A 109,962-nucleotide genomic window follows, 5' to 3' on the forward strand; every position below is an offset into this window, starting at 1 on the left:
GGCATCGAGTTGCTCGACCGCGAAGCCGGTCGCGCCGAGATCCGACCGGTCACCGCCGACGAGAAGCGCCGCCAGCGCCGCCGGATCGCCGAACGGGCCTACGGGAAAGGGTGGCGGACCTACGAGCTGCCCGACTGCGAGCGGTGCGCCCCGGACGACGCCGAACCCGAGACGTTCGCCGACGCGGGGCTGCCGTGGTGCGCGTGGGCCGACGAGATCGTCCGTCCGGTCGCCGACTGCGGGCCGGCGTGTCCGGGGTACGACCCCGTCGACGGCGACGACGATAGCGACGAGGAAAAGGAGGGGGAGGGGAGGCCCTCGGCCCCCGACACCGAGGCCGTCCGCGCCCGGCGGAGCGCCTGGAAGCCGGACCCGGCGGGCGTCGACCGCCGGCAGGCCGGGCTCGACCGGTTCCTGTGACTCACTCGACGGTGTCGCCGGCCGTGTCGTCGCCGGCCGCCCCGTCGTCGCTCCCGTCCGTTCGTTCGCGCAGGTAGCGGCTCCCGGCGACGTAGACGAGCGTGAATATCAGGACGAACGACGCCGTCTCGGCGGGCGCGACGGCCCCGTCGAGCGCGAGTTGCACCCCGAGGTAGGCCACCGTCGCGACGGCCGCGACGACGACCGTCGCGAGGACGGGGCGCTCGACCGCGATATCGTCCGATTCCATGTTCATGCCACGCCCCACGGTCTCGATCCGCATAGCTGTGTGGGAGCCACCGCAGGTGCTTCGCCGCGCGCTCGTTCCACACGAAACGAGGGGGATCCCCGTGGCACAGACCACCGACCGGCACGGGACGGGCCAACCGTTTAGACGTGTGAACACGACACGCGCCACATGGACAGCCGCGAGTACGCGTTCGAGGGGCAGCGGCCGGAGGTACACGGATACGCCCACGTCAGCCGGGAGGCGACGCTGGTCGGCGACGTGACCGTCGAGGCGAACGCGAACGTCTGGCCGGGGGCGGTCCTGCGCGGGGACGTGGGGCCGGTCCGGGTAGGTCGCGAGTCGGCGGTCGGCGACAACGCGACCGTCCACGTCTCCGAGATCGGCGAGCGAGTGATGGTGGGTCACAGCGCCGTGCTGAACGACACGGTCGTCGAGGACGGTGCCTTGGTCGGGTTCAACGCCACCGTCAGCGACGCCGTCATCGGCGCCGGCAGCATCGTCGCGATGGGCACCGTCGTCCCGCCGGGCTACGAGGTGCCGTCCGACTCGTTCGTCCGCGGGACCCCGGCCAGGGTCACCCCGCTCTCGGAGACCAGCATCGATCCGGCGGCCGTCTTCGAGGCGTTCAGCTCCGGCGACTACGCCAACCTCGCCGACCGCCACGAGGAGCTGTTCGGCGGGGCCGCGGCGGACGCGGACGCGGAGTGATCACTCCCGCTCGGTCGGTAGTTCCCGGTCGTTCATCCCGGACGTGTCGAAGTCGTCGGCGCCGAGGCCGTCGGCGTCGAAGTCGTCCAAGTCGGGGTCGCCCGCCCCGTCCGCGTCCAGATCCTCGACGCCGACCAGCCGCTCGACACGGCGCTTGAACTCGGTCTCGTCGATCTCGCCGCGCGCGTAGCGCGACTTGAGTTGCTCCAGCGGGTCGGCGGACTGGTCCGCGGACTCGTCGCCGGTTCCGCGGTCGGGGAGCAGCGAGCCGATCTCCTCGGCGAACACGAACAGGACCGGCGTCAGCAGGAACCACCCGACGACGAAGATCACGGCCGCGGGAGCGGCCCCGACGAACAGCGCGGTGAGCAGCCCGAACGGGAGCGTGAGTATCGAGACGAGGAGCCCCACGCCCGCGACGGGGTGGTGAACCATACCCTGGGTTGACAGTCAAGGCAAAAAACGGTTCGGCCGCGCGGGCGTCGGTTCGCCGGCGGTCAGAGACCGCTCGTGTTCACCGCGGTCGTCACGTCGCGCCAGTTGCGGACGGTCCAGTAGCCCAGCCCGGAGGCGATCATCGCGGCCGACAGCAGGTACACCGAGAGGTGCGAGGCGACCACCGCGTCGGGGTTGGTCAGCCCGTAGACGACGCCCTCGGTGCCCAGTCCGATCATCACGAAGCCGACGACGCCGACGCCCGCCGCGGTGACGAGCGCGGGCCGCCCGTAGTACTCGGAGTGTTCGGCCGCCAGCACGGCGGCGACGAAGCCGACCGACCCGGCGAGCACGTAGAGGGGCAGTCGCCCGACCAGCCCCGTCGCCGACCCCGACGCGATCCCCACGATGCCCATGAACGCCGCCGTCAGCGCGAGCGTCGTCGCGCAGATGAGCGGCCCCGCCCGTGCCAGTACGTCCCGTTCGAGATACCCGTTCGCCGACGTAGCCATCACTACAACGACGCCGGTCTCCCTACAAAAACACCCGTCAGCCGCGCGTCAGACCCGTGTGAACGAAGCGACCGGTCCGACCGCGACCGACCGGGTCGCCTCGGCCTCCAGCTGCGAAACCTATTTGTCCGCCAACGGGCTACCGACCGGTGATGACGCGGTCCGCTCTCGCGTGGCGCTGGCGCTCGCCCCATTCGAGAGCGGACGGTATCGCGAGCGCGGTCGGTCGGGCCTAACCCGGTCGCCCGGGTCGCGGTGCTCACTCGTTCTCCCGCACGTTCGCCCGCCAGCCACCGCAGATCCACCGACACACATGCACGACGACAGCGCCACCGACGCACAGCACACCGACCAGTCCGCCGAGACCGACGCCGCCGACGGCGACCGCACCGCCGCCGACCGCACCGCCGCCGACCGCACCGCCGCCGACCGCACCGACGATGAGGAGTTCACGGTCACACCCTACGACGTGGCTGGGACCGTCGACTACGACCGCCTGCTGGAGCAGTTCGGCGCCGACCGGCTCACCGACGAGCAGGTCGCTCGCTTCCCCGACCACCCGATGGTGCGCCGCCGTGTCTTCTACGCCGGCCGCGACGTCGACCGCTACCTCGCGGCCGTCGAGGCGGGAGAGACCCACTCAATCGTCACAGGGATCGGTCCCTCCGGGCCGATGCACCTGGGCCACGTCCTCGTCTTCTACCTCGCGAAGCGACTGCAGGAGGAGACCGGCGCGTACGTCTATATCCCGCTCTCGGACGACGAGAAGTTCTACGCGAAGGATCTGTCGTTCGAAGAGATCGAGGCGGCCACCCGCTCGAACCTCCGGGATCTGCTCGCCGTCGGCTTCGACCCCGAGCGCACCCGGATCGTCGTCGACCGGTTGGACGCCGACGTACTCTACCCGCAGGCCGCCCGCGTCGCCGCCGACATCACCCAGTCGACCGTCGACGCGACCTACGGCGACCCCGACAACGTCGGCCTGTCGTTCTACCCGGCGATGCAGGCCACCCACCTGTTGCTCCCACAGCTGGTCCACGGCCGCCATCCGACGCTTGTCCCTATCGCCGTCGACCAGGACCCCCACGTCCGCGTCTGTCGCGACGTGGCCGCCAAAGAACGGTTCGACGTGGACAAACCGGGCGCGCTGCTCGGCAAGTTCCTCCCCGCGCTCGACGGCCCCGGGAAGATGTCTTCCTCGTCGGACGCGCCCGCCATCGAACTGACCGACGACCGCGAGACCGTCCGGGCGAAGATCGTGCAGTACGCCCACTCGGGCGGTCGCGTCGATATCGACGAACACCGCGAACACGGCGGCGACCCGAGCGTCGACGTGGCCTACCAGTACCTCCACACGTTCTTCGAGCCCGACGACGAGCGCGTCGAACAGCTGGCGGCCGACTACCGCTCCGGGGCGCTTCTCTCGGGCGAACTGAAGGGGATCGCCGCCGAGCGGATCGGTGACTTCCTCGCCGAGCATCGGAAGCGACGCGAGGCGCTGGGCGATCTGGCGACGGAGCTGGCGCCGTATCGACTGACCGAAAAGGAGCGCGCGCGGTTGCGACCGTCGGTGTTCGCGTAGTCGCGGTCCGCGCGGCGCCGCGAGCCTGTCCGCGCTACGCCGCGACCGACTCGGCCAGTTCGACCAGCTCGTCACGGGGCAGGTCGCCGAGGACGGCCCGCGTCACGCCGTCGTCGTCCCAGACCACGGCCGCGCCGTCGTCGCGTTCGACGTAGGTCGCGTTCGCGCTTGCGACGGTGACGGTCTCACCCTCGGTCACGTTCTCGCTCGCGGCGCCCATCGTCGGCAGGTCGTCGCCCGTCGCGACGACGGTCACGTTCGCCGCGCCGGTGTACGTCTGGGCGGCGACGGTCCGACCCGCCCGAGTCACGACGACCGCCTCGTCGAACTCGTACCCCTCGCTGTCGAGGCGCTGGAGCGTCACGTCGGTCCCCGCTTGGGCGGCGTCGAAGGTGTCGTAGCGTTCCTGGCCGACGGTGTTCACCGACGCGGCGTCGGGCGGCCGGAACGTGCTCTCGTGGACGCTCGCGTCGAACTGCACGCCGTCGAAGGCGACGGTCGTCCGGTTGTCGCCGTAGCTCGCGCGCAGCTGGTGGACGCGATAGTCGTCGGTGTCGACCCACACTGTCGCCTCGCCGCGGTAGGACTCGTTCGTCGATTCGACGCCGACGACGTACACCTCCGCGCCGGCGAGCGTCGTCGTCTCGCGCAGATCGACGCTCACGTTCTCGGCGAGCCACGCCGAGACGTTCGTCGAGCGGTTCCAGTCGGCCCACGAGGTGTCGTTCCAGGTGTGATTGCCGTGCCACGCCTCGCTACCGTTCCACGCGTGGCTGCCGTTCGGGGTGTGGTTGCCGGCCGCCTCGGACCGGTTGCCCGTCCAGTCGGTCTCGCCGGCCAGCGCGCGCGCCTCGGTCGCCGACTCGTTCCACGCCGAGGCGTTCTCCGGCAGCTCCCAGACGCGGGCGGTGTCGTTCGCGCCGTCGTAGACCCACGCCACCGAGCCGTTCGTGCCGATAGCGTACTCGCTGCCGTCGTGGGTGGTGCTCAGCTTCGTCCGGTTCGGTCGGTCGACCACGAACGAGACGGTTTTCGAGCGCTCCGCGGAGGCGTTGGCGACGGTGACGGTCGCCTCGCCGGTCAGCGTCTCGGCGCTCTCGTAGCGCTGCTCGACCCGGTCGAGGACCTCCTCGCCGTCCGGCTGCGCGTCGCCGTCTAGGGTGCCCGCGGGCATCGCGCCGGTCGCGACGGCCGCCGCGAGCGCCACTGCGAGGACGCCGACGGCGACCAGCGCGGACCGCATCGGGAGGGACCCGCTGTCGTCTGTCATTGACGCCGCTTAGGGTCGGAGACTCATAACGGCACGGTCGCCGTCGAGCCGGTCGAGCCGGCGATTTCCCCGCGAGGGGGGCGGGAGCCGGGCTCCGGCGGACGGTCGGGGCGATACCGGACACTGGCCGGGAATTCGTCGGATACTTGCCGTTTACAATCGGGGCCAGAGTGGTGTGAACTGTCTGAAGACTTATTAGCACCACCTCTGTGCGCTGGGTCATGGCGACGGAAACGAACAGTCGGGGGGCGCCCTACGACGGGCGGCTGTTCGAACTGTACACCAAGTACGTGCGAGAACCGGAGTCGAAGATAGACGTCTACGGGTACACCTTGCTGGTGACGGGATACCTGCTGGCGATCGGGGGGATGGGGGTCTACCTGCTCGGGCCGAGCGGGACGGGGGCGCCCAACGACACCGTGTATCTGGTGCGGAAGATCGCAGTCGTGCTCGCCGCACCGGGGCTGTTGCTCTCGCTGCTCGGGATCGTGTCGTTGTTGCCGGTGACCAACCGGAGCCTCTACGCGGCCGTCGTCGGGACGCTCGTGGGTCTCGGTGCGGTGGGGGCGTTCGGCGTCCACTACCCGAACAACTGGCACTTCGGGACGCCGAGTTACAGCGAACCGATCATCGCGGTTTACACCTTCGGCGTCGCGGTCGTCGCCGGGGTGGTCATCATGGTCCCGGTCGTCACCGGCGAGCGGAGCTACTTCTCGGAGACGACCGTCGGCCGCGAGTACGACCACCCCGACATCGCGCTCGGGAAGGCCGACCGCGGCGGGCTGTTCGCGGTGTTCAAACGCGACACGGAGTGGAGCTGGCGGTTCATCGACCAGAACGCCGTCGCGGGGTCGACGGGATCGTTCCTCCCGCGGCTGGAGGCCGAACAGCGGGTCGACGCGGTCAAAGAGCAGGTCGCCGACGCCGGGCTACTGGAGATCAAACACGCCGCGTTCCGACTGTACGAGGGCGGCGACGGCTGGCAGTGGCACCTCCTGCGCGAGGACGGCAGCGCCGTGGCAGAGGGCGGCCACGACTTCGACTCGCGCGACACCGCCGAGTCCGCGATCAACGTGATCAAAGATCACGGTCCCGACGCCGAAGTCGTCGTTCGCGAAGCAGCCGCATTCGACGTCCACCGCCGGGACTCGGCGTTCGCCTGGCGACTCGTCGACGACGACCGGGGACCGCTGGCCGAGGCCGTCGAGACCCACGGCGACCGCTCGGGAGCACGGGACGACCTCGACGCGTTCCGCGAGCGGGTCGGCGCGGCGACCGAACTCCTCGTCGACGCCTACGGGGTGGAACTCCGCTCGGACGACGACGGCTGGCGCTGGCTCCTCCGGGACGACGCCCACCGGCAACTCGCGTCGAGCACGGGCAGCTACGAGTCGAAGGGCGTCGCCGAATCGGCCGTCTACGACCTCCTCGAGCGGGTCGAGGGCGCGAACACCGTCGTCGCCGGCGAGCCGACCTACGACGTCTACCGGACCGGGAGCGACTGGGCGTGGCGCCTCGTCGACGAGACGGGCTCGGCCGTCGCCCGGGGCGTCGAGCCCGTCGGCGACGCGGAGACGGCCGCCGCCGGTGCCGAGGAGCTCCAGTCCCACGCCGAGGCCGCCGAAATCGTCGAGATCGAGGACCTGGAGTTCGAGACCTACCGCCGCGGCGGCGCGTGGCACTGGCGGCTCGTCGACGCCGAACGGTCCGTCCACGCCCGCAGCACGGACGCCTACGACTCCGAGGAGGAGGCCGCGGGAGTGGTCGACCGCGTCCGCAGCGAGGCGCCCGAAGCGACCCTCATCGAGTTCGACAACGCCGCCTTCCAGGTGTACGAGGCCGAGGGTGGCGCCTGGCGCTGGCGGCTCATCGACGAGGACGGGACGGTCCTGGCCGACAGCGGCCAGGGCGAGTACGAGTCGAAAGACGACGCGATGAGCGCGATGCTGACCCTCCAGGAGAACGCGCCCGACGCCGAACACCTGGAGATCGAACACGCCGCCTTCGAGCTGTTCCAGGACGACGACGGCTGGGGCTGGCGGCTCGTCGACGACATCGGCGACACCATCGCCGACAGCGCGACTCGCTACGACGAGGAAGAGGGCGCTCGGGGGGCGATGGACAGCCTCGTCGCCTCCGTCAGCGAGGTCGACGAGCGCCGGATGCGCGAGGGTATCTTCCAGGTGTACGCCGACGGCGACGACGAGTGGTGGTGGCGGTTCGTCCGCCCCGACGGCCGGGTCGTCGCCGAGTCGCCGTCGGCGTTCGGCACCCGCCACCAAGTCGAGGCGGCCGTCGAATCGCTCCGGAGCGACGCGACCGACGCGTCCGTGACCACGGTCGGCCGGCTCGCGGTCCGTCTGCATCCCGACGACTGGCACTGGGCGCTCGTCGACGCCGACCGCGAGCCGGTGGCGACCGGTCGCGTGACCTACGACGACCGCGCGGCCGTCGAGTCGGCCGTCTCGGACCTCCAGACGTCGGCCGCCGGGACGACCGTCTACGAGATCCGCGACGCCGCCTTCGACTGCTACCGCTCCGAGGACGGCTGGACGTGGCGCCTCGTCGACGCCGACCACGAGCCGCTCGCCCGCGCGTCGGCGACCTACGACGACCGCGCAGCCGTGCAGTCGGCGGTCGAACGCGTCAGCGCGCTCGCGCCCGACGCGGACGTGGTCGACTTCGACGACGTGGCCTTCGAACTCCGGACCGAGACCGACGGCTGGACGTGGCGCCTCGTCGACGAGGACGGCCGCGCCCTCGGTGCCGCGGCCGGGTACCACGACTCCCGCGAGGCCGCCGAGCGAGACGTCGAAGCGGCCCGCGAGACGTTCGCGGACGCGAGCGTCCTCGAGATCGACTCGGCGGCCTTCGAGTTCCATCGGACCGACGAGGGGTGGCAGTGGCGCCTCGTCGACGACCACGGCGACGAACTCGCCCGGAGCATCGCGACCTTCGAGAGCCGCGTCGAGGCCCAGGAAGACCTCTCGACGGTCAAGTCGCTCGGGCCGGACGCCTGGGTCTCGACGGCCGAGTAGACCGCGTCTCTCCTTCGAGCGACGACAACCGCTTTCCCGCCGGGCGTCGAACCCGCGGCCGTGAACGCGGAGACCGGAGCGGACGCGACGGTGAACGCGCGAAGGGTCGCGGTCAGCGCCGTCTTCGCCGCCGTCGCGGGAGCCGTCCTCTGGCCGCCCGGTGCCGTCTACTGGACCGCGGTGGCCGCGACGGTCGGCGAAGCCGCGACGCTGGCGCTAGTCGTCGTCGCGGCGATAGCGCTCGGCGCCGCGTTCGGGGCGCTCACCGGCGTCCGCGTCCGTGAGTTCGCGGCGGGTACCGCGGGGGCGTACCTCCTCGGCATGGCCGCGATCGCGGCCGCGCGCTCCCCGGACAGTCCCGTGCATCTCTTCCTCTACGGCGCGGTCGCCGCTTGCCTCGTCGTCGGCGTCGCCGCCGCACGCGTTCGGGCGGGAGCGCCGCGTCGGTCCGATGATTAATCTCCGTGCGCCCCCTGAAGCGGGTGTGACCGACGCGACTGACACGGAGGTGGCAGGGAGCGACTCCCCCGCGGGGGCGAACTCGGCACCCGGTGACGGTGACCCGGTCGTCGACCTCGCGGACGTGACGAAGACCTACGACGGCGCGGTCGCAGTCGAGGCGCTCTCGCACGTCTCGCTCTCGCTGGCCCCAGGTTCCTACACCGCCGTCATGGGCCCCAGCGGGTCGGGCAAGAGCACGCTCCTCAACCTCGTCGGCGCCCTCGACACGCCCACCGAGGGGGTCGTCCGCATCGACGGTCAGGACGTCGCGGCGCTCTCGGAGGCAGAGCGCGCGCGGGCCCGCGGCCGTACCGTCGGCTTCGTCTTCCAGACGTTCAACCTCATGCCGCGGCTGACCGCCGTCGAGAACGTCGCCCTGCCGCTGGTCTTCCAGGGCGTCGACCGCGGCGAGCGTCGCGAGCGCGCCGCGGATCTCCTTTCGCGAGTCGGCCTCGGCGACCGCCTCGACCATCGTCCCTCGGAGCTATCGGGCGGCCAGCGCCAGCGCGTCGCCATCGCCCGCGCGCTGGCGGCCGACCCCGCGCTCCTGCTCGCCGACGAGCCGACCGGCAACGTCGACACCGAGACGGGCGCACAGATCATGGATCTGTTCGCCGAGCTGCACGAGGCCGGCAACACCATCCTGCTCGTCACCCACGAACGGCGCATCGCCGAACACGCCGAGCGCATCGTCCACTTCCGCGACGGCGTGATCGAAGACGTGGAGGTCCTCTGATGGACCGCACGGAGACGCTGCGGATCAGCGTCCGCTCGTTGCGCTCCCATCGTCTGCGAGCGGCGCTAACGGTGATCGGCATCGTCATCGGGATCGCCGCGGTCGTCACCTTCGCCACCTTCGGCGCGAGCCTGCGGGCCGACGTGGTCTCGGAGATCGAAGGCTCCAGCGCCAACGAGGTGTATCTCGTCGCCACCGAGGCCGACGAGGGCGGCGGGTTCGGCGGCGCCGGCCAGCCCGTCTTCACCGAGTACGACCTCTCGCAGTTGCGCGAGATCGAAGGCGTCCAGCGCGTCGTCCCGCGCGGGATCGTCCCCGTCAGCGCCGTCGCCCACGACAACGAGACGATCGCCCAGCGGCAGGTCACCGCGACCAACGCGACCGCCTTCGAGACGGCCACCTTCGAGTCGGGCCGGGCCTTCGACAACGGCGCGAACGAGGCGGTCGTCAATCGCCCGGCCGCGCAGCTGTTCCCCGGCAACCTCTCGACGGGCGACGAGCTCTCGATCACTCGCTCGTCGGGCGAACGGTTCGACGTCACCGTGGTCGGCATCGTCAACGGCACCGGCGGCCAGCTCCCGTTCAGCTCCTTCACCGACCAGCCGCGGGTGTTCGTCCCCGCCGACCCGTTCTACCAGTCGGTCGTCGAGAGCCCCAACGCGGTGAGCAACCAGCGGGTCTACTCGCAGGTGACCGTCGTCACCGACCCCGCCGACACCACCGCCACCCAGGAGCGCGTCCGCGAGTACTTCGCCGGCAACCGCTCGGACGCCGCGCAACTGGTCCCCGACGGCTACGAGGTGAGCGCCCGGACCAACGCCGACCTAGTCGACAGCATCGAGCGCATCGTCACCAGACTCACCCGCTTCGTCACCGGCATCGCCGTCATCGCGCTGATCGTCGGCGCCGTCGGCATCGCGAACATCATGCTCGTCAGCGTCACCGAGCGGACCCGCGAGATCGGGATCATGAAGGCCGTCGGGGCGCGCAGCCGCGACGTGATGGAGCTCTTTCTGGCGGAGGCGGTCCTGCTCGGGGCGCTCGGCGCCATCATCGGCGTCCCACTCGGGATCGCCGCCGGCTGGGCCGCCACGCGGTACGCCGAGATCCCGCTGACCCTGGCGCCCGGGTGGTTCGCCGCCGCCGTCGCCGTCGGCGTCCTCACCGGCGTCGTCGCCGGCCTCTACCCCGCCTGGCGGGCCGCCCGCGTCGACCCGATCGACGCGCTGCGGTACGAGTGACGGCGTGAACGGCGGTCGTCACTCGGTCCGCCGCGGCTACCTGCCGGCGGTCACCCGCAATCGCTGGCCGCGGAGGACGAGCAGCGCGCCCCCGATACCCGCGATCCACTGGAGGGCGATCACGATGTCGCGGCGCTCGCCCGTCGTCGTCCGGTAGCTCGTCGCGGTGACGACGTAGTAGTCCCCGTCGTGTTCGACGAGTTCGTCGGCACCGTCGATCCGGTCGCGCGTCCGGTACTGCCCGGTCTCCAGCGCCTCGCGGATACCCGCCGACGCCTCGCGGCTCTCGGCCGCCACCCACTCCAGCGCCTCCGACCGGGGCACGCTGTCGAGACCGTACTCGACGCTGTCGTTCGCGAGCTCCCGCCCCACCGGCTCGAAGAACCCTTTTCCCCAGACGTAGACGTACTCGTAGTCGCTCCGGAGGTACCCCGACGGCAATCCGTCGTAGACGACCCCGCCGTCGGCGTGTACTGCGCGTTCGACGACGCACGACCGGCTGGGAGCTCGCTCGAAACACGCCACCTCGGGGTCGAGACCGGGCGCCCCTCGCTCCGCGTCGTAGGTCCCGTTGTCGTAGAAGGTCACTTCTTTCGGCTCGTACGTGTAGCTGTCCGGGTCGCCGACGTCGAGCGCCCCGACGACGAACGGGTTCAACAGGAGCGCGAACCCCGCGACGGTCAGGAGCCAGCCCCAGTGGCGCTCGGTCAGCGAGTGTGTCACAGCCGATCGTTCACCCCGGCCGACAAGACGGTGTCGGTCCCGTAGCCGGTCGCTCGGTGGGGTCGCCCACGCGCGAGCCTGTGTCCCCGTCACACGGTGGCTCGCCCAGCAAAGCCTTAAACCGACGGAGACACCTACGGTCGGGCATGCAACACGTGAAGATTCCGCAGGACCGGATCGGCGTGCTGATCGGCGAAGGGGGTGCGACGCTGCGGGAGATCGAGGACCGCGCGGAGGTGCGACTCGACGTCGACAGCGAGACGGGCCAGGTGAAAGTCGAACAGACCGGCGACCCGCTCACCGCGCTGAAGGGCCCGGACATCGTCAAGGCCATCGGCCGCGGGTTCGCCCCCGAGGAGGCCATGCGACTGCTCGACGACGAGATGATGATGTTCGACATCATCGACATCGACGCGGCCGCGCGCAACCGCAACGACCTCCAGCGCCACAAGGGGCGGCTCATCGGCGAGGACGGTCGCACCCGCGAACTCATGGAGGAACTCTCGGGCGCCTCCGTCGTCATCTACGGCTCGACGCTGGGCATCATCGGCGGCCCCGAACAGGTCGACACCGTCCGCGAAGCCGCCGAGATGATCATCGAAGGCGCCCCTCACGGCACCGTCTACTCCTTCCTCGAAGAGAAGCACAACGAGATGAAACACAAAGGTCTCGACTATCACAAGTTCACCGGCTAGAAGCGAGTACAGTCTTTCTCCGCCGGTCTACTGTTCGTCGGCTTCGTTTTACCGCCCCGACCGCTTCCGCTACTACCGCTTCTGCTACTACCGCTTCTGCTACTACCGCTTCTGCTACTACCGCTTCTGCTACTACCGCTTCCGCTACTACCGCTTCCGCTACTACCGCTTCCGCGAACAGCGTGAAAGCCCCGCCCGTCTCGCCTCCCGCGCCTCGCTGCGCTCCTCGCCCTACGGGCTGCGGTGCTTACTTCGTCGGGGTTCGACGAGACGGGCGCCCCTTTCATTCCCACCCTGACAGACTGGCTGGTCAGCCGACACGGGCGGGAACGAAAGGGGCCGGCCGCTCCGGGAAGACGGGAGACGCAAGCACTGGAGCGAACGGAGTGAGCGAAGCGCGCAGCGAGCCCCTCGACCGGAGCGGCCGGGGGCTTTCACGCTGTCTTGCACTACGACCCGTCCCGCGGTGCTGTCGGCCGTCGCGGTCGCAGAGGTTCACGGGCGGTTCGTAGTTCGGTGGTCAGAGCTGGTAGCGGTCGTGAGCACGTCACCGCATCCGATGCTGAAGAGTACGCGTGGTACGACTCCAGGTACGAGGGTATTTGGCGGGCGCTACCGATAGCCCGGGTATGCGCGCAGCAGTCTTCACGGATTACGGCGAACCGCTGGACGTGCGGGAGGTCGACGACCCCGAGCCCGAGCCCCACGGCGCGGTCGTCGCCGTCGAGGCCTGCGGAGTGTGTCGCAGCGACTGGCACGCCTGGCAGGGCGACTGGGAGTGGCGCGGCCTCGACCCGGTCCCGGGCCACATCCTGGGTCACGAGCCCGCCGGCCACGTCGTCGCCGTCGGCGAGGAAGTAACGGGCGTCTCCGAGGGCGACCACGTCGCCGTCCCGTTCAACCTCGGCGACGGGTCCTGTCACCTCTGTCGGACCGGCCACTCCAACATCTGCGAGAACCGCCAGGCACTGGGCCTCCAGCCCGCCGCACCCGGTGCCTTCGCCGAGCAGGTGCCGGTCCCCCACGCCGAGCACAACCTCGTCACGCTCCCCGAAGGGGTCTCGTCGGTGGACATGGCCGGGCTGGGCTGTCGGTTCATGACCGCCTTCCACGGACTGGCCCACAGGGCGGACGTGGGCGCTGGCGACTGGTTCGTCGTCCACGGTTGCGGCGGCGTCGGCCTCTCGGCGGTCCAGATCGCCGACGCGCTCGGCGCCAACGTGATCGGCGTCGACCTGATGGACGACAAGCTCGACTTCGCAGAGGAACAGGGCGCCGTCGAGACCGTCAACGCGAGCGCGGTCGACGACCCCGCCGCGGAAGTCCGCGATATCACCGACGGCGGTGCCGACGTGTCGATGGACGCGCTGGGTATCGAGACCACCTGCCGCAACGCCGTCAAGAGCCTCGGCAAGACCGGCCAGCACGTCCAGGTCGGGCTGACGACGAAGGAGGCCGGCGGGAACCTGCCGCTGCCGACCGACGAGATGGTCACCGCCGAGATCGACTTCCTCGGCGCGCTCGGGATGCCGCCCGAGCGCTACGACGAGATCTTCCGGATGGTCGCCACCGGGAAGCTCGACCCCGCCGCGATCATCACCGAGCGCATCGGCCTCGAAGACGTCTCGGGCGTCCTCGACGACATGACCGACTTCGAGACGGTCGGGATTCCCGTCATCGACGAGTTCTGAGGGGTGTGGCGGCCGGGCCGTAGCGCTCGGGGCTCGATACCGTGATTTTTGCCGTCGTCGAGCCCATCGCTCCGAGACTCACCGCCACGACGCTTCGAAAGAATAGCTCGATAACCGAGGTATCGCGGCCGTGCGACCGCCCGCTCGACTGCACTACCGGTGACTACCGCTCGGCGCCGGCGCCGTTGCCGTTACCGTTGCCACTGCCGTTACCGTTGCCGGCGTGGTCCGGCGGTCCCCCGGAGTCGCCGTCCTCTTCGTCGTCTGCTTCTTCTTCTTCCTCTTCGTCAGCCTCGTCGTCCGCTTCCTCTTCGTCAGCCTCGTCGTCTTCTTCCTCGTCCTCTTCGTCAGCCTCGTCGTCTTCTTCCTCGTCCTCTTCGTCAGCCTCGTCGTCTTCTTCCTCGTCCTCTTCGTCAGCCTCGTCGTCTTCTTCCTCGTCCTCTTCGTCAGCCTCGTCGTCTTCTTCCTCGTCCTCTTCGTCAGCCTCGTCGTCTTCTTCCTCGTCCTCTTCGTCAGCCTCGTCGTCCTCTTCTTCCTCTTCGTCCTCTTCTTCCTCTTCGTCCTCCTCAGCCTCGTCGTCCTCTTCTTCCTCTTCGTCCTCCTCAGCCTCGTCGTCCTCTTCTTCCTCTTCGTCCTCCTCAGCCTCGTCGTCCTCTTCTTCCTCTTCGTCCTCCTCAGCCTCGTCGTCCTCTTCTTCCTCTTCGTCCTCTTCTTCCTCGTCGTCCTCCTCAGCCTCGTCGTCACTGTCGTTGCCGGCGTGGTCCGGGGGACCCCGCGTTCCGGTATCGTCTTCGTCACTGCCGTTGTCCGGGCCGGCGTGGTCCGGGGGACCCTGCGTGCCGTTGTTCGGGCCGGCGTGGTCGGGCGGTCCCCGCGTGTCGTTGCCGGTCTCGTTACCCGTCTCGTTGCTGGTCTCGTTACCGAGGTCGGCACGGTCCGAGAGACCCTGCGTGTCGTTGCCGGTCTCGTTGCCCGTCTCGTTGCCGGGGCCGGCCCACGCGGGCGGGCCGTTGCCGTTACCGGGGTTGTTGGCCGTCACCCACGACGCGATCGCCAGCCCGCGCGGTCCGTCGGTGTCGCCCAGGCTGGACGTGAACGCGACGACTTGGAGACCGAACGGAAGCGCCGTCTCGTCCGTCACCGTCTCGTTCGTCTCGTCCGTCACCGTCTCGTTCGTCTCGTCCGTCACCGTCTCGTTCGTCTCGTCCGTCACCGTCTCGTTCGTCTCGTCCGCCACCGTCTCGTTGGATTCGTCGGCGGCCAGGTCGGTCGTGGTCGTCGCCGAGTGGTTGCCGACCGTCGCCGTCACCGACACCGTCAGCGACTGATTCGGCGTCGACAGCGCGACGGTGCCGTTGGGTCCGGTGGTGTGCGTCCCCGCGTCGGCGTACGTGACGTTCTCGGTGATCGTCGTCACGTCGACCGTCGCGTTCGCGACCGTGTCGTTCGCAGTGCCGTTCGTGACCGTCACGGTGACGCCGTCGTCCTGTATCACGTCGACGCTCGGCGACGCCGCCGACGACGTCGCCCCCATCGCCGGTGCCGCCACCGAGACGACCATCAGTGCCGCCAGTATCAACGCTCGTGTGCCCTGGTTCATACGTCGATACCCCACGGTCGGTTTCCACTTAGTCGTGGGTTACCCTCGGCCCGATTTTCGCCGAATTAACGCGATTTTCCGGTCGATAAACAGTCTCCGGGCCGATTACCTGCGCTGAGAACGGTGCGTCGAGGCGAGGGTAAACCCCCAGATAGGAATCGTTTTGGGGTCCGGTGGGCGACACACCGGCATGAACCTCCGCGACGTTCCGACCGACTCGTACGCGCTGTGGCTGGTCGCATTCCTCGTCCCGGCGCTCGTCGTCGGCGCACTGACCGACGCCGTTCTCGGGGCGTCGCTGGCGGCGGTCGTACTGGCCGCGGTCGGCTACCTCTATTTCAACTACCCCTTCTGAGCGAAGCTCGCTGTGGCCGTCAGTCGTCGCCTTCGGCCCGCGCGACCAGATCCCGGGCGTGCTCGCTCGCCCGCTCGCGCACCGCGCGCTCGTCGAGCGTCACTACTTCGCGGTCGCGCATCAGTACCTCGCCAGCACAGACGGTGTGACGCACGTCGCTCCCGCGGACGGCGTATGCGAGGTGACTCACCAGATCGTGGGCGGGCGTCAGGTGCGGGGCTTCCAGGTCGACCACGGCGAGGTCGGCGTTCGCGCCCGCCTCGACGCGGCCGCTGTCGACGCCCAGCAGGTCGGCGCTCCCCCGCGTGACCATCTCGACGGCGGCCTCGGCGGGGACGGCGCCGGCGTCCTCGGCGGCGAGTTTGCCGATCATCGCCGCGTCGCGCACCTCGTCGAAGGCGTCGAGGTCGTTGTTCGAGGCCGCGCCGTCCGTGCCGATCCCGACGGTCACGCCGGCGTCGCGAAGCCGCTGAACGGGCGCCATCCCGCTGGCGAGCTTCATGTTCGACGCCGGGCAGTGGGCGACGCCGGTCCCCGTGTCGGCCAACAGTTCGACCTCGGTCTCGTCGAGGTGGACGCCGTGGGCGACGTAGGTGTCCTCGCCGAGCAGGTCGAGGTCGGCGGCGTACTCCAGCGGGCGGAGGCCGTGTTCGTCGACGATCGGGTCGACCTCGTTTTCGGTCTCGTTGGCGTGGAAGTGGATCGGCAGGTCGGCCTCGCGGGCCTTCGGGACGAACTCCCGGAGGTACTCTTCGCCGACGGTAGTCAGCGAGTGGGGCTGGAAGGTCGTCGTGACCCGTCCGTCGGCGGCGTCGTCCAGCTCTTTGGCCACGTCGAGACTTCGCTGCATATCCGCTCGCGCGGCCTCGTCGTCCTTGCCGACGGTGACGGCCGTGTGGCCGAGGACGGCCCGCACGCCGGCGCGCTCGACCGCGTCGGCGATCCGGTCGACGTGGAAGTACATATCGGAGAAGGCCGTCGTGCCCGATTTGATCATCTCGACGATGCCCAGCTCCGCACCGGCCGCGATATCGTCGGCGGTGAGTTCCGCTTCGACCGGCCAGATGTCCTCCTGCAGCCAGGCGTCGAGCGGCTTGTCGTCGGCGTACCCGCGCAACAGCGTCATCGCGACGTGTCCGTGGGCGTTGATCAGCCCCGGAATCACCAGGCCGCCGCTGGCGTCGAGCCGTTCGGCGGCGTCGGCGGTGCCGGGCTCGACGACGTCGGCGACGTCGCCACTCTCCCGGTCGACCAGCACGTCCGCTCGCTCGACGGTGAGATCGGGTCGCAGTACCTGTCCGCCCGCGACGAGGAGGTCGCTCATACTCCGTGAGTTCCCGGGGCGGGTGCCTGAATCTGTTCCTTCGCGGCGGCGCGTCGTGGGTCACTCCCGTGCCGCGCGGTCGCGCAGCCGGTCGATCCGGCTGTCGAGCGGGGGCTCCATCCGACGTAGCGCGATGAGGCGACCCCACTCCATCGGCGCGTCGTTGAGGTCGGCGAACCGCTCGACGGTCGCCACGACGGCCTCGCAGCTCGTTCGGGCCGCCGCGTAGTCGTCGGCGCGGTAGACGAGTCGCCGTCCGGCCCACAGCCCGACGAGGCCGCCGAGGAGAGCGACCAGTGCGACTATCCCGTTCCCGACACCGGGAACCTCGGTGACCCCGAGCAGCGGGCCGAGCACGGCCAGGACGGTCCCGACGGCGACCGCGAGCCTGACTTCGAGGTGCTTGGCGCGCGCCCGCCCGGCCTGGAGGGCGAGATAGGCGCGAAGCGACTCGTCGTCGAGCTCCGCGAGCAGGTAGTCGCTGACGAACAGGTGGCGCCGGCCGGGGAGCCCGCGGGCGAACGCGAACGCTCGCTTCGCGTCGGCGAGTTCGAGGATCCGAACCGCCCGGGGGTCGAACCCGGCGTCCACACAGAGCCGGTCGAGCCGGGCGCGCTCGGCGGCGGTCGGCTCGCGGGTCGACTGGAGCAGGCGGACCAGCCACGGGGACCCGGCCCAGGCGGACCCGAGCAGGACGGCGATCGCGGCGGCGAAGCCGGCGCCCGACGCGAGGCCCTCGCCGGCGAGCCCGACGCCGAGGACGACGACGACGAACAGCGCCGCGAGTCCGACCGCGTAGCGAACGAGCCGCGCCGCGACGGTCGTCGCCGACACGTCCGCCTCGCGGAGGTCACGAACGACGGGGAACGCGCCGAAGTAGCCGGCACCGACGGCGACCGCGGGCGCGGTCAGTCCGACGACGACCGTGACGGCGCCGCCGACGACCGACTCGCCGGCCGGGAGCGCCCCGAGCGCGGCGTCGACGGCGTCGAGCCACCCCGCGGCGATCATCGCGAAGAGAGCGACCACGTAGACGACCGGGAGCCCGACGCGGAACGCGCGGCGGATACGCCCGAGCGCCGCGGTCGCGTCGGCCGCGTCGCGGAACCGGCGGCTGTACAGGAAGTAACCGAGCGCGGTGACCAGCGAGACGCTCGCCAGCGTCCCGACGGACGCGAGGAAGGCGGGCACGGGCGGCGATCCGACCGGTCCGGCCAAAACCATTGCGTGTCGTCACGTCCGGTCAGTCCGTCCGGCAGTTTCCCCGCCGAACACCGCACCCAGTCGAACCCGTACGCGAGCGCGTCGGTCACGCCGACTGTCGACGTGGGCGGCGGTGGTCCCCCGTTCGGATACAAACGTACGGGCGGGCGCTCGCCACGGAGCCGTGACGCTCGGAGAGGGAAAGACAGTTGCCCGCGGCCCGTCCAGAGAGAGTATGCGCATCGCCGTCCCCAACAAGGGTCGCCTGCACGACCCGGCGATCGATCTCTTAGACCGGGCCGGCCTCCACGTCGTCGACGGGGCCGACCGGAAGCTCTACGCTCAGACCGTCGACCCCGACGTGACCGTCCTCTACGCCCGCGCCGCCGACATCCCCGAGTACGTCGCCGACGGCGCCGCCGACGTGGGTATCACGGGCCTCGACCAGGCCGAGGAGGCCGACACCGGCGCGCTCGTCGACCTGCTCGACTTGGAGTTCGGCTCGTGCCGACTGGTGCTGGCGGCGCCCGAGGACGGCGACATCGAGTCCGTCGAAGATCTGGACGGCGGCACCGTCGCCACGGAGTTCCCGAACGTCACCCGCGATTTCTTCGCCGAGCGCGATATCGAGGTGGACATCGCGGAGGTGTCGGGCGCGACGGAACTCACGCCGCACGTCGACATCGCCGACGCCATCGTCGATATCACCTCGACGGGCACCACGCTGCGGATGAACCGCCTCGCCGAGATCGCCGACGTCCTGGACTCGTCCGTCCGCCTGTTCGCCCGCGAGGACGTGGCCGACGACGAGAAGGTCCAGCAGATCCGCATGGCGCTCGAATCCGTGCTCTCCGCCGAGGGCAAGCGCTACCTGATGATGAACGTCCCCGAGGGCCGTCTGGACGACGTGAAAGAGGTGCTGCCGGGGATGGGCGGCCCGACGGTGATGGACATCGCCGGCAAGGAGGACGTGGCCGTCCACGCCGTCGTCGACGAGCGCGCGGTGTTCGAGACTATCAACGCGCTCAAAGAGGTGGGCGCCAGCGACGTGCTCGTCACCGAGATCGAGCGGCTGGTGGAGTGATCAGTCGCCGTCGCTCTCCTCGCGGTCGATACGGTCGAGCGCTCGTCTCACGAGCGGGTCCGAGAGGTAGAGGGTGCTTTCGCGCTCGAGCGCTCGGATCTTCGTTCTCGCGTCCGCCGCGACGAGCCGTCCGTCGGCGTACGCGGCGAGGACGACCCCGAGCGACCCGTGGACTTCGAGGTCGAGTTCGTTCGCCTGCTGGCGCGCGTCGAGATCGTCCGTCAGGAGTGTTCCGCCGCCACGCTCACAGAGCGCGAGCGCCGCCGTCTCGCCCGGATCGAGTTCCGGTCATCGGTCTTCCGCTACCTCGACCCGCTTCCGTTCGCAGTCGAGCGCCTCGAAGGCTGTCGGAACGCCACCGCGTCGCAGTTCCTCGAACACCGTCTCGGGCACCGTTACGACCGCGAACTGGTCTAGCAGGTCCAGAGCGTCGGCTTCCGAGAGGTGGATCAACGGTCCGGTGTCCGTCACGACGCGACGGTCCCGACTCACGCGGCGTCCTCGCCGAACGCCCACTCGATGTCCTCGTCGACCGCGTCCCGCGCCGCGTCCGCACGTTCGACGGGCGCCTCGCCCACTTCCGCGACGGCCTCCTCGCGAGGGAGTTCGCCGTCGAGATACCGGGCGACGACCACGTCCTCCCAGAGGTCGTCGAGTCCGCGCTCCAGCGCCTGCTCGATGACCGACGACTCGTCGGCGTCGCGGTGACGGGCGATTTCGCGAACCCGGTTCGAGATGTCCGTCCCCATCACTCCGAGATGGGTCGTCTCTACACTTAAATTCACGCTCGCGATTCGAGTCGCGACACGAACGGCGTGCTCGTCACCGAGATCGAGCGCCTCGTCGAGTAGTCAGTCGGCGCGGAGCCCGCGGTCGAGGTAGTCCAACACTGCCGGCCAGGAGTCGGCGTTGGCGCGGGCGTCGGCGGCCGGAGCGCCACCGAACAGCTGTCCGGAGATCACCCGTCGACCGGCGGTCGGGAGGTAGGGCGCGGTGACACCGTGCCCGGCGCCGTCGTAGCTCCGGTGTTCGAACGCGTGGTCGAAGTCGGCCTCTCGCAGACGTTCGGCGCCGACGGCCAGCAGACGAACCGACGGCCACACCTGGTCGTCGGTGCCAGACAGCATGAGCACCGGAGCGGCGGCCTCCTCGACGGCGATGGTCGCCGCCTCGAGCTCCGACTCGGCCACCGAATCCAGTCGCTCGTCGGCCGCCGGACGGAAGCGGTAGTGGCCCTCGTCGCTCGTCCGGAACCCGCTGTCCCAGGTTAGATGCGCGACCGGGTCGCCCCCGTGAGTCCACGGGACGTTCGGAGGGTCGGCGCTGCCACCCTCCCAGACGACGGCGCTCCCGACGTAGGAGACGACCGCGCCCACCCAGTCGAACCGAGCCCCGAGCAACAGCGCGAGTTCGCCGCCGCGCGATACCCCGAGGACGCCGACCGGCACGTCGCGGACGCCCTCGCGTGCGCGCAGCCAGGACTGCGCGCGCTCGAAGTACTCCAGCGGCACGCTGTCGTGGGTGTCCGGGATCGGCTCGCCCTCGCCGAAGTACTTGACCGACAGCGCCGCGTACCCCCGCGTCGCCAGCAACGCCGAGCGGCGCTGGATCGGATTCCCGCCCGACCCGTGGAGCGCCAACACGCCCGGGTGTGGCCCCTCGCCCGCCGGCTCGTAGCAGTATCCCACCAGTTCGTCGGTCTCGACGGCCTCGACCGTGATGTCCGGGTCGTACAACCGCAGGTCCACCTCCGTCTCGACGGTCCCGTCGGCGTCGGTCGCCCGGAGAGTCACCGCCTGTCGGGCGTCACCGCTGTAGTAGAACGGCTGGCTGCCCGCGCTGGGTCGCATCGACCAGAGCCACCCCATCGGGTCGGCCGACTCGTACGTTCCCGAGACCGGCGTCGCCTCGGCGAGGTCCACCACCCCGTCCTCGTCGGCCTCGAAGGTCGCCTCGCTGGTCCAGGTCTGCCCGCCGTAGCTCGGCGTCGACGCCGTCAGTGACACCTCCGCGCCGGGATCGGCGCCCGTGAGCCGTATCTCGGCCGGCCGGTCTTGCGGATGGGTGGCCGGCGCCTCGACGACGAGGTCGGTCGCGGCCGTCGCGGTCGGCCGTCCCGCCGTCTCTCCCGCACCCGCGGTCGCAGTCCGCTCGGCCGTCGGGTCGGGCCCGGGCTGGCCCGTCTCCGTCGCCGTGTCTCCGCTGCCACACCCCGGGACCAAGGCGGCCGACGCCGCCCCCACCGTCGCGAGAAAGCGGCGCCGGTCCAGTCTCTCGACCATCACCCGTGATTTCTATTCGACTGATAAGAACGTTCTGTCCTTCAGCCGTCGCTCGGTTCGATGGCGTCCAGGGTTTCCAGCACCGCCGGCCATGAGTCCGCGGCCGCGCGGGCGTTCGCCGCCGGTGTCCCGCCCAGCGCCATCCCGTCGGCGACCGCTGTCCCCGCGGTCGGTCGGTACGGCGGTGCGATGCTGTGTCCCGCGCGCTCGTACGAGCGGTGGGCCGTGTCGACGTCGACCCCGGCCTCCTCGGAGCGTGCTTCCACGACGGTCGCCGCGAACTCGACGCTCGGCCACATCCGGTCGGCGCCGCCAGAGACGACCAGGAGCGCCGCGTCGATCCGTTCGACCGGGATCCGGGCGGCCTCGCGGCGGTCGCCCGGGGCGCGGTCGAGGGAGTTCGCGTAGACGTTCGCGAAGGCGACGTTACCGTCCTCGTCGGACCCCGGCGGGGCGCGGAAGGGGACGTGCGGGAGCGGGTCGCCGTCCGCCGTCCACGAGCTCGTCCGCTGCTCGCCGGACTCGTCGAGTCCCTGCCAGCGATGGGCCGCGGGCGCGCCGGCGACGACCGCTCCCGCCCAGTCGTACCGCGACGCCGTGACGAGCGCCGCTTCCGCGCCCTTGGAGTGGCCGTAGAGGCCGAGCGGCCCGTCCGCCACGTCCGCGCGCTCGCGCAGTCGGTCGGCCGCCGCGCCGAAGTACTCGACCGGTACCTCGATCAGCTGGTCGGGGAGCGGGGCGGGGTCGCCGAAGTAGTGGACGGCCAGCGCCGCGAACCCGTGGGCGGCCAGCAACGCCGCGCGACCGCGGGCCGGTTCGCCCTCCGAGCCGTGCAGGACGAGCACGCCCGGGTGCGGCCCCTCCCCGGCGGGGACGAACAGGTCGCCGACCACGTCGTCGTCGACGGCGACGTGCTCGACGCCGGGATCCGTCGGTCGGCGGACGGTCGTCGTCTCGGCGACCTGTGCTCCGTCCACTCGCGTCTCGACCTCGACGGTCACGGGGTCGCGACCGGCGTGGGGCCATCCCGTTTCACCCTCTCCGTCGGGCGCCATCGACCACAGCCAGCCCATCGGCGCGACGCCGTCGTACCCCTCGACGGGTTCGTGCTCGGCCGTATCGACGAGGCCCTCGCCGTCCGCCTCGAAGATCGTCCGCGACGAACATCCCTCGTCGTACCAGCCGTCGGTCTCGGCCAGGAGTTCGACCGTCGCGCCGGGCTCGACGCCGGTCACCCGGACGGGCGTCGCCTCGTCGTGTACCGCTTCGTCGGCCACCGCTATCGTCGGCATGACCCGTCGTTCACCCGTGCTGACAAAATGCTTTCGGGGCAGGTGAGAGGCGGTCGCACGACCGGCGAGGGGCGGCTCCGCGATCCCGTTCAGAAGAAGCCGAAGATGTTGTTCAGAGCGAAGCCCAGCACGGCCGCGAAGGCGAAGTGGAGGCCGGTGAGGACCGCGGCCGGGCGCCAGGAGATCCGGTAGGAGACGCTGATAGCGATGGCGTCGGCGACCAGCGTGGCGAGGAGGACGATCACGATCCCGAGGCTCGGGGAGACGAAGCCGATGCTCTCGATCCCGTAGCGACCCAGCAGGATGGAGACGGCGGCGGGGACCGGGCCGGCGTAGGCGGCCCGCTGGCTGGGCACGTCGCCGATGAAGAAGGTCGCGGCGAGATGGAGCGTCGCGGCGTAGAAGGCGGCGGTCAGCAGAAAAGTGATTACCAAAGCGAATATCCCGCCGCCCGTCACGTCGGTCTGGAGCGGCGCGAGCGCGGCCGGCGACGCGACCGAGAGCAGCGCTACGAGGTCCATGGCGGCGATAGGCGGGGCGGCGGTTTGTAGCCTGCTATCGCGGACGACCGAGCGCCGCGAGCGCAGGTGATTCGGGCACCGGGCGAGCGAGGCGGGCCACCGCGCGCTCGCGACTACTCCAGCAGGCCCAGATCTTCCAGCCGGGAGACGATCTTGTCGACCGCTTCCTCGGCGTCCTCGGGCTGCTTGCCGCCGGTGATGACGAGCTTCCCCGAGCCGAACAGCAGCGCGACCACGTCGGGGTCGTCCAGCCGGTAGACGAGGCCGGGGAACTGCTCGGGCTCGTACTCGATGTTCTCCAGGCCCAGGCCGATGGCGATCGCGTTGAGATTCAGATTGCGACCGAGGTCGGCGGAGGTGACGATGTTCTGGACGACGATCTCCGGGTCGTCGTCGACCTGGATGTTGAGATCGCGCAGCTTGTCGAAGACGATCCGCAGACTCTCGTGGACGTCGTCCGTGCTCTTGGCGCCGGTGCAGACGATCTTACCGGAACGGAAGATCAACGCTGCCGACTTGGGCTCCTGGGTGCGGTAGACGAGGCCGGGGAACTGCTCGGGGTCGTAGTCCGCCCCCTCCAAGTCCATCGCCACGCTCTGCAGGTCGAGCTCCTGCCCGATTCCAGTCGAGGCGACGACGTTTTCGATATTGATTGTCTCCTTGGGGTCAACCATGTCTCGACTTAAACGTTGTATTTAAGGCTTATAAACTTTCATGGGACCGGATGACAGATCGCGAACAGAGACGAATCAGACCGGTGATGTAGCCACGGGGCGAATCGCCCATAAAAGCGCTTTTTAGTGGGGGTACACGTCAGTTTTATCAGTGGTCGGGGTCCTGGCGGTCGGCTGTCGCGGCGGGTGGCTGGCGGGTCGATTCGCGGAGTTCGGTGGCGGTCGGGCGGGAGAGCGGCGCGGGCGCACCGGTGGGTTCTTGCCTGGCGGCGGGCGACTGTCGGGCGTGTACGTCCTCGAACTGGGCGGGCAGGACGACGATTTCGCGGCCTGCGAGGCGTCGAGCGCCGCCGCGGGGGTCGAGGTAGTCGGCGCCGGGCTGGCGACCGCGCGCGCGGTGACCGACCGCGTCCGCGATCTCGCCTACGTCCACCGCGCGAGCGAGGTGGTCGGCCACTGCGACCCCGACGTGGCCGGCGCGCGCGCGACGCTGGACGCCGCGACCGTCGACCGCGAGGGAACGGTCGCCGTCCGCGCCGTCGACGTGCGCGCGACGACCGGCGTGGACACTCAGCGCGTCGAGCGCGAGCTGGGACAGGTGCTCGTCGACCGCGGTTTCTCCGTCGATCTCGACGACCCCGACCACGAGTTGCGCGCGCTGTTCGCTGGGCCGCCGGGCGCCGACAGCACCGCGGAGAACGCGGAGTCGGACGCGGCCGGACCGGGCGACTCGGACCCGGGCGTCCTCGACGACGGGGCGGGCCTCTGCGTCCTCGGCTGGCTCGACGTCGAGAGCGAGCGCGGCTTCGGCGACCGCCGTCCGACGGATCGGCCCTTCTTCCAGCCGGGGAGCATGGACCCGAAGCTGGCCCGCGCGCTGGTGAACATCGCCGGCGCGCGGGCGGGAGCGACCGTCGTCGACCCGATGTGCGGCACCGGCGGAGTGCTGTTGGAGGCCGGTCTCGTCGGCGCCCGGGCGGTCGGCTCGGACGCCCAGCGGAAGATGGCCCGCGGGACGCGCGCGAACCTCCGAGATCGGTTCGGCGAGGACGGCGATTTCGAGGTCTGCCGCGGCGACGTGACGCGCCTGCCGTTCGTCGACGACTTCGCGGACGCCGCCGTCTTCGACGTGCCCTACGGGCGCCAGTCGAAGATCGAGGGCGACTCGCTGGCCGATCTGGTGGGGAGCGCGCTCGCCGAAGCGCGCCGGGTCGCCGCCCGCGCGGTGGTCGTCGCCGACCGCTCGTGGGAAGCCGAGGCGAGAGACGCGGGCTGGACCGTCGAGGAGCACTTCGAGCGGCGGGTTCACCGGTCGCTGGTTCGGCACGTGCTGGTGTTAGATCGGGAGTGAGGCAGTGGGACCGCTACTGCGACCCCTGCTGTCCCGCGAATACGAACAGCGTGAAAGCCCCGACCCTTTCATTCCCACCCCCAGAGACCGGCGATCAGCCGGCACGGGGGGAATGAAAGGGGCCGACTGCTCCGGGAAGACGGGTGACGCGAGCACCACAGTGACCGACGGGAACGAGGAGCGCAGCGAACCCCTCGACCGGAGCAGTCGGGGGCTTTCACGCTGTTTCACGCGGTACTCCGGGCAGCGGTCGCGATACTGCAGTCGTATCTCCCCGTCGTACGGCACACTCCAGCGTCGACAGGTGGGTTTACAACGACCGCGCGCAGATACGCGTCACAATGCAGCAGTATCTCGATCTCGTCCGGGCGGCCGTCGCGGAGGGCACCTACAAGCCCAACCGGACGGGCGTGGACACGCTCTCGACGTTCGGCGCGCACTACGAGGTCGACCTTCAGGAAGGGTTCCCTCTGCTCACCACGAAGGACCTGTCGGGCTATCGCTGGAACTCGCTCATCCACGAGCTCCTGTGGTACTTCTCCGGCGAGGAGCACATCCGGAATCTCCGCGAGGAGACGAAGATCTGGGACGCCTGGGCCGACGAGGAAGGCCACCTCGACACCGCCTACGGCCGCTTCTGGCGCCGGTACCCGATCCCGGAGGAGGGCCTGGAGGGGGAGTCCTGGCCCGACGACGCCCATCGCTGGGTCAACGACGACGAGAACACCTTCGACCAGTTCCAGTACGTGCTGGACACGCTGCGGGAGAATCCGCAGTCGCGCCGCATCGTCGTCAACGCCTGGCACCCCGCCAACGCGACGACCAGCACCCTCCCGCCCTGTCACTACACCTTCGTCTTCAACGTCCAGGGCGACCGGCTGAACCTCCATCTCACTCAGCGCTCGGGCGATATCGCGCTGGGGATCCCGTTCAACGTCGCCGCCTACTCGCTGGTGACCCACATCGTGGCACAGCGGACGGGCTTCGAGGTCGGGAGCTTCTCCCATTCGGTCGTCGACGCTCACGCCTACTGCGGCGAGGGCGCTCGCGGCGAGTGGTACGAGGCAAACCGTGCGGAGTTGCGCGAACGGATGGCCGCCGTCGACGACCGCGAGGGGTACGACGGCGTGCGCGACTGGATCCTGACGGAAGCGCCCGCCGAGCCAGGAGTGGAGAACGCCGACCACGTCCCGAACCTGCTGGCGCAACTGACCCGCGAACCCCGCGAGCGCCCGACGATCGAGGTGGCCGACGAGCCGATCGACGAGCTGACCTACGAGGACGTCGCGGTGCGCGACTACGACCCCGCGCCCGGCCTCGATTTCGCGGTCGCCGAGTGATGGAGGGGAACTGATGACGGACGCCGGACGGGAGGCGGCCTCGTCGGTCGAGATCGCGCTCATCGCCGCCGTCGCGGAGAACCGCGTCATCGGGGCGGACGGCGAGATGCCGTGGCACTACCCCGCGGATCTGGCCCACTTCAAGGAGACGACGACGGGCCATCCGGTCGTCATGGGCCGGGTGACCTACGAGTCGATTTCGGCGCAGCTGGGTGGGCCGCTGCCCGGGCGGACCAATATCGTGCTGACGCGCTCGGGCGTGGACGCGCCCGAGGCGGTCGTGCAGGTCGGGAGCGTCGACGCCGCGGTCGAGGCCGCCGAAGCGGCCGCGGTGGAGACCGATGCGAGGACGGCGTTCGTCGCCGGCGGTGCGACCGTCTACGAGGCGTTTCTCGACCGGGCCGACCGGCTGGTGCTGACGGAGGTCCCGGGCGAGCCCGCGGGCGACACCCGGTTCCCGGAGTGGGACTCGGCGGCGTGGGTCGAAGTCGACCGCGAGCCCGAGGGCGAACTGTCGTTCGTGACCTACGAGCGGCGGTGACGACCGTGGGACCCGTCGCGGTGAGCGCGGTTCGGTGACCCTCGTTCGCGGCGCCGCCGCGCGAACGGCTCGAGGGACCGTCGGTCCCTCGCTGCTCGCGCGGAGAGCCGGACTCGCCGTCGGATCCCCGAGCGGTCGGTATAAACGCCTGGAGCGGCTATTCGGAGGTATGTCAGAGCAGGAAGAAGGACTCCCGAGCAGCGACGAGGAGTGGCGCGAGCGGCTGACCGACGAGGAGTACAAGATCCTGCGCGAGCAGGGGACCGAACCGAAGTTCAGCGGCGAATACCTCGAGGTGGACGAGGAGGGGGAGTTCACCTGCGCCGGGTGCGGGACGGAGCTGTTCTCGACGGACCAGCAGTACGACGCCGGCCACGGCTGGCCGAGCTTCTTCGACGTCGTCGAGGACGGCAACGTCGAGACGAAACTGGACACCAGCCACGGGATGCGCCGGACCGAAGTCGTCTGTGCGACCTGCGGCGGCCACCTCGGCCACGTCTTCGACGACGGTCCGGACCCGACCGGCAAGCGCTACTGTATCAACTCGGCGGCGCTGGATTTCGAGGGCGAGGCGCGAACGGAGTGAGCGCCTCGGAAAGCGAGCGGGGAGGTACGACCCGCGAGCAGCGAGACGTGAGCGCAGCGACCGTCTCGGAATCGCGAACGGCGAACGAACCGAACCGCGAGCGGCGAGACCTGGCGACGGGGCCGATCCTCCGAAGCGGTGTCGGCGATCGTCGCGCGGTCCGCTCCAGTGGGTCCCCGGACCGACCGAAGCGGGCGGAAGCCTTTTTGAACTGCTGAGCGCGTGAACAGGTGTGACTTCGGATCAGACCGAGGAGTCGTTCGCCGAGTTCCCGTGGCGGGCGGGGATGGCGCGGGCGCCCAGTGCCTTCCTCGCGGTCTTCGTGATGACGGCAGCGGTCGCCGCAGTCGACGGTCTCGGCTCCGGATCGCTCCAGCGGCGCTTCGCGCTGCTCGGTATCGCCGTCTTCAACGCACACAACATCCCCGCGACGACTGGTGCGGTGCCGCAGGCACTCGTCCCCGTCGCCGATCCGGTCGCCTCGATCCCGGGTCTCGGTCGGCTCCTGCGCGGGCTGTTCACGTTCGGGACCGGCCACGCCGCGCCGGTCTCCCACGTCGGCGGGATCGTGAGCGGTCGGACGGCCGCGATCGGCCACCTCAGCCTGGTCACCCAGCAGAACCAGACCGGCGTACCGGTCGTCGTCTACTACCTGCTGGCGCCGGTGGCGCTGGTCGGTGCCGGCTACGAGTTCGCCGACAGCCACTGGGCGGAGACGACGACGGAGTCGTTCGCGGCAGTGGCGCGGTTCGGGCTCGCCATCGCCGCCGGCTATCTGGTCGTGTTGCTCGTCGGCTCGGTGCTGTTCACGGCGGTGCTCGTCGGCGGGGGCACGATCCTGGCCGACCGGTACCTGCTCGTCGTCTACGGGTTCGCCTACCCGACGGTCTTCGCGACGCTGGGGGCGTGGGTGGTCTACCGGGACAGAACGTGAGCGACGCCCTCAGGCGAAACTGGCGTCGAGGTACTCGACGACCTTCGCCGACTCGGCCATCGTGACGCCGCGGTCGTCGTCGACGAGGACGGGGACGCCGCGCTGGCCGGAGACGCGCTTGACCTCGTCGCGCTGGGAGTGGAGCGCGTCGACCCAGACCGTCTCGTAGTCGAGGTCCAGTTCGTCCATCCGGTCGGCGACTTTCTCGCAGTACGGACACCCGTCGAGCTGGTAGAGCGTGAACGCCATGGCCGGCCGTTCGGAAGCGACCGGCAAGTGCGTTGCGGCCCGGAGCAGTCGGCGACGAACGCTTCGTCTGCCTACTCGTTCATCAGACCGTCTTCTTCGACGCGCATGACGGCCTCGCCGTCGGGGAGGTTCGGCGCGTCGACGAGCTTGACGATCCGCTTGTCGCCCTTGGACTTGCGGAGGTAGATGCGGAACGTGGAGGTGTGGCCGAGGATGTTCCCCCCGATGGGCTGGGTCGGGTCGCCGAAGAAGGAATCGGGGTTCGAGGCGACCTGATTGGTGACGACGACGGCGGTGTTGTGGAGGTCGCCGACGCGCATCAGGTCGTGGAGGTGTTTGTTGAGCTTCTGCTGGCGCTCGGCGAGTTCGCCCCGGCCGACGTACTCGGCGCGGAAGTGCGCGGTCAGCGAGTCGACACAGAGCAGGCGGATGGGGAACTCCTCGTCCTGGCTCTCGCTGGCGAGTTCCTGGGCCTGCTCGGCCAGGAGGATCTGGTGGTTGGAGTTGAACGCCTTCGCGACGTGGATGTTGTCGAGCATCGCCTCGACCAGATCGTCGAGCAGGGCCTCGTCGGTCGCGTCGGCGTCTTCGTCCTCCTCGACGACGTCGTGGAGGACCATCGTGTCCTCGATGACCTCCTCGGAGAGGCCCTTGACCATCTGCTCGATGCGCTCGGGGCGGAACGTGTCCTCGCTGTCGATGAACATCGCCGACCCCTCCAGCCCGCCGTGCTCGCTGGGGAGCTGGACGGTGACGGAGATCTGGTGGGTCACCTGGGACTTGCCGGCGCCGAACTCGCCGTACACCTCGGTGATCGACTGAGTCTCGATGCCGCCGCCGAGCAGGTCGTCGACCTCGTCGACGCTCCAGGTGAGCTTCCCGATCTGTTCCCGGCGTTCGAGCACCGTCGCGCCGGTCTCGAAGCCGCCGATGTCCGCGGCGTCGCGCGCGGCGTTGATGATGTCCGCCGCGCTGGACTCGCCGATGTCCGCCGTGTTCGACAGTTCACCGGGTGAGGCGACGGCGATGCCCTGGTAGCCGTCGAACCCGTTGTCTTTGAGCTTCTCCGCCGTCGCCGGACCCACACCCGGCAGTTCTTCGAGGTCTTCTGTCGCCATGGACATCGCTTGCGCCGCCCGTCATATAAACCCTCGTTAACACCGTAGTGAAAGTGAAAACGCGGGCGGGAATCGGGACTCGGTCGTACCAGTCCAAACGTTGATACGTGAACGGGCGTCGCGGGAAGGCGTTCGCCGGGGCCAGTCGGGCGAGAACGCACCGGGGTCCGTCGGGCTAGCCCCGGGCTCCGAGGAAGACGACGCCGAGGACGCCGAGGAAGTAGACGGCGGTGAGCCACGACTCGGGTACCGTGAGCACGCGGTGGCCCTGGTGGCCGACGACGACGAGCGCCAGCGCGACGACGGCGAGGGCGGGACGGGCCAGCAGGCCGGCGACGAACGCACGGAGGTTCCAGACGACGCTCTCGGCGAATCGGCGCACCTTCTCGCCCAGTGGCCGGTTCCCGTCGGGATTGTCGGCGGGGTCGAGAGCCCCGAGCGCGTCGCGGTCGACGCGGACGACCTCGCCGGTGTTGACTCTGTAGCCGTCGGCGTCCCCGACGCGCAGGAGTGCGACCGTCTCATCACCGACGCCGACGACGCGGTAGACGCCCGGCGAGAGGGCGGCGGCGGCATCCGCGTCGGCTGCGGGCGGACGGACGTGGTCGTAGACGGCCGGGTCGCTCGGTGTCACAGGGGATCCGGTGCTCGCGCCCGGAAGAAACTTACTCCCAGGGGTGGTTCCCGGGTCGGTCGGGCCAGAGCGGGTACCAGTACTCCTTGTCCGGTTCGACCGTCAGCTCGCCGTCGAGGACGCTCTGGAGCTTGATCTCCGTCTGGTTGTGTCGGTCGTGGTCGCCCTCCGGGGCGAAGGGGTAGTACTTGCCGCGACGGAACGAGTAGATCCAGTAGGCCAACCGGTCGTCCTTCCGGAAGGCGAAGACGGCGGCGAGCAGCCGCGAGCCGTAGCCGCGTTCGATGAACTCGTCGGCGGCGAAGTGGATACTCGTCACCAGGTCCTCTGGGTCGTCGTCCTCCAGCACGACCCACTCGTAGCCGTGGTCGTCCGTCGTGAACCGGGCCCCGGTTCCGGTCTCGACCTCGCCGGCTTCGAGGATGGCTTCGACGTTCTCGACGGCGTCCTCGAAATCGGTGCTGTCGACCTCGGCGAAACACAGCGCGGCCGCGTTCGCCGGCGCGAAGCCTAGATCGGCCTCCATCGTCATGTAGGCCGTGCTCATCCCGAAGAGATCCTCCGGGTCGGCGTCCCGGGTCGCGTCGGCCTCCGCTTTCATCCCCAGCGCGGACTTCAGGCCGTCCAGCAGTCCCATATCCGTGTGTTCGGGCGAACGCGTAAAAGTCGCTTCCATCCGACGTGTACCCGCGGGCGGGGGTCGAGCGCGGCGGTCGGCGTTCAGTGGTCCCAGGGCGCGCCCGCGAAGTCGATCTCCCGATGCCCGCGGTCCAGCTCGGCGATCCGGTCCAGGTCCTCCTCGTCCAGATCCACGTCGTAGGCGCCCCAGTTGTCGCGGATGTGCTCGGCGCCCGTGGCCTTCGGGATGGCCGCGACGCCGTCCAGCGACAGGAACCACGCCAGGGTCACCTGCGGCACGCTCGCGTCGTGTTTCTCGGCGATGTCGGTCAGGACGGGGTCGTCCAGCACCTCGGTCCGCGCCAGCGGCGAGTACGCGACGACGTGGTGGTCGTGCTCGGCGGCGTACTCGCGAAGCTCGTCCTGCTGGAGATAGGGATGCATCTCGACCTGGTTCGCGTAGATCGGCGCGTCGAGCACCTCGCGGGCCGCATCGAGATGCTCGGGTTCGAAGTTCGAGACGCCGACGTGTCGGATCGTGCCCTCGTCGTACAGTTGCTGGAACGCCGACAGCGTTCCCTCGGGGTCGTAGGCCTCGGTCGGCCAGTGGACGTACAGGAGATCGAGGTAGTCGACGCCGAGCCGCTCCAGGCTCTCCGCGGCCGTCGCCAGCACGTCGTCGTGGGCGAGGTTGGCCGTGTCGACCTTCGTGGCGAGGAAGACCTCCTCGCGGGGCACGTCGGCCTCGGCGATCCCGCGGCCGACGGCTTCCTCGTTGCCGTACGCCTGTGCGGTGTCGATGTTTCGGTAGCCCAGTTCCAGCGCCGTCCGCACGCTCTCGGCGCACTCCTCGGAGTCGGTGTTCTGCCAGGTACCCAGTCCGAGTCGATGGAGATCGAGTTCGCTCATGGCGTCCCCGTGTTCGGTCGCGGGCACCTAACGGCTGGGGAAGCGGCCGGTCTCTCCCCGTGCGTGTCGTCGACGAGACACCTGACCGTCGCCGACGGCTACCGCTCCAGCTCGGCCGCCAGCTCCCGCAGCTTCCGGATCCGCTTGTGCGTCGGCGGATGGGTTCCGGGCAGTCCGAGCGACGGCGACGGCACGATGCAGAAGGCGTTGAACCCGGCCATCGAGCGCATGTCCTCCGCGGGCGGTTTCGACAGCCCGTGCAACTCCGCGAGCGCTTCGGCGAGCGCGACCGGCTTGCCCGTGATCGCCACGGCGCCCCGGTCGGCGGCGTACTCGCGATACCGGGAGAGGACGAGCGTGCCCGGCAGGCTCACGACCAGCAGCGGGAGGCTCAGTACCGCCAGGAACGCCGCGGCGCCGAAGTAGCCCAGAACGATGCCCCAGCCGTCCATCCCCTCCAGCGCCGTCGAGAGCATCGCCAGCGCGACCGTCGCCGGGAAGCCGGCCACGGTCAGCACCGACGAGTCGCCGTTCTTGACGTGGGCGAGTTCGTGGGCGACGACGGCCTCCAGCTGCTCGTCGTCGAGTTCCTTCAGCAGTCCGAGCGTCACGCAGACGACGGTTCGGTTCCCGGCCCCGGCCGACATCGCGTTGGGCTCGTCGCTGGGGATCACGGCGACGGGCGGCCGTGGCACGTCGGCCTGCCGGGAGAGGCGCTCGACGGTGTCGAACAGTTCGGGGTGGTCCGCGCGCTCGATGGCGATCGCGCTCGTCGCGAGGTAGGCCAGTCGGTCGGCTTCGAGCACGAGGACACCGAGAATACCGAGAACGAGCCCGCAGACGATGAGTGCGCCGGCGGGCGGGAGGAACCAGACCACCGGCCCGACGAGGGCGGCGTAGCCGAGGAGCGCGAGCCCGAGGGCGAGGGCCATCCGCCGGGTCAGGCGGCTGTCGGTCTGCCAGTCCATACGGTGGAATCGTTCACGCTGAACGATGTGTCTTCGGCCGGGCGGCCGACGGAGTGGCCGCTCAGGCGGATTCCATCTCGCCGGCCAGCTCCTGGAGGCGCTCGACGCGGCGTTCGGTGGTCGGGTGCGTGCGGAAGAGGTTCGCGATGACGCCCTTCCCGATGGGGACGATGAAGAAGGCGTTCATCTCCGACTGCTCGCGGAGGTCCTCTTCGGGCACGCGGTCCATCCGGTTGTCGATGGTCATCAGCGCGCTCGCGAGCGCGGCGGGCTTGCCGGTGATGGCGGCCCCGCCGCGGTCGGCGGCGTACTCGCGGTACCGGGAGAGCGCGCGGATGAGCAGGAAGGAGACGATCCAGACGACCAGCGAGGCGACGATAGCGACGATGATGCCGGCGCCCCCGCCCTGGCGGTCGCGGCCGCCGCCGCCGAACAGGAACCCCCACCGGAGGATGAACATCGCGATGGTCGCCAGGAACGACGCGATGGTCATCACCGCCACGTCGCGGTTCTTGACGTGGGCGAGTTCGTGGGCCATCACGCCCTCGAGTTCGTCCTGGTCGAGGGTCCCCATGAGCCCCGTGGTCACGGCGACGGTCGCGTTCTTCTGCGAGCGCCCGGTCGCGAAGGCGTTGGGCGTCCGCGTGTCGGCGACCGCCACGGTCGGTTTCGGCAGGTCGGCCTGCTGGGAGAGCCGGCCGACCATCCGGTGCAGTTCGGGGTACTCCTCCTCGGAGACCTCCCGAGCGCCCATGCTCCGCAGCGCCAGTTTGTCGCTGAAGAAAAACTGTGCGATCAGGAAGACGCTCATGAAGCCGACGATGAGCACGAACGACTGGTTCGTCCACAGCAACACCCCGAGGAAGGCGATGTACAGGGCGGCCAGGAGGAACATGGTGAAGAACATGCGCCCGCGGAGGCCCCAGTCCGTTTTCCACTCCATACGGGAATTAGAGGGCGGACGCCATATCAATGGCTCGTGTCACTGTCCGACACTGGGGCTCACTCCGAAGCGGCGGGCAGCGCCAGCGTCCCCTGTCCGTCCGCGCTGACCGTCTTCGCGAGCGCGCCGCCCCGCGAGGCCTGGACTTCGAACGAGCAGTGCAGCCGCTGGGGCGCGGGGCTCCCGCCCGGGGCGAACAGGAGGTCGAACGTGATCGTCCCGTCGGAACCGAACTGTTCGCTCTCGACGACGAGCTCTCGTCGGCCGCCCCGTCGGTCGTATCGGAGGGAAAGCTCCGGCCACGGGGGCGGCTGCACTCGCATCTCGAAGCCGTGCCGCGCCGCGTACGCGGCCGGCGGCCCGACCCGGAATCGGAACCAGTCCGCCCGGTACTCCTCGTACTGTTCGCTCCCGTGCGAGCCCCGCACCGTCGAGTTGAGCCTGAGGCGGTACACCGAGTGAGACCGTTCGACGGCCCGATTTCGGGCGAGTTCGACGCTCGCGTACCCGATCCCCTCGGCGTCGTCGTTCGGCGGATACTCCCAGCTTATCTCGCCGGTCTCGGTCGTCCGTCGGGCGTCTACCTGCTCTGGATCCGTTCCCGGGAGCCGCCCGGCGCAGCCGGCCAGGGCCGCCCCGGTCACGGTTCCGACCGTCGCAAGGAACGCTCTGCGGCTCTCGCTACCGCTCGATGGCGCGTTGGAGGGCACGGCGATCGATGTCGCCGCCGGACTGAAAAATCACCCGCTCGGTCCCCCTTCGGTGGCCGACGCGTCGGACGGGACGGAGCCGCGCCGAGCGCCGTCCGAGTCCGGAACTGGTGTGCTTTTCACGTCGGACGGCCGACTCCGTAGTAATGAGTACGACGCTCCGGCTGGGGACTCGCGGGTCCGCGCTCGCGCTGCGGCAGGCCGCCACCATCAAGGAACGGCTGGAGAACCGACGCTTCGACGTGGAACTCGTCGAGGTCGAGACCACGGGCGACCAGATCACCGACGAGGCGATCCACGAACTCGGGAAGACCGGCGCGTTCGTCCGCGCGCTCGACGAGGAGGTCCTCGACGGCGACTGCGACGCCGCCGTCCACTCGATGAAAGACATGCCCACCGAGATGCCCGAAGACATGATCGTCGCGGGCGTCCCCGAGCGGGCCGCACCGCGGGACGTGCTGGTCACCCGGAACGGGGCCTCCCTCTCGGGGCTGCCCGAGGGCGCGACGGTCGGCACGTCCAGCCTCCGCCGCGGCGCGCAGTTGCTCGCCGAGCGCGACGACCTGGACGTGCAGCCGCTCCGCGGAAACGTCGACACCCGCGTCCAGAAGCTGCTCGCGCCGCCGCTGCTGGCAGAGCACGAACGGCGCGTCGTCGCCGAGGCCGACGAGGACGTCGAGGACATGGCCGAGTACAAACAGCTCGACGACGGCGAGGACGGCGACGAAGACGACGAGGACGACGACTCGGAGTACGACCGCACCGTCGAAGAGTGGTTCGAGGACCTGACCGAACTCCAGCGGCGGGCGCTCGAGCAGGACCCCGACGTCGAGTACGACGCGATCGTCCTCGCGGAGGCTGGCCTGGAGCGGGCGGGGCTGCTCCATCACGTCGAACACCAGCAGCTGGCCCCCGACCGGTTCGTCCCGGCACCCAGCCAGGGGACGCTCGCGGTGACCGCTCTCGACGGCGACCTCGCCGAGGACCTCCGGAGCGTGCTGGACCACTCGCCGACGCGGGTCGAGGCGACCGTCGAGCGCACGGTGCTGGGCGAACTCGGCGGTGGCTGCGTCGCACCGGTGGGCATCTACGCCGTCCTCCAGGGGTCGGTCGTCCGCACCGCCGTTCGCGTGCTCGACCGCGAGGGCGAGGAAGAGGTCCGCGAGACGCGCGAACTGCCAGTCCAGCAGCACGCCCAGGCGGCTCGGGAGTTCGCGGCGGATCTCGCCGACGCCGGCGCCGACGACATCATCGAGCGGGCCCGCCGGGACGCCGGCGAGGAGAGCGGCGCAGCCAGCGCCTCGCCGGAGGCGCCCGACGACAGCACAGGTGACGAAGCGTGACCGGGACCGTCTACCTCGTCGGCTCCGGTCCGGGCGATCCAGACCTGCTGACGGTCAAGGCCCGCCGTCTGCTGGACGAGGCCGACGTGGTGTTGCACGACAAGCTGCCCGGCCCCGAAATTCTGGGACTGATCCCCGAGGAGAAACGCGAAGACGTGGGCAAGCGGGCGGGCGGCGACCGGACACCGCAGTCGGTAACCAACGAGCGGCTGGTCGAACTCGCCGAGGCGGGCGAGACGGTCGTCCGGCTGAAGGGCGGCGACCCGTTCGTCTTCGGTCGCGGCGGTGAAGAAGCCGCGTATCTCGCCGACCACGGGATCGACTTCGAGGTCGTCCCGGCCGTCACCTCGGCCATCGCGGGCCCGGCGGTGGCAGGCATCCCCGTGACTCACCGTGACCACGCCTCCTCCGTCTCGTTCGTCACCGGACACGAGGACCCCACCAAAGAGGAGTCTGCGGTCGACTGGGAGGCGCTGGCGGCCACCGGCGGCACCATCGTCGTCCTGATGGGCGTCGGCAAGCTCCCCGACTACACCGCCGCCCTCCGCGAGGCCGGCATGGACCCCGATACGCCCGTCGCCCTCGTGGAGCGGGCGACCTGGCCCGACCAACAGGTGGCGACCGGGACGCTGGACACCATCGTCGACGCCCGCGACGAGGTCGGCATCTCGCCGCCGGCGATCACCGTGATCGGCGACGTGGCCGGCGAGCGCGAGCGCCTCGCCGAGTTCCTCCACGGGTACGGTACCGACGCGGCCGACGGGGAGGACGACGGATGAGCGGGGTGGGTCGCCGATGAGCGCCGCCGACCGCCCGCGAGTCGCCGTGTTCCGCCCGCCGGACGAGCGGCTCGACGCGGCCGTGGAACTGCTCGAATCGCTGGGCGCCGACGCCGTCGCCGACCCGATGCTGACGGTCGACCCGACCGGCGCCGTCCCTCGAAGCGACGCCGACTACGTCGTGTTCACCAGCAAGACCGGCGTCGAGCTGGTCGCGGGCGAGCGCGCCGACGGCGGGGGGCCGGACGAGCGCTGGGAACCCGGTGACGCGACGGTCTGCGCCATCGGCGAGTCGACCGCCGACGCGCTCCGGGCGCACGACTATCGAGTCGATCGGGTCCCGGCGGAGTTCTCCTCGTCGGGCCTGGTCGACGAACTCGGGGACGAGGTCGCGGGCGCCCGCGTCGAGGTCGCCCGCTCGGACCACGGCTCGGCGGTCCTGCTCACCGGGCTCGAAGCCGCCGGCGCGTACGTCCACGAAACGGTACTCTACCGGCTCGAACGGCCCGCCGACGCCGGCGACTCCGCGAAACTCGCGGCCGAGGGCCGGCTGGACGGCGCGGTGTTCACCTCCTCGCTGACGGTCCGACACTTCCTCGCGGCGGCCGACGAGCGGGGCGTCCGCGAGGCGGCCGTCGCGGGCCTGAGCGATGCCGTCGTGGGCGTCATCGGCGAACCCACCGCCGAGACGGCCGCCGACGCCGGCGTCGCCGTCGACGTGGTCCCCGAGGTCGCAGACTTCGACGCGCTGGCCGAGGCCGTCGTCGCGGCGGTCGACGACCGGGCGTGAGCGCCGGGACGACGCCGGTGGACGGTCTCGGCGAGCGTCGGCAACCGCGTGGCTTTTCGCGGTCGCCGGACAGGTGAGGATATGCGCGTGACCGAGGGCGACGTGACGGTCGAGGTTCCCGAACAGGCCGACGCGGGCGTCGGCGAGAACGTCTTCTTCAACCCCGTTCAGGAACTCAATCGCGACCTGACCGTCGCCGTCCTGCGCGCGCTTCGCGAGGACGAGCGAAGCGAGTCCTCGAACGGAGCGAGCGGCGACGGGGGAGCCGCGAGCCGCGAATCCGACCGCGACGGCGACCGCACGCCGCGCTACCTCGACGCCAACGCCGCCTCGGGCATCCGCGGGGTGCGGGCCGCCGCCGAGGGCTACGAGGCCACCTGTTGCGACGTGGACCCCGACGCCGTCGAACTCGCCCGCGAGAACCTGGCGGGCAACGATCTGGAGGGCAGGGTCGTCCACCGCGACGCCAACGCGCTCATGCACGAGGAGACGTTCGACGTGGTCGACGTCGACCCGTTCGGCACGCCGATCCCCTTCGCCGACGCGGCCTTCCGGGGGGCGAGCCGGCTGGTCTGTATCACCGCGACCGATACCGCGCCGCTGTGTGGCGCCCACTTCGAGAGCGGCGTCCGCCACTACTCGACGGTCCCGCGAAACACCGAGTACCACGCCGAGATGGGGCTTCGAGTGCTGATCTCTGCGCTCGTCAGAACGGCGGCCCGCTACGACCTGGCCGCCGAGCCCGTCTTCAGTCACGCCACCAAGCACTACGCCCGAACCTACCTCCGGCTGGAATCAGGCGCGCGAGCAGCCAACGCGCTCGTCGACGAACTGGGGTACGTCGACCACTGCGAGCACTGTCTGTTCCGCGAGGCGACACCGGGACTGATCGCGGATCCCCTCGACTGGTGTCCCGAATGTGGCGAAGCGATCCAGACCGCGGGTCCGATCTGGCTTGGGCGGACCTGCGACCCCGAGTTCACCGAGGCGGTCCGCGACGCCGTCGACGACGGGATGGGCACCGCCGAGCGGGCCCGCGATCTGTGCGAGACGGTCGCCGGGGAACTCGACGAGCCGACCCACTACGACCAACACCGGCTGTGCAAGCGCTGGGGCGTCGGGGCCGTCGCGATGGACGAGTTTATCGAGCGGCTGCGGGCGGCCGGCTACTCGGCCTCGCGGACTCACTACGGTGGAACGACGTTCAAGACCGACGCCGACGTGACCGAGATCCGCGCCGTGGCCGTCGAGGACTGACGGTCGCTCGGATTCCGGGACGGGGCGCTCACAGCGCCCGAACGCGTCGGGCGAGCCCGTGTAGCAGGTGATAGAACGGTCGCAGGAAGTAGTTGCACATACCGACGAGGCCGACGAGGCCGCCAAGCGCCTGCACCTCGCCGGCGGTCGCGCCGAGGTAGAAGCCGGCGACGGCGGCCGCGAGGAACGGTCCGAGCCAGATGTCCATCAGGACGACGCGCGGGTCGAGAGCGGGTGCGTCCGTGGCCGCGACCACGTCGACCCGCTCGGAGACGAGATAGAGGGCGACGCCGACGAGGACGAGCGCGCCCACGAGCGCGAGCGAGCCGGTGACGCCGGCCGTCCCGGCGGCGACCAGACACAGCCCCCCGGCGAGCAGGACGACCGTCCCGCGCATCACCACCTCGTCGAGTCCCCGATCCATACACCTACGGCGCGGCGGGCGCGCCTTGGTCCTTTCGTCACGCGATCTGACCGGTGGATCGAGGCGTGACCCGCCGCCCACCGGACCGAGACGTGGTCTCCGCCGTCGGACCGGGACGCGACCGCCGGAGCCAGCGGCTATTAGTGAGCGAGGGACACAGACGAGAGCGTGCAACCGGAGTCGGTCGGCGAGCGGGCGCGAGCCGGCGGGCGGGAAGCCGTCGCCGTCGGGAGGGGGGTCGTCGCGCTCGTTCGCGAGCGGGAGGTGACCTTCCTTGCGGCGGGGATCGCCTACTACGCGTTCGTGTCGCTACTGCCGGCGCTACTGTTGATACTGGTCGTGGCGTCGACGCTGGGCGGCCCGGAGCTGGCCGCCGAGGTCGTGGCGGCGACCGGGAACGCCCTCTCGCCGGTGGGCCAGGACCTCGTCCGGTCGACGCTGGTCGACGCCGCCGGCGCGACGCCGGCGACGCTCGCTGGCGTCGCCCTGCTGGCGTGGAGTACGCTGAAGGTGTTCCGCGGACTCGATATCGCGTTCTCGCGGATCTACGGGACGGAGCCGGCGGAGTCGCTCGTGGGGAAAGTACGCGACGCGGCGGTCGCGCTCGTGGCGGTCGGGCTCGGGCTGGCTGCGCTCGTGGGCGTCGGGGTCGCGGTCAGCTACGCCGGCGTCGCGCTGGCGGGACTGCTCGGGACCGTCGCGCTCGTCGTCGTGCTGAGCGTCGTCTTCTTCCCGCTGTTCGTGATCTTCCCCGACGCGGAGGCCGGACTCGCCGAGGCGCTGCCGGGCACCGTCTTCGCCGCGGTCGGGTGGACGCTGCTGGGAACGGGGTTCCGGCTCTACGCGGGGATGGCCGGCCAGTTCGACGTGTACGGGGTGTTCGGCGCCGTCCTGTTGCTGGTGACGTGGTACTACGTGGGCGCGACGGTCCTGCTGGTCGGGGCGGCGCTGAACGCGGTGCTGGCCGAGCGAGGGGCCCGTACCACCAACACCAAGAGGGACCCAGACGACAGTGGAGGTACGCGCCCATGACCGCCGACACTGGTGCCGACGACGACGCCGCCGCGGGCGACGAGCGCACGGCCTCCCCGAGCCCGGGGTCGGAAGCGGCGGGCGTCGACGCCGACGTCGACGAGCTACGCGAGGAACTAGATGCACTGCGGACACGCATCGACGAGAAGACGGTCCATCGCGACGATATCCGCCAGGAGCTTCGGCGATACGTCCGCAAGCGCCAGCGCCGCGGCCACGCGACCGGGTGGGGGCCCTACGTCGTCCTCCTCTACGGCACCGCGATGACCATCGGCGCTTTCTACTACCTGAACAACTGGGCCGCCGTCGCCGCCATGCTCGTCGTCTGGACGTCGACGCTCGGCCTCTACGTCTTCATGGTCGTCCTCGGCTCCTTCCTCGCCGCCGGCCGCAAGGCCGCCGGCCTGGCCGATCTCGCCCGGAAGTTCCGGTAGCGGCTCGGGATCTCCGACACTCCGGACGCCCCCGCAGTCGCCCGACGGCGCGCTTCCGGGCTTCGTAACACATAAAGTCCGGCTTGCGTAGTTCGTGGCATGGCTCAGGGTGGTGCATCGACCGACGGCGAGTCCCGCGTCGACCTCCACGTCAAGATTCTCGACGAGGGGGTCGTCCGCCGGGCCAAGGCCGTCGGCCTCGACGCCATCGTCTACGCGCCCCACTTCACCCACCTCTCGACGGTCCGCGAGCGCGCCGCTCGCTTCTCCGACGACGACCTCCTGGTGGTGCCCGGCCGGGAGTACTTCACCGGCAAGTGGTCCGCCCGCAAGCACGTCCTCGCCGTCGACCCCGACGAGCCGGTCCCCGACTTCCTCACCTTCGCGGACACCATGGCCGAGATCGCCGACCACCACGCCGGCATCTTGGTCCCACACCCCGAGTTCCTCACGCTCAGCATGACCGAGGCGGACATCGAGGCCTACGCCGACGACGTCGACGCCGTCGAGGTGTACAACCCGAAACACTGGCCGTGGGACGACCGCCGCGCCCGCGAGATCGCCCGCGAGTCGGGGCTCCCCACCTATCTCTCCTCGTACGCCCACCTCACGACCACCATCGGCGAGGCCTGGGTCGAGTTCGACCGCTCCATCCGCTCGGCGGCCGACCTCGTCGACGCGCTCCGGTCGGGCGCCCGCCGCCGGATGTACCACCGCGACGGCCTCGGCCACCAGTTCAAACGCCGCCTCGAGTTCGCCCACCTGGGCTGGGAGAACTCCCACGACAAGTTCAAACGCGTCGTCCTCCCCGGCGACGAGCCCACCCACCCCGCCGGCGACTACCCCGATCGGTTCGCCGACATGAACGCCTACGGGACCGACGGCGGGCTCCTGTAGCGGTCCGTCGGGAGTCCCCTCCCAGCGCCGTCCCGCTCTTACAGCACTATCCCGCTCCTACAGCGCCGCCAGCGCCTCGGCGAGTTGCTCGGCGAGCAGCAGGCGGGTGACAGCGGCGAACGTCAGGGTGACGGCGGCCGCCGCGACCGCGACCCCGCGCCAGTCGTGGACCCACTGGCGGTCGGTCTGTTCGCGGGCCACGAAGACCACGTAGTCGGCGATCGCGACGGCGGAGGCGACCGCGAGCGCCCACAGCAGCGCCTCCGTCGCCGTGACGGCCGGCACGAGCATCGCAACCATCGCCAGGAACTGCAGGTTCGTGACGACCTTCCCCGGCAGGCGGGCTTTCACCTTCTCGGTCTCGAAGGCGAGCAAGGGGACCAGCGGCACCAGCGCCACGACGAAGGCGTCCCGCGCGAAGAAGAAGGCCAGGTACGCGGGGTCGAGCCCCGTCGCCGGGTAGAGGGCGACGACGAGGACCAGGGCGGTGAGTTTGTCCAGCGCCGGGTCCATGAGCGCACCGAGTTCCGTCGTCTGGTCGAGCCGGCGAGCGACCCAGCCGTCGACGCCGTCCGAGAGGACGACCAGCGCGAACAGGACGTAGCGGACCGGCGAATCGAGCGCGAGGACGATCCCCGCGACCAGCGGGAGCCGCGACAGGGAGATCAGGTTGGGGACGGTCCACACCTCGCCCGCCCGCGCCCGCCAGTCGATGTCCATCGTGCTGGATTGGCCGGTCGGCGCCCATGTGTCCACCGATCCGTCGCGGCCTCGGACGCTGCCGCGACCGGTACCCCGAAGACGACCGAGTCCGACGGAGGGAACGATGCCGACCGACGCGCTCCCACGGATCGGGCTGGGCACCTACTCCGACGACGACCGCGAGCAGTGGCGTGACAACGTCGTGACCGCCCTCGAGGAGGGGTATCGCCACGTCGACACCGCACAGGACTACGACAACGAGCCCTACGTCGGTCAGGGGGTCGCCGACGCGGCCGTCGACCGCGAGGACGTCTTCCTCGCGACGAAACTCGCCCCCGGGAACCTCGCCTACGAGGACGTGCTCGAGACGGCCGCGGCGAGTCGCGACCGCCTCGGTATCGACGCCGTCGACCTGCTGTACGTCCACTGGCCGGCCGACAGCTACGCCCCCGACGAGACGCTGCGAGCGCTCGACGAACTGGTCGACGAAGGGGTCGTCCGCCACGTCGGCCTGTCGAACTTCACGCCGGCCCTGCTCGACGAGGCCCGCACCCACCTCGACGCGCCTATCGCGGCCCATCAGGTGGAGTGTCATCCGCTGCTCCAGCAGGACGAACTCCGTGCGTACGCCCGCGAACACGACCACTGGCTGGTCGCCTACTCCCCGCTCGCCCAGGGCGGGGTGTTCGACGTGCCCGCGGTCCGCGAGGTGGCCGAGAAACACGCCGTCTCGCCCGCGACGGTGTCGCTCGCCTGGCTCCTCGCGAAGGACAACGTCGCCGTCGTCCCCAAGGCCAGCGGCCGCGAGCACATGCGCCAGAATATCGCCGCTCGCGACCTCGAACTGGACGAAGCGGACCTCGCCCGCATCGACGACATCGAGCGCGAGCATCGCGTCATCGACCCCGCGTTCGGGCCCTGGAACTGACGGCACTGGGCGCGCCCCGCCGACCCCACGGCGCCGCTCAGACCAGGTCGTTCGTCCGCGAGCCCGCTCGGTCGAGCGATTCGAGCGAGTCCGCGCCCTCGTACTCGTAGATCAGCCACTCGCTATCGTTGGCCGCGACGGCGTCGGCGACCCCGTCCAGGTCCAGATCGCCCTCACCGACGGGGACCGATTCGCCCGCGCTGGCGTCGTAATCCTTGAGATGGACCAGCCGCGAGCGGTCGCCGAGGTCGCGCAGCCGTTCGACCACGTCGTCGCCGGCCGCCAGCGCCAGGCCGAGGTCGAGTTCGATGCCGAACTCCGTCTCGTCGACGAATCGGTCGAAGCCGGTCTCTTCGCCGAGGTCGGTGTACTCGTGGTCGTGGTTGTGGTAGTGCAGGGTCATCCCGCGCTCGGCGAGATCGTCGGCCAGTTTCGCGAGACGGGCGGCCGCGGCTTCGACGGCCTCGACGGACTCGAAGTGCTCGGCGTCGAGCCACGGGACGACGACGTGTTCGACGCCGAGGTCGTCGTAGTAGGCGACGGTCGCCTCGAAGTCGTCTTCGAGCTCGTCGATCCCGACGTGGGCGCCGGCCACGTCGAGGCCGGTCTCCTCGAGCGTCGCGAGCACCGCGTCGGTGTCGGCCTCGGTGACGCGGTAGGCGAACTCCACGCCGTCGAAGCCGGCGTCGGCGACGAGTTCGAGCACTTCGGTGAACGGGCGGTCGACGTTCCGGAGCGTGTACAGCTGGACGGCCGAGCGTGTCATCGCTACGGACCAGTCGTCCCACGCCGAAAGCCGTTGGCCTCCCGGAACGACTCGCTGGCGCCCGCCTCGACCCGATTCGCCGTCGACGGCCGACCGGACTCGCCCTCGTCGTCGCCGTACGGTCGCGGGCCGTCGAGGAGGCGCTCCCGGTCTCGACGCGACCGAGCCACCTCGTCCCACACCACCCCTATCACGCTGGCGACCGTAGCCTCGATCGTTATGACATCCGACCGCGTTATCGACCTGCTGAAGCAGGCGTACAGCGACGAGATCGAGACCGTGATGAACTACCAGACGAACGCGATCGTCCTCGACGGGATCCACGCCGAGGAGGTCAAGGCGAGCCTCCAGGCGGACATCCAGGAGGAACTGACCCACGCCGGGGAGATCGGCCAGCGGCTCAAGCAGCTGGAAGCTCGACCGCCGGGCTCGATGGAGTTCGAGGCCCGCCAGGAGAGCCTCCAGCCGCCCGAGGACTCGACGGACGTGCTCGCCGTCATCGAGGGCGTCCTCGACGCCGAGTCCGACGCCATCGACACCTACCGCGACCTCATCGACGCCGCCGAGGAGGCCGACGACCCGCTCACCGAGGACCTGGCCGTGACGCTGCTCGCCGACGAGGAGGCCCACCGCACCGAGTTCCGCGGCTTCCGCAAGGAGTACGCCGACGACTAGCGAACCGGAGTCGCGCCGGTTGGCACCTCACGCGGGGCAAACGCCTTGCCGCTGGCGGGCCACCGGCGGACGTGTCCCGAGACGCCGACGGGCTGGCGCCGCCGTCGCGGTGTCGCCCGACCGACGAGTTGCCTCCCCTTCTCGAATTCCGCGACGGCTCCCCCGTCGAGAGTCCCGCCGACTGGCGCGACCGTCGCGAGGAGCTCCGCCGGTCGCTCCGCCACTACGTCTACGGCTACGCGCCCGAGCCTCCGGAGATCGAGACGACGACCGAACGCACCGCCGGCGTCTGCGACGGCGCGGCGACGCTCGTCGAGACCGAGATCGCCTTCGCCGACCTCCCGACGGACGCGCCGTCGATCACCCTCGCCGTCTTCCTGCCGAGCGAGGCGGTCGCCGAGGGCGACGCCGGCGGTTCGGTCCCGGTCCTGCTGGGGCTGAACTGGCGGGGCAACCACGCCGCCGTCGACGACCCGGCGGTGACGATCACCGACACCGCTCGCGAGTACGGTGGTCGCGGCGACGGCGCCGCCGACCGTGGCGCTGCCGCCGACTACTGGTGCGTCGAGCACGTGCTCGGGCGGGGCTACGGCTTCGCCACCTACCACCTCGCCGACGTCGACCCCGACAGCGGCGACCCCGCCGACGGCGTCCGCCCGTACTACGACGACGAGCTGCCAGGCCCGCCGGGCACCGAATGGGGCGTCCTCGCCGCGTGGGCCTGGGGCCTCCAGCGCTGCGTCGACGCGCTCCGCCCGATGGAGGCGGTCCGCGCCGAGGCGATCGCCGTCCTCGGCCACTCCCGTTGCGGCAAGGCCGCGCTGCTGGCCGGCGCGACCGACGAGCGGATCGGCCTCGTCGCGCCCCACCAGTCGGGCACCGGCGGGATGGCGCTCGACCGCGACAACGACCAGGAGGGGATCGGCGACATCACCGGCACGTTTCCACAGTGGTTCGCCGACACCTACGCCGCCTTCGACGGCCAGGTCGACCGCCTGCCCGTCGACAGTCACTCGCTCGCCGCGCTCGTCGCGCCCCGGCCCCTGATCGACACCGCCGGCGCCCGCGACCACTGGACCAACCCCGGCCGCGCACTGGACGCCGTCCGCGCCGCCGAACCCGTCTGGGAGCTGCTCGGCGCCGAGGGCATCGGCGACGACCTCCCGCTGTACGAGGACGACGAGATCTCCGGGGAAACCGTCGGACCGCTGTGTCACTACCGGCGCGAGACCGGTCACACCCTGAACCAGGGATATCTCGACGCCGTCCTCGACTTCGCCGACGTACACTTCGACGGGACCGGATAGGACCGCGACCGGGCGGGGCGCCACGGGGCTTATGCCGGTCGGCCGCCTCGTTAGATCCGACCGATGGGCATCTTCAACAGGCTCGGCCGGGAGGTCGAGGAGTTCAAGCAGAGCGCGAAGCGGGCGGCCGAGGAGGGGGGCGACTACCGGTGTGAGTCCTGCGACGCGCGCTTCTCGACGGGATTCGAGGAGTGTCCGGACTGCGGCGCCGAGGCGGTCGTCGCGGCGGACGACAAGTAGGAACTACCGCTCCCGAACGACGACGAACTCTGCGAGGTCGCTGAGGTAGTCCATCGCCTTCGAGTCCTCGGCGTCGACCGAGGCGAGCGCGTCGAGCGCGACCTGGGACTGCTCGTGGGCGCGGTCGTTGGCCTCCTCGGGCGACAGGTCCGCGACCTGCACGAGCGACGGGCGCTCCATGGCCGCGTCGTGGCCGGTGGGCTTGCCCAGGTCCTCCGAGTCGGCGGTCGCGTCGAGTACGTCGTCGCGCATCTGGAAGGCGACGCCGACCCGCTCGGCGTACTTGCCGAAGTTCTCGACGGTGTAGGCGTCGGCCTCGGCGGCGATGGCGCCGAGTTCCGCTGCGGCGCGAAAGAGCGCGCCGGTCTTCCGGCGGGCGAGTTGCATGTACTCCGCTTCGCTGGTCGGCTGGGCGACCAGCTCGGTCGCCTCGCCCTCGCCGAGTTCGACCATCGACTCCGAGACGGCCTGCATCGCGCGTTCGTTCGAGGAGAACAGGGCGAACGCCTCGCCGAGCAGGCCGTCGCTGGCGATGATGGCCGGGCCGTGGCCGAACTCCGCCCACGCCGAGGGGGTGCCCCGCCGAAGCTCCGAGCGGTCGATGATGTCGTCGACGACCAGCGAGGCGCTGTGGACGAGTTCGATGCCGACCGCGAACTCGACGGCGGTGTCGACGTCGCCGCCCAGCGCCTCGCAGACCAGCACCGTCACCGTCGGTCGGACCCGCTTGCCACCCGAGAGCACGACGTGGCGCACCTCCTCGCCGAGTTCGTCGGGTTCGACGGCGTCGAGCGTGGCCTCCAGGCGCTCCTCGACGCGTCCCCGACGAGACTCCAGGTACTCCATCGCCCCACGCTTAGGAACAGCCCCGCAAGTAGCTGACGAAACCGCCGCTGTGCGCTCGGCGGAGTGTCCCGGGCCCCACAGCGGGCTACGACCTGGCGGCCGGCTCGCCCTGCGCGTCTGCCGCCCGAGGTTCGGCCGCTCGGTCCTCGGAGGCCCGCGCGGTGAGCGCGACGAGCGGGGCCGCGGCGAGTGCCCCCGCGACGGCGCCGGCACCCATGATGACAAGTATGAGCCCGAACGGGGTCGACGCGAAGGGGACGTAGACGGCACCCGCCACGAACCAGCCGGTCAGCGCCACGGCGGCGCCGAACAGGACGGGGCGGAGCCGGTCGCCGACGCGATACACTGCGAGCGCGCGCCCGACGAGCAGGCCGGTGGCGAGCGGGAGGTGAGAGACCGCCAGCTCGACCACCCGCTCGAAGACGACGCCTCCACCCATGAGCGCCGCCTGCGCGATGGAGGCCCCGCCGACGGCGACCAGCGAGGCCAGCCCCAGGGCGGCCGCGCCGCGGACGGACCGGAGCAGCCGCGGCGCGGCCAGCGCGCCCCCGCCGACGACGAGGTACGCGGCCGCGAGACCGACCAGCCAGCGTCCGTTGGGCACCACGGTGACCGCCGCGACCGCGAGCCCGCCGAGTGCGGCGACCTGCCGCGGTGACACGCCGCTCCCGGACGACAGCAGGGCGTCGACGCCGACGACGACGACGAACAGCACACCGCCGAAGACGAACATCGTCGGCACGACGAAGCTCCCGAGGTTGCCGAGCCAGATCGGCGCGGTCGACAGCGTCGTCGCGCCGGTAACACGCCAGTCGGCCGTCCCCGGGTCGCCGTAGACGACGTAGAGGTCCTCGGAGAACACCGGGCCGAACTCCTCGTCGAGCGACCCGCGCAGCGTCAGGCGCCCGCCGTCGACGGCCGCCGTCACGTCGCCGGACGAGTAGCCCTCGTCGACGGCTCCGGCCGGGTCGTTCAGGACCGTCGCGTTCGGCGGCCCGACCAGCGTGAACTCGTCGACGTCGAGGGTCCATCCGCCCTGGACTCCGTCGGAGTGGAAGTAATCCACGACGAGCGTCCCCAGCCGGCGGGCGCCCGCGTCGGGGTCGGTGAACCGGACGGTGACCGACCGCTCCTCGACCGAGACGGACTCGACGGTCAGCGACCCGGCCTCGTAGACGTGGGGCAGTCCCCACCCCTCGTCGACGGTCGCGCGAGCCACCGACTCGGCCGCGTCGGGCTCGGCGAGGGTGTCGGCGTCCCCGCCGGCGAGCCGGTTGGTCGCCGTCCACGTCGCCGAGCCGTTTTCGTGGACCCGGACCGTCGCCGTGCTGTTGACCACGGTCACGTCGTAGCCGTAGTCGTCGGCGACCTGTTCGAAGCTCGACCCACAGGCCCGACACACCGGGTCGGGCTGGGGGCTGGCCGCCGCTCCCGCGGCGGTCAGAACTGCGAGGGCGACCAGGAGAGCCGCGACGAGCGCACGTCCAGTCACGGATCTGAATGGTTAACCGACCGTCATATGTCTTCTGTCGCCCGTGGCAGGCCGGGCGGTCGCGAGTCGGCCGCCGTCGTCGCGTCGAACGAGCGCCGCGGACCGCCGCGCTCGGTAGTCTCAAGACCCCCGGCGCCCGAGAGGCGGGTATGAACGGTGAGGCGGTTCGGGTGCTCACGTACAACGTTCGCCGCGACACGGCGCGCGACGGGGAGTTCGACTGGGCGGGCCGGGGTGACGCCGTCGCGGGCACGGTCCGCTTTCACCGCCCCGACGTCGTCGGGCTGCAGGAACCGCTCGCCCACCAGTATTCGGACCTGCGGGCGGCGCTCCCCGAGTTCGAGTGGGTCGGGGCCTCGCGCGAGGCGGGAGACGGCGAGGGGGAGTTCTGCCCGGTCGGCTACCGGTCCGAGCGCTTCGAGCGACTCGACTCGGGGACGTTCTGGCTCTCGGCGACGCCCGACGAGCCGGGGAGCGTCGGCTGGGACGCCGCCTACCCCCGGATCGCCACGTGGGCCCGACTGCGCGACCGCGACGGCGGGACGCTACTGTACTGCAACACCCACCTCGACCACGAGGGTGCCCGCGCCCGCGTCGAGGGCGCGCGGGTGCTCCGCGAGCGGGTGAGCCGGCTCCGCGAGGACGACGAACCGGTCGTCGTCGGTGGGGACTTCAACTGTGTGGCCGGCGACGAACCGTATCGAGCGATCGCCGACGATAGCGGCGACGCCCCCGAAGCCGAACGCGGTGGAGGAGGCGGGTTCCGACTGGTCGACGCTCGGGAGTCGAGCCCGTACCCGCCACACGGTCCCGACACGACCCGAACCGACTTCGAGTCGCTGCGACCGAACCTGCAGATCGACCACGTCTTCGTCGACGGGGCGGCCGTCGAGGGGTACGGCGTCGCCGCCGACGTGGTCGGCGACGGCTGGTTCCCCTCCGACCACCTCCCGGTCGTCGTCGACCTGACGCTGTGAGCGAGGGGTGAGCGGCCGCGCCGAGGCGCCCGGCGCCCTTTTGCCGTTCGAGGCCCTACTTTCGGGGATATGCTACTGGTACGCGGGCACGCGGGCGGGACGGCGCTGACGGGGACGATCTACGAGCGCGGCGAGCGGTCGCCGACCTTCGAGGGCGCGCCCGACGAGGGCGCGCCCTACGTCTGGATCTGCGACGAGTTCTACGAAGTCGAATCGGGCGGACAGCTCCAGCGGATCGACGGACGGGAGCGGCGAGTGGCCTTCGAGGCGCCGACGACCCGCGGGTTCGACACCCGCGAGGCGGCGCTGGAGGCGGCCGAAGAACACGTCCGCACGCAGTTCGCCCGGCTCGGGCTGGCGGAGACGGACGTGGAGATCGAGATAATCGAGAACCCCGACAGAGAGGAGCCGGAGCCGTAGGAACTGCCGTTTTACTGCACGTCCGACGACGAGGCGCGGTTGAGCAGGTAGACGGCGATCCCGCCCAGTGCGACGTCGAGCGCGAGCAGGACGACGACCGCGGGGACGAGCGTGTCCCAGATCCCGCCGAAGCGGGTGACTTCGACGACGGTCATCACGTCCTGATCGAGCATCAGCGCACGAGCGGCGTCGACGCCGTAGGTGATGGGGTTGAACGTCGCGACGGTCTGGATCCAGTCGGGCATGGCCGACAGCGGGAGAAAGGCCGTCGAGACGAACAGCAGCGGGAACTGCAGGAGGTTCGCGCCGATGATCGTCGACTCCTGGTCTCTCGTGACGACGGCGAAGATGTTCGAGAGCGCGACGAACCACAGCGAGAAGAGGATCCCGATCAGGATGATGCCGACAGCACCGGGCAAGCCGGTGGCGACGTCGGCGCCGAGGACGGTCCCCAGCACGAGGATGATGGCGATCTGGACGACGATGCGGAGGATCTCGGCGGCGGTCTTGCCGAGGAACATGGCCGAGCGACTCATCGGCATCACGAGCGTCTTCTCGAACAGTCCCTCCTCCATGTCGTTGACGAGGCCGATGCCCGACCCCGCGGCGGCCGCCAGCGACACCTGCATGGCGATGGCCGGCAGCAGGAAGGTCTCGTAGGTGATGCCGCCGGCGGCGCCGCCGCTGATGGCGCCCGTCGCGATCTGGCCGAACACCTGCGTGAACAGGACGAGGAAGATGATCGGCTGGACGAGCGAGCCGACGACGACGAACGGGTTGCGGATCGCTTTGAGGTTCCAGCGGACGAAGTTCACCCAGAAGTCGCCCAAAAAGGAGTTGCCCGACAGCCGCTCGTCCGTCCGGCGGGCGGTGCCGCCGTCGGAGCGAAGCTCTGGGGAGGGCTGGCTCGCTTCACTGGCCGGACCGCCGTCGGTGCGGGCGCCGTCGGCGTCGTCTCCGGCGGATCCGTCGGCGGTCCGGTCGGAGTCGCTCATTCGGCGGTCACCTCCGGGCCGGTCACGTCGGCGGGGTCGGCCGACTGGGCCTCCGAGTCGAGTTCCTCGCCGGTGATCGCCAGGAACACGTCGTCGAGCGTCGGCGCGCGGATGTTGAAGCCGGTCACCGTGATCCCGGCGTCCCGGAGCGTGACGAGCAGGTCGGTCCCGTGCTGGCGGGCCCGTTCGGCCGTGACGCTGATGCCATCGTCGGTGAGCGCCACGTCGGCGTCGGCGTCGAACACGTCGCCGGTGCGTGCGATCTCGGCGGCACGCTCGCGGGCCTCGTCCCCGTCGGGGATCTCCACGTCGAGGATCTCGCCGCCGACGCGGCGTTTCAGCTCCATCGGCGACCCCGTGGCGACGATCTCGCCGTCGAGGATGACGGAGATGCGGTCGCAGAGCTGGTCGGCCTCTTCGAGGTACTGCGTCGTGAGAAACAGGGTCGTCCCGCGCTCGTTGATGCGCTCGAAGTACTCCCAGAGGCGGTTTCGGGCTTTGGGGTCCAGCCCCGTCGTCGGCTCGTCGAGAAAGACGAGCGGGGGACTGTGGACGAGCGCGGTCGCGGCGTCCAGTCGTTTCTTCATCCCGCCGGAGAACTCGCTCGCGCGCTTGTCGGCCACGTCGGCGAGATCCACCAGATCGAGCAGTTCGTCGATGCGGGCGGCCCGTTCGCTCTTGGGGACGCCGTAGGCCCGCGCGGCGAAGCGGATGTTCTCGCGGGCGGTCATCTCCTCGTCGACGCTGGTCTCCTGGGCCATGTAGCCGATCGTCTCGCGGACGCGACGAGCGTCGTCGCGCACGTCGTAGCCGTTGACGGTGATGGAGCCCCCGGTCGGCGAGAGCAGCGTCGCGAAGGTCTTGATCGTCGTCGTCTTCCCGGCGCCGTTGGGGCCGAGGAAGCCGAAGAACTCGCCTTTCGGGACCGACAGATCGATCCCCTTGACGGCCTCCGTCCCGTCGGCGTAGGTCAGTTCCACGCCGCTGGCCTCGATGGCGTCCCCGCGACCGTCCCCGGCCGGGTCACCGCCGTCCGTTCGTGGCGTCCGTTCTCTCACGCGAGTGGGTTACGGCTACGCGCCCGTAGCCCTGGCCCTAATCGATTCGGGGTTTTATATTGGTGTCGGCGCGGCGGAACTGCGCGACGAGGTGGGACTGGGCGCGACGCAGTCGCTCGGAGCAGGAGGCTGGGGCGACGCCGAGTTCGTCGGCCACGTCGGCGGTCGAAGCGGTGCGGGGTACGTCGAAGTAGCCCATCTCGTGGGCGAGGACGAGCGCCTCACGCTGTGGCTGGGTCATCCCTGGCGGACGCGAAGCGTCGCCGTCGACGGCGCCGAAGGGGCCGGGCTCCTCGGCGTCGCTCGCGCCGGTGTCGTCGTCGACTTCGACGAGTCGGTCGAGGCCGAAGGTGTAGTCGTTGGCGCGACAGAACTCGCGGAAGGCGTCGAACTCCTCGCGGTCGGCGAACCAGCGTCGCTCGGTCCAGCCGTCGGGCGTGACCGTCACGCGGTCGGGGACCGACCTGTTGTCGGCGAGCGCCTCCAACCCTTCCGGCGGCCCGCCGGTGGGGCGACACTGGTAGCGGCGCGTGTCGCCGTCGGCGACGACCAGCGAGTGGTCGGTCACCGAGTCGGCCTCCGCGAACGCGGCCTCGACCGCCTCGCGGTCGGCGCCCACGGTCCGCACGACGAACTCCGGCGGCCCCGACGGCGCGGCCTGGACCGACTCGAACTCGACGGTCGCCGCCGGAACGCCGGCCGCCACGTCGACGAGCGCCAGGTCCGCGCCCGTCAGGCGAAACTCCGCGATCAGTCCCATGGGACTCCGGAGGGCGTCGAGCCTGTTAACCGCTCGGTCGTCCCGGTGCCGGGACGGCCTGAGTGGGACACCGAGTGCCGTCAGTCGCGACCGTTCGCGTCCGCCCGTCGCTCGTCGAGCGCGAGGAGGACGTAGATCAAGCCGGTCAGCCGGGTCGCGGGATACACCCACGATTTCCAGTCGCACCGGTCGGCGTCGGCGTACACCAGCGTCGCCCCCCGGTCGACGTAGCCGTGCGGGGACGCCAGCGCGAGGAGCCCGACGACGCCGAGTCCCTTCTTCAGCGCGGGGTAGTGCGCTTCGCCCCGCGACGCCAGGAACAGGAGCGCGACGCCCTCGGCCCGGACGGCGAACGGGACCCACCACCGGCGTTCACACTCCTCGGGGTTCTCGAGGGCGACGCGCTCGGCGGCGGTGACGAGCGCGTCCGGCCGGAGCAGTTCGACGACACCGATAGCCGCGAAGAGCGTGCGGATCATGACCGTCTCGAACCAGGGGCGCAGCCGTCATGAGCGCGCTACGTGCTGGTGCAGGGTAGGCTGGTGCAGGGCATGCTGGTGCAGGGCAGTCGTGACCGCGAGCGCGGGTGCGAACGGGCGTCGCTCAGTCGTCGGCCGGCGACTCGGCGGTCCCGCTCTCACCGGCGGCCACACCGCCGCCCTCCCGGACCTCGATCGCCTCGACCAGCAGCTCGGCCACGTCGACGACCTCGATCTCGTCCTCGAAGCCGCCGGTCTTGCGGCCGTCCTCGAACATCGTGGTACACATCGGGCAAGCGACGACGAACTTCTCGACGGCGGGACCGACGGCCGTGTCCTCCAGCGCTTCGCGCAGCCGCTCCTCGCTGGGTTTGGGGTCCTCGTCGAACTCCATCCAAAGGCCGCCGCCGCCGCCGCCGCAGCAGAACGAGTCGCTCCGGTTGCGCGGCATCTCAGCCAGTTCGCAGCCGGTGGCGCGAACGAGGTCGCGAGGTGCCTCGTACTCGCCGCTGTAGCGGCCGAGGTGACAGGGGTCGTGGTAGGTGACCGTGTAGTCGAGTTCGTCGCCGCGGAGGCCGAGCCGCCCCTCGTTCACGAGGTCCTCGACGACCTGCGTCCAGTGGAAGACGGGCGCGCCGTCCCAGTTCTCTTCGGGCACCTCCATCATCGGGTCGTCGGCGAATTCCCGAAAGTCGACCTCGGGGTACTCGTGCTCGAAGGTGTTCATCGCGTGGGGGTCGGTACAGACGATCTTCTCGAACTCGCAGTCGTCGAACGTGTCGACGAGGGTCGCGGCCTGCTCGACGAAGAGGAACTCCTCGCCGACGCGGCGCACGTCGTTGCCGTCGTACACCTCGTCGTCGTAGCAGATGCCGTAGTCCACGTCGGCCCGCTCGAAGATCCGGGCGAGCGAGCGGGCGACCGTCCCGTTGCGGTCGTCGAAGCTCGGGTAGTCGCCGACGTACCAGAGGTACTCGACGGACTCCTCGCGGGCGTCCGTCGGCTCGGTGTCGAGGTCGTCGGCCCAGTCCGCGCGATCCCGCTGGGGCTCGCCGAAGGTGTTGCCCTGCTGCATCACGTTCTGGAAGACGTCCTGGACGTTCCCGTCGAGGTCGCCCTGGTCGACGAGCTGGCGGTTCATCCGGGTGAACGAATCGAGGTGTTCGATCTCGACGGGACAGGCGTCCATGCAGGCCATACAGGCCATGCAGGACTCCATCGTCGCGGCGTCGACGACGGAGGTGCCGCCGTCGGCGACGATGTCCACCGCCTCGCCGTCGGCGTCGCGGCTCTCGCGATAGCTCTTCAGATCGAGGATCACGTCGCGCGGGTCGAGCGGGCGCCCGGCGGCCTTGGCGGGGCAGGCCGACGAGCAGCGGCCGCAGTTGGTGCAGGCGTCCTGGTCGAGCAGCTCCTTCCAGGTGAAATCGTCGATGGACTCGGCGTTCGTGGCGTCCAGGTCGGCGGGGACGCCGGGCAGGCGCCGACCGGCGTCCTCGTCGCGAGCGACGACGTTGGCGGCCGAGGCGAGCATGTGGAACGGTTTCCCGAGCGGGAGCGCGGCGATAAAGGCCAGCGCCAGGATCGAGTGACTCCACCAGACGAGCGGGTAGGCCGCCTCGGCCGTCGCGGGGGTCACACCGACGCCGTCGAGAGCGAGCGCGACCGCCCAGCCGACGAAGCTCACCGTCTCGAACGCCGGGAAGTCCTGCCCGAGGATGCGGACGCCCTCGGTGAGATAGCCGCCGACCCCCAAGAGAAAGAGGGCCCAGATAAAGAGGTCGTCCTCGGCGGAGGTGTGGCGGCCCCACAGGCGCTCGTCGCGGGCGGCGTACCGACGATAGAGGAAGACGCCGAGCCCGACGACGAACAGCAGGCCCATCGCGTCGACGACGAACGAGTAGGAGAGGTAGAAGTCCCCGACGAAGAAGGACTCGCCGGTGAGCGGGCCGTAGAGGTCCATGTCGATGCCGAGGATGGTGGTCGCGATGAGGAGGGTGAGAAAGCCCCAGAGGACGAACGCGTGGGCGAGCCCCGCGACCACGTCGCCGTCGCGCAGCGTTCGGTTCGAGAGGATGGTCCCCGCCGCGGAGACGACTCGCCGAGGGAGGTCGTCGAGCCCGTTGAGGGGGTCCTCGCGGCCCTCGGCGTAGCGGGCGACCCGGCGGTACGACCCCAGCAGGAAGACGGCGATGGCGACGGCGGCCAGATAGTAGAACGCCGCCTTCCCGACGGGGCCGATCCCCCAGAACGTCGGGCGGGTCGGCGCGTCGGCCTGGAGCAAGAGCATACTAGAACCCGGTCGGTTGCGCCCTTAACGCTTGTCACGATCTCACACGACCACGGCCGATGACCGTCGTCGCGTTTGTCGGTTTCGACGGCCGCGGTCGGGGCCGGGCGAGCGACGGTCGTCCCGGTCGGCCGCGGCCCGCCTCGACCGCCTCCAGGTGTCAACAATTATTTAGGTGAGCGTCCCCGAATTGCGGTTCGGGCAATGGACGAAAAGACAGCAGAACTGCGGGACATCTTCATGGACGTTTCCGACGAGGAGACGGTCACGGAGACCCAGGAGGAGCCGCGGGGCTCCATCGCGGACCAGCCGGACGAGGCGACGATCCGCGAGCGCCTGCGGGGGGTCGTCGAGGCGCTCGCCGACCGCTACGACTTCGACTCGACGTTCGAGACGGAGACGTACGTCGAGTTGGTCCAGGGGTTCTACGACGAGGGGTCCGACGAGGCGATCGCCGAGGAACTCGGCGTGTCGCCCGACGAAGTGTTCCGCGCACGCATGGATCTGCACCTGTTCCGGGGGGACGACACCGCGGCACCGTTCGACGTCGGCGAGTTGCGCCGCCGTCGCGACGCCGACGACGCCGCGCTGGCCGACGAGTTCGACGTCGACGAGTCGACGCTGGCCCACTACCGCCGCGTCGTCGACGCCCAGGTCGCCGCCCGGGCGGCGAACTACCGCTACCGAACCGAGTTCGACGAGATATGCACCGACGCCGCCATCTCGGGGTCGCTCACCGAGTCCGTCACCGACGACGGCCTCGACGAGGCCGCCGAGGACATCGAGACCGACGTCTCGTTCTGAGCGGCGGCTTCGACGATTTTTCGACCGTGTGACATCCGTCCGGGTTCGACTCGCGCCAGTCAGTTTCGCGTGGGGAATCGACAACTGACCCTGAAAACGGATTCCCGGTGCGACTCGGCCGGACAGGAGAACAACTTAGAATCCACACCTCGTCGTTCGACCCGTCGAACGGAATGACGACTATCGTCGCAGTCCGACACGGTGAGACGACGTGGAACCGGAAGCGACGAGTGCAGGGCTGGGCGCCTGCCCCACTCACCGACCGCGGTCGAGCGCAAGCCGACCGACTCGGCGTAGCGCTGGCGAAAGGATACGATATCGACCGTGTTCTGTCGTCGGACCTGTCTCGGACGGAGGAGACGGTGGCGGTCCTGCGCGACCACGTCGACGCGCCCGTCACGTACGAATCGGCGTGGCGCGAACGTGACGTTGGCGTCCATCAGGGCGTATCGGTCGAAGAGATGTCCGAGCGGTTCCCCGAGTACGACCTCGCAGAGAGCGGCCCGGGCGCGGCGCGCAGGCGGCCGGAGAGCGGTGAGAGTCTCGCGGATGTCCGCGAGCGCGTCATCGAACGATGGGAGAAGGCACTGGAGGAGTGCGAACCGATCGAAACTGTCCTCGTCGTGACCCACGGTGGCCCCATTCGCCTGCTTCTCGGACACCTGAAGGACCTCGATATCGTCGAAACAATTCTGGAGCAGTCACAGGGCAACTGTTCGATCAACGAGTTCGAGTTCGACCACGAGACGGGTGCGGTGCGGATCGTTCGCGAGAACGACACCGGCCACTGCTGAATCGGCCGCAGTCGCCGACATTTGGCATCCGCGCGCCTGCAGCGCGCGGTTCACGCGAGCGGCGGAGCCGCTCGCGCTTTTTCACCCATGTTTTTGACGGAGGGGTGCCCGCAGCGAGCAAAGCGAGCGAGGACACCCCTCCGCGAAAAGGATGGCTGCGAGAACTTAAGACCGAAAGCGCGGCCATCGCCGACCATGCACACGTTCCGCGACGTGGCGACGGCGGCGTACTGCCCGCGGAAGCTCTACTACCGTCACCGCGACCCCTCGGCCGACGAGGACGTTCCCCAGGAGGTCCACGCCCGCCGGGATCTCGCCTTTCGCTACCCCGAACTGCTGGAGTCGGACCCCGAGGTCCAGGCCGCCCCCATCGAGGTGACGCCGACGCAGTACCGCTCGCGGCTCGGCCGCCTGCGCGCGAGCCTCGACGCCTGGGACGACCTGGTCGACCCCGCCGACCGCGAGGTGCTGCTGGAGGGTCGAGAGTGTCGCGGGATCGCCCACAAGGTGCTGGCGGGTCCACCGCGGCCGTCGCTGGTGTTCGCGGGAGCGCCACCCGAACAGGGGGTCTGGGAACCCCAAACCGTCCGACTCGTCGCTGCCGCCAAAGCGTTGGCCTGGGAACGCGAGACCACGGTCGAGCACGCCTTCGCCGAGTACCCCGCCTACGGCGTCGTCCGCGAGGTGCCGCTCACGACCCGCCGGAAGGCGACCTACCGCTCGGCCGTCCGCACCGCCGACGCCATCGACGGCCCGCCCTCCCGGACCGCCAACCGCGAGAAGTGCGCGCCCTGCGACTACCAGGGCCAGTGCGGTGTGACGACGCGGTCACTGAAATCGATGCTGTGAGCGACTGTGCGGTCGCCGTCCCCCGCGATCGTTTGCGCTGGTGAGCGTGCCAGAGCGGTTCGACCCCCCCGTTTCGGGTCGAACTACGCGGCGTCGTGTTCGGCGAGCCACGCCTCGATCTCGTCGGCCATCGCGCCGCGGCGGTGGATCTCCCCGGATTCGACGTCGACGACGGTGCTCTCCATCCCGTCGGTGCGCCCGCCGTCGACGACAGCGCTCACCTGCTCGCGGATTTCGTCGCTCAGCTCGGAGACCTCGCGGACGCTGCCGGTTCCCGAGAGATTGGCGCTCGTCGCGGTGACGGGCACGTCGGCCGCCTCGAACAGTTCGAGCGCGAGGTCGTGGTCGGGGACCCGGACGCCCACCTTCTCGCGACCGGCGGTCAGCACGTCGGGGACCATCTCGCGCCGCTGGACCACGACCGTGACGGGGCCGGGCAGGAACGCCCGCATGAACCGCAGTTCCCGCTCGGTCGGGTCGACGTACTCGGTGGCCCGCTCGACGCTCGGGACGCCCAGCGAGACCGGTTTGTCGCGGTCGCGCCCTTTCGCCTCGAACACCCGCTCGACCGCGTCGGCGTCGACGGCGTTGGCGCCCATCCCGTAGACGGTTTCGGTGGGGTAGACCGCGAGGTCGCCGCCCGCGATGGCCTGCGCGGCTCGTTCCACGTCACTCATTGTCGATGGTCGGTCGGTCGTCGGCAAAAGCGTGACGCGATTCGATGAGTAGCGACTGATTCGACTGTACTCGACGGCGGACGATGGACGCCATCGGCACGCTCGCTGAGAGTCGAGTTGACCGCAGGTGACAGCAGGCGCTGAAAGCCCTCACCGCGCTCGCGGTCGCTGAGACGGGATATCCGCGCTCTCCGCACTACCCGCGCGGATAGTGGCCCGCTCAGGCGACCACGTAAACGCGAGCGCGCCTCGCCCTTTCAGTCCACCAGGCACCACGACCGCCCCGCACAGCACCGCAGACGGCCACGATCCTCCCCAACCGATTCCCTCGCTCGCGGTGCTCGCTCAGTCATCCCTCGCACGACTATTTCGAGCGGCTCTCACACGGTTCGAGCACGCTCGACAGCGCGCGCCGGGCTGAACGAGTCAGACCCGCGAAAACGGAGTCCGTCGAATAGCGTTTCAGTCGTCGGCTTCGGCCTGTTCGGCGCGGGGGACGGTCACGTCGGTGAGGTTGCTCTCGATCTCTTCGCGGCGGTCCTCGAACTTCCCGGGGAGGACGAGCCGGCCGCCCAGGTCGTCGAGCGGTTCGTCGCTGTCGTAGCCGGGCTCGCTCGTGGCGAGTTCGAAGAGGACGCCGCCGTGCTCACGGAAGTACACCGAGCGGAACCAGTGGCGGTCGATCTGCTGGGTGGGGCTGAGCCCGCGCGAGCGGACGGCCGAACGCATCCCCTCCTGATCCTCGTCGGTGGGCGTCTGGAAGGCGACGTGATGCACCGTGCCGTGGCCCTGGCGACCGCCCTGGATGGTCGGGAGCACGTCGACGTACTGCCCCACCTCGCCGGTCGCCTCGAAGCGGGTGCGCTCGTCGCCGGGCGTGTCGCCCTCGGCCTCCTCGGTACCGACGCGTTCGAGGCCCATCGTCTCCAGCAGCTCCTCGGTGGGCTGGGGGTCGGCGAGCCACAGCGTCACCGAGTGGAAGCCCCGAATCGCGTGTTCGGCGGGGACGAACTCCGTCCAGGGGACGGTGGGGTCGTCGTCGGGAATCTCGACTTCGACGAGTTCGACGGGGAGGCCGTCGGGGTCCTCGAAGGGGAGGACGGTCTCGCCGAAGCGGTCGACGCGGTCGTCGTAGTCGACGCCGTGGTCGTCGAAGCGGTCCTCCCAGTAGTCGAGGCTGCCCTCGGGGACGCGGAAGGCGGTGCGGGAGACCTGCCCGGAGCCGACTTTCCCCTGGGTCATCCCCTCCCAGGGGAAGAAGGTCATGCTCGTCCCGGGGGTCCCCTCCGCGTCGGCGAAAAAGAAGTGGTAGGTGCCGGGGTCGTCCTGGTTGATCGAGCGCTTGACCAGGCGCAGGCCCAGGGTCTCGACCCAGAAGTCCATGTTCTGCTGGGGGTCGCCCGCGATACAGGTGACGTGGTGGATGCCCGGTGTCGGGTTCGGATCTGCCATTGGTGCTCCTACGCGCTCGCGGTACTTCAAAAGGCGCTGACATCGATGTCACCGGGTCTCGTCGGTGTCCGTGGCGGCGTGCCAGCGGCCGAAGACCGCCGAATCGGGCGCTACAGCTCGTCCATCGCCGCTTCGACGTCGTCGTAGTCGGGGAAGTCGGGCCACTCGTCGGCGACCCAGGCGTACTGGACGACCCGTTCGCCGTCGAGGACGAAGACGGCAGGGCGCGGTTCCTCGACGCCGGCCATCCCGTCGAGGTCGTTGACGATGTCGAACCGTTCGGCGACCCCGTTGCTCGGGTCGGAGTACAGCCGCGCGTCGACGCCGCGGTCCTCGATCAGGTCGGCGTGTTCGTACGGCGAGGAGATCGACAGCCCGACGACCTGGCAGTCGTCGCGGTCGAGCCAGCCGCGGTCGCGGACCTCGTTCCAGACGTAGGTGGCGGGAAAGGCGCCGTCCATCGAGTGAAAGAGGAGGACGACCGGCGCCTCGTCGGTCAGCGTCGAGAGGGCGACGTCCTCCCAGAACTCGGGGCCGACGAGCGGGCGCTCGAAGTCGGGGACGCGGTCGCCGACCTCGGGGTGGTCGGTCTCGGGGAGGTCGACGACCTCGAAGGGCAGGTCCATTCAGGCGCCTCCCTTCGAGCGCTCGCCGTAGGTGGCCTCGAGGTACTCGACGATATTGGCGCTCTCGGACATCGTGACGCCGGTCGACTCGTCGACGATGGCCGGCACGGAGCGCTTGCCGGTCAATCGCTGGACGGCGTCGCGGTCGCTGTGCATGGGTTCGACGAACCGCGAGCGGTAGTCGAGGTCGTACGCCTCCAGGGTGCGGACGACCCGCTCGCAGAACGGGCAGGCCTGCAGCCGGTAGAGCGTGATGGCTGGGTCGCTCATCTGGCCGGAAGTAGGGCCAACAGTCGGGTAAGCGCTTCGCCCCCGGCAGTCGCGACGACGTCGGCCCGGACCGTCCTCAGGTCCCGACGGCGCCCACCTGCACCTTCCAGAGGTCGGCGTACTTCCCGTCCAGGTCGAGCAGTTCGTCGTGGGTGCCCTGTTCGACGATCGCGCCGTCGTCCACGACGACGATGCGGTCGGCGTCTCGCACCGTCGACAGGCGGTGGGCGACGACGAAGGTGGTGCGGTCTTCGGTCACCGCGTCGAGCGAGCGCTGGATCAGTACCTCGGTCCGGTTGTCGACGTGGCTGGTCGCCTCGTCGAAGATGAACATCGGCGGGTCCGCCAACAGCACACGAGCGAGGGCGATGCGCTGGCGCTGGCCGCCCGAGAGCATGACGCCGCGCTCGCCGACCTCGGCGTCGTAGCCTTGCTCCAGGCTCGCGATGAACTCGTGGGCGCCGGCCTCGCGGGCGGCGGCCTCGACCGCGTCGTCGGTAGCGTCGTCGACACTGTAGGCGATGTTCTCGCGGATCGTCCCGGTGAACAGGAACGGGTCCTGGGCGACGTAGCCGATCGAGGTTCGGAGGCTCTCGCGGGTGATGTCGCGGGCGTCGGTGCCGTCGACGCGGACGCTCCCCTCGTCGGGGTCGTAGTACGCCTGAAGGAGCTTTAGCAGGGTGGACTTGCCGGCGCCGGTCTCGCCGACGAGGCCGACGGTCTCGCCCGATTCCACGGCCAGGTCGATGTCGTGGAGGACGCGCTCGTCGGTTCCGGGATAGGCGAAGGACGCGTCGTCGTACTCGACGCGGCCGTCGGGGTCGTTGAGTTCCGTGCGTCCGTCCTCGCGGGGCGGTTCGATGCGCTGGACGCCGAGGATCCGTTTCGCGGAGGCTGTGGCGCCCTTGTAGAGGCCGGTCACCCAGGCGAGGAAGCGAACCGGGAGGACGAGCTGCTGGGTGTAGTACATGAACGGGACGAGCTCGCCGGCGGTGATGGTGCCGGGCAGGAACCAGAATCGGCTGTCGATGGCCCACTCGGTGCCGACGAACAGCGTCGCGACGAAGGCGACGCCGGCGATCATCCGGAGGGCGGGCTGGTGGCCGACGCCGACCATGTGGGCGCGCCAGCTCGCCGTTCGATGGGTAGCCGACCGGTCGGTGACCCGCTCGGTCTCGTAGCGCTCGCCGCCGAACGCCTTGACGGTCTGGATACCGCTGATGTTCGTCTCCAGCAGGGCGTTCAGGATCCCGGTCTCTTCGCGCACGTCGTCGTTGCGCGCTTCGTGGCGCGCGCCGAACCAGACGTTGGCGGCCAGCAACAGGGGCGCGACGGCGACGGAGACGAGCGCGAGCTGCCAGTTCAACAGCGCCATGTAGACGACGGAGCTGGCGAACATCGCGGCGGCGACGACCCCGAGGTTCGGGCCGACTTCGAGGAACTGCTCCAGGGAGTTCACGTCGTTGTTGAGGACGCTCATCACCTCGCCGGTCTGCTGGGTGTCGAAGAATCCCATGTCCAGGCGCTGGACCCGGTCGAAGGCGTCGACCCTGATACGGTGGAGGGTGCGCTGGGCGAACAGGAAAAACGAGTACTCGGCGACGATCCCGAAGGTCATGTCGACGAGCTTCAGGCCGACCAGCAGCGCGGCGGTGAACCAGAGCATCCCGGTCGGCTCGGCCGGGATCCATCCCGCCGGCACGAGCGGCAGGTCGTAGCCCTCTCCGTTGAACATCGCGTCGAAGGCGAGCCCGACGACGAACATGTCGAGGTTCGAGAGGAACTGTGCGATCACCGACGAGACGGTGCCGGCGCCGACCCACCGCAGGTTCCCGCGGCCGCCGTCGCGCAACAGCGAGAGGAGCGGCCGGCGCACGTCGTCGGCCGCCGCCGCGATGGCTCCGCGGCCGCTCTCGCTTCCGCCCTCGTCGCTCGCGGGTCGTTCCTCGCTATCGCTCATCGCGACGCCTCCCCGTCGATCGCGGATTCGATGCGCTCGGAGGGCCGGTCCTCCGCACGCGCCCGCTGCAGGAACGTCTCCGAGACGGCGTCGGTGTCGCCCACCTGCACTCTCCAGAGGTCGGCGTACAGGCCGTCGCGCTCGACGAGTTCCTCGTGACTTCCCTGCTCGACGACCCGGCCGTCGTCGACGACGACGATGGTGTCCGCGTTGCGCACGGTCGACAACCGGTGGGCGATGGCGAGCGTCGTCCGCTCGCCCGCCAGCGCGTCGATGCTCTCCTGGATCTGGCGCTCGGTCTCGTTGTCGACGTGGCTGGTCGCCTCGTCGAGGACGAGGATCTCCGGCTCCCGGAGCAGGGCACGGGCGATGGCGATCCGCTGGCGCTGGCCCCCCGAGAGGCTCTCGCCGCGCTCGCCGACCTGCGTGTCGTAGCCGTCGTCCAGATCGGTGACGAAGTCGTGAGCGCCCGCGAGCTTCGCGGCGTGTTCGACGTCCGCGTCACTGGCGTCGTCGCTCGCGGCTCCACTGTCGCCGCTCGCGCGTTCCGAGGGCTCCCGCTGGTCGCCCTCGCGGACCCCGTACCCGATGTTCTCGCGGATCGTCCCGTAGAACAGGAACGGGTCCTGGGAGACGTAGCCGAGGTGCTCGCGCAGGCTCCGCGGGGACACGTCGGTCACGTCCTGGCCGTCGACGGTGACCCTGCCCGCGTCGGCCTCGTAGAAGCGAAAGAGCAGTTTCGTGATCGTCGACTTGCCGGCGCCGGTCGGGCCGACGATACCGACGAGCGAACCCGGCTCGGCCGTAAAGCTCACGTCCGAGAGCTGCTGTTCGTCGCTGCTCTCGTAGCCGAAGTCGACGCGGTCGTACTCGATGCGGCCCCCGGTGACGCGGAGGTCGTCGCCGGTCTCGTTCGCCTGCCGGTCGGTCTCGAGGACGGCGACGATGCGTTTGCTGGAGGCCAGCGCGTTCTCGTAGCTGTCGAGCACGTCGAGCATGAGCTGGCGGATCGGGCCGTAGAACGATTTGCTGTACAGCAGGAAGGTGAGCAAGGTCCCGGCGGTCAGCGAGTGACCCAGAAACGGGGGGGCACCCTCGAGGTTGATGTAGGCGCCGATCGCGAACAGGCCGACGAAGGAGTACGACGACACCGACCAGCTGCTGTAGTTGAAGAGGAGTCGCAGGCGGACGACCGACCAGTTGCGGTCGCGGTACTCGCGGGACGCCGATGCGACGGCCGCCCGCTCGCGGTCCTCGCGGGCGAAGCTCTTGACCGTCGCGATGCCGTCGATGCTGTCCTCCAGGCGCGCGTTGATCCGGCCGACGCTCTCGCGCACGTCCTCGTAGACGGGTTCGACCCGGGTCGTGTACCAGCGGCCCAGCAGCCCGAGCCCGACCGGGAGGACGAGCAACAGCGCCGCCAGGCGGACGTGCAACAGCGCCATGAACGCGAAGGCGACGGCGATCTGGGTGACGAAGCGCAGCCCCTGGACGGCGTTGTTGCCGAAGCCGTCGAGGTTGCTCACGTCGTTGTTGAGGACGCTCATCACGTCGCCGGTCTGGTGGCGGTCGAAGAAGTCCATCTCGCGACCCACCAGCGCGTCGAAGGTGTCGACGCGGATATCGTGCAGCGTGCGCAGGCGGGCGGTGCCGGCGACCCGCCCGGAGAGCCAGGTCAGCGCGCCGTCCAGCGCGAAGGCGCCGGCGAGCAGGCCGATAGTGAAGGTGACCTGCCCTTCGGTCGTCGTCGGGATCCAGCCGTCGGGGACGAGCGGGAGACTGTAGGGCGTGCTCGACAGGAGGATTGCGTCCAGCGCCACCCCGACGACCAGCGCCGGGACGCGCTGGGGGATCTGCGCCAGCGCCGTCCCGACGATGGCGACGAGATAGCGGGCGCCGTAGGGCCTGGCGTAGCGCCGGACCAGGTGGACCAGCGGGTTCCCGACGTGGTCGGGTACCTCGTACTCGGCGGACTCTGACGATTCGCTCACTGTGGATCACCTCGGGGGGCGGCGGTGCGGAACCGCGGCGTCCGCTGATCTGTCGCCGCCGGATGGAAAGCGCTGGCGGTGGTGTGGGTGGCCGTGGCACGGAAGTGCCCCGGAGCCTGAAACGACCGGCGGTCCCGTCGGGAACGGGTCGCGACCGCCGTCGTCGACTGGTCGCTCACTCGTGGTCCTCCCGGACGAGGTAGTCGTCGACGATCGCCTCGAGCCCGGCGAGGACCAGGTCCCAGTCGCCCTCGTCGCCGAAGATGGCCCGCCAGTCGTTCGCGCTCCGCATCGCCGCGACGTAGGCGGCGGCGAACACCTCGGGGTCCACCTCGCGGAACCGTCCCGAGTCGATCCCCTCCTCGACGGCCTCGACGACGTACTCCCGGAGAAAGGAGTGATTGTACGCGACCACGTCGCGCAGGTCCTCGTCGTAGGGCGCCCGCGACTGCAGTCCGAGCACCATCCGGTTGAACTGGACGGGCTCGTCGACGCCCTCGCCGCGGAGCAGGTACCGCGCCAGCCCGACCAGTCGCTCGCGGGGGTCGTCGTCGTCGACGGCGGACTCGACCTGTGCGGTCGTGACGTCGAGTCCCCGCTCGAACATCGACCGCACGAGGTCGGCCTTCGTCTCGAAGTAGTAGTGAACGAGCGACTGACTCACGCCCGCCGCGTCGGCGACCGCCTGGGTGGTGAACTCGTCGAACCCGTGCTCGACCAGCACGTCGATCGCCGCCCACCGGATCTCGTCCTCGGTCGAGGGGCCGTCACCGCCGTCCGCCGCCGTCTCAGCCGGCTCGTCGTCTGGCTGGTCCCCCTCACTGTCGCCCGGCGGATCGCCCTCCGTCGTCGCGCTCGCGTCCGCGGCGTCGTCGGTCACGCTCTTGATTGAGTACTCAATCAAATAAATGAGTGGCGGTCGCGGAAGCGTCGGCCTGGATCGAGCGAGTGGCGGCGAGAGGGAGATGCCACCGGCGAACCGGATTCAGTCCGCGGGCGCCGCCACCGACTCCTCCTCCTCGACGACGGTGTCGGTCCAGGTGCCTCGGAGGAACCAGGCGCCGACGATGAGCGCCGAGCCGACGTGCATGACGGCGATGGCCCACCAGGCGCCGGTGGTGCCCATGTCGAAGTTCGTCACCAGGAACCACGCGGGGACGACCTGCAGGCCCCAGACGGAGGTCACCGACATGATCATCGCGGCGCGGGTGTTGCCGGCGCCGTTGAAACAGCCCTTGACGACGTGGAAGGTGCCCATGAACGCGAAGGTAGGCGCGACGATGAACATGTAGGTCTCCCCGATGTCGACGATCCGGGCGGCCTCCTCGCCGGCGATGAACACCCCGACGATGTCCCGCGCCCAGTAGACTCCGACGGCGCTGACGACGACGTAGGCGGCGACGAGCATCCCGACGGCGAGATAGACGGCCTTTCGGGCGCGGTCGGCCCGCCTGGCGCCGAGGTTCTGGCCGACCGCGGTCTCGACGCCCATCCCGAGTCCGACCGCCGGGAGGAAGACGAACGAGGTCAGGCGGGCGGTGATGCCGAAGGCGGCGACGGCCGTCGAGCCGATGACCGCGACGATGGCCGTCATCGCGGTGTACGACAGCGCGCCCGAGCTCTGCTCGATGCTGGCGGGGTAGCCGATCTCGATTATCTTCCGGACCGTCGCCCGCTCCAGCCGCAGGTCGGCGAGCGACAGCGAGAGACCGAGCCGGCCCGAAAAGAGGAGCGCGACGCCCGGAACCGTCGCGAGCGCCCGCGAGAGGATGGTCGCCATCGCCGCGCCTCGAACGCCGTGACCGGTGAACCCGGTGGCGGCCAGCAGATCCGCTTCGAGGCCGCGCATCCCGACGATGCCGAACAGGGGGTTGTCGACGAACCCGAAGATGAAAATCGGGTCGAGGACGACGTTGACGGCGACGCTGACGGCCATGAGGTACATCGGGGTGCGGGTGTCGCCCCACCCGCGCAGCAGCGACTGGAAGACGAAGAAGCCGAACATGAACCAGACGCCGAGGAAGATCACTCGCATGTACTCCAGGGAGTAGGTGAACACCTGCGTCCCGGGGTCGGCGCCGATGAGCCGGAGGAACGCGGGGGCGAGCAGGTAGCCGATCGCCCCGAGCGCGAGCGAGAACAGGGTGACGAACGCCAGCGTCTGGCCGGCGACCTCGTTGACCCGTTCGAGGTTGCCGGCGCCCTTGTGCTGGGCGACGAGGACGCTCCCGGCCAGGGTGAGCCCGCCGCCCAGCGAGATGAGCACGAACACGGGCGGCCAGGAGAAAGAGAGCGCACTGACGGCGTCGCCACCGAGTCGCCCGACCCAGAAGGTGTCGACGAGGTTGTAGACGACCTGCAGCAGCTGCGTGAAGACGATCGGCGCCGAGAGGGCGACGAGCGGACGGAGGAGCGACCCCTCGGTGAGGTCGTAGTCGCTCCCACGCCCGGGGTCGTCCGGCGGACCGTCTTCCGAGAGATCCGTCGTGTCGGCCGACGGCTCGTCCGCTCGGTCCGTCACGCGGTCACGCCCCTCCGTCGTCGGCGCCGTCGGACGATCGGCTGCTCGCGGGTCGGTCCTCGCTCGCCATCAGCAGGTCGCCGATCAGGTACCGTTCGATCCCGGCGAAGGCCTCGTCGGTGGGGGCGGCGTCACCGAGGATCACGTCGTGGGACTGCGCGCCCTCGATGGCCGAGCGAAACAGCGCGGCGTAGCGCTCGGGGTCCACCTCGCGGAACTCCCCCGACTCGACCCCTTCGCGGACGATGTCGGCGATCACGCCGCGGATGAGCCGGTCGTTCTCGACGAGCTGGTCCTGCAAGTCCGGTTCGAAGGGGGCCTGGGCGCGCATCCCCAGCAGCGCGGTGTGGAAGTCGCGGGTCGCCGCGTCGTCGCCCAGGCCGACCACGACGATCTCGGCCATCCGGTGGAGTCGTTCGCGGGGGTCGTCCGGACCGCCGCCCTCCACCTCGTCGATGAACTCGTCGAGCAGGTGCGAGAGAAAGGCGACCATGAGATCCGCCTTCGAGTCGTAGTGGTAGTGGATGAGCGACTTGCTCTTTTCGAACTCGTCGGCGATGGCCTGGACCGTCAGGTCGGCGTATCCGTGCTTCGCGAGCGCGCGGAAGGTGGCGTCCATGATCGCCGCGCGCGTCGAATCGTCCCCCGACATATCTGACTGAATGGCCAGTCGATATATAAATCACTGCCGATCAAACCCTGAGAATCGGAGGACAACGCTCAAGGGAGCGTGTGGGAGAGTACGACGGGAGCGACGACGATGGACGGATCGAACGCGGCGGGATCGGACGCGAACGGGGCCGAAACCGGCGACAGGGCGGGGTCGGTCCGGGGCGTCGCCGGGCGGCTGGTCCCGGGGCCGGTCCGGCGCAGCTACGCGCTGAAGTTCGCAGTCGCGATGGCGGTCGTAATCTTGTTGGTCACGGCCGTCGGGGTCGGGAGCTACGTCCAGATCCGGGGGATCATCGACGACGACGCGGAGAACACGCTCCGGTCGACGGCGACGGTGCAGGCCGACTCGGTCGGCGAGTGGCTGGCAGGCATGCGGGCGCAGGTCCGGGGATTCTCGGGGTCGAACGTCTACGCCACCGAGAACCCGGAGCGGATCGGCGAGACGCTCGAGGCCTCGCAGGTACAGGCCAGCGCGGACGTGGCGGGGATCCACTACGTCGGCGCCGACGGGACGATCCTCGCCAGCACGGTCGCCGACCTCGAGGGGAGCGCGGTCGACGCCAGGCGACCGGACTGGGCGGGGCCGATCGCGGTGGCGCGGAACGCGTCGGGCGACGAGTTCCGCGTCGGCGTCTCGAACCGAGCCTACGAGTCCAACGGTCGCCTGCTGATGGCCTTCGCCGGGCGGGTCCGCGTCGGGGAGGGTGTGCTCGTCGTCGTCGGCGACGTGCGCGCCGACTTCGAGCAGCTCCACCGGACCCGCTCGATCGTCCGGACGCAGCTGCTGAACCCCGAGGGGCAGAACGTGTTCGCCTCCCGGCAGACTGCGCCGAGCCCGCTGGCGGAGACGGCGGCGTTCGAGCGGGCGGTCGCGGGGGAGCCGGCGAGCCGCGAGCGGGCCTCGGACGTGCTCGCGTTCGCGCCGGTCCCGGACACTCCGTGGGTCGTCGTGACCGAGGCGCCCAAATCGCAGCTCTACCAGGCCAGCGAGACCGTCGGGCGGAACGTGGTCGTCCTCGTCGCCGCCTCGATCACGACGCTCGCGGTCGTCGGGTTCGTCCTCGGCCGCGGGACCGTCGTCCCGCTGCTCCGGTTGCGTCGACGCGCGGAGGCCATGGCGGACGGCGACCTCGACGTGGACCTCTCGACGACCCGCGAGGACGAGATCGGGCGGCTGTTCGTCGCGTTCGACGACATGCGCGAGGCGCTGCGGAGCCAGATCCGGGAAGCGGAGACAGCGCGCGAGCGCGCAGAGCGCTCGCGCGCGGAACTCGAACGGCAGAACGAGCGCCTCGACCAGTTCGCCAGTACCGTCTCTCACGACCTTCGCAACCCGCTGAACGTCGCCAGCGGACACCTCCAGCTGATCGATCGGAAAGTCGACGACGTGGGCGAGGACGCTGCCGAAGCGCTGGACGCACACGTCGAGAAGATCGACTCCGCTCACCTGCGGATGGAGGAGATAATCAGCGACGTGCTGGCGCTGGCCCGACAGGGCCAGGACATCGAGGAGACCCAGTCGGTCGACCTGGCGACCGTCGCTCGCGACGCCTGGGCGACCGTCGACAGCGGGTCGGCGACGCTGACGGTGCCCGAGTCCCGCACTATCGCGGCGGACCCCGACCGCCTCCGACAGGCCTTCGAGAACCTCTTCCGGAACAGCGTGGAACACGGTTCCACGAGCAGTCGGCCAGGGGCCGACGACGCCGTCGAGCACGGCTCGACGAGCCCTCGGTCGCAAGCTCCCGAGGACACTGTGGAACACGGTTCCACGAGCAGTCGGCCAGGGGCCGACGACGCCGTCGAGCACGGCTCGACGAGCCCTCGGTCGCAAGCTCCCGAGGACACCGTGGAACACGGTTCCTCCGGCGACGACGCGGACGGCGACGCCCTGACGGTCACGGTCGAACTCACCGACACCGGCTTCGCCGTCGCCGACGACGGCACCGGCATCCCACCCGAAACCGTCGACGATGTCTTCGAATACGGGCACACGACCGACGAGGACGGCACCGGCTTCGGCCTCGCCATCGTCGACACCGTCGTCGAAGCGCACGGCTGGACCGTCACCGTCGACCGCGACTACGACGAGGGCGCCCGCTTCGTCGTCTCCGACGCGTTCGACGACGACGTCGACACCGACGACCGCGAACCCTGATCTGTCGCCGACAGCACTGTCCCTGATACTCGAGTCGTGCCCTGGAAAACGCCAACTCCAGCACTGTTATCGGTTCGAGCCGTTAGAATCTTTACTGATAACTACGACACTACCGTTTTAGGCGTCACCCCGAAACTGTCGGATATGCGAAGACGACGATTCCTGTCGGGCGTCGGCGCCGGGTCGCTCGCGGGGGTGGCGGGCTGCGGTGGGATTCTGGGGTCCGGCGAGGAGTCGACTGCGGTGGGGCCGCCGCGGCTGTCGGTCGACGGGCGATGGCTCACCGACCCGGCGGGGAACCGCATCGTCCTGCGGGGCGTGAACGTTCCGGGGCCGGTGTGGGGGAGCGAGCGGGCCGACGCCCGCGGGAAGGGGTACCGGGAGACGCTGGAACTCGCGACCGACGCCGGAGCGGGCTGGCACAGCCGCGTTCTCCGGGTCCCCGCGACGCCCCAGACCCTCGACAGCGTGGGCGTCGAGCGGTTCGCACGCGAGTATCTCGACGAGATCGTCGCGCTGGCGGCCGAGCGGGGCGTCTACCTGTTGATCGACTACCACGCGACCGAGCGCTACGACACGGACGCCATCGACGACCGACTGCGGCGCTTCTGGCGGACGGTCGCGCCGCGCTACGCCGAGGAGAGTCACGTGCTCTACGAACTGTTCAACGAACCGACCGAGCCGGCGACGGGGGGGATCGAGGCCTGGCGGACCTGGAAAGAACACGCCGAACCGTGGGTGGCGTTCGTCCGCGAGCGGGCGCCGGAGACCCCCGTCGTCGTCGGCTCCCCGCGGTGGTCGTCGCTGACGGCGTACGCCGCCGAAGAGCCCTTGGCCGACGACGCCGTCGTCTATTCCGCGCACGTCTACCCTTCCTGGGAACCGGAGACCTGGGAGGCGACGTTCGGCGACCCGGCGCTGTCGGTCCCGGTGTTCGTCACCGAGTGGGGGTACGTCGACGACGCGAACGTCGACTCGCATTTCGCCGCCACGACGTCGTCGTGGGGCCGACCCTTCCGGGCGTGGCTCACGAGTCACGACAACGTCGGCTGGTGCGCCCGCGCGTTCGACTCCCGGTGGGTCCCGCCGATGTTCGACGCCGAGTGGACCCTCCGCGGCGGCGACCGATACATGGGGGAACTCGTCAAGCGGTGGCTGGCGGCCGAGCGCGAGCGCCACTGGCCGCCGGCGGGCGCGGACGCGCCGACCGCGACGGTAGTACCGACCGACCGCCCACCGGGACCGCCCGAGAGCCTGGGGCTCTCGTCGATCGGGGAGACGACGGCGACGCTCGTGTGGGTGGCGCCAGCGAGCCCGAACGGCAGCGACGTGGTGCAGTACCGCATCGCGCTCGACGACGAGCCGCGAATCGTTCGGGGGTCTCGCCAGTCGTACGAGCTGACGGGGCTCAGCCCGGGCGAGCGCTACACAGTGAGCGCCACCGCGGTCGACGGGGCCGGTCGGGAGTCACGCCCTGCGACCGTCCAGTTCACGACGGTCACCCCCGCCGAAGCGACGGCGACGATCCCCGCCGCCGGCGACGCGCCGACCGTCGATCGGTCGGTAGAAGACGCCTGGGCCGACACGCCGCCCCACCCGATCGACGCGCGGGTCTGGGCGGAGACGGCGTCGGACGTGACCGGCGAGTGGCGAGCGCTGTGGAACGGGCGCGCGCTGTACGTCCTCGTCACGGTGACCGACGAGGCGGTGCTGGACCACGACGCGGTCGAACTGTACCTCGACCTGGCACACGACGGCGGCGAGGAGTACGACGGCGCGAACGACCTCCAGCTCGTCGTCGAGGCGGGCTCCGGCCGGGTGACGCCGGGAGCCAACTCGGCCACCGCTGACCCCGTCGACGCGGCGGTGACCGAGACGGGCGACGGCTGGCGGACCGAGATCGCGGTGCCCTGGGAACCCTACGGCGTCGTGCCCTTCGCCGGCGACCGCCTCGGTATGGACGTCCACGTCGTCGACGACGCCGAAGGGGGCGTCAGGCGCGACGCGAAGGTCGCCTGGCACGACGACTCCGACGCCGTCTGGGAGACCCCCTCTGCGATGGCCACCGTCGCGCTCGGCGACTGAGCGCGGCCGGCGCGCCGCCGGTCCGCGACCGCGCCGTCTGGCGACCACTTCCGCTCCGGTCCCGACAGTCTTTAGCCGGCCGTCGGCAATGGTCGGGCAGATGGCGAACTCGAACGCGAAGGGCGACCGCCGCGAGCGCGAACTCGTCAACGAACTCGACGCGGCGGGGTTCGCGGTCATGCGCGCGCCCGCCAGCGGGAGCGCCACCGAGCGCGAGCTCCCCGACGTGCTGGCCGGCGACGGCGAGGACTTCTACGCCGTCGAGGCCAAATCCTCCGCCGGCGACCCCATCTACCTCGACGGCGAGGAGGTCGAGGCGCTGCTCTTTTTCTCGCGGAACTTCGGCGCCAAACCCCGCATCGGCGTCCGCTTCGACCGCGAGGACTGGTACTTCTTCCACCCCGGTGACGAGGCCGTCCACGTCACCGACGGCGGCAACTACCGCGTCAAGAAGGAGACCGCGCTGGCCCACGGCGTCGACTTCGACGAACTCGTCGGCCACTCCGAGAAGGTCACCCTGGAGGAAGTCGCCGACGACGGTCCCGACCAGGGTACCCTCGACGTCCTCTCGGCGTTCGAACGCGGCGACCTCTCGAAAGAAGAGGCCGCGGAGATGCTGTAATTCGGGTTCACCCCTGAACGGTGGCGCGGGCGCGGTCGAGAAGATACACGAGCCCACCGACCCAACCGACGAACTGAAACACGTTGGCCAGTGCGAGGCCAGCGCCGCCGCCGAGCACGAACAGTCCGACGAGGACGACGATCACCACCTCCGGTTCCACGACCGGGGAACTCCGACCAATCCATGACAGACTGTCGGACAGCTGACTCATAGTGGTGGCGATGGTGCTACGGGAGGCGTCGTGGGCGGGTGCGGAGTCGAAGCGGACGCCGGGGCCGTCGGTCGCTGCCCTGCAGCCGGACTCCTGCGGAAATATTCGATTTCAGGCCGTGACGCGCTCGCGCAGCCGCCGGTCGACGACCGCCGCGTCGTCGACCCGCTCCAGCCGCGACAGGGGGAACGAGTACCGGCGCGGCGACTCCCGGCGGGCGAGGTCGCCCAGATACACCGCCTCGACGACGAGGTCGTCGGTGGGGTACCCCTCGTTGGTGGCGTAGTCGGCGACGGTCTCGCCGACGCCCTCGATGACGACCCCGTCGGCGCGGGCGGGCGTGACGCGGGCGACGACGAGGCGGTCGTCGGTCTCGCGGTCGCTGACGACGTCGCCGGGTTCGAGTCGGCAGGCGGGACAGAGGTCGGGCGGCCCCACGCGTTCGGGGACGAACGTTTCGATCCCGCAGGCGTCGCAGACGGCCGCGCGTTTGCCCGGTGCGGGTACGCGTCGGACGGTGATCTCGATGCCGACGCGACGGAGGTGTTTGCAGTGCTCGCCGCGGATCTGGTAGTCGGGGCAGGTACAGGTGCCCGCGGGGAGGTCGACGACGTAGGTCGCGCCGCTCTGGCTGTCGACGGCGTAGCGGCCGCCGCCCAGCGGGCGGACGGCCATGCGCTCGGTCCAGGCGCGGGCGGCCCGCTCGTCGAGCCGCCGAACGTCCGGTGCGAGTGCGGTCTTCCTGACCTGGGGAGGGGTACGTGATTCGGACATAGGCGTTCGGACGCTGGTGTTTCTCGCGACTGCGTCCACTCGAAACGTAGGTTCCGAACGCACCTAAGTCCGTCGCGGGTATGGGCGTGTGAACCCGGCGGGTCGACGACGCCGACGCGTTGGCGGCCGGTCGGGGGTCGGTGAACGCGCGCTTCGAAGCGCTTTTGCCCGGGCCGGGGAAAGCCACGGCCATGGAAATCGACCGGAAGTTCGCCGTCGAACTCGGGATCTCGGCGGCCTCGGTCGTCTTGTTCGTCGGTGCGGCCTACGTCGTCAGCTCCAACTACGCCGACCCCGGCAACGCCACCGGGAACGGCTCGGCCGCGCCCGTGCTCCAGCCCGACGGCGGGCTCGTCATGGTCGGTGTCGTCGGCCTGTTCGTCCTCATCATGGCCGTCGCCGGACTGATCCTGTACCGGGCGAACTTCGACGAGGAGTAGCCGCCACCACCGCTCGGGCACCGGTCAGGCTTCGGCGTCTTCGGCGTCCGCAGCGTCTCCGTCTCCGTCTTCGGCCGCTCCGTGCTCGGCGTCTTCGCTCTCTCCGTCCCCGTCGTCACCGTCCTCGTGCGCTTCCCGCCAGTCGGTCAGGTCGTCCTCCTCGGCCTCGTCGAGCTGATACTCGTAGTAGTTCAGCGGGTGGGACTCGTTGATCTCCTCCGTACAGATCTCGTCCTTGCCGATACAGTCGCCGTAGGACTGCATCGTCGCGCAGGCGGGCGGGGAGTAGTCCGTCGGGCTGGTCGCGCCGCGGATGTGGTCGACCTGGTAGCGAGTGGCCTCCTCGCCGAAGCCCGGGTTGACCTCGAAGATGTCGACGATCTCGTCGGTCGTCATGCCGATGCTGGTCAGGAAGGAAGCGATGGCGAACCGCGAGTGATGTTCGAGGTGCTCGCCCTGCTGAACCTTGTCGAGGAGGTGTTTCATACAAGGTGGGAACAGCTCGGGGACGACGGTGTCGATGTCGCGGGTGAGATCCAGCTCGGAGAGCCGCTGGCGGAGTTCCTCGGCTTGCTCGGTGAGTTCGTCGGCGATGGCGTCGGGCACCGAGAGGGGGAGGCCGTCGTCGACACGGTGGCGGACGGCCTGGCGTAGGAGCGCGACCAGTTCCTCGCCGTCGATCAGGACCTCGCCGTCGGACAGGGGTCGGTTGACCAGCCGCCACTCGTCGCCTCGCTGGTCGGCGGCGAGGTCGAGGTACGTGCCCACCTCGACGCGGAACTCCCGGGAGGCGCCGTCACTGACGACGGCCGAGCCGTCGCCGACGGTCCCGTCGGCCGCCCGGATCGCCCCGGAGAGGTCGAACTCCGCGAGCAACTCGGAGAGCGTGAGCCGGGGCGTGCTGGCGGATTTGAACTCCGTGGTGTCGGCGAAGTCGGCGGTGAAGCGCTCGCGGGCGGCAGTGGCTTCGGCCTGGGCGTACTTGCGCGTCAGCACGTGCTCGTCGACGAGCGAGACGAGCACGCGCGCGACCGGGTAGGAGAGCAGTTCGATCCGGTCGACGTCGTGGCCGTCGCCGACCGTGCCGTCCTCCAACGCCCAGACCACGCGCTCGACCCCCCGTTCGACGACGGCGGCGTCGTCGGCGACGACGGCCGCCAGGTCGACGCCGGCCTCGCCGACGGCCTGTCGCGACTCCCCCCGCCAGGGGTACCGGGCGTGGATGGGCTCGATTCGCATCGACCGCTCGTTGTTCCTACCGTCGAATAAAGCCGACGGTCAGCGGACCGGCGTCGCCACTGGCCGGCGCCAGCACCCGAGGAGACGATCGGTGGCTACCGCTCGCGAACCCGCCCCGCGCGCATCTCGACGTATCGCTTCGGCCAGGTCCGAACGTGACCCTGTACCCGCGCCAGCGCGCGCGCCAGCGTCGTCCTCGCGGTCCGTCCCGTGCGTGACTCTCTCGACGGTCGATCCCTGAGACTCATCACACGATCGTGGTACTGCGTGTCTATCATAAAAGTTGGTGTCTTAGTCCGACGACGGCGCCGCTCGCGTCGCTGTCGGCGGTGTCGACCGTCGAGAAAACGAGCGAGCCGCGCGCTCAGTCCCGGTGGAGCGCGCGCAGTTCCTCGGCGACGGCCTCGCTGTCGTCGGCGTCGCCCTGGACGGCGCGCTTGTAGCGCTGGTACTCGCTGCGGGTGACGTGGATCTCCTCGGTCTCGCCCTGGCGGGTGACTTCCAGGCGGACGGTCCCCTGAGGGTTGTTGCGGAGCTTGAACGAGGCGACGGCCGAGAGGACGAACCACAGCGCGACGCTCCCGCCGACGAAATAGAGCATCGCGGTCGGGAAGGCCATCGAGTCGCTGGCCTCGACCCACCGCTGGGGGTAGACCCGCCAGTACATGACGACGCCCGCCACGGTGACGGCGGCGCCGGCGAGCGCGCCGAATCGCTCGCGGCGGCTGGCCGGCAGGACGGCGACGACGCCGACGAACATCGCCGGGATCCCCAGCCCGGCGAGGACGCCCGCGACGCGACGGGCGTCGGTCGTGCTCGTCGCGTCGAAGACGGCGGCCAGGTCCGTCGTCAACACGAGGATCGCGCTCACGACGGCCAGCGCACCGACGACGAACAGACCGCCGCCCGCCGACACGCGCCGCGGGTCGCGCCCGGTCCACTCCCCGCGGTCGTACGCCTCCGAGAGACTGGGCATGACCGACCGTTGTCGCCCGTCCTACAAAACTACCCGTCAGACGCACGCACGACGCCGCCCGCGGTGGAGCGCGACACCGACCCGCGGCTCTCGCTTCCCGGACGGTCGGCGAGGCCGCTTGCGCTCGACCCGGCCGGGTCCGAACGTGGAGTGGGAGGGGCCACCACGCGGTAGAAAACGGTTTAGGGCGCTGGCGACGATGCGGAGGTATGAGCCAGCAGGAACCGGGATCACCCGAGGGCGCGAGCGGAGTGGCCGACGACAAGCCCGACGACCTCCCGAGTAGCGAGGTCACGAAGGGTGCCGAGCACGCGCCCCACCGCGCGATGTTCCGCGCGATGGGCTATGACGACGAGGATCTGTCTTCACCGATGGTCGGCGTCGCCAACCCGGCCGCCGACATCACACCGTGTAACGTCCACCTCGACGACCTCGCCGACGAGGCCTACGAGGGCGTCGACGACAGCGGCGGCATGCCGATCGAGTTCGGCACGATCACCATCTCCGACGCCATCTCCATGGGCACGGAGGGGATGAAGGCCTCGCTCATCTCCCGAGAGGTCATCGCCGACTCCGTGGAACTGGTGAGCTTCGGCGAGCGCATGGACGGGCTCGTCGTCATCGGCGGCTGCGACAAGAACATGCCCGGGATGATGATGGCCGCTATCCGCACGGACCTGCCGAGCGTCTTCCTCTACGGCGGGTCGATCATGCCCGGCGAGCACGACGGCCGCGAGATCACCATCCAGAACGTCTTCGAGGGCGTCGGCGCCGTCGCCGACGGCGACATGACCGAGGACGAACTCTACGAGATGGAACGGCAAGCTTGCCCCGGCGCCGGGTCCTGCGGCGGGATGTTCACCGCCAACACCATGGCGTCGATCTCCGAGGCGATCGGCTTCGCCCCCCTGGGCAGCGCGAGCCCGCCGGCGGAGGACGAGAGCCGCTACGAGGAAGCCCGCCGAGCCGGCGAACTCGCGACCGAGGTCGTCGAGGCCCGGCGCACCCCGTCCGACTTCCTCACGCGCGAATCGTTCGAGAACGCGATCGCTCTGCAGGTCGCGGTGGGCGGTTCCACGAACGCCGTCCTGCATCTGCTCGCGATGGCCGCCGAGGCCGGCGTCGACCTCGACATCGAGGACTTCAACGAGATCAGCAAGCGAACGCCGAAGATCGCCGACCTGCAGCCCGGCGGCGAGAAAGTGATGAACGACCTCCACGAGGTCGGCGGCGTCCCGGTCGTCCTGAACGCGCTGTACGAGGCGGATCTCCTGCACGGCGACGCGCTGACCGTGACCGGCGAGACGATGGGCGAGGCGCTGGAAGCCTACGACCCGCCCGCCATCGAGGACGTCGAGGCCGACTACCTCTACACGGTCGACGAGCCCAAAAACGAGCAGGGCGCCATCCGCATCCTGACGGGCAACCTCGCGCCCGAGGGCGCGGTCATCAAGATCTCCGGCGAGGAGTACCGCCGCCACGAGGGGCCGGTCCGGATCTTCGACGAGGAGAGCGAGGCGATGAAGTACGTTCAGGAAGGGGAGGTCGACTCGGGCGACGTGATCGGCATCCGCAACGAGGGGCCGCGCGGCGGTCCGGGCATGCGCGAGATGCTCGGCGTCACGAGCGCCGTGGCCGGCCAGGGTCACGCCGACGACGTGGCGCTCTTTACCGACGGGCGCTTCTCCGGGGCGACCCGCGGGTTCTCCATCGGTCACGTCGCTCCGGAAGCGTTCGTCGGCGGTCCGATCGCCGCGCTGGAGGACGGCGACACCATCACCATCGACGTCGACGAGCTCGAACTCTCCGTCGACCTCGGCGACGAGGAGATCGAGGCGCGCCTCGAAGACTACGAGCCCGAACCGAACTACGAGTCGGGCGTGCTCGCCAAGTACCACCGCGACTTCGGCTCGGCCGCCAACGGTGCGGTCACCAACCCCGGCGCCAAGTGGGACTAGTCGCCGCCGAGCGAAGCGGTTCCTCGGCCGCGAGCGGAGTGAGCGGGCGCTTTTTCCCCACGTTTCTGTCGACGGATACCACGTGGGAATCTTTCACCGCGACTTCGGCTCGGCCGCCAACGGCGTCTCCGTGAGCGAAGCGAACGGAGGCTCGGAAGGCGAGCCACGCGAGCCTTCCGGCGCGGTCACCAACCCCGGCGCCAAGTGGGAGTAGGACGACTGTCCGGGGGCCCGCGGCCACCGGCTCTCCGGGCCGAGCTGAGCGAGCCCCGTTTTTTGCCCCGTCTTTTTGCGTCGAGGGTATCCGCAGCGAGTGGGAACGACCGGCGGGAGTGGCCAGTCTTCGCCCCATCTCTTTCGACCAGTGGGACCAGCCGAGATCGCCCGACGCTTCGATCCCCCACCGCCGTGTCGACCCCAGATGTACCCGACCGGTTTCACCCGTCCGAGATATCAAGCCGAAACTATATTTATCAGTGATAGTACGGACATCATTGTACGGCCATCTGATGGGTCGTGCGAGCCGACGATTAATTTCACCGATGATAGCTGGCGACACAAGGCATATGCGACAGGGGGCCCTAGCAAGGGTATTGGCGGTCACGTATCGGGTCGACCGGCGTCGTCAATCAAGTACGACACATGAGAGACGAAAAGCGGGGGGACGGAAATGATAGTGACGACACAGATAGCAACGAGTCCGAGGCCGTCGCGTTCGACCACTACGACTGGGACGGAGAGGATTCGCCCAGCATCGCGGTCGCGGAGGCCGTCGCAGCAGTCACGAACCGGAGCGTGACGGCACTTCCGCCGGTACAGGAGGTGGTCGACGCGGACGCGCTGGACATGCTCGTCCGCTCGGGCGACCCGCTGGCGGTCAGGGTCACCATCGACTACGCGGGGACCGACGTGACGATCACGGGCGACGGTCGGATACGGGTCAGACCCGACTCGGAGTGAGTTACTCCCGACAGGCTTCGAGCAACTGCCTGGCGTGGCGTACGTGGAAGTTCTTCTCCTCGGTGTCGTCGGTGTCGAGCGCGCGCTTGAGGTGGACGTCTATCCGTTCGACCGAGTCCGGGTCGAGCGTCCCCAGTGGTGGCCCCTCCGTCGCCCCCGAGGTGCCGTGCGTGTCTCCCGTCATTGGTCCGTGCTATCCGGTAGCTCACGGAGCCTCGGCTTATAGGTTCCGGTATTGACACGTGTGGCGGGACCAGTTCGGCGACGACGAGTGCTCGAAGGTGACCGGCCCTCAGAGGCGGTCGGCGACGGCAGGGGCGGCGCTGACGGCGCTGACCGGCCGTTCGATGGTGTCGGTACCGAAGATTGCGGTCGTTCCGGCGCGTTCGAGTTTCGTCCGGGCGTCGGCGGCGAGCATCGGGTGGACGCAGGTGACGAACACGCGGGCGGCGCCGCGGTCGGTGAGGACGGCGATGGATTCGCTCATGGTCGACCCCGTGGCGACGATGTCGTCGACCAGCACCACGTCGCGGTCGGCGACCGCTGCGTCGCTCGGTTCGATCGCGACCTCGCCGGTGTCGTAGTCCCGTTCCTTCTCGAAGTAGTCGGTCGCGCCGCGGCCGTAGGCGTCGCGAGTCGTCGCCGCCAGGTCGATGGCCCCCTCGTCGGGCGAGAGAAAGAGCGGGTCGGCCAGCCCGTCGGGCAGCGGGTCGGCCAGGCGGCCGGCGGCGTCGACGGGCTCGGTGGGGACGGTGAAGAAGTCACAGACCGCGGTCTCGTGGGGGTTGACCGTGAGGACGCGGTCGGTCCCCGTCGAGATAGCGCGGGCGACGGCGCGGGCAGAGACGGGTTCGCCCTCGGAGAACGCCCGGTCCTGACGGGCGTAGCCCATGTAGGGGACGACGGTGGTCACCTCGCTCGCGCCGGCCTCGCGGACGGCGTCCTGGAGCTGGAGCAGTTCGACGTGGGCGTCGCCCGAGACGGTCGACCCGACGACGACGGCCTCCTCGGCCGCGAACTCGGCGAGCGTGGCCTGGAGTTCACCGTCGGGGAAGCGGTCGTACTCGACGGCGGCCAGGTCCCGACCCGTCGCGTCGGCCAGTGCAGCCGCAAACCCCTGTGACGTGGACCCGCTGACGATCATGTGCGGGCCCGACGCGTTCACCGGTAAACACCGTTTCGGTTGCAGGAGCGCCGCGTTCGCGGGCGGGTCGTCGCGGAGGCGGGGTGAGCCGCGGGAATCGACCGTGAGAACCGGTGCGACAGCGTCAAGGGGCGACACCCGAATAGGGCCGACGATGCCCGCGACGGCCGACGCGAGCGAGGGCGGTGACGGCGGTGACGGGGACGGCGACCGAGGCGGTTCGGCTGCCCCCGCTCGGACCCGCCGGTCGGTGCTCGCCGGTGTGGCGGGACTCGCGACCGCCGCAGTCGGTCGGACGGCCGCGGCACCCGGCGAACGCACCGACGATCGGGTCGGCGAGCGGGCGGCGGGCGCGGCCGACCCGGACGGCTCCGCCGGCGTGACGGTCGCCACCTGGAACTGCTATCTCGGCGTCGACCTGTTCGACCTGTTCGACGCCAGCTCGCTGGCCGAAGCGCGGTCGATCGCCGGCGATCTCGTCTCCCGGGCCCGACGCCACCCGTACGAAGCCCGGGCGGACGCCATCGCCGAGGGGTTGCTCGCCGCCGACGCCGACGTGGTCGCGCTCCAGGAGGCGGCGCTCGTGCGGACGCGGCCGCTGTTCGGCGAGGGAGACCGGGAGACGGTCGCCGACCTGCTCGACCTGGTGACCGCGGCGCTGGCCGAGCGGGGCGGCGCCTACGACGTGGCCGCAACCGCCGTCACGACCGACGTGTCCGTCCCGGCGGAGGCCGACGGCGAGTGGCTCGACGTGCGCCTGACCGACCGCGTCGCGCTGCTGGTCCGCGAGGGGGTCGACGTCCACGAGACGCGCTCGGACCGCTACGACGCGCGGGCCAGCTACCCGGTGCTCGGCGACGACCTGACGGTGACGCTCCGGCGGGGGTACTGCCTGGCCGACCTCGCCGTCGACGGCGCGGAGCTGACGGCCTGCTCGACGCACCTCGAATCGTCGAAGGCGGGCGTCCGCCGCCGGCAGGCCGCGGAACTGACCGACGCGCTCCCCGCGACGGGCACCGTCGTCGTCGGCGCGGACCTCAACAGCGGGCCGGCGGCCGGCGGCGACGCCTACGAGACGGTGACCGCGTCGCTGACTGACGCGGCGGCCACCGTCGGGACGACACCGGGCGACACCTGCTGTCAGGCGGCGGCCCTGCGGAACGAGCGCTCGCGTCTGGACACCCGGGTCGACCACGTGCTCGCGCGCGGCGCGGACCCGACGGCGGTCGAACGGCTCGGCGCCGACCCCGCCGACCGCGTCGCGGCGACCGTCGACGGCGAGGACGTGACCGTCTGGCCCTCCGACCACGCCGGCGTCGCCGCGACCTACTCCGTCGCGGAGCCGACGCCCGTTTCGACCCCCACGCCGACGCCGACGCCGACACCCACGCCCACCCCGACGCCGACATCGACGCGCAGTCCGACCCCGTCCGCGACGGCGTCACCTCCTCCCACGTCCGCCCCGTCACCGACCGACCGAGAGACGACCACCGGGACCGGCGCCGGGTTCGGCGTACTCGCGGCCGCGGCGGCGTTCGTCGCAGGCGCGCTCGGGCGCTCTCGGGACTGACGCGGCCCGCCTCGGTTCGCTCGCGACCGGGCCCACGGTGGTGACGACTCGAACGCTCCTGGATGCCACACTGTCTACCTGACGCACAGTCTGGTAGTCGAACGTGAAGGTTGGAGTGAATAGATAGTATAGGCGGAATCTGTGAGTCGAAGTCGAAGCGTGGTCGGCTCGTCCGACCCGTCGGGCGGCACTGGCGCACCGGACGGGATCTGGGATAGGGGATCGGGTCGCATTCCGGTCGGTCGGTTGCTCCTCGCGCTTGCGGTCCTCCTGCTTGTCTCCTCTGGCGCAACCACTGCCGTCGCGGCGGAGTGTCACGGCACCGCGGCGACGGCGAGCGACAGTCGGAGCGACGACGACGGACTCTCGTATCCACCGCCGGACCTCGAAACCGTCGTCACGCTGTTCCCCACCGCCGGGCGGGTAGAACTGCACGTCCAGTATCCGGCGCGTTCGGCGGCGGAGGCGGACCGATACGAAGACGGGACGGTCGACCTGGAGTGGGTGGGGGCCGACGACCGACTGCGTACCGCGTTCGCCGGTCGACCCGGGTCGCTCAGTCGTCGCTGTGACACGGTGACGGGCGTGACCGACCCCGTTGCGTCGGAGTCGGAGTACGGCGACGCCGGAGCGACGATGAGCTATCGGTGGGCCGGTGTGTTCGACGGCAACCGGTCCGAGCTGGTGGTTGGACCGACGCTGAACGCGCACCTCGCGAACGGGACGGTCGTCGAGGTACGGGTCCCCGCGGCGGAGTGGACCGCCGAGCGCTCGACGGTCGACTCCTAACGAGTTCGGGCACGCGATGGGACCGGGCAACCAGATCGGGTTCCCCGAGATGTACGACCCCAACCGGTTCAACAGCCCCGTCTCGAACCTGGGCGTGATCGGAGACTGGGGGATCATGGACGAGGGCGACGTCGTCTGCGGGTTCATCCGCAGCGCGATCGGGCGGTCGGTGACCGGCGCCTCGCTCGACGGGGGGTGGCTGGACATCGCGAGCAGCGTCCACCTCATCGACGACACGTCGATCACGCTGGACGAACCGCTCACGGCCAAGCGCCTCGACGACGAAATCCAGTGGCTGTTCTCGATGTGGGCCGAGGTCGTGGTCGACGTCGACGTCGAGATTCCGGATTTCAACCTCGGCGGCGGAGACCTGTTCAGCGGCGAGTTTGATATTTCAGTCGAGGTCAACAAGAGCGAACCGAAACTGGGGATCTATCTTTTCGAGGAGCGGACCGGTGAACAGACGAACGTCCGCCGGCCGGAACTGGATGCGCAGGCGTTGTACACCAGCCCCGGGAACCACGACCACGGTATCGCGCTCTATCGGTTCGATACGCTGAAATTCGACGAGTTACCGACCCTGGAGGAGATCAGAGACCCGGACAAGACCCCGTCCATCGAGATCAGCTCGGACTCGCTGGAACTCGATTATCAGCCTCCGACCGCTGGAGAGAGCGTCGTAAGGGATAGTAAGCAGTCGGCCGACATCACGCTCTCCTCGGCCACGAAGACCACCTACACGGACCCGCCGAGCGGTGCGACGTTCCACCTCGACCGGGACCTGTCACAGACTAGCGGGGACGCGAAGGTAACGGCCAAGCGTGATGTCGCCGACATCATCGAGAACATCGACGACAGGGCCGACCGCATCATCTCGATCGTCGTCGAGCACGTCCGTACGTACCTGAAGGAGGCGATCAACCACACCGAAGAGCGGATCCCCGGGCCCGAGATACTCGTCGAGACGCCCGACGGAAAGCGGGCCGGAGTGGTCCCCGAGACGGGGGAACTCGTCAACGAGATCGACGGTGCGATCATCAACGGCCCGGCGAGCAGTCCGACAGTCTCCGTTCCGGCGAGCGAGGACATCTCGGTGTCGATCACCGCGAAGCGGTTCCGCCGACACCTCCGCGACCACGGCGTCGAGCCGCCGGAGTACGTCCTGTACGACCGGACGGTGATCGTCGACGACGGGTCGGACGTCGTGGAGCGCGACGGGTTCCCGTTCATCGAGGGCAGAACGACCCATCGGGCGCCGGGTGTGGCGGGGACGGACGACGAACAGCCCGCTATCACGGTCGCGCCGGTCGAGGTCAACCCACCGCGGATCAACCCGAAGTCAAACGGCAAGTGGGTCACCGCGTGGATCGGCCTCCCGAAGGAGAGCTCGGTCGACGACCTCCTGCTGGAAGCAACCACGCTGGCGTCGGTCCCGGCCGTCAGCGACGAGCAATACGGGTTCGTCAAGAACCCCGAAACCGAGGTCCGAGACGGCAAGCGCTACGTCAAAGTGAAGTTCCCGCGCCAGCCGCTTGTCGACGAACTCGGGACGGGCGAACACGCCGCCGGCCTCACCGGACAGGTCGGCAACACGACGTTCCACGGCAGCGCCGCCCTCGAAATCAAAGGCGGCGGCGGCAAGGGGAAGGGCAACGGCAAGGGCAACGGGAAGAGGAAGGACATGTAGTAGCGCGCTGGTGGAACGGACCCACGGATCGAATTCGACAACTAGGAGACAGGATACGACAGATGACACCGAACCGGTCGACAGTCGACCGCGGCGACTCGTCCGAACGCGGCCTCTCCTACAGCCGCTCGCTTCGTGCGTTCGTCGCTGTCCTAGTCGTCCTATCGGCTGCGTCCGCGCTCGCGTCCGCCGGGGCGTACGGCGGGGCGGCCGTCGATCCGGAACCGACCGCGACGCCGAACCACACGTCACAGCCGCGGGACGCGAACGTCACAGTCGTCCTCAGTCCGAGCGCGTCGGTGGTGACGACCCACGCCTGGTATATCGCCCGCTCGGAGGCGGAGGCGCGCCAGTACGACGAGGGGACGGCGAACCTGACGTGGTTCGAGACGGACGACCGCCTGCACCGGGCGTTCGCGGACCGCGACGAGGCCCTCCTCGAGGAGTTCAACGACACGACGTCCTCGGAGCGGACCTTCGAGTCCGGATCGGTGGTCCACGTGAACATGCGGTTCCACTGGGTCTTCGACCCGGACCCGGGGAGCGAGACGCCGACCTCGTGGTCTACGGACCCGTTCGTCGGGAACGGGTCGCTCGTGCTCGGGCCGACGGTGGACCGGCATCTCCCGAACGGGACGGTCGTCGAGGTGCGGGTCCCCGCGGCGGAGTGGACCGCCGAGCGCTCGACGGTCGACTCCTACACCGACGGCAACCACGGCCAGACGCGCGTCTACGGGTGGACAGTCGGGGAGACCGACACCGAGCCCCGCGTCGTGTTCAACGAGAGCGTCCGCGAGACGGAGACCGCGGCCGCCGAAGACGGGGCGGTCGGGCCCGCGGGAGGCGCGCTGCTCGCGCTCCTTGCGGTGGTGCTGACGGTTCTCACCGGCCGGAACTATCGGGACTGACGGCGCGGTCGCTCCACTCTCACGCCACCGCGAGCGCGGCCACGTCGGGAAGCCCCAGCGAGCGCGAGCGCCAGCCGCCGGCGCCGTCGGCGGTCGTCTCGGGGTCGGCCTCGACGAGGAACGTCCCGTCGGCGGTGACGGCGTAGACGCACTCGCCGTAGTCGACGCCGACGACCGGTTCGTCGACCGGCAGGTCGACCGCCGACCACCCCTCGCCGTCGCGTTCGAATAGCTCGTCGGCCGTCGCGGCGTGGGCGTGACCGCCCCCGGCGTCGACCGCACGGAAGGCCCCCTGGCGCTCGCGCAGCCAGCCGTTGCCCAGCCGGTAGAGCCCGCCGTCGGCGCTGTGCTCCGACGAGGTCTCGCTCGCGTTGCTCACGGCTTCGCCGTTCGCGTCGAGGTTCTCACTCGGTTCGGACCTCGCATCGCTCGCGAGACCGCCGTCGGTCGCCGCCAGCGGGACGCCGTCGGTGACCGCCACGTCACGGACGGCGTCGAGGCCGACGTTCGCGAGGCCGTCGCCGTCGACCCGATGGACGCCGTCGGCCGCGGCGACGAAGCCATCCGCGATGGCCCGCGCGTCGGCGACCGTTCCCAGGTCCGTCCACTCGCCGTCGCGATAGCGGGCGACCCGCCCGCTCTCGTCGGCGGCCACCACCGCCCCCTCGCGGTCGGTCCCGACGGCGACCGCCGAGCCGAACCCCAGCGATTCGAACTCCTCGGGACCGACGAGGACGGCCTCGTCGGTGGCGACGACGACCGCGCCCTCGGTCGTCGCCACGTCGCGGGCGTCCGTCCGGTGAGCGAGCCCGAACCGGCCCACCCGGTCGCCGGAGACCCGCACGGTCGCCACGCCCTGTCCCGTCGCGAGGTAGGCGACCGTCTCCTCCCGGCGGTCGCCGTACATCCGTTTCTCCTCGATAGCGCTCATACGGGGAGTGGACGGCCCGGCCGTGAAAACCTGCCGCCGTATCCGTTCGGCGACGCGGTGTTCCTCGGGGAGTTCCGCGTGGGGCGAGGGCGTTCGGCGTCCGCCGTCGGGAGCGGTGACCGAGCGTCGTGCCGACCTCGACGTTCCGGACGTCGTCGGTGTCGCCGGTCGAGAAGGGGATGTCGTCGCCGGCTGCGTCCCTGCGCGGTCGGGACACACGACCGGTGGGCTCTTGCCCGTCGAGTCCCGACTGCTCGGTGATGACGAACCTCGAACTGTACGAACTGGAAGGCTGCCCCTACTGTGCGAAGGTCACGACCAAGCTCGACGAGCTCGGCCTCGACTACGAGTCGCACATGGTCCCCCGCTCGCACTCCGAACGGACCGAAGTCGAGGAGATAAGCGGCCAGACCGGCGTCCCCGTCCTCGTCGACCCCGACAACGGCGTCGAGGGCATGCCCGAGAGCGACGACATCGTCGAGTACCTCGAGACGGAGTACGGCAGCTAACGCCGATTTTCGGCCGTTTCCACCGCGCGAGTGGCGAGTCGCGTCACAGGTAGTCGACGGACTTCCCGTCCAAGTCGTCGAAACCGTTGCGTTCGTGTGACCACTCGAAGACGTCGGCGTCGCGGCGCTCGGCGAGGAAGTCGACGATACGCTCGCCGACGTTCTCACCGTACAGATCGGGACCGGACCGGAGGCGGTCGCGGACGGCGTCGGTCTCCAGGGCGTAGGTCACCATCTCGTGGACGAATTCGCCGGAGACCGGCGGGACGAGCAGGTTCGTCTCGGCCTCGAAGACGGTCTCCGGACGATCGGTGTTGAATCGGGCGGTGAGACAGCAGGCCTCGTCGATCGCGTTGAGCTCCTCCTGCATGCTGCCCGAGTCGGTGAACTCCGCGAGACACTGGCCCGAGCGGAGGAACTCGTAGACGTGGGCGTGTTTCTTCCAGAGACCGGTAAACAGGAAGTTGTCGCGCTCGTCGGCCAGCTCCTGGAGGCGCTCGCGGTAGCCGTGGCGTTCCAGGGCGTGGCGCGTGGCCGTCAGTTCGACGAAGTTGACGTTGTAGCCGTCCTCGACCAGCGCGATCACGCCCTCGACGAGCGCCGTGAATCGGCCGGGGAGGAGGTTCGCGCGGCGGTGGACGTCGACGCGGATCCAGTCGTCGCGCTCCGCCAGAACGGGGTAGACGTCGAAGACGCTCTCGCCGTCGTGGTCGGCCTTCATGTCGATGGCGTCGACGACGGAGTTGCCGACGACGGGGATCCGCTCGTCGCCGTCGACCGCGCGGGGGTACCCCTCCGATTCGAGATGCTCGCGGTTGAGCTCGACGGGCGCGAACTGGTAGCGAGCGGCCGCGGAGCCGACGAACGTGTCGTACTGCTCGGGGAACGGCTCGGTGCGGTCGACCGACCACTCGCCGTCCCACTGGGCGTCGACGAGGGCGGCCGGGTCGAGGTCGCCGCCGGTGACCGAGTCGGTGTCCGCGCCTGGCGCCGTCGCGACCCGGGCGGCGTCGTAGTCGGGGGCCATCGCGCGGAGGCCGGCCTCGTTGTGGGCCACCTGCTGGTTGGTGGCGAACAGCCAGGCCTGTGGGAAGACGGCTGCGGCGTGGGTGTCGCCGTGGACCAGCGGGAGGACGGCGGTGTCGGGCCACTCGTCGAGGCGGTCGGCCAGCTGTTTGACCGCGAGCATCGTCTGGGCGGTCTTCTCGCTGAGGTCGCCCCGGATGCCCAGATCGGCGGCGATCGCCGGTTCGAGGTCGTACTCTTCGAGGCCGTGACCGAGCAGGTCGTCGTAGTGCTGGCCGGTGTGGACCACGAAACAGGGCAGCCCGCGCTCGCGGGCGGCGGCGACGACGGGCGCCTGCTTGTAGAAGTCGGGCTTGGTCGCGGTGACGACGGCGAGGACGAACTCGCCCCGCTCCATCTCCGCGGCGAGGCGGTCGTCGTAGAACGTCGGGTCGGCGTCCATACCCGCCCTCCCGAGGGCGGTCGCTTGTCGGTTTCGACATCTATCGCGTCCCGTTGGGACTCCCGCAGGCACACACAGCGTACCGGCGCCAGCACGACGACGGAACCGCGAGCGAGAGAGCCGCGTCGAGAGCGAACACCGGGATGCAGTGACCCGCGTTCGTCTCGCCCACACGGTGTTCAGTAGGGGCGGGTCACTGAACGTAGCCCAGATCGCGCAGGTCGTCGAGGATCTCCTCGTCCTCGATCGCGTCTTCGATCGCGTCCTCTCGGTCTCCCTGCCGTTGTTTCAACACCTCGACGAGCTGTCGAGCGCTCCGGAGTTTGTAGATAGTGTTCGGGTCACCGACGTCTCGTTCAGCACCTCGAAGCAACTCGTCGAGGGCTTCAAGCGTGGTCTTCGGCATTGCAGTTCTCGGCTGATACATCGTTTCGTCGAGCATCAATTTTCGGGATCCAGCGAACGACGGCTGCACGCTTCGTGCGCCGAGCCGAGTGTCGTTCTCGCCACGGCGAGACGGCCGACGGGCGCCACCGGCCCGCTGCGAGCCACAGCGGGCCACCGGCGTCCCGTCCCGTTCCCCGTCACTCGGGGTTCGGGTCGAAGATCTCGGGGTTTGCCTCGCCTTCGACGTCGATCACGGCCAGGGCACCCTTGCGGGCGACCCGCGAGAGGGCGTGGTCGACGAGCTTGATGGGGCCCGGGACGGGGTAGTGCATCGTGGCGATGGCGGTGGAGCCGGGCTGGACGGGCGTGGTCTGGATGTTGCGCTGGGGTCGGCCGCCGAGGCCGCCCTGGGGGTAGACCTCGTCCCAGACGCTGCCGATGGGGTGGAAGGAACTGGCGAGGTTCGGGCCGCCGACGCAGTAGTACACCCTGGCGGTCTCGCCCGTCTCGGCGGCCATCCCGGCGTACTTGTCGGGCGTGATGGCGTATCTCTCACCGTTGATGAGCACGTAGGTGGGCTCCTCGCGGGCCATCGCGCCCATGTCGAAGGTGTGATGGCCCTCCTGGCCGGTCTCGCCGTCGGTGTACACCTCGTGCTGGCCGAGGTAGAACTCGTGGTCGACCTCGGGCAGCCCACCCTCGGGTTCGACGAGGACGATGCCGAACATCCCCGAGGAGATGTGGTAGTCCATGTTCGCGACGGCGCAGTGGTAGATGAACGCGCCGGGGTAGGTGACTTTGAAGCGGACGCGCTCGGTCTCGCCGGGAGCGACGGTCGTGGCCTCGGCGCCGCCGCCGGGGCCGCGGACCGCGTGCAGGTCGACGTTGTGTGGCATCCGGTTGCCCTCGGCGTTCGTGACGGTGAGGTCGACGGTATCGCCGACGCGGGCGCGGATCATCGGCCCCGGGATCCGCTCGTCGAAGGTCATGAACTCGAAGGTGGCGCCGTCCTCGATCTCGGCGGTCACCTCCCGCGTGGTGAGTTCGGCCTCGATCGTGGCCGGCTCCGAGCGGTCGATGGGGTCCGGGATCGCCGTCGGGTCGGCGGCGACCCGGTCGACCGTCGGCTCTCTCGGGGCGTCGAGCGCCCGCGAGTCGCTGTCGGCTTCGGTGAACGTGACTTTGTCGTCTGGGATCTCGCCGGCACAGCCGGCGACGGCCGCCGCGCCCGCCGCGGCACCGGTCTTCAGGAAGGTCCGACGGGTAGATCTGGGAGTCATGGCCGGGTACAGTCGGACCTGAGGACAGCACACGGAAAATGAGCGACACGGGTTCTCGCTCGCATAGGACCAGACCGAACACGTTCGTCGCCGAGCGACGGCGTTCCCAGCCTCCGGGAACGTCCGGATGGGGTTATTTGAAAACGGCGGGAACGGACGTGTATGAGCACGGACGACGGTATCGATCAGGGGCGACGCGACGCCATGAAGACCCTCGCTATCGGGGCGACGGTCGGCGGGCTGGCCGCCGCGGGCGCGCGGCCGGCCGCGGCCCAGTCGACGGACCTCACCGACTGGTTCTCGAACGTGGGCAACGTCGACGGCGTCGTCGACGAGACGGGCAAGGGCGAGGTCACCGTCGAGGTGGGCGTCTCGGGCAACGGCGGCGCCTTCGGGTTCGGACCGGCTGCGGTGCGGGTCGACCCCGGGACGACGGTCGTCTGGGAGTGGACCGGCGAGGGAACGCCCCACAACGTCGTCGCGGAGGACGGCAGCTACCAGAGCGAGATGATCACCGAAGCGGGCGCCACCTTCAGCCACACCTTCGAGTCGGCGGGCGTGAGCAAGTACGCCTGCGTCCCGCACAAGGCGATGGGGATGAAGGGCGCGGTGATCGTCGGCGACGCCGACGTGACCGTCTCGACCGGGAGTTCGACCGCGACCGCCGCCGGCGGGAGCGGCGGCAACGAGACCAGCGCGAGCGGCTCCGGCGGCGGTGGGTCCGGCCCGAGCGGCGACTTCGTCGAACCGGACTACGACGGGTGGTTCGACAACGTCGGCAACTACGACGGCACCGTCGACATGACCGGCCAGGAGGAGGTGACCGTTGAGGTGGGTGTCGAGGGCAACAGTGGCCCGTTCGGGTTCGGCCCCGCGGCCGTACGGGTCGACCCCGGGACGACGGTCGTCTGGGAGTGGACGGGCAAGGGCGGCCAGCACAACGTCGTCGGCGAGAGCCACGACTTCGAGAGCCCGATGCAGGGCTCGGAGGGCGACACCTACGCCCTCGAGCTCGACGGCGAAGGGGTCGTGAAGTACGCCTGCGCGCCCCACCGGATGGCGGGCATGAAAGGCGCCGTCGTCGTCGGCAACCCCGCCGCGGCGAGCGGCGGCGGTGCCGGTATCGACCTCTTCGAGACCTCGCTGTGGGGGCTGGCGGGAGCCATCGTCGCCGCGCCGTTCGTCGCCAGCCAGATCGTCGCCAGCAGGCGGTCGAACGACGACGACGGCCGCCGAGCGCCCCACCGGCCAGCCGACTGAGAGCGGCGGCCGACCAGTCGGAGCGTCGGCAGCTGTCCCGCCCGCTCAGACCTCGTCGAGGAACGACCGCAGTTCGCCGGTCGCCAGGTCGCGGCGGTCGCGGAAGACGCAGTGGCCGGCGTCGTCGACGTGTCGCAGGCGGCCGTCGGGGATCAGGTCGACGGCTTCGCGGTCGCGCTCGCGGGCTTCCTCGTCGACATCGGCGCGGAGGACGAACGTGGGCGCCTCGATCTCGGGAAAGGTCCCCTCGGGGTCGACCCATCCCGCCTCGAACACGCCGGTGATGTTCGGGCTGACCCGCAGGCGGGCGTCGACGAGCAGACTCGCCAGTTCCTCGTCGCCGGCCGCGACGTGGCCGGCGAGTTCGTCGTCGGCCTCGAGCAGTTCGGCCTTGGTGTGGTCCTGCCACCACAGGATCCGCTCGCGGATGGCTTCGACCTCCTCGTCGCTGCTGAAGCGCTCCTCGCCGCGGTTCTCGCGGTTGTGGCCCAGCAGACAGGCGGGGTCGACCGCGACGACGGCTCGCGGCCGGTCGGGGTCGAGCGCGGCGGCCGCGAGCACGGTGTCGCCGCCCATCGAGTGGCCGAAGTAGATCGGGTCGGCGACGCCGAATCCCTCCAGCAGGGCGATCAGGTCGGCGGCGCGCGTGTCGGCGTCGTAGCCCGAGTCCGGGGCGTCTGAGTGGCCGTGGCCACGGGCGTCGTAGACGATCACGTCGTAGTCGTCGGCGAGGTCGCGGGCGAGCGGGAGCCGACAGCGGCCGTCGTCGAAGACGCCGTGAGCGACGACGAGCGGAGGGCCGTCGCCGCCGCTGCGGTCGTAGTGCAGTCTGACTCCCTCGGCGACGTCGACGTACCCGCTCGTCCAGTCGGCCGGCGGGCGCGTCTCGACTGGCATGAGACCACGTACGCCGATCGGCCGCAAAAACCTGCGGACACCGGAAGTCGACGCCGTCGTCCCGACGACCCCGACTGCGCCGTCGGGTTCTGTCGTCGCGCGGCCGACGCGAGGAAAAGGCACATGGGCCCTCGGTCCGGAGTGTCGGGTATGTCAGAGCGGACGGACGAGCGGGTCGAGGACTTCGACGCGGACCTCGGCGACCCCGACGACGGCGACGTGGGCTTCAGCGACGACGAACTCGGTGTCGACGTGGATTCGCTGACGAGCGGGCCCGACGCTGCGAGCGGTGGGTCGTCCGCGTCGCCCGCCGAGAGCGAAGCGAGCGCCGAGTCCGCCGCCGACTCGGGGTCGAGCCTGCGCTCGCGGCTCACGCCCTCGATCGGTCGGCCGAACCTCGGGGTCAGCGTCCCGTCGCTGCGTTCGTTCCTGCTCGCGGCCGTCGTCGTCGTCGGCGGGATGTTCGCGGGCAGCGCCGTCCCCTTCGTCGGGTCGGTCACCGGCCTGATCGGTCTGTTCCTCGGCGCCTTCCTCCTCGGCGCGGCCAGCGGGACCCGACGGTACGTCCCGGTCGCCGTGGCCGGCGCGGCCGCAGCCGTCGTCGCGACGATGATGCAGGGCGTGCTCACGCTGACGGCCGTCGAGAGCCTCGGACTCGGGCCGACGGCCGCCCTCGGCGCCACGACCGGCATCCTCGTCGCCGTCGTCGGCCACTACTTCGGCCGCGACCTGCGCGACGGCCTCACCCGCGAGATTTAATTTCCCGGCGCGAACACTGTTTCCCGATGACAGGAGACGAGAGCTCCGTCGAGAGCGGAGCCGTCGACGTGCTCCGCTACGAGACCGACGAGGGGCCGGTCTACCGCGCTACACCGGCCGGAGAGGGCGAGGCGGTCGTCGCGGCGCACGAGCGGGAGGTCCGCGAGCGCCGCACCGGCCGCCTGCTGGCCACCGGAACTGTCGTGGCCGCGATCGTGCTTACCGGCGTGGTCATGGAGTCAGTGGTGGCAACGGTCGCTGGCCTGTTGTTCGTCGCTGTCGTGCACGTTTCGAAAGACGACGACCACGACGAGTCGGTCCCCGAACTCGTCGAGCGCAACCAGTTCAGGCGCGACGCCGAGCGAGCCTACGACCTCGAAGACGGCTGAACGCCCGCTCCGGGTCCGAGCGGGCGAGCGGTCACTCCGGCAGCGACCACTCGTCGTCGTCGCGCTCGGCGATGTCTTCCTCGGCGAGCCGTTCGAGCGCCTCCTCGACGACCTCGGGAGGTGCTTCGACGCGGCGGCTCACCTCGTCGACGGTGCCCGCACGGGTGGCGAGCGCCGACACCACGTCGCCGAGCAGTCGGGCGTCCTCGCCCTCGAACTGGTCGGTCAGCTCGCCCATCACCTCGGCGAGGCGGCCGTGGACCCACCGCTGGGCCAGCGAGAGCTCGCGGTCGAGATCCTGCAGTCGGTCGAGCTCCGCGGCGAGTTCGCCGGTGTCCGCTCCCTCCTGGACTTCGGCGTCGATGGAGAGGTGCCGGCACGTGGTCACGTCGATGGAGCTGCCGGGGTAGGCGCTCTTGGTGCCGAATCGGTACGGCGAGACCGTCACTTCCAGCCGGAGGTTGCGGGCGATGCGGAAGTACTTGCGGCGCTGGTCGTCGACGCTGCTCTCGACGAGGCCGGCGGTCTCCAGCCGGTCGAGGTGGTCGATGACGGCCTTCGGGCTCACGCCGATGTACTCGCTGATCTCCGTGACGTAACAGGGCTTGTGCGCGAGCAACCGGAGGATCCGCCGACGGTTGGCGTTGCCCAGCAGGTCCAGCAGTTCGGCGGAGTCCATTCACCTGAGGTTCGCGGTCGATCCTTATAAGCGTGTCCCCGGCGTTCCGGTGCGGTCGTGCGGTCGCGTCGGCGCGCCGTCGCCCGGATCGCGGCCTGGGCGGACGCGGTCGCTTCCCGCCCGGTCACTGCGCCGCGTCCGGGTCAGTCGAGAGCCTCGGGAACGCGCGGGCGGCCAGCGCGACGGCGACGACCGAGGTGGCGACGCTCCCGACGGTCAGGACGACGCCCGAGGTCGTGAGCCCGCCGGCCGAGAACAGCGCCCCGGTGTCGTACCGTAGCGGCGGGTGGAGACCGAAGCCGTAGTCGACCAGATCGTTGCCCAGCGCGAGCGCCAGCGCGAGGCCGAGCGCCCCGGGCGTGGTCCGCCCGAAGTGCGGCAGGAGGTACGCCTCGGGGATGAACAGGAGGTGGGTGACGAGCACGCCGAAGTAGCGCCACACGTCGGGGTAGTACAGCCCGAACTGGAGGTTCAACGCGAGCGCGAGCCACAGTCCGGTCTCGACGAGCCAGACGAACGATATCGTGTAGAGATAGGCGAGCACGAGATTGGCGGGCGCGGCGTCGAGCCGCCGGCCGAGGTTCGGCAACAGCGTGGCGAGCGCCAGCGCCATCAGCAGCGTCGCGACCGGCGAGTCCATGTAGATCGGCCACGCCAGCGTCTCCACCTCGGGGAGCGTCTCCAGGTAGAAGAACACGCCGACGAACACGCCCGCGACGTTGGCGAACACGAGCCAGACGAGACTGGGGGCGTTCTCCAGGTAGTACCGAGCCCACCGCCGCGGGATCACGGCGTGGCGGTCGGTCGCTCCCCCCTCCGCCCGTTCGTCGCCGACCGGCGACTCGTCCATGGTCGACCCGGAGTCCCCAGGCCACATAGCCGTACCGAAGCCGCGGTCGACGCCCGTCGTCGACTCCACCGGGATCGCGACTTCGCGGCCCCACGACCGCCGGGTCGGCCGGTCCGAATGCACGACATCATAAGGCTACCGGGGAAGACTTATCCGAGACCATGGTTGTGATCCACATGCACAGCAATGTTCGAACAGTTCTCCAGCGGCTACTACCTGGGGCGGCTCTACGTCGAACCCAGCGAGAGCGACGCGGCGGCCATCGCCGCCGCCCAGCACGAGCAGGTCAACCAGCAGTTGTACGCGGACGAGGGGGTCTCCCGGACGGACCTCCCGCTCGTCATGAAACTGGAGAACACACACTTCACGGTCTACGGCGACGAGCGTGTCCCGGCCGACACCATCGCGATCCCCGAGTCGCTCGTCGAGGAGACGAACGTCCGCAACCCGCCCTCGCTGCGGGAGGTGTTCCTCGCCAAGGCCGAGCGCGCCAGGCAACTGCTCTCGGTCGCCGCGGGTACCCCGACCAGCGAGGAGGCGATGGACGACGCCGTCCCCGACCACCCCTTCGACGGCGAGTTCGGCGGACCCACCGGGATCTGACCCGGCTCGCGACCCCGTATATTTAACCGCCCGCGGCGTCCCCATCCGGTGATGTTAGACCGGGTGCTCGGTCGCGCCGAACTCAAAGAGCGTATCGCGGACCTCGAAGACGAACTCGACAGCCGCGAGCAGCAACTGGAGGCCGAGCAGCGCCGGCGCGCCGACGCGGTCAGCGACCGCCAGGACGCCGAAGAGGAAATCAACCGCCTCGAAGACCGCATCGCCGAACTCGAAGGCGAGGTCGAGCGCCTGCGCGACGGCCAGGCCGGCGCCGAACGGGCGTTCGCCGCCGAGGAGACGCTGCGCGACGGTCGCCTCCGCGCCGTTCTCGACCGTCTGGAGTCGATCGAAACCGACCCCGAGGGCGCGTTCACAGCCTACGTCCCCGACGGACACGACCTCTCGGAGTCGGTCCGGGAGGCGTTCGGCGACCGCGCGGCGCTGGTGGGTCGGGCCGCGCCCTGTCTCGCCGTCACCGACGACGCCGCGCTCGTCGACGCCTGTCTCTCGGTGCCGAACCCGCCCGAACCGTTCGCCGAGTGGAGCGACGTCGTCGCGTTCGAGCGGTCGTGGTTCGAACCCACGGGCTCGTTCACGTTCGCGCTCGTCCGCTCGGATCTGTTCGCCATGGCCGAGTACGACGGCGACGAGCAGGTGGCCTTCCAGGGGTTCGATTCGGATCTGAAGAGCAAACACTCCAAGGGCGGCTACTCCCAGGCCCGCTTCGAGCGGCTGCGCGACGAGCAGATCGACAATCATCTGGACCGGTGCCAGGTGGCGTTGGAAGACCGGAAGACCGAGCGGCTATTCGTGGTGGGGGAGCGCACCGTGTTGGACGAGTTCGAGGAGTTGGCGGACGTGGTGTCGTCCGTGAGCGCGAGCGGCGAGCCCGAGCCCGCGCTGGAGTCGGCGTTTCGGGAGTTCTGGCGTGTGCAGTTGCGAGCGTTGTAGACTGTGGCCGCGCGGGTGTCGGGATTGCTGCGACCAGCACGACCGCAGACAGCGTGACGGGTCTCGTAGCGACAGCAGCCGACAGCACCGCGGACCTGATCGTAGCGCAAAACAGCGTGAAAGCCCCGGCTCTGTCGACTCGGGCGCCTCGCTGCGCGCTTCGCTCACTGCGTTCGCTGCAGTGCTTGCGTCGTCGGCCTTCGTCGACAGAGCCGCCCCTTTCATTCCCGCCCGCACAGACTGACCGGACAGCCGACATGGGTGGGGATGAAAGGGGCCGTCCGCTTCGGGAAGACGGGTGACGCAAGCACCGCAGCCGAGCGAAGCGAGGTGAGGAGCGCAGCGAACCCTTCGACCGAAGCGGACGGGGGCTTTCACGCTGTTCGCGGTCACGATCGAGACAGCGGTGCTGCCGGTTGCTGTGGCTGTCGCGGTCGCGGCTCCAGCTCCTCGAACCACCGACCGATTAAATCCGACCCGAACGAACACTCGTCCATGCGCGTCGCGATCCTGGCCCACGAGGGGTTCCCTGACCGAGCGAAGACGGCCGTGGGGATCCTGCGCTACGCCGACGACGAGGTGGTCGCGGTGCTCGACCGCACCCGCGCCGGCGAGCGCGTCCGCGACCACGTCTCGGACGTGCGGGGCGCCCCGATCGTCGACGGCATCGACGCGGTCGAGGAACCCATCGACGCGCTCGTGGTCGGGATCGCACCGATCGGCGGCGGCTTCGACGAGACCTGGCGACCGGACGTGACTGGCGCGCTCGAACGCGGCGCCGACGTGGTCGCCGGCCTCCACTACTTCGTCGGCGACGACGAGGAGTTCGCCCGCCTCGCCGACGAACACGGCGCCGAGATCCGCGACCTGCGCAGACCACCGGACGACCTGTCCGTCAGCGACGGGACGGCGAGCGAGATCGACGCCGAGGTTGTCCTCACCGTCGGCACCGACTGCTCGTCCGGGAAGATGACGACGACGTTCGAACTCGCCGAAGCGGCCCGCGAGCGCGGCGTCGACGCCGGCGTCGTCCCGACCGGCCAGACCGGGATCGCCATCGAGGACTACGGAATCGCCGTCGACCGCGTCGTCTCCGATTTCGCCGCCGGTGCGGTCGAGCGGATGGTCACGGAGCGCGCGAGCGAGTTCGACGTGCTGTTCGTCGAGGGCCAGGGCGCCGTCGCCCACCCCGCCTACTCGGGGGTAACCACCAGTGTCCTCCACGGGGCGATGCCGGATCGGCTGGTCCTCTGTCACGTCGCCGGCCGCGACGCCGTCCACGGCTACGAGCACGTCCCGATCTCACCGCCCGGCGAGTACGCGGCGCTCTACGAGTCGCTGGCCGAACCCGTCGCGCCCGCCGAAGTGGTCGCCGGCTCGCTCAATACCCAGCGCCTCGACGACGACGCGGCCGGCCAAGCGATCGACGACTACGCCGACGCCGTCGGCGCGCCCGCGACCGACCCCGTCCGCTTCGACGCGAGTGAACTTCTTCCGGCGGTGCTGGGGGAGGAGTGAAGATGGCGTCGCACCGTACCGACGCCGGTCTCACGACCGAGTTCGAACGCCTCGCGCTCCCGCTCGACGACCCGTTCACCATCGCCCGCGGGACGATCGAGACGGCCGAGAACGTTCTCGTTCGTGTCTCGGACGGGACTCACGAGGGCGTCGGCGCCGCCGCGCCTTCGACCTATTACGGCGAGACGCCCGCGACCGTCGAGGCGGTCCTGCCGGAACTCCTCGAAGTCGTCGAGGATGTGGGCGACCCCCACGTTCGCCAGCGGATCGAGCGCGAGATGCGCGAACGCGTCGACCGGAATCCCGCCGCACGGGCCGCGGTCGACACCGCGCTCGCCGATCTGGCCGCGAAACGCCTCGACGTTCCCCTCTACCGCCAGTGGGGGCTCGACCCAGACGCGGCGCCCGTCTCCTCGTTCTCGATCGGCCTCGCCGAGCCCGACGAGATGCGCCAGCGGGCCGAACGCGCGGTCGAGGAAGGGTACTCGATCCTGAAGGTGAAACTGGGGGCGGGCCGCACGGGCGAGCGCCTGACGGCCGTCCGCGAGGGCGCACCCGGGGCGACCGTCCGCGTCGACGCCAACGGCGCCTGGACGCCCGCCGAGGCCGTCGCCAAATCCGAGATTCTCGCCGACTGCGGCGTCGAGTTCGTCGAACAGCCCGTTCCGGCGGACGACGTGGTAAGCCTGCGTCGGGTTCGGGACCGCGGCGCCGTCCCCGTCGCCGCCGACGAGTCCGTCGTGACCGCGTCGGATGTCGCCCGGGTCGCCGACGCCGTCGACATCGTCGTCGCGAAGCTCCAGAAGTGCGGGAGTCTGCGCGAGACGCGGCGAGTGGCCGCGGGCGCTCACGCCCACGGCTGCGAGGCGATGATCGGGTGCATGGTCGCCTCGAACGCGACCGTCGCGGCCAGCGCCCACCTCGCGCCGCTGTTCGATTACGCCGACTTGGACGGGTCGCTGTTGCTCGACTCGGACCCCTTCGACGGCGTGGCGATGCCCGGCGGCGCGATCGACCTCGCGGCGGTCGAGCGAGCGGGGACGGGTGCGGTCGAGGCGGGTGGATGATCGTCCGAGTACCGCCTACAGCCGGTCGCCCGTCGCGGCGTAGACACCGCCGAGCACCAGCCCGTAGACGGCGTGCCACAAAAGCGACGGGGGCGCGAAGTTCGGGAACGGCGGCGACGCCGGCGACCCGACTGCGTCGAGCCACAGCGGCATCACGAGCGCCGCGAGGACCGCCCACGTCAGGACCCCCCAGGCGACGCCCGCGCCGACCTGCTCGCCGGGCGAATCGAGGTCGAGCGCGCCGACGATGGCGGCGAAGACCACGCCCAGCACGGCGCCGTGGGAGGCGTGGACGAACAGCCCCGCGGCGCCGCTGGGCGGCGGTGCCAGCGCGTACAGCGAGGGGATCGCGACGGTGATCGTCGGCTCGTTCATGACGACGACCAGCGCGCCCATCGCGAGCGCGCCGAGAATCCCCCCGACGACGCCGGCCCCCCAGGAGTCGTTCGCGTGCGATTCCTCCGCCGCAGCCTCGGTCGCTGTCGACATACCCGAGGCGACTCGCGGCGCGCGAAAGAAACCGACTCGGGAGTGTGCGCGTGCTGCCGTGGCGCACACCGGCGGTAGGGTTATGTGGGGTAACAGGCTCGCGAGGGACCCGCGACGGCCCCGCAACGACCCGGCGCGGAACGCCGACTCAGATCCACGCCGCGAACGACTCGCGCTCGCGGCTCAGTTCGACGTATTCGCCCTGCATCCGCGCGAGCGCGGTCTCCAGGTCGGCGCCGTCGCCCAGGTGCTCGCCGACGCGCGCTTTCTTCCAGGCGCTCGGGGTGACGCCGGCGTCCCAGCGGGCTTCGATGGGGTCGAGATACCGGTCTCGCGTCCCCTCGCCGACCCCCTGTTCGGCCAGCCCGCGGCGGGCGTACTCGAACACCTCGGCGAAGATTTCCTCGGAGTCGTCGGTCCGCTCACCGTCGGCGGTGACCCACGCCAGCTCGGCGTCGAGGCCGTCCTCGACGGCGGCGTAGAAGCTCCGTTCGGCGTCGTCCCAGGCGAGGGCTCCGAGCGGGTGGTCGGCGGCGACCAGCCCTTTGAGAAGGCCCGCGGTGAGCACCTGGAGGCCGACGATGTCGCGGACGGTCGGCTGGGTCGGCAGCGGGCGGTACTCGATGCGCAGCGACCGCTCGTCGCAGGCGCCGTCGACGGCGTCGCCGCCGGCCACGCCGCGCACCCACCGCCAGAAGGTGCCCCGCTTGTAGTCGAACTCCCAGGCCGCGCTCGTCGGGTCGCCGCCCTTCTGGCCTTCCTCCTCGACCGCCTCGCGTTCTATCCACTCCCGGAGGAACGGAGCGAAGCTGTCGTCGGCGACGACGTGACCCAGCGCGTCGGCGGGCTCGTCGAGGTCGTCGGGCACTCGGACCTTCCGACAGGACTGGTTCATCGACTGCTCGAAGGCGGCGATCCGCAACTCGTGGTGGGTTTCCTCGACCAGTCGCTCGGGGTCGGCCACGTCGCCGTAGCAGTCGCCGGGCAGGAACGGCGAGTTGGCCGACAGCGCGACGAGCGGGCCGAGCGTTCGCGTCGCGAGGTTGTGATACCGTGGGAACTCGCTCGGGTCGGGCACCTGCACGTGGGGCTGGATCGAGGTGGCCAGCGACTCGAAGAGGATGGTGCGATACCCCGTCTCGACGCCGGGGACGGCGAAGTCGATCTCGCCGCCGGCCCGCCGGACGGCGACGTTGTCGAGGGCGCCGTAGCGGGGGTCTCTCCGCATGTTCCGCGCGACGAGGACCGGGTCGTCGGGGTCGCCCCCGGGGACGACGACCGGTCGGTCGCCTTCGGTGTCCCGGCCACCGGGACCGCGAACCTCCACGTCGTCGAGGTAGGCGTGCGTTCCCTCGGCCGGTGCGACCGCTGGCATCGCGTCGAGGACGATCGCCAGGCCGTGCTCGCGCGCCCGCTCCCGCGTGGCGGCCAGGTCCCTCTCGATCTCGGCGGCCTGTGCGGCGACGCCGTCGTCGTCGAACTCGCTCGGCGCGGCGTTGAGTTCCGCGTTGTGCAACCCGAGTTCCTTGTCGGCCGGCCCCTCGTACACGTCGTCGGGGATCGGCGCGAGCGAGCAGTCGGCGCCGTCGCCCGCCAGCGCGTACACTTCCAGTTCCAGGCCGAGCGTGGCGGCCGCGTTGTCGAAGGCACCGTCGGCCAGCGCGTCGGTCAGCCGGTCGGCCTGGTCGCGGACTCGCTCGTCGAACGCGCCGGTCCCGGCGAGCGAGCGCCTGACGAGCGATTCGTGGTCGGTCATTACTCCGAGGGTGGTCCACCGCCGACAAAAAAGGCTCGGGCGCCGCGTCGTCAGCGCCGGTCCGCCGTCCCGGCCGCCGGAGGTCCTCCCGGCCACCCGCTCCCGGCCACCCGCTCCCGGCCTCACTCCTCGTCGACGAGTTCGATCGCGTCGTCGCCGGTCGGGACCGCACAGAGGAAGGCTCCTTCCATGTCGCGCTCGTTGCGATACCAGTGGACGGCACCGGCGGGGATGTGCAGCGCGTCGCCACCCTGCACCGTGTGTTCCTCGCCGTCGACGGCTTCGCCGTTTACTCGAGGCGTCTCCGACGCCTCGGTGTCGATGCCGACCACGTACTCCCCCGCGAGCACGTACTGCTCGTGTTCGATCTCGTTGGTGTGCTTCGGTACCTCGGCGCCGGGTGCCAGTGTGAACCGGCGGATCGCGAGGTTCTCGGCCCCGTGGTCCTCGCCGACCAGCACCGCCTTCGACAGCCCCTCTGCGGCGTCGACTTCCTCGTACTCGATGTCGGTCGCGCGGCGGATCAGTGGTGTTTCCGGGTCTGCGACCGATTCGTCGGTCGCTTCGCTCTCGTTCATGGGGACGGCTACGCCCCCCGGGACAATGACTGTGGTCCCGCTAGGAGAAGTGGTCGGCCTCGCTTCGACTCAGATCCCGGCGCGTTCGAAGACCAGTTCCAGCGACCGGGCGGTCTCGCGGGCGGCGTCGCCGTCGGTCATCGCTTCCAGCTCGTCGGAGAACGGTTCGGCCATCACCGGGCCGTCGTACCCCACGCGGTCGAGGTGGGCGAGGAAGGCCTCGACGTCGACGACGCCGGTCGCGCCGGGCATGGCGCGCTCGGTGTCGACGTACTCGTCCATCGCCAGACCTTCGGGGGCGTCGTTGACGTGGACGTCGACGACGTCGTCGGCGTCGAGCGCCTCCAGTGCCTCCGTGGACCCCCCAGCGGTGTGCCAGTGCCAGGAGTCGAGCAGGAGCCCGGCGTTGTCCCCGACCGCCGCACAGAGGTCGAGCATGCCCTCGGCGGTCGAGATGAACTCGTACTCGCGGCCCTCGCGTAGCCGTTCGGGGCCCAGAAACTCCAGCCCCAGGTCGATGCCGTTGTCGGCCAGGATATCGGCGACGGGTTCGAGCCGGTCGCGGTGGAAGGCGAAATTGTCCTCGAAGGGGCGCTCGTCGCTGAAGGACACGATGTACGTGGACAGTCGGGTGTAGCCGACGGCGGCCGCGGCTTCGGCCACCCCGGAGAGCGCGTCCAGATCGGCCTCGTAGGGCTCGGCGTCGGCGGTCACGTCGACGGGGAGGTTCGCACTGCCCGCTCGGAGCCCGTGCTCGTCGAGGACGGCGCGGTAGTCGTCGGGACCGTGTTCGCGGAGGTAGCCGATGTCGACCTGTATCGCGTCGAAGCCGTGTTCGGCTACGAGGGCGGCCGCCTCGGGGACGGCCGAGCCGACGCCGGCGGCGTCGGGGCCGAAGCTGGTGTACATGATCCGACCGTCGCTCGCTGTCGGTATGTACCCCTCGCAGGCGGCGGACCTCGCTGCTACCGCCGCCGCCACGCACGGGCTTAAGGTCGTGCCGGGACTACTCGGGGGTATGCGACGATTCCGAATCGGGAGCGCCTTCGGGATCCCGATCAACGTCGACCTCACGTTCCTCCTCGTCCTGCCGCTGTTCGCCTGGGCGATCGGGTCCCAGATCGGGCTGTACGCGGGGCTGGTCAACGACCTGTGGGGCTCGTCGATCCCGGTCGACGCCCTCACCGGCTCGACGGAGGTGTCGCTGGCGCTGGGACTGGTCGCCGCGCTTGGTCTGTTCGTCGGCGTCGTGTTACACGAACTGGGCCACTCGCTGATGGCGATGCGCTACGGCTTCCCTATCTCGTCGATCACGCTGTGGATCTTCGGCGGCATCGCCCAGCTCGACGAGATGCCCGAGGACTGGCGCCAGGAACTCTTCATCGCTATCGCCGGTCCCGCCGTCAGCGTCGCGCTCGGCGTCGTCTCCTACGCCGCGTTCCTGGCGGTGCCCGCGGGCGAGTCGCTGGCCGTCGCGGCGGCGCAGTTCGTCCTCGGCTACCTGGCGCTGATGAACGTCGTGCTGGCCGGGTTCAACCTCCTGCCGGGCTTCCCGATGGACGGCGGGCGGGTGCTCCGGGCGCTGCTCAACCGGACTCGCCCGTACGCCCGCGCCACCGAGATCGCGGCCGAGGTCGGGAAAGTGTTCGCCATCCTCCTGGGGCTGTTCGGCCTGTTCGGCGGGGGTGGCCTGTTCCTGGTCGCCATCGCCTTTTTCATCTACATCGGCGCGGCCAGCGAGGCCCAGCAGACGACGATGCGAGCGGCCTTCGAGGGCGTCACCGTCGCCGACGTGATGACGCCGGCCGACCGCGTGACGACCGTCGAGGCCGACGGCTCCGTGAGCGACCTGATCGAGACGATGTTCCGGGAACGCCACACCGGTTACCCCGTCGAACGCGACGGGGCGGTCGTCGGTCTCGTGACGCTGGAGGACGCCCGCGCGGTGCGGGAGGTCGAACGGGACGCCTACCGCGTCGCGGAGGTCATGTCGACGGAGATCTACACCGTCGCGCCCGACGACGACGTGATGACCGCGCTGGAGGAGCTGGATTCCCACGCCGTCGGACGCCTGCTCGTCATGGACGACGACGAGTTCGTCGGGCTGATCACCCGGACGGACATCATGAGCGCGCTGTCGATCATCAAATCCAGCGGGCGCTACCAGTCCGAACCGGCCGACTCGGCGGGACCGGACGTGTTCAACGCCGAGGAGTCGCGGCAGTCGTAGCGCCGTGTCACGGCGGTCGTCGACGCCGATTCCCGGGGACGCCGCCAGTCCGTCAGGCGTCTTCGACGAGTTCGCCGATGCGGTCGATCGGCAGCCCCTGCATGGTCTTGGTGTCGAGGCCGTGGCGCTCGATGGCCTGAGTCACCTGAAACGCCCGTTCCTGGTCGTCGACGGCGTAGACGATCAGGAAGTCGTAGTCGCCGAGGACGGCGTGGGTGTCGACGACCTCGCCGCCGAGCTCCCGGATCTCATCGCGGATCGACCCCCAGACCGAGACGAGTTCCTGCGGGTTCTGGTACTCCGCTTCGTCCACGTCGACTTCCGTGAGGTACGTGGGCATCGGTATCGACTCGCACAACGTGCGGGGGGCAGTTGAGGCTGACGGCCGCGGAAGACCCGCGGACCCAACGGGCCCGCGGCCGTGGAGCGGTGGCGGTCGGGAGGAAAGCATGTTCGTCCGCGCAGTCCGCTCGCGGTCACCGGTCGCCGCCGCTACAGTTCGCCGTCGGGCAACTGGTCGAACGCCGCGGGGTCCTCCCACAGCTCGTGGAGGGTACCCGCCGCGAGGAACCTGGTCGGGGCGGCGACCCACTCGGTGGTCACGGGGTCGGACAGCTCCGGCGCGTCGGTCTCGAACCACCAGGCGACGTAGCGGCCGTCGGCCAGCCGCGCCGTCGGATACATCTGCCCGTCGACCTCGACGTCGACCCGGGTCTCGTCGTCGACCGGCGGGCGCTCGTCGCCGTCGGTCGCGACGCTGATCTCGATAGGGATCGACCGCTCTCCGCCCGCCTCGCCGACACCTGTGTCGTCGCCGTGTTCCGTGGTCGGGATCATCCTCGTCTCGGTTCCAGAGGAGACGCTCACGCCACATAAACCCCAGTCGGTCAGGCGTCAGACGCCGCGCGGTCGTGCGGTTCTCCGCCACCGAAAGGGGCGACGGACAGCGGTCGATAGCCGCTCGTTCAGACCCCACTGAACGCGGAGAAGCCGCCGTCGACCGGGATCACCGCGCCGTGGACGAACGACGAACCCGGCGCCAGCAGCCACAGCACCGTCGTCGCCAGGTCCTCGGGGTCGCCGAACCGACGCTGGGGCGTGTGTTCGACGATCGACTCGCCGCGGTCGGTGTACTCGCCGGTCTCCTCGTCGATCAGCAGGTATCGGTTCTGCTCGGTCAGGAAGAAGCCGGGCGCGATCGCGTTGACGCGCACGTCCGGCGAGTACTCGTGGGCGACGTGGACCGCCAGCCACTCGGTGAAATTCGAGACGGCGGCCTTCGCGCCCGCGTAGGCGGGGATCTTGGTCAGCGGCGTGACCGCCGCCATCGACGACACGTTCAGGATCACGCCCTCGCCCTGCTCGACGATGTGCTCACCGAACGCCTGGGTCGCCAGCACCGTCCCGACGAAGTTGACGTTCAGCACGTCCTCGAAGCCCTCGGTCGTGAGGTCGAAAAAGGAGGTGTCCTGCCCCGTCGTCGCCGCGGGGTCGTTGCCCCCCGCCGCGTTGATCAGGGCGTCGATGCGTCCGAACTCCTCGCGGACCGTCTCGGCGGCCGCCTCCAACTCGGCCCTGTCGAGGACCGACGCCGGCAGCGTGAGGTGCTCGACGTCCATCGCCGCGAGTTCGTCGCTCGTCTCCGCCAGCCCCTCCTCGCCGCGGGCGAGGATGGCGACTCTCCCGCCGTTGGCCCCGATCGCCTTCGCCATCGCGGACCCGAGTTCACCCGAGCCGCCGGTGATCACGCACACGCTTCCGTCGAGGTCGAACCCGTCCGGGACGCTCATATCTCGACTCCTCTGGACACAGCCGCAAGAACGTTGTTATCGCCGTATCGCGCGACTCGCGGGCGGCGTGGCAGGCACAGGGTTCCAGCGGCTTCCCTTCGGCCCCGCGTTCGTGGGGACCTCGGAGGGCATCGAGCGCGAGGTGCCGACCCGGTCCGCGCGGGTCGCCCGACGGCCGGACCGTCGAGCGCCGAGCGGCCGGGCCGTTCGCCGGTCGGCCCGGACACCCTTCGTAAGGCGTCGTTACCGTCGGTTCCCGCCCGTTACTTTTCCCGGGCGATTCCCCAGGGGAGCGTATGGGCAAGGAACTCGAAGCGTTCGACCTGACTCGCGACGAGGCGGCCGACAAGCTCGAATCGCTCGCCGCGGATCTCAGGGGTGACGGGAGTTTCGACGTGAACGTCGACAACCGCACCGTCCACCTCGCGCCCCCCGAGGACATCGGCATGGAGCTCGGCGTCCGGGAGATGTCCTCGCTCCTGCGGGGCGACCGCGAGGCCTTCACCGTGAAGCTCGAGTGGAAGCCGGAGTAGCGGGTCGGTGCCGACCGCGACGGACGACCCGCCGCGCCCCACCGACCGCACCGCGTCCGCCCCCGCGACCACGATCCGGTCGCGCTCTCCGCCGACGCCGCCTTTTTGCTCGGTCGGCGCGCGGGTCCGCCAATGACGGTCGACCTGGCCTTCGTCGGCGCCGGCGGCATCGCCCAGTGGCAGCACTTCGACAACCTCGAATCCATCGACGACGCCCGGATCGTCGGGATCTGCGACGTGGACGCCGACACCGCCGAGTCGGCGGCCGACCGCTTCGACGCGCCCGCCTTCTCCGACCACCACGCGCTCTACGCTGAGACCGACCCCGACGCCGTCTTCGTCTGTCTCCCGCCGTTCGCCCACGACGACCAGGAGATCGCCGCCGCCGAACACGGCTACGACCTGTTCGTCGAGAAGCCGCTCGCGCTCTCGGCCGAGAAGGCCCGCGACATCGAAGCGGCGATCGATGCCAACGACGTACTCGCGCAGGTCGGCTACGACTGGCGCTACTCGGCGGGCGTCGAACGCGCCCGCGAGATCCTGGCGGGTCGCGACGTGGGCTACGTCGACGGTTACTGGTGGGGCGGCGTCGCCGGCGGCGCGGACCACTGGTGGCGCCACGCCGAGAAGTCCGGCGGCCAGGTCGTCGAGCAGGCCACCCACGTCTACGACACCGTCCGCCACCTCGTCGGTGACGTCGAGCGCGTCGCCGCGGCGGGGAGCCACCGCCTCGCCGACGAAGTGGACTTCTCCGACGCCACCTCGGCGACGATGACTCACGAGAACGGGGCGATATCGCACGTCTCGACCACCTGCGCCGCCGAGGACGACGAGCACGGCCTCGAAGTCGTCGCCGACGGCGCGACCCTGGAAGTGACCGAGCAGTCGGTCTCGGGCGTCGTCGACGGCGAGGCGATCGACGAGGAATTCGACCGCAACCCCTACGCCGCCGAGGTCGAGTCGTTCGTCGACGCCGTGGCGTCGGGCGACGGCGCCGGCCTGCGCTCGCCCTACGGCGACGCCCGCAAAACCTTCGAGCTGACGCTGGCGGTCAACGAGTCGATCGAGGACGGCGAGCCCGTGGAGCTGTAGAACGTCGACGTGCGGTCGGCTACTCCAGCAGGCTCTCGCCGGTCATCGCCGCCGGTTTCTCGACGTCCAGCAGCTCCAGCAGCGTCGGCGCGAGGTCTTCGAGCGCGCCGCCCTCCCGCACGAGACGGCCGCCGTCGGTGCCGTCGGGCGCGACGTAGATCAGCGGGACGGGATTGGTCGTGTGGGCGGTGTAGGGCTCCGCTTCGGTCCCCATGTCGTCGGCGTTGCCGTGATCGGCGGTGACGAGGACGTGACCGCCCGCGATCCGAACCGCCTCGACCAGTCGGCCGAGTTGCTCGTCGACCGCCTCGACCGCCGCGACGGCGGCGTCGAAGTCGCCGGTGTGGCCGACCATGTCCGGGTTGGCGTAGTTGCAGACCAGGAGATCGGGATCCCGGTCCTCGATCGTCTCGATGGCGGTGTCGGTCACCTCGGCGGCGCTCATCTCGGGCTTCCGGTCGTAGGTCGGCACGTCCGGGCTGGGGACGATCTCGCGGATCTCGCCGTCGAACTCCACCTCGCGGCCCCCGTTGAGGAAGTAGGTGACGTGGGCGTACTTCTCGGTCTCGGCGAGTCTGAGCTGGGTGTGGCCCGTCTCCGAGACGACCTCGCCGAGGGTGTCTTCGGGGCGGACCGGGGGGAACGCGGTCGGCAAGTCGAAGGTCTCGTCGTACTGGGTCATCGTCACGACGCGGGTCTCGGGCGGGTCGGTGCGGCCGCCCCAGGCGTCGGCGCGGATGTCCGCGAGCATCCGCGTGAGCTGGCGAGCGCGGTCCGAGCGGAAGTTGAAGAAGACGACGCTATCGCCCTCGTCGAGGGCGGGCTGGCCTTCGATCAGCGTCGGCTCGACGAACTCGTCGGTGTCGCCCCGATCGTAGGAGTCGGTGACGGCCTCGACCGCGGAGTCGGCCTCGTGGCCGGCGTGGCGGTCGACGATGGCGTCGTAGGCCAGTTCGGTGCGGTTCCAGTTCTGGTCGCGGTCCATCGCGTAGTAGCGACCCGAGACCGTCGCGACGTGGCCCGTCCCCAGCTCGTCGGCGTGGGCCTCCAGGTCGGCGAGGTACTCCTCGCCGCCGGTCGGGGAGGTGTCGCGGCCGTCGGTGAAGGCGTGGGTGACGGCCTCGACCCCCTCGTCGGCGGCGAGTTCGATCAGCGCGTGGAGGTGGGACTGGTAGGAATGGACGCCGCCGTCCGACACGAGGCCCATGAAGTGGACGCGACCGTCGTTGTCGTCGGCGTAGTCGAACGCCGACAGGATCGCCTCGTTGTCGTCGATGGCGCCGTCGCCCTGGGGGTCCGGGCGTTCGCGACCGCGCCAGCGGTCGATGGCGTCGGTGACGCGGGCCGATTCCTGGACGACGACGCGGCCGGCGCCGATGTTGAGATGGCCCACTTCGGAGTTGCCCATCTGGCCCTCGGGCAGGCCGACGCGGCGACCGGAGGTGACGAGCGTGCCGTGGCCCCCGGCCGACCAGAGGCGGTCGAAGTTCGGCGTCTCGGCGGCGGCGACGGCGTCGCGGACGCCCTCGTCGGGGTTGAGCGCCCAGCCGTCGAGGATGACGAGCGCGGCTTGCATACTCGGTCCTCCGCCCGGACCGCCCAAGTCGGTGTCGGTCAGCGCCGGCCCGCTCGGCGCCGAAGCGTGCGATCCGTTGTCACCGCCCGGATCACCCGGTTCGGGGAACCTTATTGTGAGTGGCCGACCGTCGTTCACCTATGGACGCGCAACTGCTGTCGGACGACCTCGCCGACCAGATCGTGACGACGGCCCGGACCGCGACCGGCGACAGCCTCCGGTCGGTGACCTACTTCACACGCTCGGATTTCGAGCAGCTGTACCTCCGCGAGGACCTCGAACGCGACGCCGACCTGGACACCTT

119 protein-coding genes (2 of these 119 running past the window's edge) are annotated in these 109,962 nt (G+C 70.1%); 56 read left to right on the plus strand and 63 right to left on the minus strand.

Features of this window, described 5'->3' with window-relative positions:
• Positions 1–420 carry the 3' end of a DUF5787 family protein gene (locus tag I7X12_RS09150; protein ID WP_198063509.1) on the plus strand. The gene continues 600 nt to the left of window position 1, outside the view, so the window shows 420 of its 1,020 coding nt (coding positions 601–1,020); the start codon falls outside the window, past its left edge; its stop codon occupies positions 418–420.
• Between the two features lies 1 nt (position 421).
• On the opposite strand, the gene I7X12_RS09155 is transcribed toward I7X12_RS09150, so the two are convergent.
• A complete protein-coding gene (locus tag I7X12_RS09155; RefSeq protein WP_198063510.1) occupies positions 422–676 on the minus strand; it encodes a hypothetical protein in 255 nt (84 codons plus the stop codon).
• Positions 677–838: 162 nt separating this feature from the next.
• Between I7X12_RS09155 and I7X12_RS09160 the strand changes: the two genes are divergently transcribed.
• Positions 839–1,378, plus strand: coding sequence for a gamma carbonic anhydrase family protein (locus I7X12_RS09160; protein WP_198063511.1), 540 nt, complete (start codon positions 839–841; stop codon positions 1,376–1,378).
• On the opposite strand, the gene I7X12_RS09165 is transcribed toward I7X12_RS09160, so the two are convergent.
• Entirely contained in the window at positions 1,379–1,813 is a 435-nt protein-coding gene (locus I7X12_RS09165) for an SHOCT domain-containing protein (protein ID WP_198063512.1), read from the minus strand.
• 62 nt (positions 1,814–1,875) lie between these two features.
• Positions 1,876–2,325 carry a hypothetical protein gene (locus I7X12_RS09170; protein WP_198063513.1) on the minus strand — a complete coding sequence of 150 codons (450 nt, stop codon included), beginning with the start codon at positions 2,323–2,325 and terminating at the stop codon, positions 1,876–1,878.
• A 313-nt stretch (positions 2,326–2,638) separates the two neighbouring features.
• Between I7X12_RS09170 and I7X12_RS09175 the strand changes: the two genes are divergently transcribed.
• On the plus strand, positions 2,639–3,907 hold the full coding sequence (locus I7X12_RS09175) for a tryptophan--tRNA ligase (RefSeq protein ID WP_198063514.1): 1,269 nt from the start codon (positions 2,639–2,641) through the stop codon (positions 3,905–3,907).
• 34 nt (positions 3,908–3,941) lie between these two features.
• Here the strand turns inward: I7X12_RS09175 and I7X12_RS09180 are convergent, their stop codons facing one another.
• The gene (locus tag I7X12_RS09180; RefSeq protein ID WP_198063515.1) at positions 3,942–5,177 is read right to left on the minus strand and encodes a DUF4367 domain-containing protein; all 1,236 of its coding nucleotides are present in this window, start codon (positions 5,175–5,177) and stop codon (positions 3,942–3,944) included.
• 221 nt (positions 5,178–5,398) lie between these two features.
• Here I7X12_RS09180 and I7X12_RS09185 point away from each other — a divergent pair, with 221 nt between their 5' ends.
• The 4 genes from I7X12_RS09185 to I7X12_RS09200 are packed head-to-tail and all read left to right on the plus strand — an operon-like array spanning position 5,399 to position 10,693.
• Positions 5,399–8,215, plus strand: coding sequence for a DUF1508 domain-containing protein (locus tag I7X12_RS09185; protein ID WP_198063516.1), 2,817 nt, complete (start codon positions 5,399–5,401; stop codon positions 8,213–8,215).
• Between the two features lie 60 nt (positions 8,216–8,275).
• Positions 8,276–8,674 carry a hypothetical protein gene (locus tag I7X12_RS09190; protein ID WP_198063517.1) on the plus strand — a complete coding sequence of 133 codons (399 nt, stop codon included), beginning with the start codon at positions 8,276–8,278 and terminating at the stop codon, positions 8,672–8,674.
• A 25-nt stretch (positions 8,675–8,699) separates the two neighbouring features.
• Entirely contained in the window at positions 8,700–9,452 is a 753-nt protein-coding gene (locus I7X12_RS09195; protein ID WP_232343133.1) for an ABC transporter ATP-binding protein, read from the plus strand.
• Positions 9,452–10,693 (plus strand): ABC transporter permease, encoded by a 1,242-nt coding sequence (locus tag I7X12_RS09200; RefSeq protein ID WP_198063518.1) that lies wholly within the window; start codon positions 9,452–9,454, stop codon positions 10,691–10,693. Before I7X12_RS09195 ends, I7X12_RS09200 begins: the two co-directional genes overlap by 1 nt.
• Positions 10,694–10,729: 36 nt before the next feature.
• On the opposite strand, the gene I7X12_RS09205 is transcribed toward I7X12_RS09200, so the two are convergent.
• A complete protein-coding gene (locus tag I7X12_RS09205; RefSeq protein ID WP_198063519.1) occupies positions 10,730–11,416 on the minus strand; it encodes a hypothetical protein in 687 nt (228 codons plus the stop codon).
• 146 nt (positions 11,417–11,562) lie between these two features.
• Here I7X12_RS09205 and I7X12_RS09210 point away from each other — a divergent pair, with 146 nt between their 5' ends.
• Entirely contained in the window at positions 11,563–12,111 is a 549-nt protein-coding gene (locus tag I7X12_RS09210) for a KH domain-containing protein (protein ID WP_198063520.1), read from the plus strand.
• A gap of 629 nt (positions 12,112–12,740) precedes the next feature.
• Positions 12,741–13,802, plus strand: a complete 1,062-nt coding sequence (locus I7X12_RS09215; RefSeq protein ID WP_198063521.1) for a zinc-dependent alcohol dehydrogenase family protein — start codon at positions 12,741–12,743, stop codon at positions 13,800–13,802.
• A 163-nt stretch (positions 13,803–13,965) separates the two neighbouring features.
• Here I7X12_RS09215 and I7X12_RS09220 read toward each other — a convergent pair whose 3' ends face one another.
• Positions 13,966–15,402 carry a hypothetical protein gene (locus I7X12_RS09220; protein ID WP_198063522.1) on the minus strand — a complete coding sequence of 479 codons (1,437 nt, stop codon included), beginning with the start codon at positions 15,400–15,402 and terminating at the stop codon, positions 13,966–13,968.
• A gap of 190 nt (positions 15,403–15,592) precedes the next feature.
• On the opposite strand from I7X12_RS09220, the gene I7X12_RS09225 reads away from it, so the two are divergent.
• Entirely contained in the window at positions 15,593–15,757 is a 165-nt protein-coding gene (locus I7X12_RS09225) for a hypothetical protein (protein WP_198063523.1), read from the plus strand.
• A gap of 19 nt (positions 15,758–15,776) precedes the next feature.
• Here the strand turns inward: I7X12_RS09225 and I7X12_RS09230 are convergent, their stop codons facing one another.
• Positions 15,777–17,081, minus strand: a complete 1,305-nt coding sequence (locus tag I7X12_RS09230) for an amidohydrolase (protein ID WP_198063524.1) — start codon at positions 17,079–17,081, stop codon at positions 15,777–15,779.
• A gap of 60 nt (positions 17,082–17,141) precedes the next feature.
• Entirely contained in the window at positions 17,142–18,272 is a 1,131-nt protein-coding gene (locus I7X12_RS09235) for a M48 family metalloprotease (RefSeq protein ID WP_198063525.1), read from the minus strand.
• Between the two features lie 247 nt (positions 18,273–18,519).
• Here I7X12_RS09235 and hisG point away from each other — a divergent pair, with 247 nt between their 5' ends.
• Positions 18,520–19,368, plus strand: coding sequence for an ATP phosphoribosyltransferase (gene hisG, locus I7X12_RS09240; RefSeq protein WP_198063526.1), 849 nt, complete (start codon positions 18,520–18,522; stop codon positions 19,366–19,368).
• Here hisG and I7X12_RS20870 read toward each other — a convergent pair whose 3' ends face one another.
• Complete coding sequence (locus tag I7X12_RS20870) at positions 19,369–19,593, minus strand: DUF3368 domain-containing protein (RefSeq protein ID WP_198063836.1); 225 nt, start codon at positions 19,591–19,593, stop codon at positions 19,369–19,371.
• Here I7X12_RS20870 and I7X12_RS09250 point away from each other — a divergent pair.
• Positions 19,537–19,785, plus strand: a complete 249-nt coding sequence (locus I7X12_RS09250; protein ID WP_198063527.1) for a hypothetical protein — start codon at positions 19,537–19,539, stop codon at positions 19,783–19,785. The two genes, I7X12_RS20870 and I7X12_RS09250, sit on opposite strands and share 57 nt — an antisense overlap.
• A gap of 71 nt (positions 19,786–19,856) precedes the next feature.
• On the opposite strand, the gene I7X12_RS09255 is transcribed toward I7X12_RS09250, so the two are convergent.
• The 5 genes from I7X12_RS09255 to I7X12_RS09275 form a co-directional block, all read right to left on the minus strand.
• Entirely contained in the window at positions 19,857–20,117 is a 261-nt protein-coding gene (locus I7X12_RS09255; protein WP_198063528.1) for a hypothetical protein, read from the minus strand.
• A gap of 102 nt (positions 20,118–20,219) precedes the next feature.
• A complete protein-coding gene (locus I7X12_RS09260; protein WP_198063529.1) occupies positions 20,220–21,650 on the minus strand; it encodes an acyl-CoA thioester hydrolase/BAAT C-terminal domain-containing protein in 1,431 nt (476 codons plus the stop codon).
• 41 nt (positions 21,651–21,691) lie between these two features.
• On the minus strand, positions 21,692–22,942 hold the full coding sequence (locus I7X12_RS09265) for an acyl-CoA thioesterase/bile acid-CoA:amino acid N-acyltransferase family protein (protein WP_198063530.1): 1,251 nt from the start codon (positions 22,940–22,942) through the stop codon (positions 21,692–21,694).
• Between the two features lie 89 nt (positions 22,943–23,031).
• Complete coding sequence (locus tag I7X12_RS09270; RefSeq protein ID WP_198063531.1) at positions 23,032–23,463, minus strand: DUF7473 family protein; 432 nt, start codon at positions 23,461–23,463, stop codon at positions 23,032–23,034.
• A 113-nt stretch (positions 23,464–23,576) separates the two neighbouring features.
• Positions 23,577–24,137, minus strand: a complete 561-nt coding sequence (locus I7X12_RS09275) for a TATA-box-binding protein (RefSeq protein WP_006882347.1) — start codon at positions 24,135–24,137, stop codon at positions 23,577–23,579.
• Between the two features lie 286 nt (positions 24,138–24,423).
• Here I7X12_RS09275 and I7X12_RS09280 point away from each other — a divergent pair, with 286 nt between their 5' ends.
• The 5 genes from I7X12_RS09280 to I7X12_RS09300 all read left to right on the plus strand — a co-directional run bounded on the left by I7X12_RS09280 (position 24,424) and on the right by I7X12_RS09300 (position 28,889).
• The gene (locus I7X12_RS09280) at positions 24,424–25,488 is read left to right on the plus strand and encodes a TIGR01177 family methyltransferase (RefSeq protein ID WP_198063837.1); all 1,065 of its coding nucleotides are present in this window, start codon (positions 24,424–24,426) and stop codon (positions 25,486–25,488) included.
• 341 nt (positions 25,489–25,829) lie between these two features.
• The gene (gene thyA, locus I7X12_RS09285) at positions 25,830–26,828 is read left to right on the plus strand and encodes a thymidylate synthase (protein ID WP_198063532.1); all 999 of its coding nucleotides are present in this window, start codon (positions 25,830–25,832) and stop codon (positions 26,826–26,828) included.
• A gap of 13 nt (positions 26,829–26,841) precedes the next feature.
• Positions 26,842–27,369, plus strand: a complete 528-nt coding sequence (locus tag I7X12_RS09290; protein ID WP_198063533.1) for a dihydrofolate reductase — start codon at positions 26,842–26,844, stop codon at positions 27,367–27,369.
• A gap of 169 nt (positions 27,370–27,538) precedes the next feature.
• Positions 27,539–27,955 carry a peptide-methionine (R)-S-oxide reductase MsrB gene (msrB, locus tag I7X12_RS09295; RefSeq protein ID WP_198063534.1) on the plus strand — a complete coding sequence of 139 codons (417 nt, stop codon included), beginning with the start codon at positions 27,539–27,541 and terminating at the stop codon, positions 27,953–27,955.
• A 232-nt stretch (positions 27,956–28,187) separates the two neighbouring features.
• Positions 28,188–28,889, plus strand: a complete 702-nt coding sequence (locus I7X12_RS09300) for a hypothetical protein (protein WP_198063535.1) — start codon at positions 28,188–28,190, stop codon at positions 28,887–28,889.
• A 9-nt stretch (positions 28,890–28,898) separates the two neighbouring features.
• Here the strand turns inward: I7X12_RS09300 and I7X12_RS09305 are convergent, their stop codons facing one another.
• From I7X12_RS09305 to I7X12_RS09340, 8 genes are all read right to left on the minus strand, one after another.
• Positions 28,899–29,138, minus strand: a complete 240-nt coding sequence (locus tag I7X12_RS09305) for a glutaredoxin family protein (RefSeq protein ID WP_198063536.1) — start codon at positions 29,136–29,138, stop codon at positions 28,899–28,901.
• Positions 29,139–29,209: 71 nt separating this feature from the next.
• The gene (radA, locus tag I7X12_RS09310; RefSeq protein WP_198063537.1) at positions 29,210–30,256 is read right to left on the minus strand and encodes a DNA repair and recombination protein RadA; all 1,047 of its coding nucleotides are present in this window, start codon (positions 30,254–30,256) and stop codon (positions 29,210–29,212) included.
• Between the two features lie 175 nt (positions 30,257–30,431).
• Positions 30,432–30,890 carry a hypothetical protein gene (locus I7X12_RS09315; RefSeq protein ID WP_198063538.1) on the minus strand — a complete coding sequence of 153 codons (459 nt, stop codon included), beginning with the start codon at positions 30,888–30,890 and terminating at the stop codon, positions 30,432–30,434.
• Positions 30,891–30,921: 31 nt separating this feature from the next.
• Complete coding sequence (pspAB, locus tag I7X12_RS09320) at positions 30,922–31,527, minus strand: PspA-associated protein PspAB (protein ID WP_198063539.1); 606 nt, start codon at positions 31,525–31,527, stop codon at positions 30,922–30,924.
• A gap of 83 nt (positions 31,528–31,610) precedes the next feature.
• A complete protein-coding gene (locus tag I7X12_RS09325) occupies positions 31,611–32,417 on the minus strand; it encodes an aldo/keto reductase (RefSeq protein WP_198063540.1) in 807 nt (268 codons plus the stop codon).
• A 98-nt stretch (positions 32,418–32,515) separates the two neighbouring features.
• Positions 32,516–33,385, minus strand: coding sequence for a M48 family metalloprotease (locus I7X12_RS09330; protein WP_198063541.1), 870 nt, complete (start codon positions 33,383–33,385; stop codon positions 32,516–32,518).
• 61 nt (positions 33,386–33,446) lie between these two features.
• Complete coding sequence (gene htpX, locus I7X12_RS09335) at positions 33,447–34,328, minus strand: zinc metalloprotease HtpX (RefSeq protein WP_198063542.1); 882 nt, start codon at positions 34,326–34,328, stop codon at positions 33,447–33,449.
• A 59-nt stretch (positions 34,329–34,387) separates the two neighbouring features.
• Positions 34,388–35,038 carry a hypothetical protein gene (locus I7X12_RS09340; RefSeq protein WP_198063543.1) on the minus strand — a complete coding sequence of 217 codons (651 nt, stop codon included), beginning with the start codon at positions 35,036–35,038 and terminating at the stop codon, positions 34,388–34,390.
• A gap of 146 nt (positions 35,039–35,184) precedes the next feature.
• Here I7X12_RS09340 and hemC point away from each other — a divergent pair, with 146 nt between their 5' ends.
• The 4 genes from hemC (at position 35,185) to I7X12_RS09360 (ending at position 39,207) form a co-directional block, all read left to right on the plus strand.
• Positions 35,185–36,381 carry a hydroxymethylbilane synthase gene (gene hemC, locus I7X12_RS09345; RefSeq protein ID WP_198063544.1) on the plus strand — a complete coding sequence of 399 codons (1,197 nt, stop codon included), beginning with the start codon at positions 35,185–35,187 and terminating at the stop codon, positions 36,379–36,381.
• On the plus strand, positions 36,378–37,160 hold the full coding sequence (gene cobA, locus I7X12_RS09350; RefSeq protein WP_198063545.1) for a uroporphyrinogen-III C-methyltransferase: 783 nt from the start codon (positions 36,378–36,380) through the stop codon (positions 37,158–37,160). Before hemC ends, cobA begins: the two co-directional genes overlap by 4 nt.
• Positions 37,161–37,176: 16 nt before the next feature.
• Positions 37,177–37,950, plus strand: coding sequence for a uroporphyrinogen-III synthase (locus I7X12_RS09355; protein WP_198063546.1), 774 nt, complete (start codon positions 37,177–37,179; stop codon positions 37,948–37,950).
• Between the two features lie 81 nt (positions 37,951–38,031).
• Positions 38,032–39,207, plus strand: coding sequence for a tRNA (guanine(26)-N(2))-dimethyltransferase (locus tag I7X12_RS09360; protein WP_198063547.1), 1,176 nt, complete (start codon positions 38,032–38,034; stop codon positions 39,205–39,207).
• Between the two features lie 28 nt (positions 39,208–39,235).
• On the opposite strand, the gene I7X12_RS09365 is transcribed toward I7X12_RS09360, so the two are convergent.
• Positions 39,236–39,631, minus strand: a complete 396-nt coding sequence (locus I7X12_RS09365; RefSeq protein ID WP_198063548.1) for a hypothetical protein — start codon at positions 39,629–39,631, stop codon at positions 39,236–39,238.
• A 168-nt stretch (positions 39,632–39,799) separates the two neighbouring features.
• On the opposite strand from I7X12_RS09365, the gene I7X12_RS09370 reads away from it, so the two are divergent.
• From I7X12_RS09370 to I7X12_RS09380, 3 genes are all read left to right on the plus strand, one after another.
• Positions 39,800–40,663, plus strand: coding sequence for a YihY/virulence factor BrkB family protein (locus I7X12_RS09370; RefSeq protein ID WP_198063549.1), 864 nt, complete (start codon positions 39,800–39,802; stop codon positions 40,661–40,663).
• Positions 40,660–41,097, plus strand: coding sequence for a ribonuclease BN (locus tag I7X12_RS09375; protein ID WP_198063550.1), 438 nt, complete (start codon positions 40,660–40,662; stop codon positions 41,095–41,097). Before I7X12_RS09370 ends, I7X12_RS09375 begins: the two co-directional genes overlap by 4 nt.
• A 99-nt stretch (positions 41,098–41,196) precedes the next feature.
• Entirely contained in the window at positions 41,197–41,994 is a 798-nt protein-coding gene (locus I7X12_RS09380; protein ID WP_198063551.1) for a PHP domain-containing protein, read from the plus strand.
• 57 nt (positions 41,995–42,051) lie between these two features.
• On the opposite strand, the gene I7X12_RS09385 is transcribed toward I7X12_RS09380, so the two are convergent.
• The gene (locus I7X12_RS09385) at positions 42,052–42,750 is read right to left on the minus strand and encodes a CDP-alcohol phosphatidyltransferase family protein (RefSeq protein WP_198063552.1); all 699 of its coding nucleotides are present in this window, start codon (positions 42,748–42,750) and stop codon (positions 42,052–42,054) included.
• Between the two features lie 70 nt (positions 42,751–42,820).
• Between I7X12_RS09385 and I7X12_RS09390 the strand changes: the two genes are divergently transcribed.
• Positions 42,821–43,624, plus strand: coding sequence for an aldo/keto reductase (locus I7X12_RS09390; protein ID WP_198063553.1), 804 nt, complete (start codon positions 42,821–42,823; stop codon positions 43,622–43,624).
• Positions 43,625–43,661: 37 nt separating this feature from the next.
• On the opposite strand, the gene I7X12_RS09395 is transcribed toward I7X12_RS09390, so the two are convergent.
• Together I7X12_RS09395 and I7X12_RS09400 are read right to left on the minus strand one after the other, a co-directional pair.
• The gene (locus I7X12_RS09395; protein ID WP_198063554.1) at positions 43,662–44,390 is read right to left on the minus strand and encodes a sugar phosphate isomerase/epimerase family protein; all 729 of its coding nucleotides are present in this window, start codon (positions 44,388–44,390) and stop codon (positions 43,662–43,664) included.
• Between the two features lie 2 nt (positions 44,391–44,392).
• A complete protein-coding gene (locus I7X12_RS09400) occupies positions 44,393–44,584 on the minus strand; it encodes a hypothetical protein (protein WP_198063555.1) in 192 nt (63 codons plus the stop codon).
• Between the two features lie 25 nt (positions 44,585–44,609).
• Between I7X12_RS09400 and I7X12_RS09405 the strand changes: the two genes are divergently transcribed.
• From I7X12_RS09405 to I7X12_RS09415, 3 genes are all read left to right on the plus strand, one after another.
• Positions 44,610–45,065, plus strand: coding sequence for a ferritin-like domain-containing protein (locus I7X12_RS09405; protein WP_198063556.1), 456 nt, complete (start codon positions 44,610–44,612; stop codon positions 45,063–45,065).
• 71 nt (positions 45,066–45,136) lie between these two features.
• Positions 45,137–46,372 (plus strand): glucuronyl esterase domain-containing protein, encoded by a 1,236-nt coding sequence (locus I7X12_RS09410; protein WP_198063557.1) that lies wholly within the window; start codon positions 45,137–45,139, stop codon positions 46,370–46,372.
• 63 nt (positions 46,373–46,435) lie between these two features.
• Positions 46,436–46,612, plus strand: a complete 177-nt coding sequence (locus tag I7X12_RS09415) for a hypothetical protein (RefSeq protein ID WP_198063558.1) — start codon at positions 46,436–46,438, stop codon at positions 46,610–46,612.
• A gap of 3 nt (positions 46,613–46,615) precedes the next feature.
• Here the strand turns inward: I7X12_RS09415 and I7X12_RS09420 are convergent, their stop codons facing one another.
• Together I7X12_RS09420 and I7X12_RS09425 are read right to left on the minus strand one after the other, a co-directional pair.
• Positions 46,616–47,458, minus strand: coding sequence for a polyprenyl synthetase family protein (locus I7X12_RS09420; protein WP_198063559.1), 843 nt, complete (start codon positions 47,456–47,458; stop codon positions 46,616–46,618).
• A gap of 85 nt (positions 47,459–47,543) precedes the next feature.
• On the minus strand, positions 47,544–48,950 hold the full coding sequence (locus I7X12_RS09425; RefSeq protein WP_198063560.1) for a hypothetical protein: 1,407 nt from the start codon (positions 48,948–48,950) through the stop codon (positions 47,544–47,546).
• Positions 48,951–49,099: 149 nt separating this feature from the next.
• On the opposite strand from I7X12_RS09425, the gene I7X12_RS09430 reads away from it, so the two are divergent.
• Positions 49,100–49,927, plus strand: coding sequence for an endonuclease/exonuclease/phosphatase family protein (locus I7X12_RS09430; RefSeq protein WP_198063561.1), 828 nt, complete (start codon positions 49,100–49,102; stop codon positions 49,925–49,927).
• Between the two features lie 69 nt (positions 49,928–49,996).
• A complete protein-coding gene (locus I7X12_RS09435; protein ID WP_198063562.1) occupies positions 49,997–50,347 on the plus strand; it encodes a DUF7113 family protein in 351 nt (116 codons plus the stop codon).
• Positions 50,348–50,358: 11 nt separating this feature from the next.
• Here I7X12_RS09435 and I7X12_RS09440 read toward each other — a convergent pair whose 3' ends face one another.
• The 5 genes from I7X12_RS09440 to I7X12_RS09460 form a co-directional block, all read right to left on the minus strand.
• Positions 50,359–51,342, minus strand: a complete 984-nt coding sequence (locus tag I7X12_RS09440; protein WP_232343134.1) for an ABC transporter permease — start codon at positions 51,340–51,342, stop codon at positions 50,359–50,361.
• A complete protein-coding gene (locus tag I7X12_RS09445) occupies positions 51,339–52,400 on the minus strand; it encodes an ABC transporter ATP-binding protein (protein ID WP_198063563.1) in 1,062 nt (353 codons plus the stop codon). The genes I7X12_RS09440 and I7X12_RS09445 overlap by 4 nt, the downstream gene beginning before the upstream one ends.
• Positions 52,401–52,437: 37 nt before the next feature.
• A complete protein-coding gene (locus I7X12_RS09450) occupies positions 52,438–53,160 on the minus strand; it encodes a helix-turn-helix domain-containing protein (protein ID WP_198063564.1) in 723 nt (240 codons plus the stop codon).
• Positions 53,161–53,240: 80 nt separating this feature from the next.
• Positions 53,241–53,639 carry a hypothetical protein gene (locus I7X12_RS09455; RefSeq protein WP_198063565.1) on the minus strand — a complete coding sequence of 133 codons (399 nt, stop codon included), beginning with the start codon at positions 53,637–53,639 and terminating at the stop codon, positions 53,241–53,243.
• Positions 53,640–53,763: 124 nt separating this feature from the next.
• Positions 53,764–55,929: a heterodisulfide reductase-related iron-sulfur binding cluster gene (locus tag I7X12_RS09460; protein ID WP_198063566.1), complete on the minus strand. Its 2,166-nt coding sequence runs from the start codon at positions 55,927–55,929 to the stop codon at positions 53,764–53,766.
• Positions 55,930–56,133: 204 nt separating this feature from the next.
• On the opposite strand from I7X12_RS09460, the gene I7X12_RS09465 reads away from it, so the two are divergent.
• The 3 genes from I7X12_RS09465 (at position 56,134) to I7X12_RS09475 (ending at position 58,376) form a co-directional block, all read left to right on the plus strand.
• Positions 56,134–56,733, plus strand: coding sequence for a conditioned medium-induced protein 4 (locus I7X12_RS09465; protein ID WP_198063567.1), 600 nt, complete (start codon positions 56,134–56,136; stop codon positions 56,731–56,733).
• 107 nt (positions 56,734–56,840) lie between these two features.
• Positions 56,841–57,527 (plus strand): histidine phosphatase family protein, encoded by a 687-nt coding sequence (locus tag I7X12_RS09470; RefSeq protein ID WP_232343135.1) that lies wholly within the window; start codon positions 56,841–56,843, stop codon positions 57,525–57,527.
• Positions 57,528–57,722: 195 nt separating this feature from the next.
• Complete coding sequence (locus tag I7X12_RS09475) at positions 57,723–58,376, plus strand: CRISPR-associated protein Cas4 (protein WP_198063568.1); 654 nt, start codon at positions 57,723–57,725, stop codon at positions 58,374–58,376.
• Positions 58,377–58,459: 83 nt separating this feature from the next.
• On the opposite strand, the gene I7X12_RS09480 is transcribed toward I7X12_RS09475, so the two are convergent.
• From I7X12_RS09480 to I7X12_RS09520, 9 genes are all read right to left on the minus strand, one after another.
• Entirely contained in the window at positions 58,460–59,053 is a 594-nt protein-coding gene (locus I7X12_RS09480) for an L-threonylcarbamoyladenylate synthase (RefSeq protein ID WP_198063569.1), read from the minus strand.
• 462 nt (positions 59,054–59,515) lie between these two features.
• Complete coding sequence (locus I7X12_RS09485) at positions 59,516–60,505, minus strand: ring-cleaving dioxygenase (protein ID WP_198063570.1); 990 nt, start codon at positions 60,503–60,505, stop codon at positions 59,516–59,518.
• A 110-nt stretch (positions 60,506–60,615) separates the two neighbouring features.
• Complete coding sequence (locus I7X12_RS09490; RefSeq protein WP_198063571.1) at positions 60,616–61,131, minus strand: redoxin domain-containing protein; 516 nt, start codon at positions 61,129–61,131, stop codon at positions 60,616–60,618.
• The gene (locus I7X12_RS09495) at positions 61,132–61,401 is read right to left on the minus strand and encodes a glutaredoxin family protein (RefSeq protein ID WP_198063572.1); all 270 of its coding nucleotides are present in this window, start codon (positions 61,399–61,401) and stop codon (positions 61,132–61,134) included. It abuts the gene before it with no gap.
• Positions 61,402–61,477: 76 nt separating this feature from the next.
• Positions 61,478–63,361: an ABC transporter ATP-binding protein gene (locus I7X12_RS09500; protein ID WP_198063573.1), complete on the minus strand. Its 1,884-nt coding sequence runs from the start codon at positions 63,359–63,361 to the stop codon at positions 61,478–61,480.
• Positions 63,358–65,352, minus strand: a complete 1,995-nt coding sequence (locus tag I7X12_RS09505; RefSeq protein WP_198063574.1) for an ABC transporter ATP-binding protein — start codon at positions 65,350–65,352, stop codon at positions 63,358–63,360. The genes I7X12_RS09500 and I7X12_RS09505 overlap by 4 nt, the downstream gene beginning before the upstream one ends.
• Positions 65,353–65,527: 175 nt before the next feature.
• Entirely contained in the window at positions 65,528–66,232 is a 705-nt protein-coding gene (locus tag I7X12_RS09510; protein WP_198063575.1) for a TetR/AcrR family transcriptional regulator, read from the minus strand.
• A 105-nt stretch (positions 66,233–66,337) separates the two neighbouring features.
• Complete coding sequence (locus I7X12_RS09515; protein ID WP_198063576.1) at positions 66,338–67,873, minus strand: MATE family efflux transporter; 1,536 nt, start codon at positions 67,871–67,873, stop codon at positions 66,338–66,340.
• Positions 67,874–67,877: 4 nt separating this feature from the next.
• Entirely contained in the window at positions 67,878–68,525 is a 648-nt protein-coding gene (locus I7X12_RS09520) for a TetR/AcrR family transcriptional regulator (protein ID WP_198063577.1), read from the minus strand.
• 108 nt (positions 68,526–68,633) lie between these two features.
• On the opposite strand from I7X12_RS09520, the gene I7X12_RS09525 reads away from it, so the two are divergent.
• From I7X12_RS09525 to hjc, 3 genes are all read left to right on the plus strand, one after another.
• Positions 68,634–70,703 carry a sensor histidine kinase gene (locus I7X12_RS09525; protein WP_198063578.1) on the plus strand — a complete coding sequence of 690 codons (2,070 nt, stop codon included), beginning with the start codon at positions 68,634–68,636 and terminating at the stop codon, positions 70,701–70,703.
• 144 nt (positions 70,704–70,847) lie between these two features.
• Positions 70,848–72,788 carry a cellulase family glycosylhydrolase gene (locus I7X12_RS09530; protein WP_198063579.1) on the plus strand — a complete coding sequence of 647 codons (1,941 nt, stop codon included), beginning with the start codon at positions 70,848–70,850 and terminating at the stop codon, positions 72,786–72,788.
• 100 nt (positions 72,789–72,888) lie between these two features.
• The gene (gene hjc / locus I7X12_RS09535) at positions 72,889–73,410 is read left to right on the plus strand and encodes a Holliday junction resolvase Hjc (RefSeq protein WP_198063580.1); all 522 of its coding nucleotides are present in this window, start codon (positions 72,889–72,891) and stop codon (positions 73,408–73,410) included.
• A 7-nt stretch (positions 73,411–73,417) separates the two neighbouring features.
• Here the strand turns inward: hjc and I7X12_RS09540 are convergent, their stop codons facing one another.
• Together I7X12_RS09540 and I7X12_RS09545 are read right to left on the minus strand one after the other, a co-directional pair.
• Positions 73,418–73,570: a hypothetical protein gene (locus I7X12_RS09540; RefSeq protein ID WP_198063581.1), complete on the minus strand. Its 153-nt coding sequence runs from the start codon at positions 73,568–73,570 to the stop codon at positions 73,418–73,420.
• A gap of 162 nt (positions 73,571–73,732) precedes the next feature.
• Positions 73,733–74,395 (minus strand): SWIM zinc finger family protein, encoded by a 663-nt coding sequence (locus I7X12_RS09545; protein WP_198063582.1) that lies wholly within the window; start codon positions 74,393–74,395, stop codon positions 73,733–73,735.
• Positions 74,396–74,586: 191 nt separating this feature from the next.
• Here I7X12_RS09545 and I7X12_RS09550 point away from each other — a divergent pair, with 191 nt between their 5' ends.
• Positions 74,587–74,835: a DUF7472 family protein gene (locus I7X12_RS09550; RefSeq protein WP_198063583.1), complete on the plus strand. Its 249-nt coding sequence runs from the start codon at positions 74,587–74,589 to the stop codon at positions 74,833–74,835.
• 24 nt (positions 74,836–74,859) lie between these two features.
• Here I7X12_RS09550 and priL read toward each other — a convergent pair whose 3' ends face one another.
• Together priL and I7X12_RS09560 are read right to left on the minus strand one after the other, a co-directional pair.
• Positions 74,860–76,068 (minus strand): DNA primase regulatory subunit PriL, encoded by a 1,209-nt coding sequence (gene priL / locus I7X12_RS09555; protein WP_198063840.1) that lies wholly within the window; start codon positions 76,066–76,068, stop codon positions 74,860–74,862.
• Positions 76,069–76,438: 370 nt separating this feature from the next.
• A complete protein-coding gene (locus I7X12_RS09560) occupies positions 76,439–77,050 on the minus strand; it encodes a DUF7139 domain-containing protein (RefSeq protein WP_198063584.1) in 612 nt (203 codons plus the stop codon).
• A gap of 209 nt (positions 77,051–77,259) precedes the next feature.
• Between I7X12_RS09560 and ilvD the strand changes: the two genes are divergently transcribed.
• The 3 genes from ilvD to I7X12_RS09570 all read left to right on the plus strand — a co-directional run bounded on the left by ilvD (position 77,260) and on the right by I7X12_RS09570 (position 79,968).
• Entirely contained in the window at positions 77,260–79,008 is a 1,749-nt protein-coding gene (ilvD, locus tag I7X12_RS09565; protein WP_232343136.1) for a dihydroxy-acid dehydratase, read from the plus strand.
• A gap of 82 nt (positions 79,009–79,090) precedes the next feature.
• Positions 79,091–79,222, plus strand: a complete 132-nt coding sequence (locus I7X12_RS20685) for a hypothetical protein (RefSeq protein WP_269750357.1) — start codon at positions 79,091–79,093, stop codon at positions 79,220–79,222.
• 428 nt (positions 79,223–79,650) lie between these two features.
• Positions 79,651–79,968, plus strand: a complete 318-nt coding sequence (locus I7X12_RS09570; protein ID WP_198063585.1) for a HalOD1 output domain-containing protein — start codon at positions 79,651–79,653, stop codon at positions 79,966–79,968.
• 1 nt (position 79,969) lies between these two features.
• Here the strand turns inward: I7X12_RS09570 and I7X12_RS09575 are convergent, their stop codons facing one another.
• Both I7X12_RS09575 and prs read right to left on the minus strand, forming a co-directional pair.
• Entirely contained in the window at positions 79,970–80,152 is a 183-nt protein-coding gene (locus I7X12_RS09575) for a hypothetical protein (RefSeq protein WP_198063586.1), read from the minus strand.
• Positions 80,153–80,260: 108 nt separating this feature from the next.
• Positions 80,261–81,112, minus strand: coding sequence for a ribose-phosphate diphosphokinase (gene prs / locus I7X12_RS09580; RefSeq protein WP_198063587.1), 852 nt, complete (start codon positions 81,110–81,112; stop codon positions 80,261–80,263).
• Positions 81,113–81,266: 154 nt separating this feature from the next.
• On the opposite strand from prs, the gene I7X12_RS09585 reads away from it, so the two are divergent.
• The 4 genes from I7X12_RS09585 (at position 81,267) to I7X12_RS09600 (ending at position 86,066) form a co-directional block, all read left to right on the plus strand.
• A complete protein-coding gene (locus tag I7X12_RS09585; protein ID WP_198063588.1) occupies positions 81,267–82,682 on the plus strand; it encodes an endonuclease/exonuclease/phosphatase family protein in 1,416 nt (471 codons plus the stop codon).
• A gap of 159 nt (positions 82,683–82,841) precedes the next feature.
• Positions 82,842–83,471, plus strand: coding sequence for a hypothetical protein (locus I7X12_RS09590; RefSeq protein WP_198063589.1), 630 nt, complete (start codon positions 82,842–82,844; stop codon positions 83,469–83,471).
• 16 nt (positions 83,472–83,487) lie between these two features.
• A complete protein-coding gene (locus I7X12_RS09595) occupies positions 83,488–85,158 on the plus strand; it encodes a hypothetical protein (protein ID WP_198063590.1) in 1,671 nt (556 codons plus the stop codon).
• A 62-nt stretch (positions 85,159–85,220) separates the two neighbouring features.
• Positions 85,221–86,066, plus strand: coding sequence for a hypothetical protein (locus I7X12_RS09600; RefSeq protein WP_198063591.1), 846 nt, complete (start codon positions 85,221–85,223; stop codon positions 86,064–86,066).
• A 19-nt stretch (positions 86,067–86,085) separates the two neighbouring features.
• On the opposite strand, the gene I7X12_RS09605 is transcribed toward I7X12_RS09600, so the two are convergent.
• The gene (locus I7X12_RS09605) at positions 86,086–86,997 is read right to left on the minus strand and encodes an HVO_0234 family beta-propeller protein (protein WP_198063592.1); all 912 of its coding nucleotides are present in this window, start codon (positions 86,995–86,997) and stop codon (positions 86,086–86,088) included.
• A 260-nt stretch (positions 86,998–87,257) separates the two neighbouring features.
• Here I7X12_RS09605 and I7X12_RS09610 point away from each other — a divergent pair, with 260 nt between their 5' ends.
• Entirely contained in the window at positions 87,258–87,506 is a 249-nt protein-coding gene (locus I7X12_RS09610; protein ID WP_198063593.1) for a glutathione S-transferase N-terminal domain-containing protein, read from the plus strand.
• A 43-nt stretch (positions 87,507–87,549) separates the two neighbouring features.
• Here I7X12_RS09610 and I7X12_RS09615 read toward each other — a convergent pair whose 3' ends face one another.
• The 3 genes from I7X12_RS09615 to nirK all read right to left on the minus strand — a co-directional run bounded on the left by I7X12_RS09615 (position 87,550) and on the right by nirK (position 90,641).
• Positions 87,550–88,974: a UDP-N-acetyl glucosamine 2-epimerase gene (locus I7X12_RS09615; protein ID WP_198063594.1), complete on the minus strand. Its 1,425-nt coding sequence runs from the start codon at positions 88,972–88,974 to the stop codon at positions 87,550–87,552.
• 193 nt (positions 88,975–89,167) lie between these two features.
• A complete protein-coding gene (locus I7X12_RS09620) occupies positions 89,168–89,380 on the minus strand; it encodes a hypothetical protein (protein ID WP_198063595.1) in 213 nt (70 codons plus the stop codon).
• A gap of 178 nt (positions 89,381–89,558) precedes the next feature.
• Complete coding sequence (gene nirK / locus I7X12_RS09625) at positions 89,559–90,641, minus strand: copper-containing nitrite reductase (protein WP_198063596.1); 1,083 nt, start codon at positions 90,639–90,641, stop codon at positions 89,559–89,561.
• A 162-nt stretch (positions 90,642–90,803) separates the two neighbouring features.
• Here nirK and I7X12_RS09630 point away from each other — a divergent pair, with 162 nt between their 5' ends.
• Complete coding sequence (locus I7X12_RS09630) at positions 90,804–91,901, plus strand: halocyanin domain-containing protein (protein WP_198063597.1); 1,098 nt, start codon at positions 90,804–90,806, stop codon at positions 91,899–91,901.
• A gap of 45 nt (positions 91,902–91,946) precedes the next feature.
• Here the strand turns inward: I7X12_RS09630 and I7X12_RS09635 are convergent, their stop codons facing one another.
• On the minus strand, positions 91,947–92,798 hold the full coding sequence (locus I7X12_RS09635) for an alpha/beta fold hydrolase (RefSeq protein WP_198063598.1): 852 nt from the start codon (positions 92,796–92,798) through the stop codon (positions 91,947–91,949).
• A 150-nt stretch (positions 92,799–92,948) separates the two neighbouring features.
• Between I7X12_RS09635 and I7X12_RS09640 the strand changes: the two genes are divergently transcribed.
• Positions 92,949–93,557: a hypothetical protein gene (locus tag I7X12_RS09640; RefSeq protein ID WP_198063599.1), complete on the plus strand. Its 609-nt coding sequence runs from the start codon at positions 92,949–92,951 to the stop codon at positions 93,555–93,557.
• A 26-nt stretch (positions 93,558–93,583) separates the two neighbouring features.
• Positions 93,584–93,946 carry a hypothetical protein gene (locus tag I7X12_RS09645; protein WP_198063600.1) on the plus strand — a complete coding sequence of 121 codons (363 nt, stop codon included), beginning with the start codon at positions 93,584–93,586 and terminating at the stop codon, positions 93,944–93,946.
• A 31-nt stretch (positions 93,947–93,977) separates the two neighbouring features.
• Here I7X12_RS09645 and I7X12_RS09650 read toward each other — a convergent pair whose 3' ends face one another.
• Both I7X12_RS09650 and I7X12_RS09655 read right to left on the minus strand, forming a co-directional pair.
• Entirely contained in the window at positions 93,978–94,625 is a 648-nt protein-coding gene (locus I7X12_RS09650) for an ArsR/SmtB family transcription factor (RefSeq protein WP_198063601.1), read from the minus strand.
• Between the two features lie 124 nt (positions 94,626–94,749).
• The gene (locus I7X12_RS09655; protein ID WP_198063602.1) at positions 94,750–95,475 is read right to left on the minus strand and encodes a DUF1405 domain-containing protein; all 726 of its coding nucleotides are present in this window, start codon (positions 95,473–95,475) and stop codon (positions 94,750–94,752) included.
• 186 nt (positions 95,476–95,661) lie between these two features.
• Here I7X12_RS09655 and I7X12_RS09660 point away from each other — a divergent pair, with 186 nt between their 5' ends.
• The 4 genes from I7X12_RS09660 to I7X12_RS09675 all read left to right on the plus strand — a co-directional run bounded on the left by I7X12_RS09660 (position 95,662) and on the right by I7X12_RS09675 (position 99,614).
• Entirely contained in the window at positions 95,662–96,078 is a 417-nt protein-coding gene (locus I7X12_RS09660) for a DUF5802 family protein (RefSeq protein WP_198063603.1), read from the plus strand.
• Positions 96,079–96,129: 51 nt separating this feature from the next.
• Positions 96,130–97,029, plus strand: a complete 900-nt coding sequence (locus tag I7X12_RS09665; RefSeq protein ID WP_198063604.1) for a Vms1/Ankzf1 family peptidyl-tRNA hydrolase — start codon at positions 96,130–96,132, stop codon at positions 97,027–97,029.
• Between the two features lie 495 nt (positions 97,030–97,524).
• A complete protein-coding gene (locus I7X12_RS09670; RefSeq protein WP_198063605.1) occupies positions 97,525–98,547 on the plus strand; it encodes a DUF1611 domain-containing protein in 1,023 nt (340 codons plus the stop codon).
• Between the two features lie 2 nt (positions 98,548–98,549).
• Positions 98,550–99,614: a dipeptide epimerase gene (locus tag I7X12_RS09675; protein WP_198063606.1), complete on the plus strand. Its 1,065-nt coding sequence runs from the start codon at positions 98,550–98,552 to the stop codon at positions 99,612–99,614.
• Between the two features lie 15 nt (positions 99,615–99,629).
• Here I7X12_RS09675 and I7X12_RS09680 read toward each other — a convergent pair whose 3' ends face one another.
• From I7X12_RS09680 to I7X12_RS09695, 4 genes are all read right to left on the minus strand, one after another.
• A complete protein-coding gene (locus I7X12_RS09680; RefSeq protein WP_198063607.1) occupies positions 99,630–100,103 on the minus strand; it encodes a DUF6789 family protein in 474 nt (157 codons plus the stop codon).
• A gap of 148 nt (positions 100,104–100,251) precedes the next feature.
• Positions 100,252–101,859: a hypothetical protein gene (locus I7X12_RS09685; protein ID WP_198063608.1), complete on the minus strand. Its 1,608-nt coding sequence runs from the start codon at positions 101,857–101,859 to the stop codon at positions 100,252–100,254.
• 122 nt (positions 101,860–101,981) lie between these two features.
• The gene (locus tag I7X12_RS09690) at positions 101,982–102,437 is read right to left on the minus strand and encodes a cupin domain-containing protein (RefSeq protein WP_198063609.1); all 456 of its coding nucleotides are present in this window, start codon (positions 102,435–102,437) and stop codon (positions 101,982–101,984) included.
• A gap of 69 nt (positions 102,438–102,506) precedes the next feature.
• A complete protein-coding gene (locus I7X12_RS09695; protein WP_198063610.1) occupies positions 102,507–103,346 on the minus strand; it encodes a sugar phosphate isomerase/epimerase family protein in 840 nt (279 codons plus the stop codon).
• Positions 103,347–103,455: 109 nt separating this feature from the next.
• Here I7X12_RS09695 and I7X12_RS09700 point away from each other — a divergent pair, with 109 nt between their 5' ends.
• Entirely contained in the window at positions 103,456–104,667 is a 1,212-nt protein-coding gene (locus tag I7X12_RS09700; protein WP_198063611.1) for a site-2 protease family protein, read from the plus strand.
• Between the two features lie 52 nt (positions 104,668–104,719).
• On the opposite strand, the gene I7X12_RS09705 is transcribed toward I7X12_RS09700, so the two are convergent.
• The 3 genes from I7X12_RS09705 to I7X12_RS09715 form a co-directional block, all read right to left on the minus strand.
• A complete protein-coding gene (locus I7X12_RS09705) occupies positions 104,720–105,007 on the minus strand; it encodes a GYD domain-containing protein (RefSeq protein WP_198063612.1) in 288 nt (95 codons plus the stop codon).
• Positions 105,008–105,159: 152 nt separating this feature from the next.
• Positions 105,160–105,504 (minus strand): hypothetical protein, encoded by a 345-nt coding sequence (locus tag I7X12_RS09710; protein WP_198063613.1) that lies wholly within the window; start codon positions 105,502–105,504, stop codon positions 105,160–105,162.
• Between the two features lie 128 nt (positions 105,505–105,632).
• Positions 105,633–106,457: an SDR family oxidoreductase gene (locus I7X12_RS09715; protein WP_198063614.1), complete on the minus strand. Its 825-nt coding sequence runs from the start codon at positions 106,455–106,457 to the stop codon at positions 105,633–105,635.
• Between the two features lie 296 nt (positions 106,458–106,753).
• Between I7X12_RS09715 and I7X12_RS09720 the strand changes: the two genes are divergently transcribed.
• Positions 106,754–106,990, plus strand: a complete 237-nt coding sequence (locus I7X12_RS09720) for an amphi-Trp domain-containing protein (protein ID WP_198063615.1) — start codon at positions 106,754–106,756, stop codon at positions 106,988–106,990.
• 132 nt (positions 106,991–107,122) lie between these two features.
• Positions 107,123–108,082, plus strand: a complete 960-nt coding sequence (locus tag I7X12_RS09725; protein WP_198063616.1) for a Gfo/Idh/MocA family protein — start codon at positions 107,123–107,125, stop codon at positions 108,080–108,082.
• Between the two features lie 19 nt (positions 108,083–108,101).
• On the opposite strand, the gene gpmI is transcribed toward I7X12_RS09725, so the two are convergent.
• Positions 108,102–109,658 carry a 2,3-bisphosphoglycerate-independent phosphoglycerate mutase gene (gene gpmI / locus I7X12_RS09730; RefSeq protein ID WP_198063617.1) on the minus strand — a complete coding sequence of 519 codons (1,557 nt, stop codon included), beginning with the start codon at positions 109,656–109,658 and terminating at the stop codon, positions 108,102–108,104.
• Positions 109,659–109,798: 140 nt separating this feature from the next.
• Between gpmI and I7X12_RS09735 the strand changes: the two genes are divergently transcribed.
• Positions 109,799–109,962: the start of a DUF7522 family protein gene (locus tag I7X12_RS09735; protein WP_198063618.1), read on the plus strand. Its footprint extends 229 nt past the window's final position; only the first 164 of its 393 coding nucleotides appear in the window; it begins with the start codon at positions 109,799–109,801; the stop codon falls past the right edge of the window.

Origin of the sequence: Halosimplex litoreum, assembly GCF_016065055.1 — an archaeon.
Taxonomy (GTDB): domain Archaea; phylum Halobacteriota; class Halobacteria; order Halobacteriales; family Haloarculaceae; genus Halosimplex; species Halosimplex litoreum.

Coding starts and splice junctions, on each gene's coding strand:
- I7X12_RS09155 (WP_198063510.1), bottom strand. CDS start 676: ATGAACATGGAATCGGACGATATCGCGGTCGAGCGCCCCGTCCTCGCG.
- I7X12_RS09160 (WP_198063511.1), top strand. CDS start 839: ATGGACAGCCGCGAGTACGCGTTCGAGGGGCAGCGGCCGGAGGTACAC.
- I7X12_RS09165 (WP_198063512.1), bottom strand. CDS start 1,813: ATGGTTCACCACCCCGTCGCGGGCGTGGGGCTCCTCGTCTCGATACTC.
- I7X12_RS09170 (WP_198063513.1), bottom strand. CDS start 2,325: ATGGCTACGTCGGCGAACGGGTATCTCGAACGGGACGTACTGGCACGG.
- I7X12_RS09175 (WP_198063514.1), top strand. CDS start 2,639: ATGCACGACGACAGCGCCACCGACGCACAGCACACCGACCAGTCCGCC.
- I7X12_RS09180 (WP_198063515.1), bottom strand. CDS start 5,177: ATGACAGACGACAGCGGGTCCCTCCCGATGCGGTCCGCGCTGGTCGCC.
- I7X12_RS09185 (WP_198063516.1), top strand. CDS start 5,399: ATGGCGACGGAAACGAACAGTCGGGGGGCGCCCTACGACGGGCGGCTG.
- I7X12_RS09200 (WP_198063518.1), top strand. CDS start 9,452: ATGGACCGCACGGAGACGCTGCGGATCAGCGTCCGCTCGTTGCGCTCC.
- I7X12_RS09210 (WP_198063520.1), top strand. CDS start 11,563: ATGCAACACGTGAAGATTCCGCAGGACCGGATCGGCGTGCTGATCGGC.
- I7X12_RS09215 (WP_198063521.1), top strand. CDS start 12,741: ATGCGCGCAGCAGTCTTCACGGATTACGGCGAACCGCTGGACGTGCGG.
- I7X12_RS09220 (WP_198063522.1), bottom strand. CDS start 15,402: ATGAACCAGGGCACACGAGCGTTGATACTGGCGGCACTGATGGTCGTC.
- I7X12_RS09225 (WP_198063523.1), top strand. CDS start 15,593: ATGAACCTCCGCGACGTTCCGACCGACTCGTACGCGCTGTGGCTGGTC.
- I7X12_RS09230 (WP_198063524.1), bottom strand. CDS start 17,081: ATGAGCGACCTCCTCGTCGCGGGCGGACAGGTACTGCGACCCGATCTC.
- hisG (WP_198063526.1), top strand. CDS start 18,520: ATGCGCATCGCCGTCCCCAACAAGGGTCGCCTGCACGACCCGGCGATC.
- I7X12_RS09255 (WP_198063528.1), bottom strand. CDS start 20,117: ATGGGGACGGACATCTCGAACCGGGTTCGCGAAATCGCCCGTCACCGC.
- I7X12_RS09260 (WP_198063529.1), bottom strand. CDS start 21,650: ATGGTCGAGAGACTGGACCGGCGCCGCTTTCTCGCGACGGTGGGGGCG.
- I7X12_RS09265 (WP_198063530.1), bottom strand. CDS start 22,942: ATGCCGACGATAGCGGTGGCCGACGAAGCGGTACACGACGAGGCGACG.
- I7X12_RS09270 (WP_198063531.1), bottom strand. CDS start 23,463: ATGGACCTCGTAGCGCTGCTCTCGGTCGCGTCGCCGGCCGCGCTCGCG.
- I7X12_RS09275 (WP_006882347.1), bottom strand. CDS start 24,137: ATGGTTGACCCCAAGGAGACAATCAATATCGAAAACGTCGTCGCCTCG.
- thyA (WP_198063532.1), top strand. CDS start 25,830: ATGCAGCAGTATCTCGATCTCGTCCGGGCGGCCGTCGCGGAGGGCACC.
- I7X12_RS09290 (WP_198063533.1), top strand. CDS start 26,842: ATGACGGACGCCGGACGGGAGGCGGCCTCGTCGGTCGAGATCGCGCTC.
- msrB (WP_198063534.1), top strand. CDS start 27,539: ATGTCAGAGCAGGAAGAAGGACTCCCGAGCAGCGACGAGGAGTGGCGC.
- I7X12_RS09305 (WP_198063536.1), bottom strand. CDS start 29,138: ATGGCGTTCACGCTCTACCAGCTCGACGGGTGTCCGTACTGCGAGAAA.
- radA (WP_198063537.1), bottom strand. CDS start 30,256: ATGGCGACAGAAGACCTCGAAGAACTGCCGGGTGTGGGTCCGGCGACG.
- pspAB (WP_198063539.1), bottom strand. CDS start 31,527: ATGGGACTGCTGGACGGCCTGAAGTCCGCGCTGGGGATGAAAGCGGAG.
- I7X12_RS09325 (WP_198063540.1), bottom strand. CDS start 32,417: ATGAGCGAACTCGATCTCCATCGACTCGGACTGGGTACCTGGCAGAAC.
- I7X12_RS09330 (WP_198063541.1), bottom strand. CDS start 33,385: ATGGACTGGCAGACCGACAGCCGCCTGACCCGGCGGATGGCCCTCGCC.
- htpX (WP_198063542.1), bottom strand. CDS start 34,328: ATGGAGTGGAAAACGGACTGGGGCCTCCGCGGGCGCATGTTCTTCACC.
- hemC (WP_198063544.1), top strand. CDS start 35,185: ATGAGTACGACGCTCCGGCTGGGGACTCGCGGGTCCGCGCTCGCGCTG.
- I7X12_RS09355 (WP_198063546.1), top strand. CDS start 37,177: ATGAGCGCCGCCGACCGCCCGCGAGTCGCCGTGTTCCGCCCGCCGGAC.
- I7X12_RS09360 (WP_198063547.1), top strand. CDS start 38,032: ATGCGCGTGACCGAGGGCGACGTGACGGTCGAGGTTCCCGAACAGGCC.
- I7X12_RS09365 (WP_198063548.1), bottom strand. CDS start 39,631: ATGGATCGGGGACTCGACGAGGTGGTGATGCGCGGGACGGTCGTCCTG.
- I7X12_RS09375 (WP_198063550.1), top strand. CDS start 40,660: ATGACCGCCGACACTGGTGCCGACGACGACGCCGCCGCGGGCGACGAG.
- I7X12_RS09380 (WP_198063551.1), top strand. CDS start 41,197: ATGGCTCAGGGTGGTGCATCGACCGACGGCGAGTCCCGCGTCGACCTC.
- I7X12_RS09390 (WP_198063553.1), top strand. CDS start 42,821: ATGCCGACCGACGCGCTCCCACGGATCGGGCTGGGCACCTACTCCGAC.
- I7X12_RS09395 (WP_198063554.1), bottom strand. CDS start 44,390: ATGACACGCTCGGCCGTCCAGCTGTACACGCTCCGGAACGTCGACCGC.
- I7X12_RS09405 (WP_198063556.1), top strand. CDS start 44,610: ATGACATCCGACCGCGTTATCGACCTGCTGAAGCAGGCGTACAGCGAC.
- I7X12_RS09415 (WP_198063558.1), top strand. CDS start 46,436: ATGGGCATCTTCAACAGGCTCGGCCGGGAGGTCGAGGAGTTCAAGCAG.
- I7X12_RS09420 (WP_198063559.1), bottom strand. CDS start 47,458: ATGGAGTACCTGGAGTCTCGTCGGGGACGCGTCGAGGAGCGCCTGGAG.
- I7X12_RS09430 (WP_198063561.1), top strand. CDS start 49,100: ATGAACGGTGAGGCGGTTCGGGTGCTCACGTACAACGTTCGCCGCGAC.
- I7X12_RS09435 (WP_198063562.1), top strand. CDS start 49,997: ATGCTACTGGTACGCGGGCACGCGGGCGGGACGGCGCTGACGGGGACG.
- I7X12_RS09440 (WP_232343134.1), bottom strand. CDS start 51,342: ATGAGCGACTCCGACCGGACCGCCGACGGATCCGCCGGAGACGACGCC.
- I7X12_RS09450 (WP_198063564.1), bottom strand. CDS start 53,160: ATGGGACTGATCGCGGAGTTTCGCCTGACGGGCGCGGACCTGGCGCTC.
- I7X12_RS09455 (WP_198063565.1), bottom strand. CDS start 53,639: ATGATCCGCACGCTCTTCGCGGCTATCGGTGTCGTCGAACTGCTCCGG.
- I7X12_RS09460 (WP_198063566.1), bottom strand. CDS start 55,929: ATGCTCTTGCTCCAGGCCGACGCGCCGACCCGCCCGACGTTCTGGGGG.
- I7X12_RS09465 (WP_198063567.1), top strand. CDS start 56,134: ATGGACGAAAAGACAGCAGAACTGCGGGACATCTTCATGGACGTTTCC.
- I7X12_RS09475 (WP_198063568.1), top strand. CDS start 57,723: ATGCACACGTTCCGCGACGTGGCGACGGCGGCGTACTGCCCGCGGAAG.
- I7X12_RS09480 (WP_198063569.1), bottom strand. CDS start 59,053: ATGAGTGACGTGGAACGAGCCGCGCAGGCCATCGCGGGCGGCGACCTC.
- I7X12_RS09485 (WP_198063570.1), bottom strand. CDS start 60,505: ATGGCAGATCCGAACCCGACACCGGGCATCCACCACGTCACCTGTATC.
- I7X12_RS09490 (WP_198063571.1), bottom strand. CDS start 61,131: ATGGACCTGCCCTTCGAGGTCGTCGACCTCCCCGAGACCGACCACCCC.
- I7X12_RS09495 (WP_198063572.1), bottom strand. CDS start 61,401: ATGAGCGACCCAGCCATCACGCTCTACCGGCTGCAGGCCTGCCCGTTC.
- I7X12_RS09500 (WP_198063573.1), bottom strand. CDS start 63,361: ATGAGCGATAGCGAGGAACGACCCGCGAGCGACGAGGGCGGAAGCGAG.
- I7X12_RS09520 (WP_198063577.1), bottom strand. CDS start 68,525: ATGTCGGGGGACGATTCGACGCGCGCGGCGATCATGGACGCCACCTTC.
- I7X12_RS09525 (WP_198063578.1), top strand. CDS start 68,634: ATGGACGGATCGAACGCGGCGGGATCGGACGCGAACGGGGCCGAAACC.
- I7X12_RS09530 (WP_198063579.1), top strand. CDS start 70,848: ATGCGAAGACGACGATTCCTGTCGGGCGTCGGCGCCGGGTCGCTCGCG.
- hjc (WP_198063580.1), top strand. CDS start 72,889: ATGGCGAACTCGAACGCGAAGGGCGACCGCCGCGAGCGCGAACTCGTC.
- I7X12_RS09545 (WP_198063582.1), bottom strand. CDS start 74,395: ATGTCCGAATCACGTACCCCTCCCCAGGTCAGGAAGACCGCACTCGCA.
- I7X12_RS09550 (WP_198063583.1), top strand. CDS start 74,587: ATGGAAATCGACCGGAAGTTCGCCGTCGAACTCGGGATCTCGGCGGCC.
- I7X12_RS09560 (WP_198063584.1), bottom strand. CDS start 77,050: ATGCCCAGTCTCTCGGAGGCGTACGACCGCGGGGAGTGGACCGGGCGC.
- ilvD (WP_232343136.1), top strand. CDS start 77,260: ATGAGCCAGCAGGAACCGGGATCACCCGAGGGCGCGAGCGGAGTGGCC.
- I7X12_RS09570 (WP_198063585.1), top strand. CDS start 79,651: ATGAGAGACGAAAAGCGGGGGGACGGAAATGATAGTGACGACACAGAT.
- I7X12_RS09575 (WP_198063586.1), bottom strand. CDS start 80,152: ATGACGGGAGACACGCACGGCACCTCGGGGGCGACGGAGGGGCCACCA.
- prs (WP_198063587.1), bottom strand. CDS start 81,112: ATGATCGTCAGCGGGTCCACGTCACAGGGGTTTGCGGCTGCACTGGCC.
- I7X12_RS09585 (WP_198063588.1), top strand. CDS start 81,267: ATGCCCGCGACGGCCGACGCGAGCGAGGGCGGTGACGGCGGTGACGGG.
- I7X12_RS09595 (WP_198063590.1), top strand. CDS start 83,488: ATGGGACCGGGCAACCAGATCGGGTTCCCCGAGATGTACGACCCCAAC.
- I7X12_RS09600 (WP_198063591.1), top strand. CDS start 85,221: ATGACACCGAACCGGTCGACAGTCGACCGCGGCGACTCGTCCGAACGC.
- I7X12_RS09605 (WP_198063592.1), bottom strand. CDS start 86,997: ATGAGCGCTATCGAGGAGAAACGGATGTACGGCGACCGCCGGGAGGAG.
- I7X12_RS09610 (WP_198063593.1), top strand. CDS start 87,258: ATGACGAACCTCGAACTGTACGAACTGGAAGGCTGCCCCTACTGTGCG.
- I7X12_RS09615 (WP_198063594.1), bottom strand. CDS start 88,974: ATGGACGCCGACCCGACGTTCTACGACGACCGCCTCGCCGCGGAGATG.
- I7X12_RS09620 (WP_198063595.1), bottom strand. CDS start 89,380: ATGCCGAAGACCACGCTTGAAGCCCTCGACGAGTTGCTTCGAGGTGCT.
- nirK (WP_198063596.1), bottom strand. CDS start 90,641: ATGACTCCCAGATCTACCCGTCGGACCTTCCTGAAGACCGGTGCCGCG.
- I7X12_RS09630 (WP_198063597.1), top strand. CDS start 90,804: ATGAGCACGGACGACGGTATCGATCAGGGGCGACGCGACGCCATGAAG.
- I7X12_RS09635 (WP_198063598.1), bottom strand. CDS start 92,798: ATGCCAGTCGAGACGCGCCCGCCGGCCGACTGGACGAGCGGGTACGTC.
- I7X12_RS09640 (WP_198063599.1), top strand. CDS start 92,949: ATGTCAGAGCGGACGGACGAGCGGGTCGAGGACTTCGACGCGGACCTC.
- I7X12_RS09645 (WP_198063600.1), top strand. CDS start 93,584: ATGACAGGAGACGAGAGCTCCGTCGAGAGCGGAGCCGTCGACGTGCTC.
- I7X12_RS09650 (WP_198063601.1), bottom strand. CDS start 94,625: ATGGACTCCGCCGAACTGCTGGACCTGCTGGGCAACGCCAACCGTCGG.
- I7X12_RS09655 (WP_198063602.1), bottom strand. CDS start 95,475: ATGGACGAGTCGCCGGTCGGCGACGAACGGGCGGAGGGGGGAGCGACC.
- I7X12_RS09660 (WP_198063603.1), top strand. CDS start 95,662: ATGTTCGAACAGTTCTCCAGCGGCTACTACCTGGGGCGGCTCTACGTC.
- I7X12_RS09665 (WP_198063604.1), top strand. CDS start 96,130: ATGTTAGACCGGGTGCTCGGTCGCGCCGAACTCAAAGAGCGTATCGCG.
- I7X12_RS09670 (WP_198063605.1), top strand. CDS start 97,525: ATGCGCGTCGCGATCCTGGCCCACGAGGGGTTCCCTGACCGAGCGAAG.
- I7X12_RS09675 (WP_198063606.1), top strand. CDS start 98,550: ATGGCGTCGCACCGTACCGACGCCGGTCTCACGACCGAGTTCGAACGC.
- I7X12_RS09680 (WP_198063607.1), bottom strand. CDS start 100,103: ATGTCGACAGCGACCGAGGCTGCGGCGGAGGAATCGCACGCGAACGAC.
- I7X12_RS09685 (WP_198063608.1), bottom strand. CDS start 101,859: ATGACCGACCACGAATCGCTCGTCAGGCGCTCGCTCGCCGGGACCGGC.
- I7X12_RS09690 (WP_198063609.1), bottom strand. CDS start 102,437: ATGAACGAGAGCGAAGCGACCGACGAATCGGTCGCAGACCCGGAAACA.
- I7X12_RS09695 (WP_198063610.1), bottom strand. CDS start 103,346: ATGTACACCAGCTTCGGCCCCGACGCCGCCGGCGTCGGCTCGGCCGTC.
- I7X12_RS09700 (WP_198063611.1), top strand. CDS start 103,456: ATGCGACGATTCCGAATCGGGAGCGCCTTCGGGATCCCGATCAACGTC.
- I7X12_RS09705 (WP_198063612.1), bottom strand. CDS start 105,007: ATGCCCACGTACCTCACGGAAGTCGACGTGGACGAAGCGGAGTACCAG.
- I7X12_RS09710 (WP_198063613.1), bottom strand. CDS start 105,504: ATGATCCCGACCACGGAACACGGCGACGACACAGGTGTCGGCGAGGCG.
- I7X12_RS09715 (WP_198063614.1), bottom strand. CDS start 106,457: ATGAGCGTCCCGGACGGGTTCGACCTCGACGGAAGCGTGTGCGTGATC.
- I7X12_RS09720 (WP_198063615.1), top strand. CDS start 106,754: ATGGGCAAGGAACTCGAAGCGTTCGACCTGACTCGCGACGAGGCGGCC.
- I7X12_RS09725 (WP_198063616.1), top strand. CDS start 107,123: ATGACGGTCGACCTGGCCTTCGTCGGCGCCGGCGGCATCGCCCAGTGG.
- gpmI (WP_198063617.1), bottom strand. CDS start 109,658: ATGCAAGCCGCGCTCGTCATCCTCGACGGCTGGGCGCTCAACCCCGAC.